Here is a 115,343-nt window from a genome sequence, read left to right on the forward strand (position 1 = left end):
GAAAGAGTTATCGTTGCACCTTTTAATTTATCTGCAGTGATTTCTCGAGTACTTACCGATTTTTTAAAATCATTAATCATATTACGAAGCTCAGCATCGGAATGTTTTGCTGCATCATGGATCACAGGTACAAACAAACCCTCTTCATTATCCATAGCTAAGCCTAGATGTACCTGCTCAAAACATTGGCGGGCACTATGCTTAGTATCAAACCATGCGTTTAAAGCTGGTTCTTTGCTCGCTGCATAAGTCATTGCGCGAACTAGGCGAACTGTAATATCAGTACCAGGCTTCCAAGCACTAATATCGGCCTCATCAAAGATACTTACCGGAACCACTTCGGTGTGAGATTGAACCATACTATTCAGCATAGCGCGTCTGACCCCTCGGAGAGGTTCAAAACCTGCGGGAACTTGTGAATTCTTATCTGCTTGGGCTTGAACATCAGCGCGAGTAATGACACCAAATTCACCGGAACCTTTAACTGTAGATAAATCAACACCAAGTTTTTTAGCAAGTATTTTAACAGCAGGAGTTGTCTTAATACGATTTCTTGTAGTGTGTTGGGTACCAATTGTAAAGTTATCTTCAAACACTTCGCTACTTTCTTCTAAATTACCGACAACTGTTCCTTTATCTGCAGCTTTGGCACTTGTCGATTCAAAAGCTACCAAAGGTTCACCTGTTTTAATTACATCTCCAGGTTTACCGTACAATTTGCTAATAGTTCCAGACTGAGGACAGGGGACGTCCACTACAGCTTTTGCAGTTTCCATAGAAACCAAAGGTTGATCTGCTACAACTTTATCACCTTCTTTGACAAACCATTCATGAATCTCAGCATCCGGTAGACCTTCACCCAAATCAGGTAGATTGAATATATTCATTATTACTCCATTATGCTCATAACGCTGTTTTTAATACGTGCAATACTGGGTATGTATTGTTTTTCCAATTGAAAATACGGCATTACTGTATCATATCCAGTGACCCGTTGAACTGGAGCCATTAAATCAGTCATTGAATTTTCCATAATCTGTGCTGAAATTTCGGCACCCACTCCACAAGTTTTTGCTCCCTCATGAACGATCACACAACGTCCCGTTTTTTCTACTGAGGCTAGAATCGTCTCGATATCTAGTGGTTTAATTGTTGCTACATCAATCACTTCGCATGAAATTCCTTCGTCGCTCAATTGTTTTGCTGCTTGTTGTGTTTCGTGAATACTAGCACCCCAACTTACTAAAGTGACATCTTCACCTTGTTGCAAAGTAAAACATTTTCCTAGAGGAAGAGCTTCACCATTATCTTCAACAGGTTGTTTGACCAAACGATAAATTCGCTTTGGCTCAAGAAAAATAACTGGATCTGGATTACGCAAAGCCGCTAAAAGCAAACCATATGCTCGGCGTGGAGAGGAAGGGATCACTACTTGTAAACCGGGTATGTGCGCAAATAATGCTTCGGTGCTCTCTGAATGATGTTCAGGAGCTCGGATGCCCCCACCAAAAGGAGCGCGAAAAACGAGTGGGCAGTGAAGACGTCCACGAGTTCGATTACGCATACGAGCAGCGTGAGAAATAATTTGGTTCATTGCTGGATAGATAAATCCCATAAATTGGAATTCAGCCACTGGTTTCAGACCCTGAATTGACATACCAATCGCTAATCCAGCAATCATTGATTCTGCTAGCGGAGTATCAAAAACTCTTTTTTCACCGAATCGTTCTTGTAATCCTACTGTGGCACGGAAAACCCCGCCATTTTTACCGACATCTTCTCCAAAAACCACAACATTTTCATCATGAGCTAACTCGTAAGCCAAAGCCTGAGTTACTGCCTCGATCAATGTAATATCAGGCATGAGTTGCTTCCTCCATAGCTGTTGCACGTTGCTCCACTAAATAATCAGGTAGTTCAGCATAATGATAATCAAAAATGCTACTAATCGGTTGTGGCTCCATACTTAAATATTCATTAACGGCTTTTTCAACCTCTTTAGAACAATGGATTACTAAATTTTCTTCATCTTGTGCATTCCAGATCTTTTGTTCTGTAAGAAACTCTTTAAATCGTGAGATAGGTTCTTTGGGTTTTGCCTTCTCAACTTCCTGACAGGGCTGGTAGCGAGTTGCATCATCAGCAGTGGTGTGATCCGATAACCGGTAAGATAAGGCTTCAATTAAAGTCGGTCCTTCACCACGGCGTGCCTTTTCAATCGCATCGCCAATAATCTGTCGTGTTGCTAAAATGTCATTTCCATCAATCTGTATGCCGGTAAAACCAGCTGCGATGGCTTTCTGAGCTATAGTTTGTGTACCCGTCTGTTGATCCCTAGGAACCGAGATTGCCCATTGATTGTTATTCACTACAAAAACAACAGGTAATTTCCAAGTTCCTGCAACATTCATCGCTTCGTAGAAATCACCTTCTGAGGTACCACCTTCGCCAAGGCATACCACAGCAACCCGTGGCTGGTTTCTGTATTGGAATGCGAATGCTACGCCTGCTGCATGTAAACACTGAGAGGCAATGGGCACACATATAGGTAAGTCTTCTGAGTTCGATGAAAACTGACTACCACGCTCATCGCCACCCCAGAAGGCCAAGATTTCAGACATTTTTACACCGCGTTGAAGTTGGGCAGCGTAATCTCGATAATAAGGTACAAATACATCTTCAGGACGCATGGCATGGCCAATAGCCGCTGAAATTGCTTCTTGTCCATTAATAGGAGCATAAGTTCCCATTTTACCTGTTCGTTGCAAAGCAATTGCTTTTTTATCAAATGTCCGAGTAAGGACCATGATTTTATAAAGTTCTTTGAGCGCAGAATGATCATGGGCAAAAGGGGGTAATTGACCAACCAATTTTCCATGTTCATTTAAAAACTGAGTATATGTAATATTAAATTGTGCAACTGTTGACATATAAGGCTCCTTGTCAATAAAGCGTTTGCATAGCATACTCACAAATTAATTCAAAAACCAGAGAATAAAGTAAGAAACTTATAGCCTAAGTGAAGCGTAGCGGAACCCTCGTCATCCCGATTGTAGGGCAGGGATCTGCATCGTGGTACTCGGGATGTCGGTAAGAGATCCTAGGCTGTATTTTACTTAATTCAGGCTACATCAAAAGTACCTATTATAATATTTACCTTAGAGGAATATTTTGAATCAATTTTCATTACATTCATTGGATTATCATGATTCACTGCATGAGTATTATCAAAAATTACATCATTTACCTGGTTTTGTTCTTCTTGAAAGTACCGATCGCTTTCATGGGCGTTATGATATTATCAGTGCTTATCCTTATGATTTTATTCAAATCGAACAAAACTCCCATAATTTACCAAATTTACTAAAGAAAATTACTCAAATCTTATCGCCAATACCGTCTGTAGCAGATCTTCCTTTTCAAGGTGGTGCTCTGGGCTATGTTTCTTATGATCTTGGCGCAAAGTTATTAGGGATAGATTCTAGTAGGCAACCTACATTAGACAACATCCCCTTATTGAACTTTGGGTTATATGATTGGGCAATCATTGTCGACCACCATCAAAAAAGCATAACATTATTTGCAGCAAATACACTTCAAACAACTCCTAGGATAGTTGATGAGATCTTAGAACTTTGGAATGCGGCTACCAAACACCCTTGTGATGCACAGATTAAAAGTGATTTTACTTCTTTGATGAGCAAAAAAGATTACGTCCATGCATTCTCTTCTATTTATCAATTTTTGAAGGAGGGGAGATGTTATCAGGTCAATCTTACTCAACCCTTTCATGCTGCCTATGAGGGAAATAATTGGGATTTTTATAAAAAAATCTGTAAGAAAAACCCCGTACCTTTTGCTGCATTTTTGAGAACTGCTGATGCTGATATTTTAAGTTTTTCCCCGGAGCGGTTTCTTTTTTATGACGCAGGTAAATTAGTTACATCGCCTATTAAAGGAACTATCGCACGATCCGAAAATGAAGTTGAAGATGGGTGGTTAAAAAATAAATTAACATCTTGTGAAAAAAATCGCGCCGAGAATGTAATGATAGTTGATCTATTGAGAAATGATCTCGGTAAAATTGCACAACCTGGGTCGGTACACGTTACTTCTTTATGCGAAGTACAAAGCTATAATTCAGTTCATCATTTAGTAAGTACAATCGAAGCTCGATGTTTGTCGTCTATTTCGCCATTTGAAGCATTTTTGTCCTGTTTTCCGGGTGGTTCCATTACCGGGGCACCCAAAATTGAATCCATGCGAATTATTGATGAACATGAGTCTTTTTCCCGAGGAATTTATTGCGGGTCTATAGGCTATTTTTCACGGCATGGGCGATTTGACACGAATATCGCTATTCGGACATTGACTGCTAAAGATAATATTTTGCATTTAGCTGCGGGTGGTGGAATAGTTATTGACTCAAACTGTGAAGATGAATATCGTGAATGCTATATTAAAATAGCAGCGGTTATTAATGGACTTAAATGATTTTGAAGGGAAAAAACTAGTGCACTCGGCAGTAGTTGTCTTATATGAACAATTATCCGATTCCTTAATTTTGACGCAACGTAGCGATCAATTGCGCACCCACCCAGGAGAAATTTGTTTTCCAGGTGGTACATGGGAAGAAGGAGATGAGAATTATTACGTTACTGCGCTTAGAGAATTGTATGAAGAGTTAGGTATTACCCAAGACCGCATAACCCTAATCAAGGAGTTAAATATCCAAAAAACTCTATTAGGAAGTATTATTCATCCTTGGTTTGCGAGCATCGAATCGGTTCAACCCTACCAATTAAATGTTCATGAAGTTGTTCGTTTAATATCGATACCCATGACATTAGTACAAGATGTTAAAAATTATAGAGACTTTAGGATTGAACGTGGCGGTCGTCGTTATGTTACTTGTGAATTTACTGCGAACAAAGACTGGGTGTGGGGTGCAACAGCTCTCATAATGAGACAATTAGTAAAATAAAAGTACTAGCTTGAGAAAATACTATAACACTGAACCCCGTGGACAAGCCGCGGGGAGGGCAATATCGTCATAAGACGAAGCTTCGTTCAGTTCTTTATATAGCAACAGCTGGTTTTTTCTCGGGATGACTGGGAGAGGAAGCATTCTTTTCTTTTAGTGCTCGACGAAGAATTTTTCCTACATTTGTTTTGGGGAGTTCATCGTAGAATTCGACTATCTTGGGAACTTTGTAAGCAGTTAGATGTTCTCGGCAATAAGCAATAACTTGTTCTTCGGTTAACTCAGGATCTTTTTTTACCACACATGCTTTAACTCGTTCGCCAGATTCTATATCAGAAACACCAACTACACCTACTTCTAACACACCAGGATGCATTGCTATTACTTGCTCCACCTCATTAGGATAAACATTGAATCCTGATACGAGTAACATATCTTTTTTTCGATCAACTAAATAGATGAATCCTTCTTCATCCATTTTACCAATGTCGCCTGTTTTTAAATAGCCATTTTTAGTAAACACTAGAGCAGTCTCATCAGGTCGCTTCCAGTATCCTGGGGTTACTTGCGGTCCTTTAATGCATATTTCTCCACTGGTCCCGATTGGTACTTCATGCTCTTGATCATCAAGAATGATGACATCAGTAGAAGGAATGGGTACGCCAATACTTCCGCTATATTCGGTCAGATTCATTGGATTCATGATGGCAGCAGGACTGGTTTCAGTTAATCCATAAGCTTCCAATACCGGTGTTTTGGTGACCTCACGCCATTTAAGGGCCACACTTTTTTGTAAAGCCATACCTCCTGCAAGTGAGATTTTTAGTTTACTAAAATCAACCTCCTTAAATTTAGGATGGTTTAATAAGCCATTAAACAGGGTATTTACGCCTGTAATTGCTGTAAAACCCACTTTTTTGATTTCTTTAATAAAATGTCCCATGTCACGAGGGTTCGTAATTAGTACATTTTTTGCCCCTTGTTTTAAAAAGGTCAAACAATTAGCGGTGAGAGAAAAGACATGGTAGAGAGGTATCGCTGTAACAATAATATCATTGCCATCTGCACCTATGACCGGCTTAATCCATGCATCGGCTTGCAAGACATTAGAGATCATATTCCCATGAGTTAAAATGGCACCTTTTGCAACCCCTGTCGTACCTCCCGTATATTGCAAAAATGCAATATCATCATGATTTAACTCTACATGGTGTAAAGGTGCTTGTTTTCCTTCAAGTAATGCATAGTTAAAGGCAACTGCATGAGGGATACTATAAGCCGGTACCATTTTTTTTATATATTTAATTATAGAGTTAACAATAAGTCGTTTGGGGGTAGGAAAAAGATCAGCTATTTCGGTGACAATCACATGTTTTAATGTAGGAATTGAATTTAATGCCTTTTCTACAGTTTTTGCAAAGTTGGCTAGTACAACGATCACTTCAGCTCCAGAGTCATTCATTTGATGAATAAGCTCGTCAGTGGTGTAAAGTGGATTTGTATTCACAACAACGTAACCTGCGCGAAGGATGCCAAATAGAGCTATTGGGTATTGAAGAACATTAGGAAGCATAATTGCTATTCGAGTTCCTTTATCCAGCTTAAGCTGTTGAAGATAGGCAGCAAAATCTCGACTTAACTCATCCAGTTCACCAAAAGTTATACTACTTCCCATATTGCTATATGAAGTTTTTTTAGCATAACGTGTGCAGGATTCTTTAAACAAATCTACTAGGGAAGAATATTGACTTGAGTCAATTTCATGGGGAACTCCTTTCTGATATTGTTCAAACCACCGTTTATCCACCTTAATATCCTTCTGTTATTGGTTTTCACATGTTAGTATAAACAAAAATATTCATTATGGATATCATACTCATGAGTGAAAATACAACACAAACTCAAGCATTTAAATTAAAAGGTCGTCTTTATACATTTACTGTATTACAAGTACTCAATACGAATCCTGAGGCTTTTTCGCATCAGCTTGAGGATACTATCGCCAAAGCTCCTAAATTATTTGAGCATACACCTGTTGTGTTTGATTTATCCTCAGTACAACAATTAGAATTTGATTTACAGGCTTTACTGGAGCTTGCTCGTTCCCATGGCATGATCCCTGTTGCCATTCAAGGAGGGAGTATATTACATAACACCCTAGCCCAATGCCATGGATTAGCTGTATTACATGCTTCTTCAACCCAAGATAAACCTATTATTGAGCGACCCATTGAAAATAATCATCATGAATTAACAAAATCAAAATTAATTACTACTCCTGTTCGCTCTGGGCAGCAAGTTGTAGCAAAAGGAGCTGATCTTGTAGTGACTTCTTCAGTAAGTCATGGGGCTGAATTATTAGCTGATGGATGTATTCATGTATATGGAGCTTTAAGAGGAAGAGCTTTAGCTGGAATTTCAGGTGATAAAGAGGCCCGGATTTTCTGTCACTCCCTGGAGGCAGAATTAGTATCGATTGCTGGTTTTTATCGTTTAAGTGATGCAATCGAACCTTACAGTGGACCTTGTCAAATTTATTTATTGGATGAGCATATACATATAGAGCCCTTATGATAGAAGCTGTTTTTATTTCGGATCTTCATTTACATCCTGAAAATCAGGCCATTCAGGAGCGTTTTAAGCAATTTCTCGAATGGGCTTGTGATTCAGTCAAAAATATTTATATCCTAGGTGATTTTTTTCATGCATGGGCAGGGGATGATACTGTCGATGATTGGAGCAGAGCGATTGCTAGTCAGTTATATGCCCTAAAAAAACAAGAAATTAATGTGTTCTATATGCATGGCAATCGTGACTTTCTATTAGGAAAAAACTTTGCCAAAATGGCGGGATGGACAATTTTACCTGAGCCTACAGTGATCCAATTGGGCCAAGACAAAGTACTTCTGGTACACGGTGATCGATATTGTACCAAAGATAAGGCTCACCAGCGTTTTCGTTTTATAACACGAAACAAAATCTTTTCTACCTTATTTTTAAGTTTCCCATTGAAGTATCGGAAGAAATTAGTAAATCAAGTACGTTATCATAGTGAAATGAATCAGAACAAATCTCTAGAGGAAATGGATGTAGTGGCTGAAGTAGTGGTTGATCATATGTCTTACTATCAAGTGAAACAATTAATCCATGGTCATACTCATAAACCAGGCATCTCATCTTATCAAAAAAATTCGCAAAAACTAGTACGTTACGTGTTGAGCGATTGGGATGACAAACCCCAATTATTGTGTTATGATCATACAAAAGGGCTCTATTTTGCCCATTTGTGATTTTCGTGGAGTAGCAGTTATGGCGGCTTATAGTAAAGACGAAATGGATAAAAAATTAAAGGAATTCAATGAACTTTCCTCAAAAGGGATGGCTGAACTTCGAGAGAAAAAAAATAAGGAAGATTTGGATGCTTATATTGCTGAGAAACGTAAAGAAGAGCAGATGAGATACGCCAAATCGATGGATGAGCTGAGAAATAAACATAAAAAAACAAACGAGAGAACCGGTAAAGAAACAACTTATGATGAGGAATTAAATGAACTAGCTGATTCAGTCATTAATGCTGAACAAAATGCTTATAATGATTGGCGATCCAATATGATGTCCTTGTTGAATTTATTTGGAAAAATGAATAAAACACACAATATCTCAGCAGATCAAGTTGCAGGTGAAGCATGGGACTTAACTAAGAATATACCATATGTTGGTGCGCCACTTAAAATGAAAGAGTCACTTTATATTCCTCTCAAAGGTAAACTCGTCCATAAAATAAAAGGGGATGGTGATCTTCAGTTACCTACATTAGAACATAAAGTTACCTTTAAAGATGGAAAAGTTGAGATAGCCGATTTGACATATAATCATGGTATTCAAATCAATAAACCACAAAAGCCAGGTAAACCACAGGAACCGGAAAATCAAGCAAATAAAGCGTTTAGAACAATGATTACTCTTTGGTTAGCTGAAAATGATTATATCCCTTCAAATAAACCAGGTGAATACCAGCACTTTGGGAGCGGTGCTATATTGGATGAAGATACGTTCAAAAGATTGAATGCGAATCCCCAAACAAGTTTAGCTAAGTTCCTAAAAGATAATGCCAACTTGAAATATGAGGAACAAAAAGAAGTACATTCTACTCCTACCCCTCCATAATGGATGAATTGATACTTATCAAATTTGCGGTATTCCGCTATGAAAGCGAAATACCGTATCAGAAGCCAAAATAAAATCATTTTCTATAGATAAAAAAAACTTCAAACGTTGCTCTATATCTCCACCATATAATTTCGCCAGTCGAAGATAATCCTCAAAATGACGCGCTTCTGATTTAATTAAAGTACCATAAAACTTCACCAAATCCTGATCTTCGAGAAAGGGGATCATGGCGTGGAAACGTTCACAAGAACGGGCTTCGATAATGGCACCAATAATCAACTGATCACATAAACGTTGAAGGACATTTCTGCTCGAAACCTGCTTATGCATCTGAGTTGCATACCCTGATGGTTGTAGGGGGCAAAATTGAATCCCTTTGTTCGCCATTATATTAATGACCTTCTCAAAATGGAGTAGTTCTTCACGAGCCAATGGAGACATTATTTCCACCAGTTCTTTTTTCTCTGGGTATTTGCTCATAAAATTAATTGCAGTGGCAGCTGCCTTCCGTTCACAATGAGCATGGTCAATTAATAACAAAGGTATATGGTCTGCAGCATAATCTAACCATATTTGCGGAGTTTTTACTTGAAGAAAGTCATTTAACAATTGTAAATCAGTATCTAATCGTTTTAACATCTGCGAAATACACTATACTTATCGAATAAACTGTCTTATATCATAGGACCTTTTTACAATTCTACTATTTTGGCCTTTGAAGCTTTGATTACCTGCGCTCGATGCACATGTATCCTACGGTTTGATGAGGTGTAAATCAGATAATTAGATTAATCTAGGGAATTGTAAATACGCTTAATATTTTGAAATTTAAATTGGATGAAAAATGAACGGGGAAGAATCTGATAATGAATTAAGTCACTGGTTTTCAACATACGGAGTAATCACAGCCGAGCGTATATTGGGTACATACAAAGTCAATTTAGCACAAAGTGAATTAGTAGAAGCAATTAAAAGTCCATATAGTTTTTATCATCGGTTGTTACGTGTTCCACTAAAAAGTGTACTGAATGGAATCATCCTACAACAAGCGAATGATTATCATGTTTATACACAAAAATTATTTATTGATTATTTATTATCTGGAGAGAACTCTAAAGGTGAAGAGGCACAGGGAGCTTCAACTCGTGAGGAACTAGAAAATGAACGTCAGCAACTAGTTAATCTTGGAGATGAGTTTCATAATGTGCAGGGACAACATGATTGGTTGATTGCTAACAGTCAAGCAGCGTTGATAAGAGTAACTCAAATCTTTAATACTGAAATAGAAAAGGCAATTGCTTCATTGATAGGCCTACTTAAAAGTATGGGTATTTCAGAGAAAAAAAGTAAAATACGGCAGGCAATAAATCATGCGCTAATCTATTGCAATATCTTAGATGTTCAAAACAACCAATATCTTTTTATAGAGAAAATAAATGAAGTTCTCAAGACTTCGCTTACTGAGGATTTAGAGAGAAAAATGGCAATGATATTGTCCGAAGTTGTGCTCATTGATATGGATTTTGATGAACAAATCAGTGATTTTCTTGCGCAAACTGAAGAGATAGGACAAGCTGCTAATTCGTACCGAACTCTTTTTTATGAAACGATTCTACGGGTGATTGATTTAATGAAATCATTACCTGAATATAAAATTGACCCAGAACAAGATGCTATTAATAGAGAACCTTTATATTTTGATAAAACGATTGGTGCAATTGGGTAAGGTTAATGAAAAGTATGTATCTAGTTTTGCTTGATGAATGATGACTATGACTTTAAAAGAATTTATATTAGCCATCTAGCTTAGATTTCGTGTATAATAATGCACTTTAACTAACCCCCTATGGAGTGCGTGATGACAAAAGAAACAACATTGTCAATTATTAAACCTGATGCAGTGGCTAAATCTGTTATTGGACAAATCTATACCCGTTTTGAAAACGCTGGTCTAAACATAGTTGCTGCAAAAATGATGCAACTTTCTCGTGAGCAGGCAGAAAGTTTTTATGATATTCATCGTGCGCGTCCTTTCTTTAAGGATTTAGTTGAATTCATGATTTCTGGTCCGGTAATGGTTCAGGCACTACACGGCGAAAATGCAGTAATGAAAAACCGAGACATCATGGGTGCAACAAACCCCAAGGAAGCTGCTCCGGGTACTATACGTGCTGATTTCGCTGACAGTATCGATGCCAATGCCGTTCATGGTTCCGATAGTCTTGAAAATGCTGCGCGTGAAATTGCGTTCTTTTTTGAACCGCATGAAATTTGTGTACGATAAGATAGGTTTTGATATTTAATGACCTCATATAGCCTGGGTAAAGCGCAGCGAAACCCGGGTTCTTAAAAGATTAGTATTCCCAGGTTTCTCTATGCTATACAGAAGCCCATGAATACGTTTTTTTAGGTCATTAAATTTGGAGTAAAAATGACTGTACAGAAAGTAAATCTGCTGGATTACAACTACCAACAAATGCGTGAATTACTCAATAGCTGGGGCGAGCAACCTTATAGAGCGCAACAGTTAATCCAGTGGATTCACCAGGCAGGTTTTACTGATTTCACAAAAATGACCAATCTTAGTAAAACGTTGAGAGAAAAATTGGCACAACGTTCTTACATTAAATTACCAGAAATAGTCGCCTGCCAAAAATCCAATGATGGTACTCATAAATGGCTTTTAAAGCTGGACTGCGGTAATTGCATCGAGACTGTATTCATCCCCGAAAGCAATCGAGGCACCTTATGTGTTTCCTCCCAAGTAGGATGCGCTTTAAATTGTTCTTTTTGTTCTACTGCAAAACAGGGTTTTAATCGTAATTTATCCACTGGAGAAATTATTGGGCAAGTATGGTTGGCTGCACGTGAGTTATCACAACAACATGGAACACACGATAAAAGGGTTACTAATGTGGTGATGATGGGCATGGGAGAACCCTTACTTAATTTTGATAATGTCGTGTCCGCAATGGATCTTATGATGGATGATTTTGCTTATGGATTATCAAAACGTCGTGTTACTTTGAGTACCTCGGGTGTTCTTCCCGATCTGGAACGTTTAAGAGAAGTGAGCCCAGTGGCCTTAGCTGTTTCCTTACATGCACCTACTGATGAACTGCGAAATGTCCTTGTTCCTATAAATAAGAAATATCCTTTAGCACAGCTGATGGCTTTGTGTAAAAACTACTTTAAAAATGAACCTCGAAGGAAGGTAACTTTTGAGTATGTCATGCTCAAGGGGGTAAATGATCAACCTGAACATGCGAATCAGTTGATCAAGTTACTGCGAAATATTCCATCAAAAGTCAATTTAATTCCCTTTAATCCTTTTCCGATGACACAATATGAGCGTTCGCCTCAAGAAGCAATTGATGCATTTAGAGATAAATTAATAGCCCATGGTATTAATACGATTACCCGTAAAACACGAGGAGATGATATTGATGCAGCATGTGGCCAATTAGCTGGTGAAGTCAAGGATAGAACAAGTCGCTCTCAAAGATGGCAGAAATTGCACTTTATATCCAAAAAAGATCAAGAGCAATCCACTGCAGAACAAGAAGAGTAGCTGGCGTAGAGGTGAAACTGGTTAAGATATAGCTCTTATTTACAGGTTTGGCACCACTCTTCGACTCTAATTATGTCACTGAAAACTACAATAAAATCATTATTTGTGACAAATCATTTTTAATTTATTTATAAGCGGTTATAATGCGCAATCATTTCTAACCTTAGCGTGAAATATTGTGTTAAAAAGGTTTTGTCTTTTGTTTATTATGACCGTGCTGTTTTTACAGGCATGTGTGCATGATGAAGAAAATGAAAAACAAAATTTTAAAAAGCCTGATCTCAGTAAAGCTGCATCCTATAATGCACAGCTAGGCCTCGAGTATTTAAAACAAGGGGATAGGCCTAGAGCGAAAAAAAAGATGCTTACTGCATTAGAGCAAGAACCAACTTCAGCCGATGTTAACTCTGCAATGGCTTATTATTTTGAGCAAACTAAAGAACTAGACCAGGCCGAAAAATACTATTTGAAAGCCATCTCATTTTCGGGAAATGGAGGCGCTCAGCTAAATAACTATGGAGCCTTTTTATGTCGACAAGGCAATTATACAAAAGCTGAAAATTACTTTTTAAAAGCTGCTAATGATTTAAAATATGTGCATACTTCTGGAGCTTATGAAAATGCAGGACTTTGTGCTCTTTCAGTTCCTAATGAAGACAAGGCCAAACTGTATTTTGCAAAAGCATTAAATCAAGACCCTTCAAGGAAAGCATCTTTTTATGAATTACTGAAACTTGAAATTAAAAGCGGAAAAGACTCAGATGCATTTGCGCTATTACAAAAGCACCCTGATTTGATTTTAAATGACAAAGTACTATTATCTTTGGCCAAGGAGATTTCTGAGAAAGTTGGGCAATATACTCTCGCAGCAGAATATCAGCAAAGTATAAATAATTTGAATTCCAATATCGACAATAGTGGAGTAAATAATGAATACAACAACCACACTGGATGAAAGTATAGTTGAGCATAAAAATCCAGGCGAACAACTTGCAAGTATCCGGGAACAAAAAGGATATACGATTGAGTATGTTGCCAATAAATTGCATTTAAGAGCTCGTATTATTGAGTTAATTGAAACTAATGAATTTCATTTGTTGCCAGAACCCGTTTTTGTTAAAGGGTATTTGCGTGCCTATGCTAAATTATTAGGTACTTCTCCGGAACCTTATCTGGCGATATTTAATGAGCAGTTTGTCGTTGAGAAAAAATCTGATCGCGCTCTGTTATGGCAACAAAGTAAACGTGAGTCTCATAAAGCAGAACATATTATTCGTTGGTTCACCATTTTGTTTGCTTTAGGTGTGATGGTTGCGGTAGGAATTTGGTGGCAAAAAAATAGAGATACTCAACAGGTATTTCCTGCCCAAAGTACTCCTGTTGATTTATCTCTAAACCAAACACCAGCAACAGAGACCCACGAATTAAAACTGACTGACATATCAAAAATGCAATCTCTATTAAATCCTAAACCGGAAATGTCTCCTATGGAGAAAATAGGTGGCTGAGAGAATCCAAGCAATACGAGGAATGAATGATATTTTGCCTGAAACAACGGCATTTTGGCGTTCCATCGAACAAATTTTTGTAAAAGTATTATCCAGTTATGGCTATCAGGAAATACGCTTTCCACTTATTGAAAGCACTCAGTTATTTAAACGCACTATAGGTGAGGTCACCGATATAGTCGAAAAGGAAATGTATACTTTTAATGATTTAAATGGGGATAGCATTACTTTGAGACCCGAGGGGACTGCGGGTTGTGTACGTGCTTGTCTGCAAAATGGGCTCCTACATAATCAACAGCAAAAATTATGGTATATGGGTCCCATGTTCCGACATGAACGGCCACAGAAAGGACGATATAGGCAGTTCAATCAATTAGGTGTAGAGGCATTTGGTATGCCTGGTGCCATGGTTGAATTGGAATTAATTTCCATATGTCGTAAATTCTGGGAACAGTTAGGCTTTGCAGATTCTGTACAGTTGCAAATAAATACCTTAGGTGAGTTAACAGAGCGTCAGCGCTATAGAAAAGTGCTTGTTGAGTATTTGACAGATCATGAACAACAGTTAGATGAGGACAGTAAACGCAGGTTAACTCGCAATCCACTGCGTATTTTAGATAGTAAAAACCCTGAAATGCAGGAGTTATTATCTAATGCACCTAAACTAATTGATGTTCTGGATGAACAAAGTCGAGAACATTTTCAGTCTTTTTGTGATGGTTTAGACCAATTAAAGGTACCCTATACAGTAAACCCGGTTTTGGTCAGAGGTCTTGATTATTATGGGCATACAGTATTTGAGTGGGTAACCGATAAATTAGGAAGTCAAGCCACAGTTTGTGCTGGAGGTCGATACGATATACTGGTAGAGCAATTAGGTGGTAATCCAACACCAGCAGTAGGTTTTGCATTAGGTATTGAAAGAATATATCTTCTTATGGAAACTCTGAGTGTTCTCAAGCAGGATAATAAAAAGAATGCATTGTATATTATTGCTACCAATGAAGATGCTGTGGTAAAAGCTCTGGTAATTTCTGAATCAATACGTACTAAATATCCAGAAATTGAAGTATCAGTAAATACGGCGGGTGGTAGTTTTAAAAGTCAATTCAAAAAAGCAGATAAAAGCGGGGCTCGATTAGCTTTAATTTTAGGTGAAGATGAGTTAGCAACCAAGCAAATTAGTATTAAAGATTTGCGAAATGAGACTGAGCAAATTACAGTAGATCAAAATATGCTTAATCAGGTTTTAAAAGATTATTTAGAGTGAGTGCAGGAGAATAATATGTCAGTGTATATGACTGAAGAGGAACAATTAGAATCGATAAAAAAATGGTGGAAACAATACGGTAATCTTGTCACTATAGTATTATCACTTGTGCTCTTTGGTATTGCAGGATATCGATATTTGCATTGGCATCAAGAAAAACTTACTCAACAGGCTTCAGTTGCCTATGAGCAAATGATGGTCGCTCTCTCTAATCAAAATATTAAAGCAGTAAGAGCCTATGCTAATGAGTTAATTCACGAGCACGGTCGTACCGTTTATGCCGATGCTGCACATATGACACTTGCAAAAATTTATGTATCAAAAAATAAATTGGATAAAGCTACTGAAGAATTACAGGCCGTTGCTGCAAACAGTAAAATGTCAACTCTGAAGCAAATAGCTAAAATTCGTATTGCACGTATCTTCGCAGCAGAAAAATCGTACACAAATGCTCTTAAGGAATTGAGCAATGTTGAAGATAATACTTATTTACCGGTCATTAATGAATTAAAAGGTGATATTTATGGAGCCACCGGCCAATATAAAGAGGCCATGAACTCTTATAAGCAAGCCTTGGATGAAGTAAAAAGTAATGGAATGGGGAATTTATTTTTAGAAATGAAAACTAATGCGATAGCGAGCAAATCTCATTCAGTTATTTCTGGAGATAAAAAAATAGAGTCTGCATAACCTCTTTGTTATTAGCTTAATAGGCTTAACACCTGTTTTGAGATTTTTTCTATTGAGCTAAAACTGAGTGAATGCTTTTATTGAGCTGTTTTGTAAAAATTGAGGTCCAATTTTCATGAAAATGAAATTATTTATTTTAATTCTTTGTACCATAATTCAAGGGTGTTCAAAACTTGATGATTACATGTTAGGGAAAGACAACACGCCCAAACCTAAAGAACTTAAGCAAATTAAAGACAAAGTTAAAGTAGACCAAAACTGGACAGTAGCTGCTGGCAAGTCATCAAAAAATAAAGAATATTTAAGACTTAAGCCAGTAGTTAAAAATGGGATTATTTATACCGCTGATGCGAGTGGATTAGTTCAAGCTATTAGCAAGAATAATGGTAATATGAAATGGTCTACTGCGCTTAAGCATGGTTTGGTTAGTGGACCAGCAGTAGCCAGTGGATATGTTGCAGTAGGTACTAATAATTCTTCATTAGTAGTATTAAATGAGAATAATGGTAACAAATTATGGCAAACAAAGGTTACGGGTGAAATTCTATCACCACCAGCTGTTTTAGGCGGAAAGGTAATTGTTAAGACCATCGACGGTAGAGTGTATGCCTTTAATGCAGCTGATGGAAAACAAATATGGATGGCAGAACATGGTTCTCCTAGTTTAATCCTCAAGGCAAGTTCATCGCCTGTTGCTATGGGAAATTTAGTATTGATAGGTTTTTCTGATGGGAAACTTGATGCTTTAGATTTGAAAACAGGGCGTGTCATGTGGCAACGAAGTATTGCTTACGCCTCAGGACCCAGCGATGTAGAGCGATTAGTTGATATTGATGCCGATCCCATTGTGGAAAATAATGTGGTTTATCTTGCCAGTTATCAGGGTTATATTGGTGCATTATCTTTATCTGATGGGCAGTTTATTTGGAGAAAACCCGGTTCTGTATACAAGAATATGATTCTAAGTGGTAACACCTTATTTATCACAGACAGCCATGATGTCGTTTGGTCTATTGATAAACGTAGTGGACAAGTTAATTGGAAACAAACTGGATTAAAGGCAAGAGTACTAACTGAGCCTGCTTTGATCAAAAATGATTTAGTAGTAGGTGACAAAACGGGTTATTTACACTTTATTGATACCCAAACGGGTGAAATTATAGCCCGCTCAAAAGTTTCAAGTGGTGTGAGTATTTCCCCAAGCGTAATCGGAGAAAAATTATATGTATTAACAGACAATGGAATGTTAAATCAATTATCTGTGAGTTAATAAATGATCCCTGTGATAGCACTTGTTGGACGTCCTAATGTTGGTAAGTCTACATTATTTAATAGGCTGACTAAGACACAAGATGCCCTAGTTGCTGATTTTCCTGGCTTAACTCGTGACAGACAGTACGGTCAAGCCATTTATGATGATAAACACTATATCGTTGTTGACACCGGTGGTATCGGTGTTGACGATATTGCTGTTGATAATTTAATGTCCAAACAATCAGAAATCGCGCTCAATGAAGCTGATATCGTTCTTTTTTTGGTGGATGGAAGAGCTGGCTTGACTGGAATTGATGAAAAAATTGCCAATAATTTACGTAAATTAAATAAAAAAGTTCATCTTGTTGTAAATAAAACAGAAGGCCTAGATGATGATGTTGTTTGTGCCGATTTCCATTCTTTAGGTATTGCGGATGTTCATTCAATTTCATCTTCCCATGGTAGTGGCATTGGAACCCTACTTGAAGAAGTTTTATCACCATTTGCAACTCATATTGATGAGAGTGAGGAAGATAAGGCAATTAAAATTGCTTTTGCTGGTCGCCCAAATGTTGGCAAATCAACTTTGATAAATCGGATTCTGGGTGAAGAGCGGGTTGTTGTTTATGATATGCCAGGTACAACCAGAGATAGTATTTCCATTCCTTTTGTTAGAGATGACCAAAACTATGTCCTGATTGATACGGCAGGCGTACGGAGAAAATCTCGTATTGATGAAAAAATAGAAAAATTCTCTGTGATTAAGACATTACAGGCCATCCAAAAATCCAATGTGTGTCTGCAAGTTCTGGATGCTAAGGAAGGGATTACTGATCAAGACATGAATTTGCTCGGTTTTATTATTGAATCGGGTAAAGCATTAGTTATTGCGGTGAATAAGTGGGACGGTTTGGATGAAGAGCATAAAGAACATGTGAAAAGCGAATTATCTAGAAGATTGCACTTCGCAAATTTTGCAAAAATTAGATTTATATCGGCTTTACATGGCAGTGGGGTAGGTGGTTTATTTAAGGATATAAATGAAGCGTATACTTCAGCTGTCCAATCTTTTTCTACGCCCCGATTAACTCGTTTGCTTCAAGATATTAGCACGAAGCATACACCCCCCTGTGTCAATGGACGTAGGATAAAATTAAGGTATGCTCATCTTGGTGGCCACAACCCGCCCGTAATAGTAATCCATGGGAATCAATTAGCGGATCTTCCTGAAAGTTATAAACGGTACCTAAATAATGAATTTATTAAGCATTTAGGACTAATCGGCACTCCGTTAAAATTGGAATTTAAAGGTGGAACAAATCCATTTGCAGATAAAAAGGTTAAATTATCACAACGACAAGTAAATAAGAAAAGAAGATTAATGAGTCACATTAAAAAGAAAGCTAAAAGCAAAAAGAAATAGGTTTATTTGTGTTTGGAGGACAAATGATAGGTTCTCTAATATAGATAGGTAAAAAGGATAAGATAATTTTATCCATTTAAGACATCCCACCCAAGTAAAAAATCAACGATATTCTGGCTGAGGTCGATATTATTAGAGTTGTGAGGGATTGTATTGCAAGTAATAATCTTTGCGGCATGAGAGAGTAAAAGTTTTTGATAGGCATTTCCTGCGAAAACGCCATGGACACCAACGCAAACAGCGGGTTTCGTATTTAATGAACTTAAATGATTTAATGTTTCCATCATAGTCATTCCAGTCGATATAATATCATCAATAAGAATTGGAGTAGCATCCAAGTATTGTTTTATTCCCGGAATGGAAATCTCAACTTGTGTATCGCTTTTTCTGATTTTTTCTAAAATAGTGAATGGTGCAGAAGACTTGTGAGCAATGTTTTCAACCCATTGCGCACTTTCTGAGTCGGGCCCAATAAGGAGAGGATTGGATACATGTTGAGCAATCCAAGATGCAATCTCATTTGTCGCATGAAGCACTTTAGTAGGTATCTTATAAATCTCGCTTAAATCTGACCAGCGATGAAGATGTGGATCGATTGTAATTAAGCCATCAAAATAAGAAGAAACCAATTGTGCAAAATAAGCAGATGTAATACCTTGACCTGATTCAAATACTTTATCTTGACGCATATAAGTAAGATATGGAGTTACTAACACAACTTGAGCCGCGTCTAAGGATCTTGCTGTTTGTGCAGCGAATAAAAGGGGTAGGATTTTCGGGTTGGGATGGACTAAATTGGCAACAAATATAACAATACGCTTCGATACAACAGATTCAATTTTCACCAGAGTTTCTTGATCAGGAAATTGATGAAAGCTCATTTTACCAAGTTCATACTGACATTTTTTTTGAATCGTAGTTGTAAGTTCATTGTGTCCAAATAATGAAAAAATAATGGGTTTTTTCATATACTCGCCTCAATTTGAAAGACCTCATGACCCTGTTTCAGAAAATCAAGGGCATAATTGAGCTCCCCTCGGTTTTCTGCATGAATTCTAAAAAGAGGTTGAGATTTTTTGACTATGGAGTTGAGTGGCGTTAATAATTCCACTCCCGCCGCTTTTGAGCGTGGTGCTCCTGCCAACTTAGCCAATTGGGAAATATGCCGGTTATCAATATTAATAATAGTCCCTGATAGTTTTGACTCTACAGTATGCACAATGGGTGCTTTTTTAATCTCACGTAAGCCGCCTTGGGCTTTGCAAATTGCTTCGAATTTAGCTAATGCTTTTCTATTATCAAGAATATGAGTAGCAATGCTCAATCCTTGGCCTGGTAGTACTTGAGGGGAAAATTCTATGATATGAGACGCTAATGTTAAAGCATGCTCACGTAAATCTTGGGGCGCATGTTTATCGCAATTTAAAACGGCTAATACATCAAATGCCTCAAGTACAGGCCCAATTCCCCGGCCGATTGGTTGTGAGCCATCACTAAATATTACTTTTATACTGATATTAAACTCGTCTGCAACCAATTTTAATAGTTTTTTTAATGAATTGGCTCGTTCAATGGAACGAACTTTGGCTGTAGTTCCTATAGGCATATCAATGACAAGATGATTTGAACCTGCAGCAATTTTTTTTGATAAAATTGAAGCGACCATTTGTCCTTCACTATCGATATTTGCAGTTCTCTCAATTCGGATAAGTAAGTCATCGGCTGGACTTAAAGCCATAGAGCCCCCCCAAACGAGGCAACCATTTTCTTGTTCAACAACTTTTTTCATTTCAGCAATGTTCAGATCAACATTAGTAAATACTTCCATCGTATCTGCTGTTCCTGCGGGTGATGTTATGGCACGAGAAGATGTTTTAGGGATAACTAAACCGAACGCAGCAACAATTGCAACGACAATAGGGGTTGTTCGATTTCCTGGTAAGCCTCCTACCGAATGCTTATCAACAATAAAAGGGAGATCCCATGATAATTGTTTGCCAGAACTAATCATCGCACGGGTTAAATCAATAACTTCTTTTTTAGACAGTCTATCTCCACCACTAGCAGCGAGATACATTGCAATATTAATATCAGAGAGTTGCCCGGATACAATATCTCTTATGATATGGGTTGTTTGTTCTGCGGTGAGCTCATTTCCATAAATTTTTGATCGGATGTAACTGAGGGAGTCCAATTGTTGTGGGTGAGCTACTGTAATTTCATCGCCTTCTTTTGCTGCGAGCAGCTCCCAAGCATAATTAGAAAGCCCTGCCTCATTGTGTCTTAATAAATTGGTCTCGACGGTATTTAATGTAGCCACAATAGAGCGCTCATTAAGTAGTACCTGAACACGAGCTTGAGCAGTAAATCCTTCAGATTTACAAATATAACAATCTTCACGCATATAAATAACAGGTTCTTTATGGGAATTAATGCCCAAATATTTTAGCGTCAAGGTTGTGTGTCTTTTACTCATAATTGTTCTTCTGTCCCTATCCAGGAATTGCACAGCACCACTCAAGTTGTATTCCAATTTTTAAGTTAAAGGATAAAGCGGCTTCTGATTCATGGTGTATCTATGTGTTGATGGACAATGCTTTTCGTCTTGATCAATCAATGAGCCTAATCTTATTAGGCGACAAAAGATCTCTAGAGTCTATTACAGTTCCAGAAGCAGCAAGAAATTTAAATTGCATATTAATCCTTTAATAACAGTGTCGTTAAAAAATTAATTTTAAAGTCGTAAGGTTAATACATCACATGGAGCATGATTCACTGTCGCATGTGCTGTGCTACCCAAAAATGAATGCAAACCAATAGATGAATGACTGCCAATAATAATAAGCTGACAATCTAGTTCTTTTACTTTATTAAAAATATGCTCTTTTACTGAGCCTACCTCGACAAATTGATGTTCGCGCGGAATGTTAAAATTTTCCCCTAGTAGAGTTAATACAGTTTGTGCGTCATCTTTGGCTGGGTTGGCTAATTCTGTAAAACCAAGTCCTTGTGCTAATTGAAAACTAGCAGGTAGTTCAATCACATGTAACAGATACAATGTAGAGGTAAATTGTTTTGCAATAGCGATTGCTTTTTCTGTGAGATGATTATGTTCCTTGAGCAAATCCGTAGCAAATAAAATATTCTTATACATAGCAACCTCACAATTAAATTTATTATTGTAAATAATAGTAGATTCCTTAATATAAGTACCTATTTTACTTCATAAAATTTAAAATAATTTCGGTTGATATGAGTCGCTGTGCATTCTTTACACAAAAACCAGGAGGCATTTAAGATAATTTCCCCAGTCAAGATTTCCCTAATTTATAATGGGGATTTATTTCCAGTAGAGGAATTAAGACAAAGTCTCTAAATTGGATCTGGGGATGGGGAAGTATTAGTTTCTTTGAATAGATAGATTGATTCTCGTAAAAAAGAATATCAATATCAATAACTCTAGGCCCCCAGTGTCTTTTTCGAACTCGACCTTGTTTTTTCTCAATTTTTTGGCATGCTTTAAGTAATTGTAACGGAGATAAAAGGGTAGAGAGCTCTATCACCGCATTACAAAAGTCTTGTTGACCTTGCAATCCCCATGCTTTATTCCAATAAAAAGAGGAAATTTTAGTAACCACAGTGGAGGGTAATGCCCGTATGGATTTAATTGCTTTGCGAAGTTGACGTTCAGGTACGTGCTGATTCGAGCCCAAACCCAAATAACATACATTCATTGTGGATCACTAACTTTATTACTTTTAGGTTTGCGACGGCGCTTACGCTTAGGCACATCAGAAGTGAGTTGAGCCACCATATCAGATTGTTCTGCTTCATCTGCATCCTGAAAGCTTGTCCACCATTGCGCTAGCTCCATAGACTCATCGCCTGCAAGGGCACGTAACGCCATAAAATCATAAGCTGCGCGAAAACGTGGATGTTGTAAAAGATTAAAAGCTCTTCCTCCAAGTCTTTTTGCAAAGCGATACTGTAATAACCAGATCTCACGAATTATTTGGGTGTACCGTTTAGGAATTGAAATAATTTGATTTTGTTCGGCAATGACAAGAGACATTGCTTTTTCGATTGAAGGCAATGGATCTATTCCAGTTTTTTGTAGTTCCTTTGCCCGCTCAATCATGGGGAACCATAAAAGGACTGCGAATAAAAATGCTGGTGTTACGGGTTTGTCTTCATGAATACGAGTATCGGTGTTTTCAAGAGCAATTGCCAGCAAGGCATTTACTGGATGGCTGCTGTTCAATAGAGCATTAGTTTGAGGGCATAAATATTGGAACAAACCATATTGCATGAGTAGTCTTTGTACCGCTACTGCATTACCGCATTGATACAATTTCGTCATTTCATCAAATAAGCGCGAACTGGAAACATGGGTAATCAGATGACTAATCTCGGGAAAAGGTGCTTCTGTCTCTCGCGCAAGTTTGAAATTTAATTTGGCACTAAAGCGAATGGCGCGCAACATGCGCACAGGGTCTTCTTGATAACGTTTGGTCGGATCCCCAATCATACGAATAAGCTTTTCTTCAACATCCTTTACCCCACCAGTAAAATCTACAATGGAGGAGTCATTGATATTGTAGTAGAGCGAGTTAATTGTGAAGTCACGCCGCCAAGCGTCTTCATCAAGGGAGCCGTAAGCATTATCACGCACTAACATACCACGTTCATTTGTTTGTTGACTTTCATCCTCCGCTACATGACTCCGGAACGTAGCAACCTCAATGATTTCCCGGTGGAATAGTATATGTACCAGCTTGAATCGACGTCCAATTATCCGTCCGTTACGAAACAGACTCTTTACTTGATTGGGTGTTGCATTGGTTGCAACATCGAAGTCTTTGGGAGCCTTATGCAGTAATAAATCCCTGACACTGCCTCCAACAATGTAAGCTTGAAAACCAGCACCAATTAGACGGTTAAGCACTTTGAGCGCATTGCTACTAATGTCCGCCTTAGATATGGAATGTTTATTCCTTGGGATGATATAAGTTGAGGCAACAGGGGCCACATGAGCTCTGTTTCTCTTTAATAGCTTTTTAATAAATTTGATGATCTTTGTATCTCACAAGATTAATGAAACACTTATATTATATCGAAGCAAAAGAATAAAGTGAATCTTTTACCCTTACAAACCTTGATCTTTCAATAAAATTTATGCGGGATATTTTAAAGAAAGGTATAGGTGAATCTCAGAATAAGAGTATATCATATAGTTTTTCAATTTCTGACATCTGGGGATTTGATGGATTTTATTGATATTACTGTAGGCTTAATTGTCTTAATTATATTAGAAATAGTTTTGGGAATTGATAATCTAGTAATTTTATCTATTTTGTCAGAAAAGTTACCGCCACAACAGAGAAAAAAAGCAAGGCGGTGGGGACTAACGCTTTCTTGGGTTATGCGGTTAATTATACTCGCACTAGCAGTGGATCTCATTAAATTAACTAAACCATTACTTACTCTGGCCAACATGTCGTTATCCGCCCGAGATTTCTTTCTCATTGGAGGTGGTGCTTTTTTAATCTGGAAAGCAACTGATGAAATTCACCAGGATGTGACTGAAGAACTTGAATCTAATGATAAAAAGACCGGCGGTTTTAAAACAACATTCCGTGCAGTTATTTTCCAAATTGCATTAATGGATATTATATTCTCTTTGGATAGTGTGTTAACTGCAGTAGGCTTAACTTCACACTTTTGGGTAATGGCTGTCGCAATTAGTAGCGCCATACTGATTATGATTTTTGCAAGTGAAGTTGTAAGTGCATTTATTAAAGAACATCCTACAATCAAAATGCTTGCCTTAAGTTACTTGATCTTAATTGGTATGGTCCTGGTTGCTGATGGTTTTTCTTTTCATATTCCTCGAGGATATATTTATTTTGCCATGGGATTCTCTTTGGCAGTGGAGTCCTTGAATTTAGTCAAACACTCACGGAAAAAACGACAGAGTCGCTCGGGAAAATAATTATGTTGTGGATTAAAGCATTTCATATTATCGCCATGGTTTCTTGGTTTGCAGGATTATTTTATTTACCCAGGCTGTTTGTTTATAATGCGGATACCCAAGATGAGCCTAGTCTTATTCGTTTTAAAACAATGGAGAGACGGCTTTATTATGGAATCATGTGGCCCGCGGCGATACTGACCACGTTCTTTGGATTATGGCTTCTTAGCTATAATCTCTCTTATTACATGAGTGTAGGATGGATGCATGCAAAATTAAGCTTGGTGATTATTTTGTGGGTTTATCATCTATTATGTGGGTATTATTTAAAGGCATTTTCACGAAATCAAAATCAAAAGAATTCGCGTTTTTTTCGTATTTATAATGAATTTCCAACTCTTCTACTGATTGGTATTGTGATCTTAGTGGTAGTGAAACCCTAGTTCTGTAGCCTGGTGAACCAGAGAGTAGAAGTACTTACGGTAAGAACCCCGAGTCCTCTTCGCTTCATCCATGCTACATACTTATTAAGGTGTGAACTGAGATCTTATTCTATTTCCACCATATCAAAATCTTCTTTACCAGCGCCACAATCTGGGCAAAACCAGTTTTCTGGCACGTCTTCCCAACGCGTACCAGGTTCAATCCCATCCTCCGGCCATCCCTCAGCTTCATCATAAATAAAACCACAGATAACACAAATATATTTTTTATATTCTTGCATGATAATAACTCATTTAAAAAAGCGTAATTTAGCTATTGTAGCAGTCGATGTAAAGATAAACTGCTTTTTTTGCCAATTTTTAATAATGTCTGTAATATAATCCTGCAAAATTATGGAGATTTTTTATGACTCGTTCTGCAGAATTATTTCATCAAGCTCAGGCTCTTATTCCTGGAGGTGTTAATTCACCCGTAAGGGCATTTAAAGGTGTGGGTGGTGATCCGATTTTTTTTAGACAAGGTAAAGGCGCCTATCTTGTTGACGTTGATAATAATGAATACATTGATTATGTTGGCTCCTGGGGGCCATTAATCCTTGGACATTGTCATCCTGCTGTAATTGAAGCAGTAAATAAAGTATTACATAGTGGAATGAGCTTTGGAGCCCCTACAGAACTTGAAATACAATTGGCTGATAAAATAATCTCTTTAATTCCCTCGATTGAAAAAGTAAGGATGGTTAATTCAGGTACTGAAGCAACAATGACAGCTATCAGATTAGCTCGCGGCGTAACCCAAAAAAACAAATTTGTTAAATTTAATGGCTGTTATCATGGACACAGTGATAGTTTACTTGTGAAAGCAGGTTCTGGTTTACTTACGTTAGGCATTCCTTCTACACCTGGAATTCCCCAGAGTGTTACAGAACATACTCTAACTGCAAATTTTAATAACTTGGAACAAACGGCACAATTGTTTGAAAAATTTCCAGATGATATTGCTGCAGTAATATTGGAACCTGTAGCGGGAAACATGGGGTTTGTTTTACCTGAACCAGAGTTTTTAAAGGGATTGCGTCAATTATGCGATCAATACAATGCTTTATTAATATTTGATGAAGTGATGACTGGTTTTAGAGTGGGACTAACAGGAGCTCAAGGCGTATTTGGCATCACCCCAGATATTACTACTTTGGGTAAAGTTATTGGAGGAGGCATGCCTGTAGGTGCTTTAGGTGGTAAGGCGGAAATTATGTCTTTTCTAGCGCCAGAAGGACCAGTTTATCAAGCAGGAACGCTTTCAGGTAATCCATTAGCTATGGCAGCAGGCCTTGCAACTTTATCCGAAATTGAAAAACCAGAGTTTTTTAACCAACTGAGTGAAACAACACAAAGTCTAACCCAAGCTTTAGCTTATGTTGCTGAACTGTTAGGTATCCCATTTTTTACCGCTTCATTAGGTGGTATGTTTGGTTTTTGTTTTACAGAAAAAAAATCCATTGCGGACTATGCGGATGTTGCTGCCTCTGACGAGGGTTTATTTAAACAGTTCTATCATGGGATGTTAGATAGAGGAGTTTATTTTGCTCCCTCAATGTATGAGGCTGGATTTGTTTCCAGTGCCCATGGAAAAAGTGAAATTGCTAAAACGCAAACGGCTGCAGAAGAAGTTCTAAGAAAATTAAAAAAATAATATTGTAAGGTTTGGTTTTAGCCTGGGGGAAGCATAAAGCGGACCCCAGTTTTTGGTAATTTATTGATTTCAAAAAAAACGATTATATTGCGTCGCACTGTAATAACTTATTGAAAAGTAAGAGGTTTAAAATATATTTTTGAAATACCTAGACAGTGTTTTTTCCTCATGTCATATTCAAAGACGATCTTATTAACAAGGAAGGTCATATGTCGATAATGACAAATAAAAAGGAATTTATTAGGTCAATGCCCCAAGGAACTATTCCACTTTTTTTTATTCAGATTGTTTCTACTTTAAGTTTTAGTGTGTTGTACTCAACACTAGTTTTGTATATGAAAGGCAAGTTAGGACTTCAAATTAGCACTGCTAATGGTATTATGGGCGTGTTTATTGCATTTAATTATGGCTTGCACTTGCTTGGAGGTTTTTGGGGCGGTCGTTTGCTCTCTAACCGTGCGTTGTTTTGTGCAGGAATGGTGGCGCAAATTATAGGTTGTGTTTTATTATCCTTCGGTGATGTTACTTTTCTATATTATGGTTTAGCAGCGTTCCTAACTGGATCGGGTTTAAACGTAACCTGCGTGAACTGCATGTTAACTCAATGTTTCACCCCAGAAGATACGCGACGTGAAACAGCATTTCTCATGAACTATGCGGGTATGAACATTGGCTTTTTCGTCGGTTTTAGTTTGAGTGGATTATTCCAGTTGACCCAGAATTACGAGCGACTTTTCTTACTGAGTAGTTTGGGAAATTTGATTGCCCTACTTATTTGTTTATATTGTTGGCAGCAATTATCAGATAGAGACACAATATTCTCTAAAAAAGACAAACAATCTCAAAAAACAGCTGTGCTGGTAGGTAGTATTTTGATTATAGTGCTTCCTTTCTTTTTGGGACAAATGCTCCAATATGCGGACTGGGCTAAAAAATTAGTAATGATAACCGGCGTTGTAATGCTCGGGGTAATTCTATATCTGGCACGTCAGCAACCAACAAAAGAAGCCAAAGATAAATTAGTAGCATTTGCAGTGTTTATGATTGTGGGTACTGTTTTTTGGATGCTCTACCAAATAGCCCCTATGGGTCTTACCGTGTTCATTGACCATAATGTTCAACGAGAGTATGCAAGCGGGATTATTCCTCCACAATGGTTCCAAAATATTAATACAGTCGCTATTGTAATTGGTGGTCCCTTATTAGGAATATTCCTGCATAAAATGCGTAAAAATGGAGTACAAATTAATATTCCAACTCAGTTTGCATTAGCATTGTTGTTTATTGGTATTGCTTTTGCAATATTGCCTATTGGTATTGCCTATGCCAACTATGAAGGGTTAGTGAGCCCCAGCTGGATTATCTTAAGTTATATTTTGCAAAGTATTGGTGAGCTTTTAATATCACCAATTGGGTATGCTATGATAGGATATTTGGCTCCTACCTCATTACAAGGTGTAATGATGGGCATGTGGATGCTAAATTCAGGAGTCGGTGCAACTCTATCCAGCTATAGTTCCAACTTAATGATTGATGGTAAAGATAGTGTTTCACCTTTAATAACTAATAGTGGTTATAGTCATGTATTTTTAATGTTAGGATTATTTGCAATTGGTTCTTCAATTGTACTTTTTATCCTGGTACCTAAGTTAAAGGAATTAATTCAGGAAAAAAAGGCACCTGAATTACAAGAAGCCAAAGGGATGGCTGCGAATCGAGTAGTAGTATGTGAGTAATTTTTTTGTACCTATTAATAAGGCAGAGTTGAGATGGCAGGACGCTTTGCCTTTTTCGACACAATACGATGATATTTACCATTCTTCTGAAGGTGCAATAAATCAAGCGCTTCATGTATTTATTAATGGAAATGATTTAGTCCATCGTTGGCAATCACTCTCTGATGATAAACCCTCAAGATTTACTATTGCAGAAACGGGTTTTGGACTGGGGTTAAATTTTCTTGTAAGTTGGAGTTTATGGGAACAATACGCACCCCAAAACTCCAAGTTGCACTTTATTTCATGTGAAAAACATCCTTTATCTCTTGCGGATTTAACAAAAAGTCTCGGCTCCTGGCCACAATTGGAAAAGTATGTTCAGCAGCTGATAGCAAGTTATCCTGTCTTAACTCCTGGATATCATCATTTATCCTTTTGTAATGGCAGAGTAACACTCACCTTAATGTTGGGTGATGCATTGGAGTGTTATGAACAACTATTAATTTGTGGGGAAGCTGTGCTTGAGAAGGAGCTTAGAGCAGCTTTTATTGATGCATGGTTTCTAGATGGATTTGCCCCAGCTAAAAATAAAAGTATGTGGTCTGAATCATTGATTAAAATAATTGCGATGTTATCAAAAGAAAATACTACTTTGGCCACTTATACCGCGGCAGGATCTGTTAAATCTGGTTTAAGCAAGCATGGATTTGTGGTCGAAAAAAGGAAAGGTTTTGGGCCAAAACGTCATATGATTTGTGCTCGTTTTACACAACTAGGGGTACAAAATACTGCGAAACGACATACACCTTGGCATGTAGGGACGCCAGAAAAATATCCCCGTAGATCAGCAATTATTATCGGTGCGGGTTTAGCTGGTTGCTTTACTGCTTATACACTGAATAAGCGAGGGTGGAACGTAACAATTATTGATGAATTAAATCAGGTTGGAAGAGGAGGATCCGCAAATCAACAAGCGGTTTTATTTCCCAAGCTCTCTGCTTACAGATCTCCATTAACACAATTCTTATTAACTGCATTTTTATATGCTGCACGAACATATCAATGTATTTTAAAGCAAACAAAGCTTGGAGAGTTGAATGGTTCATTATTACTTTCATACTCTGAAAAAGAAAAAGCCGCGCAGTCCAGCTTGTGTTCTTGGCTAGAACATTATCCAGAGTTAGGATCTCTCGTAGATGCACATCGTGCAACAGAATTAGCTGGCATTCCTTTAGACAAGCCCGGATTGCATATCCCTTTATCAGGCTGGATTAATTCTCCGGAATTATGTCAGTATTTAGTCAATGCGGAAGGAATTTCCTTGATTACCAATACCTCAGTGAGACAATTGAATTTTGATAAACGATGGATCGTGAATGATTTAGAAACTGAAGTGCTCATTCTAGCAAATGGTCATAAAATCAACTCATTCTCTGAAACAGAGTATTTGCCAGTGAAACCTATACGGGGACAAATGACAGGGATTACATCCACCGAACAAACTGGAGGTTTAAAATTACCTGTTTGCGGCGAGGGTCATGTTCTTCCAGCCATAAAGGGTATTCATCAGTTAGGTGCTACCTATGAGTTAAAATCAGCAAATCCACAAATCAAATCCCAAGACGATCAAAGTAATTTGGCTAAGCTTAGAGAGCTCGCGCCAAAAGTGTTGTGGTCTCAAACAGTAAGTAATCATTGGGCAGGTGTCAGAGCATCAACCCCCGATTATCTCCCTATAGTGGGGCAAATTGCTCAGGCCGAACAATTTATGCAACAATTTGCGCGGTTGGAGACTAATGCAAAACGTTGGATAGGCCAAGCAGGTTCTTATTATCCCGGTCTTTATGCTTGTGCTGGATTTGGTTCTCGAGGCCTGACAACAATTCCATTATGTGCGGAATGGCTCGCTTCTGTAATAAATAACGAAATGGGTTGTCTTCCAAGGAATTTGCAATATGCTTTATCGCCTGCACGTTTTTTACGTAAAAATATAATTAGAGGTTCGGTTAAAATCGATTGAGATGGAATTCTCATTAGAGCATAATATTAATCCCTAGCTGGGATGAAGAGAAATTATGGGGCTCTCACCTAAAGATCGAGTTCCATGTGATTTTTCCAGCGTGATAAGATTCACAATAAGATCAAGGAGTGACAGCTAATGGTAAGTTCCATGGGCAAAGCCTTCAAACAAATAGTCAAAGAAAATAAACCTTTACCCGTATTGGGTACCATAAATGCATACTCTGCTATGCTCGCACAATCCGCTGGTGCAAAAGCAATATATCTTTCAGGAGCTGGTGTTGCAAATGCATCCTACGGTATACCTGACCTGGGTATGACTAATTTATCTCAAGTTCTTGAAGATGCACGCAGAATTACTGAAGCTTGTTCTTTACCTCTACTTGTAGATGTGGATACGGGATGGGGACATGCGTTTAATATCGGCAGAACAGTGAAACTCATGGAAAAAACCGGAGTCGCTGCCATTCACATTGAAGATCAGGTATTGGCAAAACGATGCGGACACAGACCCAATAAAGCTATTGTGTCTCTGAAAGAAATGGGGGATCGAATTAAATCAGCAGTGGATGCGCGCCAAGATCCTGATTTTGTTATCATGGCTCGAACAGATGCCTATGCTGTTGAAGGAATGAATGCAGCTATTGAACGAGCCTTACTTTGTGTTGAGCTAGGTGCTGATATGATATTTCCTGAGGCAATGATTAACCTGGAAGAATATCAAACCTTTACTCAATCCGTTCCTGTACCTGTGCTGGCAAATATTACTGAGTTCGGTAAAACCCCTTTATTTAATCAAGAAGAACTCAAGCAGGTAGGGGTATCCTTAATTTTGTATCCCTTAAGTGCATTCAGAGCTATGTCTCAAGCGGCGTTAAATACCTATAGCGCAATTCTTCAGAACGGCACGCAAAAGTCTATGCTCGATAAAATGCAAACACGAGAGGAACTATACGAAATACTTGGTTATTATCAATACGAACAAAAACTAGACCAATTGATGGAGGAAGACAATGAGTGTTAAAAGCGGCGGTTTAGCCGGGGTTGTTGCGGGTCAATCAGCAATTTGTACAGTTGGGCTAGCAGGGAAGGGTTTGAATTATAGGGGCTATTCAATTGATGATTTAGCAGAGTATGCTACGTTTGAAGAGGTTGCCTATCTATTGCTTTATGGAAAACTGCCTACTCAAAAAGAACTGGATGAATATACTAAACGATTAGTTAATCTAAGAACCTTACCAGAGACTTTAAAAACAGTACTTAAATTAACTCCAAAAAATACCCATCCTATGGATGTTCTAAGAACCGCTTGTTCATTTTTGGGAACAATTGAACCAGAACATGACTTTTCCGAGCAATATCATATTGCAGACCGATTGTTGGCTTTATTTCCGGGAATAATGTGCTACTGGTATGCGTGGCATTTCCATAATAAAGAAATCAATGGCCTAAGTGATGAGCAAACAACAGGTGCACATTTTCTAGCCTTATTACATGGACGTAAGCCAAGTAAAAAAGAAGCTCAGATGATGAATGTATCTTTGATTCTATATGCAGAACATGAGTTTAATGCCTCTACCTTTGCTGCACGAGTTACTGCAGCAACACTGGCTGATTTTTACTCTGCAATTACAAGTGCGATTGGTACATTACGCGGTCCTTTACATGGAGGGGCCAATGAAGCAGCAATGGAGCTGATAGAACGTTTTAATAGTCCGGATCAAGCTGAAACTGAATTGAAAAAAATGTTACTCAATAAAGCACTTATTATGGGATTCGGACATCGAGTGTATACGACTAGTGATCCACGTTCTGATATCATCAAAAAATGGTCATTTCGATTAGGTGAAGATAAAGATGATCTTCTTTTATATCATATTTCGGAACGTATTGAGGAAGTAATGTGGAATGAAAAGAAATTATTCCCTAATTTAGATTTTTATAGTGCTTCGGCGTACCACTATTGCGGTATTCCTACATTCTTATTCACACCCATTTTTGTTATGTCGCGCATCACAGGATGGTCAGCACATGTATTTGAACAAAGAGCCAATAATAAATTGATCAGACCTACTTCTGAATATATTGGACCTGAACCTCAAGAGTTTCCAGCTATTGAAACGAGAGGGTAGTTGTTCCATCCATGCATTAACATATGAATGAAAAGATAGTGAATAGCACAACAGCATCGCTATTTAAGTAGAGTCCCGCGATGTGTTCGCGGGATCCAGGACATCAAAATAAGATGGAGATGTGATTAATCCGAATGCTGGATTCCGCGAACAAGCCGGTGAATATAGCCTAGATAGGGGTTCGTCAATACGCTCTAATAAGACAAGAGGTGATTATGCACAGTTATGTAGAAGACAACATTAAGCCTGATTATGATCAGGTTATGACTGATATAGTGGATTATGTATTAAACAAGAAAATTGATAGTGCTTTGGCTTATGAGACAGCCCGTTTATGTCTTATGGATACATTGGGATGTGGAATTTTAGCATTAAATTTTGCGGAATGTACTAAACTCTTGGGTCCAGTTGTACCTGGCGCAACTCTCGCTGGTGGTGCACGTGTTCCAGGTACTGCATACGAGCTTGATCCTGTACAGGCTGCATTCAATATAGGGGCGATGATACGCTGGCTGGATTTTAATGACACATGGCTTGCTGCAGAATGGGGGCATCCTTCTGATAATTTAGGTGCCATTCTTGCAGTAGCAGATTATATGTGTCGACAAAACTGTACTCATGGTAAGGCACCTATTTTAATGCAGGATGTACTTACCGCGATGATTAAGGCGCACGAAATTCAAGGGTGTTTTGCTTTGGAAAACAGTTTCAACCGAGTTGGACTGGATCATGTTTTTTTAGTTAAGATTGCTAGTGCTGCTGTTGCAGCTCAACTTTTTGGCGCAGATAGAGATATGATGTTAAGAACCTTATCTCAAGTTTTTGTGGATGGTCAAAGCCTCAGAACTTATAGACATGCTCCTAATGCAGGCTCAAGGAAATCATGGGCAGCAGGTGATGCTACATCTAGAGCAGTTCGATTAGCATTAATTGCTAAAGCGGGTGAAATGGGTTATCCAAGTGCTTTAAGTGTCCCCACCTGGGGTTTCTATGATGTTCTTTTTGATAAAAAAATATTTAAGTTCCAACGTCCTTACGGCAGTTATGTCATGGAAAACGTATTATTTAAATTATCTTATCCTGCTGAATTTCATGCACAGACTGCTGTGGAGTGTGCTGTTATACTGCATCCGATTGTGAAACATCGTTTTGATGAGATCGCTCGAATTGATTTAGTAACTCATGAATCGGCTATCCGAATTATCAGTAAACAAGGTGCCTTGCACAATCCTGCTGATAGGGATCATTGCTTGCAATATATGGTGGCAATAGGTTTATTATTCGGTGATTTAAAAGCAGAACATTATGAAAATGATATTGCAGCAGATCCCCGAATAGATGCATTACGTGAAAAAATGCATGTTACTGAAAATGAACGTTTTTCTCGTGAATACCATGATCCAGAAAAACGTTCGATTGCAAACAGTATTAAAATTATTTTTAAGGACGGGACTGAAAGTGATTTGGTTACTGTTGAATATCCCATTGGTCATAAACGTAGACGTGAGGAAGGTATTCCCGTTTTATTATCCAAATTCAAAAAGAACCTAAGCACCCAATTTTCTGCAGATAGGGTAGAACGGATTATGCAAGCAATGAGTGATACAAATACACTTGCAACCATGAAAGTGGATGATTTTATGCAATTATGGGTTGTCGAGTAACTCGTTCACACAGATAAATTTAACGTATGGAACATTCGATATTAATATCTTAAGTTCCATTACGTTGACCCAGATCCTATTACTTACAAAAGTAGATTCATTTGCTTATCCCTAGTAAATGTATATAATTTAAACAGTATCTGGTTGGTAGACTAGGGAGAATCAATGAAACTTAAACGGACTGGTTTCTCTGTGTTGTATACTATATTGATGCTTGCAAGTTCTGTTTTATATGCAGGTATTGACCCTAATGAAAAAGTCGTTTCAGTTTATTTGCTTCTTGAAACTCCAGAGCAGCTTCAACGCTACGTTAATGATTTAGTAAAGTTAAAAAAACCTAATTTTAATAGGGTTATCTTCTCATTTGTTAGACCGACTTTGATCGATTACCAAGCAGGTAATTTAGCAACAACCGGTATACTAGGTTACTTTACAGATCATGATGGTAAAGGTGCTCAAGCTTTCAATGCGTTAAAATCCGCAATCAAATTATCTGAAGAAAAAAAGATTCAAACATTTCTAGCGGTAGGTGGTTGGAATTACAGTTGTAACTTTAGTGTGGTAAAAGAGAGTTGTAGGATATTAACTTCAACTACGAGTCAAGCGTTCTATGATTGGTTTCCTGATCCAACTGATCCCGAACAGGCATCAAAAGCAAAATCTTCTTATGAAAATTTAGTAAAATTAGCAAATGACTTAGGTGTGAATGGCATTGATTTTGACTACGAAGAATTTTGGCATGCAGATGAATATGCTGTTGCTTGGGGCCCTAGCACAAGCGGTGAATGGTCAACTGATATTGCGCAAAGCATTCTTAAAGCAGGTGGTCCAACTTATAAAAATCTCATGAAATACGGAATAAATTCAGGATCCTCTTATGTGATGCCCAAAACAATTGATAAAGTGGATGCAATTTTACACGCGATAATGGACAATCCCGGCGCAAAATATCTTAAGTTTAGCACCGCGTCCCCCCCCGTGGGTGCTCGCCCAATTACTGGCTTTGTATTTGGAGATAAATATCCGGATATTAATACGAAGGGAGGTTTGTGGTGGAAGGGAAACTTGAAAGGGTTGTGGTATAATCTTACTAATAAAGATGAAGCACTCGTTTCCCGCTTTGATAGCATTGGTTTAATGACCTATGATCTATGTGGAGACAATCCGGTTGTTTGTGCACCTTATGCTAACGGGCCTTTAGATTTACCGGGTCAAGTCGGTGCTTATATGAACGATTTTATCAATTGGCTTAAAGCAGACCGTGTTACTAATCCGAGTTTAACAATTGATAGCATTGGAAAAGTAACTTTTTTACCAGCCAAATATCATATTAATGCAAAAATACAATTTGGTTTTGAAGTAAATCAACCCGCTTATCCCAAAACTGTTGGTGGACAATTGCAACTTACTAATCAATTAGTCGATAAAATCCTTAGTGAACAAAAGGACAGTGGAGGAGTTATCATCTGGCAAATGTATTCTAAGAAAAATATAGCGGTACCCGATGCTACAACTGTCAAATACACAATTAATCAAAGTTGCAAGACCTTTCTAGCTAATGATAGTCGTTATGATTGTAATGCAGACTTCCCTAGTGCTTCCAAATAGTTTCTCCCATTGTGGTGTTTCTAATTTCCAGTTTTGCGGAATTAATATCCAGGATACTGTTAACCAAAAACTTCCTGTTCTATATCTTACGTTGCAAACCTGAGGCAGCCAGTATCTTTGTTGATATTTCCTCAATAGAGTATTTTGTCGAATTAATATAAGAAATTTTTTCCTTTTGATACATAGCCTCGACTTCCTTCACCTCCAGACGGCATTGTTCTGGGGAAGCATATTTACTGTTCGGTCTGCGCTCTGCTCTGATTTGTTGTAAACGTTGCGGATCAATGGTCAATCCGAATAGTTTGTTTTTATAAGGTTTGAGTACATCGGGTAATTTAAAACCGATAATTTCTTCCTCAGTAAAAGGATAATTTGCAGCCAAAATACCGTATTGTAGTGCCATATATAAGCAACTTGGGGTTTTTCCACAACGTGAAACCCCAATAAGAATGATATCAGCCTTATCATAGCCTCGAGTTTTCACGCCATCATCATGCGATAACGCAAAATCAATTGCTTCTAATCGATGCAAATAGAGTTTACTGTTCACTACACCATGAGTTTTTCCGACGGTATATGAAGATTTTTCATTAAGCTCTTCTTCCATGGGGCCAATAAAAGTATTAAATAAGTCGAAAACGCGAGCATTAGCTTTTTTAAAGTAATTTCTGATTTCTGGATCAATCAGGGTTGTAAATACAAGGGGTTTGATTCCCTGTTCCTCAAAAGCTTGATTGATTTGTGCAACAGCATGTTCTGCTTTCTTTAAAGAGTCAACATACGGGATGGTGAGTCGTTCAAATTTTGTATTTTCAAATTGGGTGATTAAACTATGGCCTAAAGTTTCAGCAGTAATCCCTGTGCCATCGGAAATCATAAAAACATAGCGCTTCATTTATTGCCTTATAATTAAAATGATAAGTATATTCTATTTTAAAATGAATTGGTTAATATCACCAGTAAGTGTACTTATTTAAATCCATCTGCTATCTTAAATAAAAAGAAAAGGTTATTTAAGAGGTGATATGGAACAAGATCGGTTTAGCCAAAACAGTAAGCTCTATATTTTAGGCATGATTTGTTTGGTTCTTTGCTTGGGATTATTGTTCTATAGTTTATACCTATTACCCTATCTAGCTTGGGGACTAAATTATAATGTTCCTGAGATGGTTATGACACTTCTGAGTTCCTTGCAAGATGATTATAACTATACCGTTGGGCAAAGTAAGCTTATTGTTTGGTTAATGTTTTTTGTACCCAGCCTCATCACGGGATTGATTTCTTATTTTGTATCGAATCATATTGATAATAATCTTTATAAGTCAGAGCTAAAACCTCAAGAAGAACAAGAGAATCCCCCTAGTAAACAAATTGGGAAGGAAATAAAAGAATCTGCCGGTTTTGGACTTAAGATTCTTGCTTTAATGATTTTAATTGTAATGGCAATTTTTTTCTTACAATATCTGATTCAAGTAACAGCATAGTAAATGGCAGGAGAGTTTATGTCCTATTTAAAACGTTGGAAAATTAAACGAATTACAAAGAAGATAAAAGCAATGCAAGCGAATCGGGTAAATAATCAACCCGGAGACGAACTCCTTAAAAAAGAAATTGCATATTATTTTGAACTGGCAGCTATTTATAATACATTGAGAGGAAGTAAAAAGTTCCCTTATGCCAATGTAATGTATATGGAATGTTATAGAGCTGCCGCAATGCTTGATGATGCAGAAGCTAATTATCAGTTAGGGCAAATGGTTCTCGAAGAAGCTAAATTTAGACAAAATTTAGAAAAAGAAGGCATTTTTCAAAGCGAATCCAATTTAAAAAAATGTAACCAGCTTTTTGAAGAAGCTCATGCTTATTTATCAGCAGCAATAGCATTAGGTCATATAGCTGCAAAACGTTTGAGAGGTCTCAGCTTTATAAATGGATGGGGATTAGAGGCCGATAAAAAAGCTGGGTTTGAATTAATTGTTGCAAGTATAGAGGAAGAGGGTTCATGGGATAAAGTTCCCCAAATTTTTGCCTCTATGGGGTTAAACAAGCCGGAATTTTTTTCGCAAATTATGCAGCGCAGAAAATCATCATAAATATTTATAAATCTTTCGCCTAGGTGAGTAAAACAATGCCTAGGCAATTTATCCTTCCTGTTACATTAAGCTTTTATAATGTAATACACGATTGTTGGTATTAATATGACTTTTGATGTAAAATTATTAACCTACCAGGTTACGTTGTACTCAAAAAACTGCCATCTATATTGTTAATTTATGCCCTCACATCAATCCAAAACAAAGGTTCAACGTTCAATTACACCGAGTGAAAAACTGTATATTGCAGGCGATGCTATGAATCACTCCTTTTCGCTACAATTGGTGCTTGAAATGGATTCAGAAGTGGATGTACCTTCGCTCAATAAAGCAATTGTTCGAGCGAGTGATGCAAACCCATATGTCCATTTGCAAGCTGGATTAAGAGTCATTCATTCGATTTGGTATAAGATCCCCGATGAGTTGGTCGATCTGAACACTGTTCAAGTTATCGAGATGGAATGGGATGGACATAATATTCAAGACTTATCATTGTTCCATGGACATAAGTTTGTACCTTCCTATCCTGGGACACAAATTACCTACATCAAAGGGGAACGCCATTTTTTAGTATTCCGTGCGTTTCATGGCGTAATGGATGGCATGGGTTTGTATCATTGGGTAAAGGATATTTTTCGTTCATGGAATAAACAACCTTTAGAGGGTACAAACTGTACCATGACTGACTATGAATTCCTCAGTGAAAAACGAAAAACTGAATATAGACCCAATTTTCCATTGGATTGCATTGCACCAACCGGCACTACTGGTGCCACTCATACTCATTATTTATGGCATAAAGTAACCCTTCCTGGAAAAATTAATGCGCTAACTGCTAAGATTTGTCACATATTATTAGAGCGCAGTACACATTTTGGCGCTGAAAAGGCCCGTTTTATGATTCCAGTAGATTTACGTCATCATATTGAGGCGAATACTACAGGAAATTTTACAAATCCTATTTTTATCGAAGCAAAAAAAGGGTCGGACTGGGCTTCCATTTATTATGATATTGTGAAGCAACTTAGTGAGCAGAATGAACTACGCATAGGAACCTTTGATGCTTATATGAACCATCTACCTTTGTCCTTGCTAAAAGGGCTACTTAAAGCATTAATTTATTATCAGAACAAAAAAAATAAATATATGATGTCTGGAATTGTGTCGAAACTATCGATTAATTTATCAGATCTCTATTTAGGCCAAGACTGTAAAGCGCTTGATGGTTATTTTTTGCCAATTAATGTTCCTATTGCTCCCATTGTCCTTACTGTAACCGAACATGAGAATGCCACGACTATTTGTTTCTCTGTCTCAAATGCCCATGCCACACTTGAAACAAGTACCCATTTAGTCAACCAATTTAAAAAGTTGATTGATGCGCCTAAGCTAGTTCGGCAGAGTTTATCTTATTGCGATACCCTATGGCCTGTATATAACAATACCCAGATTGATTTTCCCCAAGAGAAAACAATTTTTACAAAAATATGGGAGAGCGCACTAAAGCATCCTCATTTACCGGCTTTAATTTCTAGAACTCACACTACAACATATCAGCAATTGGGTCATCGTGTTTTGGAAATTGCCAGTTATTTTTCCGATTTAGGTATTCAGAGCGGGGACAAGATTGCTATTTATTTACCAAGAAATGAGACTATGATTTGCTCTATTCTTGCTTGTTGGTATCTAGGGGCTACTTATATTCCGATTGATATAAAATCACCCAGCGCTTGGGTTTTAGCTATATTGGAAGATGCGCAACCTGCTTTGGTGGTTCATGAAGAATTCGCGGTATTAAAGCAGGATTACCCTGGATTAAGTACCCATATTCCAATACAGATTTTAAATTCCCATATACCAAGAAATAATGGAAACTTACTCACTCAATTGGCTTATATCATATATACCTCGGGTTCTACTGGGATGCCTAAGGGAGTCATGATTAATCATGGGCAATTACTGAATTATTTATCTTGGGCATTTGGAGCCTATGGAACTACGAATCAACCTTATCATACAATGTTATTTACAAGCATTGCTTTTGACTTAACCGTAACATCACTTTATTTGCCTTTACTTTCGGGTGGAAGTATTAGGTTAGTCCAAGAGACCCTTAGCTCACTGATGCTTAAAGATATCCTTACAAACCCAGCAATCAATTTTTTAAAGCTAACACCCTCACATTTGCGAATGATTAGCAATTTACAAATGATCTCGGAACATTCATTAACTTTGGTCGTTGGTGGAGAAGATTTTCCTTGTAAATTGGCACACACTATTAGTGAAAAATTACCTGCGGCCCGAATATTTAATGAATATGGTCCAACGGAAACTACGGTGGGATGTATGGTTCATCAATTTGATGTTATTAACGATCTTCAAGGAAGCGTGCCTATTGGTATTCCTATAGCAAATACTCGCATTTATTGCTTAGATAATAAACTCAAACCAGTCAGACTTGCAGAAAAAGGGGAAATTTATATTGCGGGAAGTAATGTGGGAGTGGGTTATTTAAACCAACCCCAGTTAACAAGTAAACATTTTATGAATGATCCTTTTTTTCCAGGCGATCGTATGTATCAGAGTGGTGATTTAGCGACCCACCGAGAAAATGGTTTGCTTGTTTATTTAGGAAGAACAGATTATCAAACAAAAATACGCGGTCATCGCATTGAATTGGCGGAAATTGAACATGTGTTATTAGGAATAGATGGGATCTCGCAAGCTGTGGTAACACTCATAAAGCAGGATCATCTTATGGGTGAGGATCATAATGAATTAGCTGCATATTTAGTTTCAGATTCGCAAGAGAGAATTGATTTGCACGATAAGCTAGCTACCATTCTTCCTTCTTATATGATACCCAAATATTTTACTTTTCTACCTGAATTCCCTTTAACGGTTAATGGAAAAGTAGATTATAAAAAATTACCCGCACCAACTTCTAATTTGAATTTTAATAAGATAGACGTACAGAAGGATTTATTAACAAAAATTCGTCAATTATTTGCAAACGTATTATCATTACCCCTTGAACTTATTGATAATCATGTTACTTTTGACAATCTGGGAGGAGACTCCATGCAAATGGCTTATATGATTAATGAAATAATTTCAAAAATGATTTCTCCGCAACATCACATGGTCTTTGCCAATGAATTAGAGCGATTATTAATTTGCGCAACGCCCTATAATTTTTATAAACATCTATCAAAAATTATTTGAAAATAGAATTGCGCTAGGAGATAAGCGAAATAACTTTATCCTTTCTTATTGATTGAATGCTGGATTTTGAAAAGTAGATTAATGGTTTTAAGGAAATGATTTAGATGAAGATTTTAATTACTGGAGGTAGGGCGCCTGCTACTATGGACATTATGCGTAGCCTCATTAGTCAAGGATATGAGGTCTATAGTGCCGAGAGTATGCTTTATCCGCTAGCGCGACTGGTTAAGGGAGTAAAAAAGCATTTCGTGATTCCTAAACCCAATCAAAACCTGGCTGCGTTTTTAAATACAATCGAAGAACTAGTTATCCATCATAAAATTGATTTACTTATTCCATCATGCGAGGAAATTTTTCATATAAGCCAAGGCTATGAACAATTATCAAAGCATACCAAAGTATTCTGTGAACCTTTTGAACGCCTGAATCAATTACATAGTAAGTATGCATTTAACCAGCTTGTTAGTGAATACGGTTTAACTGCGCCGCAAAGCTGGTTACTTAAAACAGATAAAGATAAAGAGCGTCTTCCAAAGGACGTGCCTTTGGTATTAAAGCCTGTTTTTTCTCGTTTTGGATCGCGTACACTCATCAAACCCTCACCACAAATCATTGCAAATCTCCCTGTTAATGAACCTTATATTGCTCAACAGTTTATCCCAGGTAAAGAATACAGTACTTATGCTATTGCGCATAAAGGTGAAGTATTAATTCAATCGTGCTATTACTCAAAATATCAAGCCGGCCTATCTACCGGAATATATTTTGAACCCGCAGAAATAAAACCAATCACTGATTTTATTAAGATATTTTGCAAGAAATTTCAATTTAGTGGCCAAATAGCGTTTGATTTTATTTTGATGAATGATAAAGCATATGTTTTAGAGTGTAACCCAAGAGTAACCAGTGGGTTCCATCTTTTAACTGATAAAATTGATTGGCATACTATTTTAAGTGGACAAAGACAGTACGATATACCTAATATGCAATACATGCAGCCTTTTATGCTGGGCCAAGGAATGATGCTTCACTGTTTGAAATATATACTCAAAAATCCTCATCAATTCATTAAAGATTATCGAAGAGCACATGACGTCTTAAAACATAAAGCTTATCCCTGGTTTAAACTGAAAAGTATGCTGATGATGCTGAATGTACTTTGTAGAGCAATCAGAGCAAAGAAAGGATTCTATCCTGCATCTACTTATGATATTGATTTCAATGGAATTGAAAATTTGTCCAAATAAAAATTTCAACTCCATTTTACAAAGCAGCGTGGTTTGATTAACGTAGCTCTGGACTATGCTCTGGCGATGTATTCTTGGCCTACATTATATAAAATAGAGCCCATAGGATTATATTTGGTTTATTAAAACATTCTTTGGGGAGTAATAAATCGATGAAAATAGCAGTGTGCAGCGATGAGCTTTATCCTGTTAATGAGTTTGTTGTGCAAGAACTTAAACGGTTAGGACATCAAGTTATTCCATTTGGTGCACTTAAATCGCGTCAAAATGAGTCGTGGATTGAAACTGCTCAAATGGCTGCTGAAGCAATTCATGATGGTGAATGTGATGAAGGTATTTTCTTTTGCTGGACAGGGACTGGCATTTCCATTGTGGCGAATAAAATTCCCGGAATAAGAGCGGCATTATGCACGGATGCTCAAACTGCAAGAGGTGCAAGAATATGGAACCGAGCGAATGTTTTAGCCTTATCCAATCGACTTCTAACCCAGGATTTGGCAAAAGAAATTTTGGAGTCTTGGTTTAATACTCAATCTGATGAAGAAGGGGAACTGATCATAAAAGAAATTGAATCCATTGAACGGAAAAAGTACTAGTTTTATCGCTCATTTCCTATTCACAAAAGTGGTTAAAGCACAAGTGATAATCAAAAAGTTTTAAGAAGTAGTTGCACCTATCTGGAATTATTTAAACTTGTATAATGAATTACTTTCTGGCTAAATTGGAGTATCACCATCCTCATAGGTTTGTTATGTTAAAACGGGATATTTCAACAACTAATATACTTATTGCCTCTGCTGGCGGAATGATCGGCTCAGGGTGGTTATTTAGCCCATTCATTAGTGCCCAAATGGCAGGTAGTAATTCATTAATTTCATGGATTATTGCTACTGTATTTATGATTTTTATTGCTCTACCTCTTTGTGAGCTGGGTACTATGTTTCCCATATCTGGCGGGATGTCTAATTATCCTACTTTTACTCATGGGAAGGAGGTTGGGTTTTTATTTGCATGGACATCATGGTTGTCTTATGTCGTAATGACCCCGATAGAAATACAGGCTATTTTGCAGTACTCAAGTCATTTTTTCCCGATATTAATAGTTAAAGATTCCTCAACCTTCACACTCTCCGGCTATGGTTATATTTCAGCAATGGGGATCATGCTTTTTGTCGTGGTCTTGAACTCCTACGGAATTAAATTGCTTGTTGAATGTAATAAATATGCAAGTATCATTAAATTTATATTACCAAGTATTGCAATCGTTTCTTTACTTCATGTTGCTCCAACCATGGATAACATCAAGATCAATTTGTCGGATAAAGAAAGTTGGGTAAATATTTTTACCGCACTTTCTGCTGGAGGTATTGCTTTTGCGTTCACTGGATTTCAAAATGGTTTGGTATTGGCAGGAGAGGTAAAAAATCCACAACGAAATATTCCTATTGCTATTTTAGGTGCCGTATTGATTGGATTTGTCTTGTATTTCATGCTTGAATTAAGTTTTATTGCGGCAGTACCACAAAAATATTTAACACATGGTTGGCAAGCTCTGAGTTACCCAGGAGATAGTGGACCTTTAGTAGGTTTAACTTTGCTTTTAGGCTTAGGAGTTGTAGCTACTTTGTTGATGATCGATGCGGCTTTTTCTCCATTTGGAACTACTTTAGTGTATACCGCTGCGACTTCACGAATTTTATATGGAATGGCTTTGAATGATCACCTGCCCAAAATCTTCTTAAAGGTAAATCGTCATAAAATTCCTTATGTGACTCTCTATGCAAATTTATTAGTTGGAATGCTTTCCTTTCTCCCATTTCCAGGATGGCAGAAGTTGGTAGCATTTCTATCTTCTGCAAGTATTCTTTCATATAGTATTGGACCTATATGTCTTTTAGCAATGCGTAAATTACAGCCTTTAACGCCTAGGCCCTTTAGACTTTCTGGAGCACTTGTTTGTTCACATATTGCATTTTATTTTTGTAATTTAATGCTTTATTGGTGCGGATTTTCGATTATTTGGAAGTTAGATATTGCTTTACTGTTTGGTCTTCTAATTTATTCTATATATCATCGCGCAAACTCATGGGATAATCGCTCTCTTTTATACTGGTTTTTATTTTACATGGTGACCCTACTTGTTGTTTCTTATTTAGGCACTTTCGGTGGAATAGGTATTTTAAAGTTTCCTTTTGATCTATTGACCTTATTACCTTTAAGTATCTTTATTCTATACTCCTCTCAACGATTGTTAAGTCCATCACGTCATGAGCATGTTGTTTCTATGGTAGAAGAATCAACAGCAATTGTGAAGGATGAACTTCTTATACAATGAGCATTTAATCGTATAATTGTTCTTTATTTTATTGGATTGGGTTTTGTTTTATGCGTTTCAAGGTATCTGGATTTAGGGGCTTAAGCAAAGGAGCTTTTTCGCTTTTAGGTATTTTCTTTCTGTCCGCTTCTTTTGCTACTGAAGTCCCGATTTATGATTTTTCGCTAAAATCCTACTCTCAAGATATTCATGATTATTTCCCTTCAGATAGTGAGGACAATGAGGTTCCCTTATTAAAACCGGAATATCAAGAGATTCAATTGCATCAATTTTATAATCACTATTACTCAGATAATTCAGAAGGCCTCTCTCCTTGGAGTGAGAGAATGGTCAGTTCTATTATCCCTGTGGTGAAAAAAATTGAATTGGAATTATTAACGGAATTTGATAATCAAAATAAATCAGAAGAAGAACGACACTATGCAGAAAACTTTAAAGAGCATGATGAGCGATGGTTAAATCGAATCAAAAACAATATGAATTTTCCAGCTATTGAAATCTTAGCATTTAACGAAAAGAATAGAGCAATAGCTGTAAATAATACCTTTGCCCGTGCTTTGCCAGATGGTGCCCCAGATTTTTTCTATTTTACGATTCCCGGTCAAGGATTTCCCTTTGATAATTTACAAGAATCAGTAATTTGGGCGGGAACACCACTTTATGTTTTTACAGTTTCCCAGGATAGCGCCTGGTCTTTAGTATTAACACCTGACGCTTATTTTGCTTGGGTAAAAAACTCAGATGTTGCTTATGCTTCTAATGGATTTATTCAACACTGGAAACAAGCGTCAAAAAAAAGTTTAGTAGCCATCACTGAAACAGAAGCAAGTATTGTAAATCAACGTGGTCACTTTCAATTCGCAGGCTACATCGGTGCAGTGTTCCCATTCCATAGCAGTACTCAAAATCATATTTCTATCTTGATTCCAATAAAAAATGAACTTCATGAAGCCGTGATCCAGACTGGATTTGTGCGCTCCCAATCCGCTAGTCTAATGCCTCTTGAGGCTACAAAAAAAATATGAGTCGTATATTAGAACAATTACAAAATCGTCCTTATGGTTGGGGAGGGGCTTTCTTTTTTAATGATTGCTCTCAAGAACTAAAAAGCATATTTACTCCATTCGGTATTTGGTTGCCGCGCAATTCCGCACAGCAGGCTAAAATAAGCTCAGGGATCGACTTAACCAAAAATACGGTTGATGAGCGAATTAGTACTTTGAAAACACAAGGGCATCCACTCATGACTCTTGTTTATATTGGTGGCCATGTAATGCTTTATTTAGGCAACAAGTCGATAAATCATGAAGTTGCTGCTATGACGTATCAGAACATTTGGGGGCTTTCTCCTGAGAGCAGGGACAAAAGGTATGTCATCGGGCAAGCATTATTTTTTCCCTTACTTAAGTACTATCCAGAAAATCCAGATATAAGTTCGCTGGCTAATAAATCATTTTTTAAAATGATTCATCTTGATGAATTGAGTACTAAGGACATTACACCGGAAGTATTTTCCCGAAGCTTTACAAAACCGAATCGCCCCAATTTGAACTTATAGAATGGAAAAATCTAACTATTATCCTGTCTTGCTATGGGTGAACCTTATTTATTAAAAATCCCGAGATATATTGCCTGACCAAAATATTGGATTAGGGGTTGCACTTCGGCTCTGAATCGGTAAAGCTATACTTCATGTATCTCATTAGGGTAAATGTCGTGCGCTATTCTAATTATTTATGTTTCTTTGCCGCTTTTTTCTTTAATCAAATGGGAAATTCTCAAACGCTTTCAGAGAAAATAGACGAGATTATTGCACAAAAATTACCCCATGCAACCGTTGGTATACTTATTAAAGAAGCGGAAACTGGTCGTGTTGTTTACAGCAGAAATGCAGATAAATTGCTTTCTCCGGCTAGTGGCATGAAGTTGCTTACTGCTGCAGCGGCTCTTTATCAATTAAAACCAGATTATCGTTTTATAACAACACTTTCACGAAAAGAAAAAAATTACTATGTTCAATTTACCGGATCACCCTCGTTTACTGCCGATAATCTAACTTCATTAATATTAAACTTGAAAAAAAATAATAATATAAACTCCATTCAAGGAAATATAATAATTGACAGTTCGCAATATCAAGAACCAAATTATCCAAGTGGAACTTCTTATGATGATTTAGGTTGGTATTATGCTGCTCCAGATACGGCTGCAATTATCAACGAAAATAAAGTGGCTTATGAACTTACCAGCGCTAAAGAACTGGGTAAACGGGTCGACATTAAACCAAAAACACAGCTTAAAGCACTAACTGTGATAAATGAAGTCTTAACAGTGAGTAAAGAAGAAGGAAAAGACCACTGCAGCTTGAATCTTGAACTCAATCCAAATAATACCATTCGCTTATATGGATGTATGATTCAGGAAAAAAATCCAAAAGTAATAGAACTTGCTATCCCTGATCCGATATTGGTAGTAAAACAAGTGATACAAAAAACCTTTGATAAAAACAACTTGGCCCTGAAAGGAAAAATTATTACCGGCACCTCTCCAGCGGATCCTACTTTTATTGCGAGTTTCCAATCAAAAAAGCTGAGTACGCTGATTACTCATATGTTACAACAATCAGATAATCTCTATGCAAACAGTCTAACTAAAAAATTAGGATATATTCTAAGCGGGAAAGGCACGCACAAAGAAGGGGCTTTTGCGATTAAAAAAATATTATCTGAACACACCCATCTTGATATGTCACAAATGGATATCATTGATGGTGAGGGAACCCGCTATAATTTGGTTACCCCAGAACAAATGGTAGTTTTGCTTAGCGATCTTTATCATGATCCAGCTATGAAACCTATTTTCTTCAAAGCACTGCCACGAGCTGGTGTTTCAGGAACATTAAAGGAGAGAATGAAGAAGACTATGCTTGAAAATAATGTTTATGCCAAAACAGGTTCAATGCATGACATATCTTCATTATCAGGCTTTATCACCAATCCCCACCAAAAAACATTTATTTTTTCTATTATCATCAATGGAATTAATAAGCCTATAGGAAAAGCGAAGTCTCTTGAAGAAAACATCTTGCTAGCTTTAGATGAGTATAGTTTAGAAGAAAGTCCGTCTCTTTAAACCTTATTGAACATCTACTTTTGAAAGTATGCTCTCAATATATCTATAGGTTTTTCTTTGTTTTATACTCTATTTATAGCCAAGGAAATGAAAATGGATGAAAAGGGATACTATAGGACTTTTACGTGTCTAATTGGAGGAATCTGTTTCTTTGTGGGATTATTTGATTTTTTTGCTTGGTATTTTAGCTCTAATTTACCCGAGGAACTCCCCGAATATATTTTTATGAGACCCACCACTGCCTTGGGCTTTATTTTGTCGGGCCTAGCTTTAATTTGTTTGTATCGAAAAGCAATAAAAGCCAGCCGACTTCTTAGTTGTATTCTTTTATTATTTTCGGCATATATTTTGTATGAGCACATCGCGAATGCAAATCTAGGTATTGATATTTTCTTCATCAAAATTCTTGCATTAGATTACAAGTTATACCCAGGTCCTATGGCTCCAAGTGTGGCTTTAAGTTTTATCATTGTTTCACTTTGTTTTTTAATTATTTCTTTCGATTTTTCACCTAATTGGCTTTGGGTAAGTTTAGTCGGTGTATTCTTTATTTTGAGTTTGGGATTTATCGCCGGGGCTGATTATTTTATGGATTTTACAGCACGCTTTGGAGCTGGAAGATGGATGAAAATTTCTATTTATACTTCTTTGGGTTTAATCCTTTTAAGCTTAGGTATCATTTTTTACATCAATTCAAAAAATGTAAAACATTCGCGAGTCTCCCTGCCATTAATTACGGTGTTCGTAATTCTAAATATCACTACTCTTGGATGGCAGATTACTAAAAAGAACCAAGAAAATTCATTAAATATGTTATTGCAGTTGAAGATTGAAAATGTTGAAGATGTCATTGAATCTCATTTACAAGAGTTTACTTCTTCTTTTTCCCGAATGGCCAAACGTTGGATAAGTCAACAAACACCATCCGAAACCGAATGGAAGGCGGATGCAATGCATTATATTCATGATCAGCCCGGCTACCGAGCAATTGCATCGGTGAATAATCAATATATAGTACGTTGGCTTGCACCAGAGGAAGGAAATGAGCAGCTTAAAGAATATAACCTTTACAATGATCCTGATCGACGAAAAGAGATAACCAAAAGTTTGTCTTCCAAAGAGTTGCAAATGAGTACTCAGTTTGAACTAAAAGGGCTGGGTAAAAGTCTTTTGTTGTTAAGTCCCTTATATAAAGGAAATCTATTCGAAGGGTTTATGGTCGGTATTCTCGATACAGAAAAGTTTTTGGCTGATATTTTAAAAAAAATGGATATTAAAGGATATAATTTGATTATCTATGATTCCTCAGGAGTTTTATATACTAATACTCAAGATATGAAGTTTTATAAGAGTTGGCAGCACAGTATGATTCTTCCTACTTATGGACAAAACTGGAAAATTATACTTTGGCCTTCAATTACACTACACCATCAAGTAATTACCTCTTTTTTTCCTGCCATGATCTTAATAATCGGAATAATTATGGCTTTGCTCTCTGGATTTTTGGTTCATACACTTCAATTTATAAGAGAAAATACTGAAAGATTAAAGAGAACCCAAGTTGCTTTAGCAAATGCGCGAGAGCGTTTGCAAGGAATTATTGAAGGAAGTAATGACTTAGTTGCTGCAATTGATTTGAACTACAATTTTATTGTGTTTAACACTATGTATAAATGTGAAATTTATCGAATTTTCAAAGTCGATTTAGAAATTGGCATGAATTTTAATGTACTTTTACAGAAAATGAGTGTTGAGAATCAAACAAAATCCCTGACACTGTGGGAAAGAGCAATGAAAGGTACTGCGTTTACAGTGATTGAGTCATTTAAAGACAAACGCTACGATGGACTGGATTATGAAATACATTACAATCCTATTCATGATTCGCAGGGAAATCTTATTGGGGTTAGTCATTTTGCAATGAATGTTCATCAACGTATTCAAAATGAACAAAAACTTGAAGAATCTAAAATAGAGCTTGAGAATCTCGTTAAAAGTCTTGAAATGCAAAATAAAGAACTGGAGTTATTGAAAGAATTAATGAGTTTCTTACAATCCAGTCTTTCCATGGATGATGCGATCGAGATAATAAAAAATTACAGTAAACGTATCCTGTCAGGTACTTCTGGAATTGTTTACCTTATTGCTTCTGATAATCTGAATATGATTAGCAGAGTTTTAAGCTGGGGTGAGACTGTTTCTAACTTATTCCTGTTTACACCCAAAGATTGTTTGTCTTTATTGCGACATCAACCTTATTATATTTCCGATAGCACTGAAGGAGTATTGTGCAATCATATAAAAAAAGGAGATAAAAAACCTAAAAGCTATGCGTGCTTGCCATTATTTGCTCAAAATGAAATGTTAGGCTTATTTTACGTGGAATTTGGTTTAAATACTGACAATCAACGCTTGATTGCTTTGGCGCAAATCATCTCTGAACAGTGCGCATTGAGCCTGTATAATATTAGACTTCGTGATGTCTTAAAAACCCAATCTTCCCAAGATAGCTTAACGGGAGTTTATAATCGACGTTATTTTGAGGAATACCTGCAAAAAGAAATTTTGAATTCAAAAGATAATCCATTTACATTTGCTCTATTATTAATTGATATAGATGATTTTAAAAAAATTAATGATACGTATGGTCATTTGGTAGGTGACCAGGTTCTTTTGGAATTTGCTGCAAAAATACGACACATAGGACGAGAGGAGAATGTGGTATCTCGTTGGGGTGGCGAAGAGTTTATGATTTACTTACGAAGTAGTAATTTAGATCAGGTCAAATCACAAGCGGAAACGCTGCGTAAATCCATCGAAAACTTTTCAATAGAAATTAATCAAGAAAAAACTATTTCAGTAACTATTTCCATCGGTATTGCTTTTTATCCCCACGATGGTAAGAGAATAGATGATTTAATATCTAAGGCAGATGAAGCCCTTTATCAAGCAAAAAAAATGGGGCGGAATAAAGTTGTAGCGAGCTCAAACATTCATCAAAATAGAAATCATTAGCAAAGAAATATTTTAGAGAAAAATTAAAAATATCGAAAATGTTTATCTTGTTATAAATAACAAATACTGGATAATCAGCCATTTAAATAGGTAAAGCGATGAACGTTGAAAAACTATTTTCTTATGGAACTTTGCGTTATGAAACAGTACAACTGAATAATTTTGGACGAAGATTGCATGGATCGGCAGATAAACTGCCTGGATTTGGTATGTCTAAAATAAAGATCAAAGATCCCAGCGTAATTGCGACGAGTGGTGAAGAAGAACATCCTATCATTACCTATACAGGTCAACCCACCGATAATATTGAGGGTATGGTTTTTGAGGTAAGTTCAGAAGAGTTAGCAAAAGCCGATTCTTACGAGGTTGAAGATTATAAACGGGTCAAAGTGAAATTGGCTTCGGGCATATTTGCGTGGGTCTATGTTCATGTCGAGAGCATTGAATAACTTCTTTCGAAGAGTAGATTCCCGCTTGCGCGGGAACGGTATTTAGTTGTGAGCACATTGATTCAGCGTATCTGGGTTTTCACCCTCTGTTGCATCCTTTGCATAAGGGAAAAACTTATAAGCATTGTTTGTTATTTTGCGAAATGGACATTTTCCTTCTTGTTGTGGTAAGGGTGTTTCTATAAGCTCTTTAATGACGCGAGGAGCATATTTCCCCAGGACATCTTGATACATAGCGTGTCTATCATTAAGCATACCTAGACCGATCTGCATATTATGTAAATCTCTAGCTAAATCGTCGATAAGCATTTCAATAGTTAAATCCTTCATTTGTTGGGGTAACATTTCGGAATAGATAATACCTCCAAAAGGGGTATTCTTTTCATCGATTCCATAATAAGCACGTAATGCATTAAAAAATTGATGCTCAATAAGATCTTTTTTAGGGCCACGAGCACCCACAATAATGATATAAGTTTTCATTAAGTCAATTAGATATTTCTGGTTCCAGGAAATATATATTTGCTGCAAGCCCTTTAGTTGCAGTTCGGCTGCCATTTCAGTGTACTTATCTATATTAGGTTTTAAATCACGTAAGTAACGTTTCCGTATCAGTTCAAGTTGATTTACCTGCGTACAACGTGAAATTTCTTTCAGATAAGACAACATTAAATCAATAGTAGGCATAACTACATCTAGATTGGAGAAGTTAGTATGTAACGTTTCAATTTGTTCATACAATTCATCTAATTCCTCTGGCAAATCTTCCAATCTTATATGTCTTTGGATTGCCTGCTCTAAAATTTCAAATAAAGAAATTGAGAAATGACAGGTGATCTTCAAAAGTAAGTACGGATCATCCATTGCGGGTGTATTACTTTCTTCACAAAGAATATGCTTGGATTTGTCATCTCGTTGAAGAAGCATTAACATTCCATTCATGTAAATAACAATATGATCTACACCATTTAATTCCTTTTTTGCGAAAATGAGATGTTTTTCAAGAAACCAGATCGAGGCCTTTTGAGCATATCCCCTTAGTGAGGTTTTTGAGGGATGGGTTGTTGGCGTGCCTTTTCCTCTTTTATTAAGTGCAGTAGACAAAGAAAATTCAGATTGAGGAAGAGAATGTTTGGGGGCTCTAGTTGTTATTTTTTTAGTGTCTAAAAAGATACCCCCAACTCCATATTGTCCTTAATTGAGCGGCAATGTGGGTTATTTTGTGGATGGCATTTTTGAGCATAGCAAGTAACATAATGATCTCCTATAAAACATAGTGAAAAATAAACAACAAATTGAACCTAACATAGGCTTTATTATTTTGTCAATTTCTTCTATGGAGTGCTCGGAAAATTGAATCATTAAGTAGAGGAACTTAATGATTCAATGCATGCTTAATGAACCACTTGATGATGTTCATCTTTTACCCATCGCATCAAAAAAGCTCCAATAATTTGGAATAAAGGTAAAATAGCTAAAGCAATATGATAACTAAATATTGAAAAATCATGAGATGTCCCGGCGGTGCTAAATGTATCAAGCAATTTTCCTATCGCTGGCTCGGTAACAGCATCTAAAAACGCATCACTGGCATTGATTAGCGAGCTTACCGTGCCTGCCAGATATAAAGGGTTGGACTCTTTTCCGATAACAAATACTATGGGAAATGCTCCTAAACTAAAGCCGAAAAGAAAGAGTAATACACTTAGTAGCCAAATTGGCATAGGGTGGGCGTAGATAATTAAACTAATGGATAATGCAGAAACTAAAGTGCTGTAAAAAACAAATGCGCAGCGATTTTGTATGCGATTAATAAATAAAGCAAATAAAGGACATGCAATTGCTAATCCTACAAATACTAATGAAATGAGGGAAGGGGCAACCAACTTATCTAAATGATAGGCTTTTTGTAAAAAGGGATTTCCCCATAAACCACAAAAAATAACAATGGGAGAAAATGCTAAACCACTATATCCGGTTAATAACCAGTTTTGTTTGTTTTTTATAATTAATAAAATGTCTTTCCATAGATGCGGGTTCTTAGCAGCATGTTGAGTTTCTATGGAACCAATGGAAAAGGATGGTTTATCTTTGACAATAAGTAAGAACAAGAAAGCTAAAACTATTCCCATCCAGGCTACATTAGCTAAACTGGCTCTCCATCCTATCTGACTGACCAGCCATGCCAGTGGCATTTGCCCGAAAATTGCTCCGATCATGGCGGCAGTAACGAGAAGTGAGGTTAACAAAGCATAATATTTTTTGGGAAACCACACCGCTGCTAATTTAAAATAAGCGATGGAAGCAAAAGATACGCCCACGCCTGTTAAAGAACGACCTAGAATGGCGGTATTTAATTCCTGGGCCTGAGAAAAAATATAGATTCCAAAAGCACAGCAAAAAATGGCTCCTGTAGTAACCCAGCGCGTGCCATAGTGATCGAGGATAATTCCTACAAATAGAGGTACGATAAGGTAAGTCCAGAAATACACCCCTGACAAGACTCCGAGACCTAATCCTTGAAGATGAAAGGTATCCATTAATTGTTGGGGCATTACACTTGGAAAATTCTGAAGAATATATTTATAAAATAAAAATGCTGCACATAAACTAATGATAAAAATAGCGCGAGAGGTAATTATTTTTTGTTTTTGCGATGCTTGTGAATCGAGTGCGGTTTCCAAGGTAATCTCCTCAAAATAGTTAAAGTCGTATCGGCTGATTATTTTGGCCTTTCCCTAGAGAGGCCGAATAATCAAAACGCAACTCTAGGGCGAGGAGAGGAAGACCACGACCACCACCACAGAAACGACAGAAACAATAGCACACACCAACCAAGTAGAGTTGTTTAAAGAAGATTGATGTTGTATGGCATTGTTCATATATGTTACAGAGTGTGAAATAAATCGTTAATCATTTGATAGTAACAATTCCGATTAGATCTTGTCAAATAGATTATCAAATAATTGAGTAATTTAGCTGAATAATCATTTGATAGTTGGTGATCTGAGCAAGTACATCTCAGATCACTAAGAATACTGATTTATGAATGGTTTGTTTTAAGTATAACAAAGCCATTTATTTTTTCTGATGTTTTGAACTCGAATCTAATTCGGGTACAGGAAGATCGGGTATGAGTTTTTTTACTCTATAAAGCCACCCAAGTCTTGTCTCGGGACTCATAATTTCTCCTGGCTTTACTTCGCCGATTAATTCATTTAATTCGTATTTGCGTTCTGGTTTAATTACCGCCTCAAGTACATTTTTTGCTTTAAGTATGTCTTCAGGACGAGGAGCAGGAGCATGGGTTGGGACCAAACACTTCAACATGCGCGAATAGCTACTTCTAGGCTGCGGTCTAGGGGCCGTAGGTTTTGGTGACATAGCAAAGGGGGTTTGTGCTTGAAGAAGTTGAACTTTATTTTCCTGAAAATTATCTATACGGTTCATCACTTTCTGTACTCGACTTTGACAAACTTGAGACCGGGTCCTAAGTGTTTCTGCCTGATTTTGCATGCGGTTATTGTATAAATAGTTAACGGTACAAATATCTGATTTTAATTTGTCATATTTTAATTTGGCCTTTAACAAGTCTTTTTCACTTGCATGATCGGGATCCATCTTTTCTGAAAAGACAACATATGAATCTCCATGTCGGCGATAACGAGCTCTTTGATTTGGATCAATAATAAATTGTGCTTGGCTGAAATCATTAACAGGCTCTAACTGGGAGTTTAGAAGAATTTTCTCTTTTCTTAAAAATTGCAACGCTTGTATCAATCCCCGTTCTTGTAACCTCAGACCTTCACGATACGTAGGCAATTGTAAATCTTCGCTTAACGATTCTTGTTCATTTAAACGGGTTCTTATTTGAGCGATTAACTGTTGATAGACTTCTTCAGAAGTTTGAGGAGGATGTTGGAGTTGAGATTGATAAAAAGCAAGCTGTTCTTCCAACAATCGCGCTCTTCTCTCTAGGCGCTGCCTATTTGTTTCTTGTATTCTATCAATATTATTGGGAACCTGTGCTGTTTGCTGTGCTCTAAGGGTCGCTAGCTGGGTTGATAGAGCTGTTATTTGTTGGTTTGCATGCGAAACATATTGAGTTATTGGTTGATTGTTTAATAAAGGTATTTGAAGAAACTCATTGAGCTGTTCCAGATGATCGGCCATGTCTGCATGATATTCTTCCATTGCTAATACTTCTTCTTCAAGCTCTTGTAACTCTTCTTCCAATTGAGTCAAATCACTCTCTAATTTAGTTAATTCTTCATCAAGTTTTATAATCTTACTGGCTCGAATACTTGCATCCATGAGATGCATTGCAATTGAAGAGTGCTTTTTCTCCTCAGATTTAAACTCATTAAGCCTTTCATCAATTTGATGCTGCGTCATTTCATTAACGTGCTCAGTATGCGCTTTATTTTTGGCAATTAAGGTCATAAGAAGAAAAAGCAAACGTTGCTGTCGGAGCAGTTCCTCTTCACTACTTTTTCTAATCAATAGAGTTTGTTCCTCTTCCTTCATTAGTTCTTGTGCTATCATATTTATCGTTTCATTTCCGCCAGCAGTTTTGAGAAATTCAACTACCTGGGTAGCTTCTCTTAGTCCAAACCGTGCAAGGAATTGAGTCGATAAATGGGAATCTGTTTCGGTTGTATTGGGGGTATTGTCTCTTTCTATAGTTGCAAACCATTGCTCAAGCTGATGTGAATTCAACATCCTTGGCATTGGTTGACTGGGTAATGTATAAGGCACAGAAGAACTCCTGTAGGAAAATATTCTGTTCAAATTATAATCTTCTTTCAATTGAAAGTAAAGGTAATGTGTATTAATAAACTGATAAATCAAGAGCTTAATACATTGGCTTATTACTTCGAGATTTAGTTCTTAAGTACTTCTTTAGGTACTCTATAATAAAGAATTCTTTTCCCAAAATAAGCGGATGAAGCGATAAGAAACAAACATATAAGGATAAATAAATCGTAATGCAACAATGAATCATATTTTAATGAGGAAGGAGGAGTAAAGCTGACCGCAATTGAAATAATAATGCCAATAAATCCGAGAATGGATGATAAAACAATGCACAAATAATATTGATCTTTTTCTTGCCAAGATAAGTGTATTGCACCAGCAAACATAAACCCATACATTAATAAGTACATTTGAGTAGCCAGAGTAATCATAAACCAATAGGAGGCATTAACACTGGGTAATAATAAAAAAAGTGTACTAATAAATGAGACACCACATGCTTGCATAACTAGTAATCTAGAGGAGGATTGTTTCGAAATAGGGAGCTCATCACTTGCAAACAGAAGGCCCTTAACTGGGGAAATAAGCCAATTATTGGCACACCCAATACAACCAATGACGATTAAAATATTAACTATCAAACTTAATTTCGCACATTGGATTTGAGTGAAGAAAACTTGAAATAGCTGGGGAATGCCACTAATAAAATTCAATTGATTCGGTGAAAGTAGCATAGCTAAAGTCAAAGAGCCAAAGAGCATCGTAACAAAAATAATAATCACTGAAAGAGCAATCGCCTTAGGTAATGCGCCTGGTTTGCAATCTTGCGCATGAACCCCAGCAATTTCAATGCCACAAAAAGAAAGTATTATTGCCGTTAGGGATCCCCATGAATCTTGATGTGAAGGTGTTATAAGGTTAAGCGATTGGGGATAAATAATCATCCCTATAAATCCTATAGCTAGGATTAAAATAAAGGGGATTAAAAGTCCCATTATAGAGCAAACAATAGTCAGGCGATTGGAAAAGTTGAGTCCTTTTATATTAATCCAAGTCAAACCCCAGATGAGAAGATTAATTATAATAAAAAGAAGCATTTTATTTTCAACAAGATCCGGATTGATGCAGTACAAAAACGCACCCGCTATAAAACTGAAAAAGGTGGGATAAATAAGGATGTTTTGCATCCATTGGAACCAAATAGCGAGAAACCCAGCTTTTTTTCCCAGACTATTTTTTACCCAGCCATAGATCCCTTCGTCAAATTTAGTGGAAAACCAGCCTGCAATGATGGCGCTGGGTAATAAAAAGAAAAATAATGCCAGGCCGAAATACCAAAAAATATCTGTGCCAACCAATGCAGCAGCAGGCAGGTTACGAATGCTGTCTACTGAACCCACGGTCATTAAAGTCAAACTAAAAATAGTAAGCTTTTTATTCATTAAAATCTTAGGGATAAACAGCTCAAACCACCATCAATTTTACGAAATTCGCTTACATCTACGGTGATCACTTGGAAGCCAGAATTAAGAACCATTTCAACCGAATGTGGGAAACCTTGAGGCATAATGATGGTATTATTAACATTAATGGAATTCGCGGCGTAAGCTTCACAATCATCAATAACCAATTGTTTGAATGATTGAAAAGCCGGATGATTAATTAATTCTCCATTGACGAGTACACAGCCATCCCCCAGATATGAAACTCCAGTTTTCAGATGTAAAAATTTGTTCAATTCAATCACGGTACTTTTAAAACCATATTGTGTCAGTAAAGCCGTTAATTGTGCCGCCCCTTCTTTATTAGTTCGTTGCGAAAGCCCTATATAGAAATGATCTTCTACTTGCATCACATCACCAGCTTCCAAGGTTCCAGGGGCAGCAATTTTATGGATGTTTGCTTTGTAAAAACTTTGAATACACGGTTCAATTAAATTTACCTCTTCCTCTCTTGATAGGACCCCTGGACGAGTGAGGAGGGCAAATCTATCTGTAAGGAGTGCAGGGTCCTCAACAAAGCATGAATCAGGAAATGGGTCCAAGGCAGGTAAAACAGTTACTTCGACACCACAGCGAGCCAAGGCATTGATGTAACTTTGATGTTGTTCGAGGGCTTTTCTATAATCCGGTTGACCTAACTCGATTGTGGATGTTAATCCATGAATTAAATTGGAAGACGGTGTTCGTACAATCGCTTGTTGAAACATATTAATCATAATCCCTTGGAAGAAGTAAATTGAAATCCCTGATGTTGATAGTCCCAAATATTAAGAGCCAAAGCAAGGGAATAGAGTGCTTTATCCTCCGTATTGAGTTCAAATTTTAATTACCGCAGCACCTGTAAACCGCCCGTGACGTAGATCCTCAAGTGCTTGATTAACTTCTCTTAATGGATAGGCATGAACTTCTGTTTTAACAGGAATTTTCGGTGCGAGCGATAAAAACTCCTCACCATCCTTTCGGGTTAGATTTGCTACAGAACACAGAGTCCGCTCTCCCCAAAGAATATTATAAGGAAAACTAGGAATATCACTCATATGAATTCCAGCACAAACTACTATCCCTCCTTTTTCTATATTACCAAGTGCACGCGGAACAAGTGTTCCTACAGGTGCAAAAATGATAGCAGCATCTAAAGGATGAGGCGCCTCTTGGTTTGAATCTCCTACCCATACCGCGCCTAGACTATATGCAAACTCCTGTGCCTGCTTATCACCAGGACTGGTAAAGACATAAACCGATCGTCCTTGTTGTTTCGCTACTTGGATAAGAATATGTGCTGCTGAGCCAAACCCATATAATCCTAAAGTTTTTGCATCATTTGTTTTTAATAAAGCCCTATAACCAATCAAACCTGCACAAAAAAGCGGGGCTGCCTGATCATCAGAATAACCCTCCGGTATAGGAAAACAAAATCGCTGGTTCGCTACACAATATTCTGCAAAGCCACCATCAATTTGATAACCAGTAAATCGGGCGTGATCACAAAGATTTTCACGCCCAGATTTACAAAACAGACATTGTTCACAGCTCCCACCTAACCAAGGGACTCCAATTCGTTGCCCAATAGTAAAAGGGCTATTCACTGAACCAATTTTTTCGATTGTGCCAACAATTTGATGACCCGGTATTAGAGGAAGTTTGGGGTGATTTAATTCACCATCTACAACATGTAAATCGGTACGACAGATGCCACAGGTATGCACTTTAATGAGCACTTCATTTTCTTGAGGTTCAGGTTTTTTTATTTTTTTATAGATTAACTTTTGGCCTGATTTTTCCATAATCATGGCATGCATCATAATATGTTCCTTAACTTGAGTACGCGAAAATGCGAATGATATTTATTACTGTAGACCAATTAATACTATTTTGACTTGACAAAATACTTTTGTATATCAAACTGTATTTAGTGTATTTCGTTAATGGAAAATTAATATAGGACGGAGTCGATAACATGAATGCGCTATTAAAATGGAAAAAAGGAACACCTACTTCAATTGAACATCCTCATAATCCTTTTTTAAGTCTTCAACAGGAAGTGGATAAAGCATTCCAGGATTTTTATGAAATGTTTTCACCAAATAGAAGCATGGAACAATTTGAGAATCTAAATCTTATGCCTTCCATGGATGTGGTTGAGGATAAAGATCACTTTACCATCCAAATGGAAATGCCTGGCATGGATGAAAAAGATATCACTGTATCTTTAAGGGACAATTTGCTTACTATTACAGGTGAAAAATCAACTTCTAAAAAAAATGAAAAGAAAAAATATATTTCTCGAGAAATTAGTTATGGTAAATATGAGCGTTCACTCTCTTTACCCTCAACAATAGATATAAATAAAGCCAAAGCAACTTTTAAAAAAGGAATGCTCTGGATAGAGCTACCCAAGAAAGCAGAAGCTAAAGGGAAATCTCGAGACGTAAAAATAGAAACTGCAAAATAGAATAAAATGCCCCATGATTATGGGGCGTAATGCTCATGTGACAAAATGACCACGTTCCAAGTGGATTATGAATTCTTATAATAGGCATATAGATGAGTTACATCGAAAATCAGGTCTTTGATGAGATAACAATTGGTAAATCAGCGAGTCTAATACGCACATTAACTCCAGAAGATATCCAGCTGTTTGCCATCATGTCTGGAGATATTAATCCAGCGCATGTAGATGCAGAGTACGCTAAAAATGATATGTTTCACAAAATTATTGCTCATGGTATGTGGAGCGCATCACTTTTATCTACTATATTGGGGACAGAGTTGCCAGGCCCCGGCACCATTTATTTAGAACAAACTTTAAAATTCGAACATCCTGTGACTCTAGGAGACACCATCACCGTCACACTTAAGGTAGTGAATAAAATACCGAAAAGACACATTGTGGAGTTTGATTGTAAAGGCGTTAACCAACTGGGAAAAACAGTTATTTGTGGTCGTGCAAAGGTAATAGCACCAACCACAAAAATTAAAAGAGTCTGTATTGAGTTGCCTAAAGTTGAGCTTAAACCAAAACAAGAACATTGGTATCACCATTTAATTATGGAAAAAAACGCTCTAGAACCACTTAAAACGGCTGTGGTTCACCCTGTGGATGTACTCTCGCTTAAAGGAGCAATTTCTTCGGCCGAAGAGGGATTAATTATACCGGTTCTCGTGGGCCCGAAACAAAAAATTCTTGATGCCGCTAAAGAAGCTAATATTGATATTTCGGCTTACGAACTTATTCCTACTAGACATAGTAATGAAGCTGCTGAAACTGCGGTAAAATTAGCTGCAGCACAAAAAGTTGAAGCGATAATGAAAGGAAAACTTCATACAGAAGAATTGATGAAACCTATTGTTGCTAAAGAAAATGGATTACGTACAGGGCGCCGTATGAGCCATGTATTTTCTCTTGAGGTACCTAATTATCCTAAACCTATTTTTTTGACCGATGCCGCAATCAATCTATTTCCAAATCTCAGTGAAAAACGTGACATCGTACAAAATGCGATTGATCTATTTCATGCACTTGAACTAGGTACCCCTAAAGTTGCAATTCTTTCTGCAGTTGAAACCGTAAATGAAAAAATTCCATCCACACTGGATGCCACAGCATTGTGTAAAATGGCGGAGCGCGGACAGATTACAGGGGGTATTTTAGATGGTCCATTAGCTTTTGATAACGCTATTTCTATGGATTCAGCACGTGAAAAAGGTATTTTTTCTCCTGTTGCGGGTAATGCGGATATCTTAGTAGTTCCTGACATTGAATCAGGTAATATGCTTTACAAACAAATGACTTATTTGTCAGGTATAGAAGCCGCTGGGATGGTATTGGGAGCTCATGTTCCCATTATTTTAACCAGCCGAGGTAGCGATGAATTATCACGAAAAGCATCCTGTGTTATGGCTTTATTGTATGCACGTAGAAAAAAACAATGAAATCAGAACAATTTGATGAAGCAGTATTAGTAATTAATGCAGGTTCTTCCAGCATTAAATTTAGTCTCTTTATTTCTTCTTTAACTATAATTTATCATGGTGAAATAGAAAGTATTTTTAAACATCCTCAAATAACCATTTCCAATGCACAACAGGAACAGATTGCTAATACATCCATTTCATCACCGGGGTATGAATCTGCATTGAGTTTTTTATTTGAATGGATAAAGCATTTACCTACACGGTATATTTTAAAGGCGGTTGGGCATCGCGTAGTTCACGGGGGACGTTTTTTTCATGGTCCCATATTAATTAATAAAGATTCTATTGAAAAATTAACCTCTTTAAATCCTTTGGCACCACTTCACCAACCCCATAATGTAGCCATTATTGAGAGTATCTTAAAGCTTTACCCTGAACTTCCACAAGTCGCATGTTTTGATACATCATTTCATCAAACCCAAGACAAATTAGCTACTCTTTTTGCTATACCCAGGAAATTAAGTGAGGAGGGAATAATTCGCTATGGATTTCATGGTATTTCTTATGAGTACATTGCTTCCGTTTTACCTTCAGAAATCAAAGATAAAAAAGTAATTGTTGCTCATCTGGGTAATGGTGCGAGCATGTGTGCGATGGAACATTGTAAAAGTGTTGCTACCTCTATGGGATTTACTGCCTTAGAAGGTTTAATGATGGGAACTCGCTGTGGTGAAATTGATCCCGGGGTAATTTTATATTTACTCCAGGAAAAAAAATTATCTGTAGAAGAAGTGAATACCCTTTTGTATAAGAAATCAGGACTATTGGGAGTATCTGAAATCAGCAGTGATATGCGCGAACTTCAAGCCAGTAAGGATGAAAGGGCAGTTGAGGCAGTTGATTTATTTTGTTATCGGGCTGCCCGAGAATTATGTGCTCTAGCCAGTAGCTTGCAAGGATGCGAGGCAATCATTTTTACTGCCGGCATTGGTGAACGCTCAGCGCCAGTAAGAAAAAAAATATGTGAACGTCTGACTTGGCTGGGAGTAATATTGGATGATCAGGCAAATTGCACTCATACTGCAGTAATTAGCCATCCTCATAGTAGAGTATTCGTAGGTGTTATTCCTACTAATGAAGAATATATTATTGCAAAACATACATTGAATCTGATTTAGATCCATAACTATCTGGAGTTCTTATGTTTCAGTTTTTTATAAGGTTACTTTTAGTGATTTCCGGATCAATCGCGAGCTGGTTTGTTGCGCATGATGAACTCCGATTTCCTATCGTTCAAATGGTAATTTCAGTTATTTTATTTACTCTCATTATCGCTATCATTGCTTTTTGGCCGGAATTAAAAAATTGGTTTAAAGGAATTGGCAAAAAGCATTAAAGGTCGCACGTCTCTATTATATTACATCAGGCTTTTCTCTTTGTTCCTCATCGGTAAGTTCTTCTATTCTGGACTCCATTTTTCTCATGTGTGGTAAAGATTCGATGGTTTTAAGCATATACTCACGAATAGCATCGATATCATTAACTGCAATATCGCTTGGCACATAGGAAAAAATATATGTTTCATCATCATTTTCATACATATTATTAAGCAGTTCCAATAAACCTGATTTCGCTAAATATTTTGCTTCATGCATCGTAATTACTCTACCCTCAGGAGGAATCAATCCTATATCTCGATTTCTTTGATTAACTAAATCATACTCGTCAGCAAGATAGGCATCATGCTCAGCAAACCCAACCTTTACAGAACACACCCTGAGTTTGTATTCTGGATTTTCAAAACTTACTTCATGCAAAGGGGTATTGATACTGGTCCAACTACATAATATTTGACCGGGGACTGTCAAAAGATGAATATCTTTTACATCATGTAGTTCTAATCCAACATATTTTTTTCCAAAATTTCGAATCATGGTAATTTCTATGTTTTTCCCTGCTGTTTCTAGGACATCCGTAAGCCCCTGAAATTCTGTATTCATTTCTGTTTCTAAGTCATAACGCTTTTTAAAACGTTTATATAGTTCTTCATGAGTGCCCAGGATTTCTTTAGGGTTAACGAAAAAAGGAGGGAAATTGGTTGTGACAATTGCTCCGGAGCTAGGAACTATGGTACTCATGCTTGCATAAGTACCGCCAACTTGTAATGATGGAGTAAATGAACCAAACTTGGTTGTATTATTTAGAATGACATGCTCAGGAATGTTATAATGATCCTGTTTCTTTTTGCTGGGCCCACAGAGAAATCTTTTTCTTTTTAAAAAATCAGCAACTTCATGATTGCTCATACCTCTAAATATGAAGTTTTTTTTATGATCGCTTTCTAGACGCGTAACAAATTTGGGAAATGGTTCATGACTTGAATGCCAATTTGTTTTATATACCCTTTTAAAATCTTTTAAAATGGAACTATTGCGTGTATTTAGGTAATCTAGTACAACATTGGAGTATGAAGACCCACTTTGGTGTGGCTTTACGCGACCGAAAAATTCTCTTGCTTTCATCAAAAACACTCCAACGATTTTTTCAATGATCGATTTTATTATCTTTGATTATAATTATAGCACTACGGTTGATTTATGCCCTTAATGTGGTTTGGGCAAGCAAAGATGTCAAGATTAAGAAGTAAAATACAATAAAACAAAATGTTAGGAGAAGGTAATGAAACAACATGCGCAAGGATTTTTGAAACTAGTAGCTGAGTCTAAAAAACGTATTACCGAAATAACACCTAAAACACTAAAAGAAAAAATTGAGCGGCAAGAACCGCTGCATCTTATAGATGTGCGTGAGTCTAATGAATGGGATACTGGACATATTCCTACAGCAATTCACTTAAGTAAGGGCATTATCGAACGAGATATTGAAAAGAAAATTCCAGATTTGAACGCTCCAGTCCTTGTTTATTGTAGTGGGGGATTTCGAAGTGCCTTAGTAGCAGACAACTTACAAAAAATGGGTTATTCCAATATCTTATCGTTAGAAACCGGACTACAAGGCTGGCTTGATGATGGATATTCGTTACAAAAATAGACGGCGTGGAGCTATCAAATAGGAAATACCAAAAATCCATCGCTTAACCGAGTAATAAGAGGTTAAGCGTTTCAAAGATAAATTCTACTGAGTCAATCGCTTAAAATTGATAATATATTCGTTGTTCCAATGCCAATTTCTTTCCTGATTTGTGGTAATGACCAAGGACTGAACTTTCTTAGCATCTAATTCGTTATTTCTTTTATAAAGCATCGAGAATTCGGCAGTATTTTCAATAAGAGGCGAAATAAGGAACATTGATTTCGCCATATTAGCCACAAGACGATATTGTTTGGTGCGACCATTGTTAAGATTCATAGTAATGTGCAATTGTTGCGGTTTAAAGATAATGGTCGCTAATGTTCCCCAAAGAGTAGGAGTTAGCTTAATTTCAGCAAATAATAAATCGCTTTCTGGTAGTTGGACTTTTTCACCAAGCAAATGAGATTCTTTTTTTAACACAATAACTTCTTTTGAATATTCATATTTCTTTTTTCTAAGAAATAGAAAATTATTATTGTAATGAATAGGTTGATAATTCAACAGCAATAAAGGCCAACTTGCACCATCTTCCAAAGAGGGAACTCGTTGATCTATAGGTTCAATTTTAAAAATAATATTATCAGGCTTATACTTCCCCTGAAGATGTTTTTTATTATTACTTGCCAAACTTGCATTAAAAACAGAATAGCTCTGAAAAGTTGGCCGAGGTGCCCATGTATTCTGTGAGGATAATAGATAAGCTTGATCGTATGAGTAAATATCCGTAGTGCCTTGTAAAATGGGGAAAGCCGCTTGCTCACGTATGAAATTCATACTAAATGAAAAATTTTTTTCGAGCCAGGAGAAATCCTGAATTCTGTTCTGTAACCCATGCCAGGCAGAGGAAGAAGTAGAGATAAAGTTATTCCGGATGGATATGTGAGTATACTGGCTATTGATGTAATACCAAGTGTTCAATGAAAAAATGATGAGCAGATAACTGATCCAGGTATTTAAAATCAGAGTTAAAAGTAACGCTGCAAGCAAAATGGAGGTTCCCGGGATAAATGCATGACCAAGATGACGAGTAAAACCGGTTTTAAAAGAAACAAACAAAAAAATAAAATACATGCTTAACAAAAATATTTTTGTAGAAAAGGGTATCTGTTTGTTCCACGAAATGGTTAACAATATTAATAGGCAAGTAAGCACATATAGAATGACTTCATTCATATTACCATTAGATGACATGGCCTCAGTAAATCCGGATGCTATGAAAAGTGAACTGGTGAGGTAATCAGGTAATGTAAGTAGAGATTGTCCCGCGACCAACCAAAATAAAATAATTGATATTGAAGGAGAAATAAGACAAATTAGTGCAATTTTTTTTTCTTTATAAGCAAGAAAAAAAATGAAATAAAGAAAAAGTATAAGTAAGCAAATAATTAACATGGACCCTTTTACTAAGGCCAGTAGCCCAAATGGAGCGAAGAGAAGAAAAGCAAGTAATAGACGATGCTTATGTTCCAAATAGATGATTTTGAAACTGCATAATCCTGCAAGTAGTGGATAAGAAAAAAACAAAGAATCCCGCGAATAAATCATCCCTAGAAATGGTACGCAATAAATTAAAGTCCAATACCATCTCTTTTTTTGCATTAAAAAAAATAAACAAACCCAGTACATGAGTGCGAGGTAAAAACATCCTAAAATCATCATGAGATCAGTTGCTGGATGATAGGCTTTTGTATACAGAGACGAATAGGGGCCTAGGGTAAATATTATTTCCTTACCAAAAGCCAACCCCTGAGCGACTGCTTGGTTTAGTCCCAGTGCCCATGAAGTATCGATCCCCGAAGCAGGCATTTTGGGAGAAAAGGGCACAAAAGCAATTATTAGAATAAGTAACAATAAGAACTGACTTAAAAAATCAAAGGGCTTATGCGCTTGTGTAAGCAGTCTCCTTGATATATTCCTCACTATAGGCATCCATAATCTTATTTTTTGGTAGTTTAGCTTGGGTGGTATAAGGGAACAATACTTTTCAAATTTGTAGCTTTCTTTGTGGCAGTTTTCATGCGAATTATAGAATCAGGAGATCCTTTGTTGAAAACTCGTATGGATGACCTAAGTGTGCACTATAGATACTTCATACAACAAATGACTCAATTGCGTTGAAGGAATAAGGTTAGTTTGAGTTCTTGCTTCATGACATTTTTGGTTTTGCAGCTGAATGTTCTTCCTCAAGCCGAGTAGGAGTCAGCGATTCTTCTAATTTGTAGGTTCTTTTTATTGCCGTAGCCTCAACAATTGCTGCACTTGTAGCCACTTCTAGGTCTAAAGGGGATAGTGTCAGAAATCTTTGCAACCTGTTTAAGGCTTGCGAAAAACTAGTTATTTGTCCATTACTTGCTTCTTCTAATGTTTTTCCTTGATACGCATTATTGAGCATGGGGGTAGAGTATTGCTCTAGTCTTTTTGCAACACTCATTGCTTGAAATGCTAGAAGCGATAAATTCCATCCAACTAAGTTCGTTTCGTTTTGATATTGAAGTAATTCTTGATAAACATTTGCTAAAAGTAAGTACCCTGCAGATAAATAATATTTTGCAGCAAGTTGGGCATAAAAAATTATCTTTTCTGCAATCTTTTCATCAAATTTATAGTGTAATAGCTCTAGCCCTCCCTTGCATAACGCATTTAAGGCAAAAAAACATCCATAAAGACCAGAGGCCGCCAAAAACTCCTCCGCATTGTCATATAATTCTTGTGTGTGCTCCATCTCTTTAAAAATTTTTTTAAAATTTTCATAAAGATAAAGACCTTTTAGTAGATCAAAACATGAAGAAATCGTAGGCATGGGTTGATATTCGTGCACAGCCTCATAGTTTATAGAAGCATTTTCTTTTGGATTAACACCACAAAGACGCCACATGTCCTCCCAGTGAGATTTTAATTCAGGGGCTTTACATATTGCATCAATTTCAGGATTATTCATCGCAAGTTTGAATAACAATTCATGATCTGCTTCTGCGATTATTTGATAAAAAAAATCGGGATCCAATCGTTTTTTTAGGCTTAATAACTTGGTCTGCTGGTAATTTTCTTGATCATTTAACTCAAGAAATTTAGCTAATAGCATGTTGATTCCAATTGAGTTGTTAAAAGAGCATACAAAATATTTACTATTTTTTACCGCATAAGAAAGAACATAAGACTCTTAGGTTCTTATCTCTGCAATTAATTGTACACCCTGTTCCTCTTTTTCTATAGTGTCCTTAGATGTTTTCTTTGCATGAACAGAGGATACGAGAACATCTGCATCTTTTGATGTTCTTTGTGGGCCAAGCCAGGATAAAAGTTTTTGTTTCGATTGGGTTGGAACAGGTTTACTGTCTGTTTTTAATGCTAGATGTCCATGTCCTTTTATTTCAATGATTTCATCTAACTGATGTTTCTTTAAAAGTGCTAAAATCATTGAGTGGGAAGCCCCACACGTACTTGTTTTTCTTGCTTCTAACAAATCCTCTACAAAACAGGCAGCCACTTTTGGTTCAACACCGGATTTTTCTAAGTATTTAATAACTAAATATTGACTGTCCATGTTGGCATTAATACTATTTGGATGGAGACCACACCAAAAATTATAACTCTTGATTTGCGCTCGGGAAGGGGGCATTGATCCTGGACCTACATCACCACCAATGTTTTCGGATTTAAGCCATTTCCAGGTTGCATCCATATATTCCTTTTCTCGTACTGCCATAGCTGCTGCGCCAAAGAAAAATACTTTTTTATCCGCTGAGCATACATGAAGAACCATATTATTTTTATCATAAACAAGTGATACATCGGCCTCGATTTCCTTGCAAATATTTCTCATACGATTATCATCTTGACCAACAGAGTAAATAAGTTGATCACATTCAATAGTGAATGCTTTTGTTTTTTTCTGAGCAGCGGAGCTTTCAGTTGTAAAGGTTAATAATAAGCTTCCATTAATTTGCTGTTCAATTTTGATTAATTCGGCTTGTATTAAATCTCCACGGGATTTTGCTGTGCCTAATGCAGTCGTAGCTAGTTTTCCTGTTCCCGCTTTATCAAATTGCTTTGCAATCCAGATAACAGAGTTTTGTTGATTTGTTTTATTAAACTCCATATTTTCAGTGCGTTTATCATGACCAAAAAAACCCTTCCTGTAGCAGGCAGCGGCGGTTCCCCCACCTCCGTAGATCACTAATTTTCTTGGTGCTTTAACTCGTTCCTCTGTATCCGTTAAAATAAATTGATTACCATCGACAATCGGTGTGAATCCTTTCTTAGAATCAAATTTGTTTAAATGATTGAACTCATCCGATGAGAGTAATGAGCCAGAAATGATATTTCGTGCAGGACCCAGGCCTGTGCATATGTTGAGTTCATTTGCATAGATCTTCTTAGTTCCATTAGGCGTCTCTACTATCACACGATATTCATGATCTGAGGATTGCCAATCATTTAAATGATTACTTCTTTTTTCAATTTTTGATACAAATGCACGTAACAGAGGAGCTTCAGTAAAACCAAGATTCACTTGATTTGCTTGATAGACATGTCGACCATTTGCATGAGGATTTTTTCGATAATACTCTGTAGATAAATAGATGGAGGGATTTTCTTTACATGTTGTTCGCTCAAGGATGCTATAAGGTTGGGCAAGCGTATAATTATGTCTCCAACTACCAGAATCTTCACCTATCATTAAAACTGGCGGAAGATCACCCTTAGCTAAGAGTGTTTGGCTGGTCCCATGATGTGCTTTATATTGTTCAAGCCAAAGGGTAGTTCCCGTATCACCCGAACCGATTATTATCTGTGGAACTACAGCAAACTCCTTATTAGTTAACACACTTAAAATCTCGTTAGAAATTTGCTGGACATTTTCCTGAGCCATTTCTAGACGATCATAACCTTTTGTTACTTTAGTTAAATCATCTTCAACTAGCGTCTCAACAGAGGATTTTTTTGTTGTTCCAACTGATATTCTTGTTTTTTCCGCGCCAATAAACTGATCTATGAGTTCTTCTTTTAGTGTAATGTTATATGCATAGATATTATTGTAAGTTTTAATTGCTTTTTTGAGTATTTGAATGCATTGTTCCGGGGTGTAGGTTTCTTTGAAAATTTGTGGATTTTTGCGAATTTGTTCAATAAGTTGAGCAAAATGGGTAATTAAATCTTGAGTAGTACGAATTAAATTATGATTTAACAAAACACAAATAGAGTTTATTTCACTTTGTCTAATGTCTTTAGGAAGGGAGCTTTTACCCATATATTACCTCTTGGATCTGCCCATTACACGAACACATGGTCTGTAATTTTACCAATTAAATCTTAAGAGAATATTAATCAAACAGAATGGTTATTCATTTTTCTTTGGAAAAAGGGGATTTTTGAGAAGAGATTTGAAAAATATTGGCATTTAAAACTTAACTTAAATAAGATAACACTAAATTCCGAGGGTGGTTTTTGTAAATGTCACGAACTGAACGATTATTAGACTTAATTCAGATATTAAGACGGCATCGGTTCCCAGTACGTGGTGTAACGCTTGCCCAAGAGTTAGGGATTAGTCTTCGAACTTTGTATCGAGATATTTCGATGCTTAAAGGACAAGGGGCTGAAATTGAAGGCGAAGCAGGTATGGGGTATATGTTGCGCCCAGGATTTACTCTTCCTCCACTTATGTTTACCCCAGAAGAAATTGAAGCTATAGTTCTTGGTTCACGATGGGTAGCGGATCGAACAGACACTCAACTCAAATTTGCTGCACAAAATGCACTAGCTAAAATTGCAGCGGTATTGCCTAATGAATTACGAGAACAACTAGAAATATCTGGACTTCTTATTGCTCCAGGCATAGTTGCCGAAAGTAAAGATTCTGATTTAATTTTAATTAGAAAAGCAATTCGTTTGGAAAGAAAACTACAACTGCTCTATCGAGATGTAAATGAACATTCATCAAAGCGGCTTATCTGGCCATTAGCACTGGGTTTTTTTGATCAAGTTCGTATTCTTATTGCGTGGTGCGAACTAAGGCAGGATTTTCGACACTTTAGAACAGATCGTATTATTGAATTAAATCTAACAGAAATGGGTTATCCTGAACGTCGCCAACTGCTTTTAAAAAAATGGAAGGCAACTTTTGCAACAAATAAATCCAAGTAAATAAAATTAATTTTATGAAAATTAGTGTGTTGATTTATTTTTCTTTAAGAATACGTTAAAACTATTCTAATAATCCAATATTGAGTTGCTATTTTATGCTTGAAGCATTTAAACACGAGTTCCATCATATTAGTATTCCACCTTTTCTGTATGGTACAGCTTGGAAAGAAGAGCGAAGCCAAGAGCTTACTTTTCAGGCATTAAAAAACGGATTTACTGGAATTGATACAGCAAACCAACGCATGCACTATTTTGAAGAAGGAGTAGGGCTTGGAGTTCAGCAATTTTTAAAAGCCAGTGGAAAACAACGCAATGAGTTATTCTTGCAAACAAAATTCACACCCGCCCATGGTCAAGATGAGCGCAAGCCTTTTGACGAAACCGATTCATATAAAGAGCAAGTGATACAATCATTTGCAAGCTCACTAGAACACTTACAAACTGATTACCTTGATTCATACATTCTTCATGGTCCCTCTTATAATTCGGGGATTGTTCAAGACGATCTAGATATTTGGAACGCAATGGAGGATTTATATCATGAAGGAAAAATCAAATTACTTGGTATTTCAAATGTGAATTTAGATCAACTAGATGCCCTTTATCATGCTGCACGGGTAAAACCTGCTTTCGTTCAAAATCGTTGTTTTGCCAGTACGCAATGGGATTTAGCAATTCGATTATTTTGTAAAAATCATGGAATAATTTATCAGGGATTTTCTTTGCTCACAGCAAACCAAACTTATTTAATCACTAATATTATGCATCAGCTTGTGAAACATTATAAAAAATCGATACCACAAATTATTTTTCGATTCGCATTGCAAATTGGGATGGTTCCCTTAACTGGAACTAGCAGTGAACAGCATATGAGAGAAGATTTGGATCTGGACTCATTTGAACTTACAGCAGACACAATAAAACTTATCGAAGAAATAAGTATGAAATAACTGTGCTCTACTGACAAAAACTGTCATCAGCTTCAATTATATTGGTAACTATTGTTGCTGCTATGCAGCTGTGTGGTTTCAAATTAAGAGAGAACTGGTTATGAAAGACATTACACCCCAGCTTGTTAAAAGCGAGTCATTTACTGTTATGGGATTAAGTGAGCGAACCCGCAATTTCGACGAATTTAATCCTCAAACTGCAAAACTTCCAGAACTTTGGCACAGATTTTATGCGTCAAAAATTCCAACACAAAAATCTCATGTACCGATTTATGGAGTCTATTCAGATTATGAATCAGATTGTAATGGCTTTTATACTGTCACTGCAGGAGTCGAACTTGATAATTCGGCAATAATAAATCATTTTAATACCACCAGAGTAAATAAAGGGAATTATCTTGTTTTTAAAAACACAGGTCCTATGCCAAAAGCAATTATCGAAACCTGGCAAGCAATCTGGGCTTATTTTGAAACCCAATCCAATATTATCAGAACGTATGAGACGGATTTTGAAGTGTATGAGAGGCAAGATCAATGTGCTATCTTCATTGGCGTTAAAACCTAAGGGAACCTCACCTTTTTAATAAATTTCAATCTCACTGCAGCTTGTCCTCGAAATCCGGAGCATCTTGAAAGGATTAAAATTCTGATTAGGAGGGGAGTTGTTTGTTGATCCAGGCAAGAATATAGTGCTTAGAAAGCATTGAAGGTCTGAAGGGATTCAAAAATTAATAGGTTTAATTTATAAATGATTTAGCTCCTTGGTGCAGTGAAATAAATTATTTGGTAATTTCCACTACACCAACTTTACTTAATTTACTATGCAATTGTTCTAATAATCCCACCATCCACACGAATACTCGCTCCATTGGTAGCAGAGGATAATGGACTGCATAAGAATACAACCATATTGGCGATTTCTTCAGGGGAGGCAAATCGCTTGATTAGCGAGGTTGGTCTTAAATCTTCAAAAATATCTTTCTCAATTTGTTTTGTTGATTTATTTTGCTGTTTACCAAGATCGTTTACAAATTGGCTAATACCCTCGCTACTGGTCGGTCCAGGAAGAACTGCATTAACAGTTACATTAGTTCCTTTTGTCGTCTCAGCCATTCCACGAGCAATGGCAAGCTGTGCTGTTTTACTCATGCCATAATGCACCATCTCGGGCGGAATTTGGACACCTGATTCACTTGAAATAAATATGATTCTGCCCCAATTTTGCTCTAACATCGGAACCAAGTAATGACGACTTAAACGAACACCACTCATTACATTGACTTCAAACATATGCAACCATTCTTCATCGGAAATATCCACAAAGGGCTTTGTGTTATAAATACCAACATTATTGACCAGAATATCTACTGTGGGAATTTGTTTAAGTAATGTCTCTGTTTCTTTTTTTAGACTTAAATCAGAAGGCGCGGCAATTAAGTTGGCTTCGGGGTTATGCGTTTTTATTTGTTGCATTGCCTCAGTGACCCTATTCTTAGTTCGCCCATTAATTACAACAGTTGCGCCTTCATGAGCTAATAGTTCCGCGATTGCAAACCCTATACCTGCAGTGGAGCCGGTAACTAACGCTGTTTTGCCTTTAAGTTTTAGATTCATGATTTATTTCCCTGAAATTTCGATTGAAATGAATAAATACCTATTCCATGTTTAAGAAAGCTTAACAAATATATTTTAATTGTTAATCTTTTTTATAAATAATTATTTAAGGAGATTGTATTTAAAGGAAAGATATTAGCTACATTCCACATTTGAATTCGCACCGCTCAAGGTAGAGTCCTCATTAGGGTCTTTTTGATCATCTTTTTGATTACCTTTCATTTTCATCTCTTCCAGTTGATTTTTCATCACTGATTGCAACGTTTTTCGTGCAGAAAGATCCCACCCAGTATTAAATGTAGCCCAACCTCGGGATGTCAGATCAGATTTTATGTCTATTTTTCCAAAAGAGGCCATAGACAATGCACCTAAAACTATATCTGTTACTGTTCCAGCAAAGATTTTTAATAAACCTCTTAAAACTGTTAATTGTGGAAAGCTTATTTCAAGCTTATCATAAAGTTTTTGGTATCGGTCGATGTTTTCAGGCTTTTGGGTGTCAGGACTGAGCGACATTGACGTAGTGCTTACAGCGGTTTCCAACAACACACGTCTTCCACTAACACCCAATTTTGTTTGCTGATCTATTTCTTCTAAAATCATTTTTCCTTGGGTAAGGGCTTTTATTTTAGGAGAGTTTTGTTCAGTTCGAAGGTGTTCTTCTATTTCTACCAAACCTTCTCCTAACCGTTGTTTTAGCAAACTTTCGACGCGCTCATGGGGGCAATTATAGTCCCTCCATTCTATAAGCCATGCCTTATCGGAATTATTTTTAAGGTCGTTATAGTGTGCATTAACATAAGCATCAACAGCGTTCCAGATAAGCTTTCTATGATGATTCATACCACGACCTTTAACCATGGTGGGCGCGGCATGTAATGCTTCTTCGAACTCTTCCCTACTCATTGGTTTGTTTCCTACTTCCTTTTTCTGTTCGGAATCAGTTAAGTTAAAAGATTTCACTAGGTTATAATAAGCAGAGGCTACTCCACCTCGATCAATTGCATCTTTACAACTGAAGTTAATACTTTTGGGGTTTAGAGATTCTATGATGTGGTTTGGTAGTTGATATTTAACAAAATGGAACCAGACTGCCTGCCGTTCAGCTTCAGTTAATTCAGTTTTCTCTGAATAACCTAAAGCCTTAAAGCTCTCATCAAGTAGTCCTTTTAAAACTTTGGCTTCAGTTTCGTGGGTATACTTGCCTCCATCCTTAAATATTTTTCTGCGAATTCGCTCACTGATGTGAAAGTCTTTTATTTTCATCAGTCCAGGAGGGGTGTGGTCTGAGCTTGCAATCATGCTCTTGGCTTGATCATCTGTAAGATGTATTAAGTCCGAGTCTTGTTCCTTTATTTCTTTTAGATTTTTCTCAAATTGAGCAATGTTTTCTATGGGTACCTCTTTAGATTCCCCATCTGCATTAATATAGTACAGCGTTTTAATTTTATCATCGCTACAATATATATAACTTCCTTGAAATTGAGTGAGGTCTTCAGGTAATTTGTTCCTCAAATGGAGATCATATCCTTTAGATTCTTGTGCAATCCGTAAAAAATCTTCAATTACATTTTTTGAGTTATATTTTGTTGTGGTATCTGCATACGCTTTTTGCCACATCAACCCCTTATCTGCAGGAAGGGTAATGACAGCTACATTTTTATATCCAGATATGGTTCCGTCTTCCTTTTGGTGTAGTTCAAGTGCTTCTAGCTTTTGAGTTAATTCCTTTTCCTTTGTTCCTTCCAGACCGGTTCTATCACGACCTAAAAGGTTGAAATAAATATGAGTTATTCTATCTTCATCTATCTCTCCATGATCGGCACTCTTTTCTAGAGCGTTGGTTCCTTCTGCTTGGTTGGGAGCTTGTTTTCCTGTTGCATTCAAGCGTGCCTCGCGTTCTTTTTTTGCTTGTTCTACCCTGGCTTCCTCTCTTTCGGCTTCAATTTTTAAAAACCGTTTGAATAATGGGCTTATGCGAACCTTACCTTCGTGACGTTGTCCCTGAGTACCAAAACGGTATTCTATAGGGCCATTAACATTGTAGCGATAATGTCTGATTGTTGACAAACTGGTTCCATGTTGTGGATGGTATTCCTTAGCCATCATGGCGGTAACCCGACCAACTGCAGAGCCCTCATATGCTGGTGAGTGGGATTTTTTATTGATAGGAGTTTCTTTATCGCTTACATAATTTGAAATGGATTTTTCAATGCTTGATGAACTTGGATTCTGTTTTAGGGTTATTTCTCTAATATTGCCAAAAGTATCTTCCAAAATATGATTATCATTTGCATAAAGAGAAAAAATAAATTCATCTAATGCATCGATCTCATCTTCTATTCGCTTTGCCTTTTCCTTCAAATCCCCTATTGGTTTTATAGAAGGTAAAACTCCCATATTTCCAACATATGCTTTTTGTAACGAATAAGGAAGGTATTTGGGATCAACTCGGATAGTTTCTAGATATACTGCAAGTCGCTCGCGGTCAAGTAGCAAAGCTGCCCGGGGTTTATCAAAAATATTTTTAATATTATCTTCAAGATAATCAAAAAATTCGGTGTATAAATCAGCATATGGGTAGCTGGAGTCATAGGGAAGGTGACCTCCGTTGGAGGTAATCAATGTTTCAATTTGCGTAGGTTTAAGATTGAATTGCTTCAAACCCTTACCATTCATCTGTTGTAGGTTCTGATCAAATAAATCAAAATCCTCAATTTGTACTGACTCAGATGTACCATCTGATTTAATAAAATATAATTTTTTACTCTCTTGATCAGTGCAATATATATAGCTACCTGTATAGTTCGTTAAATCTTGAGGTAGTTGGGACATTACATTGAACTGGGGTTCTTGTAATGACGAGATGCTGTTAATAACATTTTCTGGAAGTAATTTTAAATCAATAACAGCACGAGGTAACTTCACGTGCCTCAAATAGCTAAAACAGTTTTTATTATGTAGTTTATCACTGGTTAATTTAATTTCTTCTTTTGAACCAGACATAACATTCTCGAATGGTTAATATTAAAGACTTATACTAATAGTCTAGATCTAATTTATTAAAAGAATATTAACTTTCAGCGATTTATAGGATTATTTCCAAATGGATAAAAAAATGTTGCTTCGTGCTTGTTATAAAACATATTGGTAAGAAAAGAATTTGGTATTTTTTGAAATTTTTTTATTGTGGCCATCTCAATCGTTCCTTGTAATTTTATAGTAAAGATCAATTGCTTGGCTTTTCCCGACTCTATCCATTTCATGATGAGTGCATAAGCTCGCTCCGGATAACAGGCGACATCCGATAATACCCAGTCATAGCTTTGTTCCCACTGCATCGGATCTAGAGCAAAGGCACTTTGTTGCAAGTAGTTAATGCGAGGTAATTTAGCAATTTGTGGATCTAATAAAGCCTTATCAACAGATGTCACTGAAGTACCCAGGGATTGCATCACATAAGACCATCCTCCTGGAGAAGCGCCCAAATCTAAGACTTGGTCACCTGGCTTTGGGTATTTTTCTAAAAGGGTTAGTGCTTCCCATAGTTTTAAGTAGGCTCGATTGGGTGGATTTAATTTATCTTCAATAAAATAACATGTTCCATTAGGCCATTTTTTCTGGCGTTTTTGGCTATATATCAAAGTATTTTTATCTAATAAGCAAAAGGCACCAATTTGTGGAATTTCCTCTTCAATAGGAAACTGGCGCAAAAGGGGAGGAGTCTGACGTAATTGTTCTTCGATTAATCGTGAGCGTCTTACATGAGAAACAGGATGTAGGTGCCAAAATCTGCCAGCTTGACGAAGGATTTTTACTGCCTCTGAAATAGATTGAAAAGTTTCTGTTTGTGGTTCCAACCAAATGTCCTGTGCAAAACATACATCCAGTTTTTTATGAGAAGAAAAAACTAAATTTTCTACAATTTTGGAAACATTACCTAATTCTTCAGCAAGTATGGGCAGGAATTCAGGTTTGGTGACATAGACTGCAGCAATTTTATCCATAATTTGAGTTTAAAATTAGGTGTAAAAGTACGTTATATTATCATCATGCCCCTATAAGAAACGAGTCTTGGCAGTAAAAATACTTGATGAACCGCGACAATGATAAGTAGGCAAATTTTATTTACTGAACGAGGATTAAAATAAACATCCCTTTGATGAAAAAGGCAATATGTCTTTTTCATCAAATTATTTTATTTCACATAAACAGTACTTGCTGCTGGACCATCATTACTTTTTGCTTCAACAAAACTAACTTTTTTTCCAACTTCTAACTTACTGAAATCATAATCAATTACACTTTTACTGGTAAAACGAAGTCTTCTTCCATCAATGGTTTCAATAAAACCGTAATCAGCTATAGGTGCGATTTCTCGAACCAATCCTACAGTAGGTAGTTCATGGTGTTTTATTTCCCCACGTTGTTTATGAACGTATTTTTTTAGTTGTCGTGTCATAGCAAGAAATTTATCTCTTATTGCAACATAAACGTCTTCATGCGCGTGATTTTCTGCTAGGTCTCGATTTACGACGAGTTCCGCATTTGGAACAACAAGATCAATACGCACATGAAAAATTTTTCCTTTATTGTGATGTCGATGCGTTTCTAAGCTGACATTACAACTGATAATACCGTCAAAATACTTCCCTAATTTTTCAGCATGCTTGCGTACATTACTCTCAATTGATTTTGAGTGTTTGAGATTATTGAATATTATTTGTATAGGAAAATATGCTGAATTGTTCATTGCTTGCTCCTTATATCACATACATCAATATCGTTTATTTAAAACTAATTTCTTGTTCTTCAGAGTAGAACTAATGTCTCCAGCATGATAGGGGACACGTGAACTCTGCAGTGTTTTTTACTGATTACATAGGCATAGATGACAACTAGATTATCGTTATAGTATTTGCCAACTCTCATAAAGGTCTCCCCAAATTAGTTGTTTAGTTTTGCGTTATTAGCAAAGTACTTTTCGAGATAGAAATCTTCATATTCACTACGTCTAACAACTAACTGAGCGCAGAGAAACGAAAGTCAAATACTTTATTAGCTGTTTTTATTATAGTCTATAAAACTTGGGTTCGGGCTAACTCGACTAAGTTAACCCCTGATTTTATGCTGAAATAGAAGATACATAGGATTGTTTTCTAAACAAACTAAAACGAAATAGGAAAAGATTTACCAGTAAAAACAATATAGCTAAACCGAAAGATAAAAATATACCATTTTTTAATGAGAGAAGAATAAATAAAAGAATAATGGAACGCAGTAGTTCAAAAAATAAATTTTTTTGTTTCCCGTTGGCAATTGAACCCAATGTATAGAGGGTAAATAAAATAAATACTCCCATAAGCCATGAGCTCAGTGAGTCTAAAGTGAAGATAAATGAGAGGTAAGCGTAAAGAACTATTGCAAGGGCGATATTGAATAACATATATAGTTTGGGAGATTGGCTGTTTTTCTTATTTACCACTCTTTTGGGAATATCATTCTGCTCTTGTAACTGATTAATTACCCATTCTGGTGGCATAAAAAATGCTTTAATAAGGTCCAGCTTATTTTTCAGATTTTTTCCATAATACAATACGTCTTTAACGACTTTAACATTGGCATAAAACGGATTCCATGTTTCAAGCGGCTCAGTGATTCCATATTCTACAGGAATCTTTTCTGGTTCAAAGGTACCAAAAATCTTGTCCCATATAATTAAACTTCCGGCGAAGTTTTTGTCGATATATTGCGGGTTTATGCCATGATGCACTCTATGATGCGAGGGTGTATTAAACATTATTTCCAACAATCCCATTCGATTTATTGATTGAGTGTGGATCCAAAACTGATAAATAGTATTGCTTGAAGCGATCAGAACAAACATCCAGGTGGGAAAGCCTATTAAAGCTAGGGGCAGATAAAAAACCCAAGATGTTAGGGTTTGGAAATAGCCCTGTCTTAAGGCAACCGATAAATTATAATTTTCACTTTGATGGTGAACCGAGTGCCCTATCCAAAGAAAATTACATCGATGACTTGCTCGATGGTACCAATAATAACAAAAATCAACACCAAGCCAGAGTAGGATCCAGGAAATAATAAGATGAGAATTTATGTGAAACACAGCAAAATGCTCATACAAATAATAATAACCAAAAATTATTGCCCCCCTTACTGGTAGAGCCGCAATTTCTTCTAGTATGCCAGTACTCAAATTATTAATAGAATCATTAAATTGATATACGCTAGATTTTTTGTAATAAGAAATGCTCCATTCAATTCCAATTAAAATTAGAAATATTGGGGCAGCAAATACTGTTAAATTAATATCCATATCAATCCTTTTGCTTGGGTGAGTCGCGATAAATTTTATTTTCTTCTAATTGTATTCTGCTTGCAAATGCTGGTATTTATATTGGTGTGATTTTATTCAAAAATCTGATTGAACAACTGGCTAAGCTCGAAACAAAAAAATGTTAATTTTTGGATTAAACAGTGTAGTAATGTACTCACGCACTACATCAAGATACGTTTTTCTTTTAGCTTATTAAAGGCAATTATATGAGTACTTCTGTGTTCATGCTTGATTTCAAGAAATCCATATATTCAGTTTCATACCCGATAATTGCCGGCAAATGAGCAACAGAGCGAAGGGTGTATTTAATAGGGGTTTCCAAAGAGTCGTTAGTTAATGTTCGATTATTAATTAGGCAATAATCGATTCCAAAGTTCTTTGCTCCATAACCATCACTAATAATCGAATCACCAACCATTAACATGGACTGTTTTTCAATTACTTGTTTGCGTTTGCTAGTAATTTCTTGTAGCGCAATATTAAAAATTTCTACGTTAGGTTTAGCAACACCAACTTCATCAGAAACTATATAACAATCAAACCAATTCTTTAACTGGAGTCTTTGCCTTTTTTCTCCTTGTACTTCGACGAAACCATTGGTAATAATACCTAAAATATGTCCTTTTTGATGTAAGAATTCAATAGCAGTTCTCACGTTGGGTAGCCAATGTGCATGGACATACAGATTGATATCATATGCGTCTGCAATTACTTCTGGTGGAGTAGTACAAGAAAGTTTTTGATTTAACTGTACAAATCGTAACAATCTTACATCGCTTGGCATGAGGGCATGTTCTTTGGTTCCCACCTTGCTCCAAAGACAAGCATTAATTTCTTTGTAAAGACGCTCAAAAAGTGTGTATTCGACAGTTGAGTAGAATTGTTTATAGATATCCATCAACCCCATTCGTTGAGAATAGGCAAAATCAATTAGTGTGTCATCTAGATCAAATAAAATTACTTGATAAGCCATTTATGAATCCTGATTATTCATTTTACATCCAAAAATGCAAGTACCAATTGACTATACTATGGCCCCAGAATAAAGAAATTAATCCGCTTACGCATAAAAAAGGACCAAATGGAATTGTTGTATCTTTGGATTTACCTTGTAAATGCAAATACAATAAACCAATTATTGTACCACTAATTGAGGCTAGAAGGAGGATTAGCGGTAAAAATACCCATCCAAACCAAGCTCCAAATGCAGCAAATAACTTAAAATCCCCATGCCCCATGCCTATTTTACCCGTAAACAAATAAAATAGTTTGATAAATATCCATAATCCCATATAAGCTCCCGCAGCACTGAGTACTGCCTGAGGTAAGGGAGTAAATAGAGATTGAGTATTTGCAATGAGACCAATCCACAATAAGCCTAAGGTTAAACTGTCAGGTAATATTTGATGATCCAAATCGATAAAAATTAAACAAATTAATATCCAAATACCAATCAATACAAATACTAATTGTAAGGTAAAGCCAAAATGCCAACTTGCAAATAATGATAGGAGTAAGGTACTTAATTCAATCAAAGGATAGCGAATAGAGATTGGATTTTTACATTGATAACAACGCCCACGTAACAATAGATAGCTTAAAATTGGGATATTTTGCCACGCTTTAACCATAGCTTTGCACGATGGGCAAAAAGATCGTGGAACAAATAAATTAATTGTTTGTTGCTCATCTTCCTTGCCCCCAACTAGTTCATAACATTGTTGTTTCCATTCTCGTTCCAACATTATAGGCAAACGGTATATAATTACATTTAGCAAACTACCCACCGCAAGCGAAAATAGAGCAATTACCACATACATAAACCATGGAGTGTTAATAAGTTCATATATCATTGAAAGATCCTGCTGAAAATGTCTAGGTGCAGCGAAGCTAACCTAGGTTTTTAGGTCATAAATTCCCAGGATGTGCTTCGCTGCACCCAGGCTATAAGCGATTAGATTATAATGTTATATTGCAGATCCCAGTTTAAAGATAGGTAGATACATTGCAACAACCAGTCCACCGACCAAGACACCTAAAACACACATAATAACAGGCTCTAATAAACTACTCAGGGAGTCAACTGCATTATCAACATCTTCTTCATAAAAATCAGCAACTTTACTTAACATTTTTTCTAAAGCACCTGATTCCTCACCAATGGCAACCATCTGGATCACCATGTTGGGAAATAATTGCGTATTCTCCATAGCTTTATTCATTTGCTGTCCCGTGGAGACCTCTTCCCTAATATTATCAGTACCCTTGGCAAAAATAATATTTCCTGTGGCACCTGCCACAGATTTAAGCGCTTCAACTAAAGGCAAGCCGGCTGCGAACGTAATCGATAAAGTTCTTGCAAAACGAGCGATCGCTGCTTTTTCAATAATAGGACCAATTACGGGTATTTTTAACAGCATTCTATCTACATTTTGCGCGAATTGGGGTGAGTGTTTTTTCGCATAAACAAATGCATAAATCGCGCCTCCTAAAACTCCAAAAATTAGATACCAATAGGATTGAAAAATTTTCGACATACTCACTACAGCTTGGGTCATTGCAGGTAAGTCGGCACCGAAACCTTTAAATAATGCCTCAAATTGTGGAACCACAAAAATAAGTAAACCTGCAGTAACAAGGAAAGCAACAACCATTACCGCGAGAGGGTAGGTTAATGCCTTTTTAATTTTCTTCTTTATTGTCTCTATTTTTTCTTTATAGGTTGCAACTTTATCCAGCATAATATCTAGAGATCCCGATTTCTCACCCGCCTCAACCAAATTACAAAATAATTCATTAAAATATGCTGGAAACTTTTGCAGTGATTCTGAGAGCGTTAATCCTGTCTCAACATCTCTTTTTATTGTCTCAATTAATTCTTTAAATCGTTTATTGGATTGTCCTTTTGCCACAATATCAAAGGATTGTACTAGAGGGATCCCGGATTCAATCATTGTGGCCAATTGGCGACTAAATACAGTTATATCCCCAGATTTTATTTTTTTACTTTTTAAACTAAATAGAGGTGGACGTTTTTTAGCAATTTTATTGACAACAATTCCTTGTCGGCGTAATTCGACTTTGGCTAAAGCAAGACTTCTGGCCTCAATATCTCCATTTACTTGTTGAGCTGCCTTATTAACTCCAGTGTAATGAAAAGTTAAGGTTGTATTGGCATTTTTTTTCATTTTTTGCCCAGTTAGTCAACGGTTACCCGATTGACTTCCTCAATAGTTGTAATCCCTTGTTTTATCTTTTCAAGTCCTGATTGATAAACCGTAATCATCCCTTCTTCCTGGGCAATTTTTAATATTTCCAGAGAGTTTCCTCCAGCCATGATGATCTGGCCAAGTTTTTTAGTCATAGGCAGCACCTCAAATAATCCAATCCTTCCACGGTATCCGCTGGTACACCTAGCGCATCCTGCAGCTTTATATAACTTAATTCCTTCCAAATCAGACTCTTTAAAACCTAACTCTAACAAACTCGGTTTATTGAAGTCATCTCTTAAGACTTTACAATGTTCGCATAATTTTCGAGCTAAACGCTGGGCAATAATAAGTGTTACGGAGCTGGCCACATTAAATGTTGCAATTCCCATATTAACTAGACGATTTAATGTTTCAGCGGCACTATTCGTATGTAAGGTCGAGAGGACTAAATGTCCTGTTTGAGCTGCTTTAACTGCAATCTCCGCCGTTTCTAAATCACGTATCTCACCAACCATGATGATATCAGGATCTTGTCGTAAAAAAGAACGTAATGCATTAGAAAAAGTTAATCCCGCTTTAGGATTAATATTAACTTGATTAATGCCAGCTACTTTAATTTCTACGGGATCTTCAGCCGTAGAAATGTTGACTTCTTTAGTGTTAAGAATATTTAATGCGGTATACAACGTTACGGTTTTACCACTACCTGTTGGACCTGTTACCAGGATCATTCCCTGTGGTCGTTCAATAGCATGTTTAAAATATTCTTTTTGAATAGGGCTAAAACCTAAAGCTTCAATACCTAATTTTGCAGAACCAGGGTCTAAGATCCGCATAACAACTTTTTCACCTGAGGTAGTAGGGCAGGTGCTTACACGAAAATCAATGGATCGCGTTTTGGATATTTTCATTTTAAAGCCGCCATCCTGAGGAACTCGTCTTTCCGAAATATCAAGACTCGACATGATTTTTATACGTGCAGTAATTCGTGTGGATAAGCTTCCAGGTGGGGTGGCAATTTCATGTAAAATACCGTCTTGTCGATAGCGTATGCGGTACTCTTTTTCATAGGGTTCAAAATGGATGTCAGAAGCTCCTTGTTTGATGGCATCTAGAAGTATTTTGTTAACGAATTTAACAATAGGAGCATCCTCCGTTAGCGAAGTAACAACTGCTGTCTCATGCTCTTCTTCTTCATTGATGATAATTCCATCGAACTCACTTGTATCACCCACAAATTCAGATAATCCTTGAGTTTCCTTAACGGTGAGTAAATGATCAATTAATGCACTAAGCTTATCTGCCTCAACGATAATTGCATGTGTATTAAGTCCCGTATGAAATTGAATCTCCTTTAAAGAAGCTTGTTTGCTTGGATCTTCAGTTGCAAGATATAAGTTATTTCCGCGACAAAATAGAGGAACCATTGAATGACGACGAATTAACTTTTCATTCACCAGATCAGTAGGAATAGAATCTATGTCAATACAGTCTAGGTCCAGCATAGGAGCACCAAAATTATGTGCTGCTGTAAGTGCAATTTGGGTGGCTGATAAGATGTTATTTTTGACAAGGTATTGAACTAAAGATATTTTTTCTGCAGAGGCATTTTTACAGAACTCAAGAGCTTGTGGTTTGTCCAAAAGCTTTTCAAGAACAAACAATTGTCCTATTCCATGTAATTTAAATTCATCGCTTCCTAACATAAATTCCAATCAGTTTATAATAATATTAAATATAGTTAATTCATTTAATAAAATCACGTGTTCCATTCATATTCGAGTTGTTCATATATTATTATTAAATAAAAACTAATGACGAAGAACTTGCTAAAGGTTTCTTTTTGTCCAGATTTAATGGGTTTCGAAGGCACTATTTAAACTCAAAAAATGGATTGTATGTATATGAAACTCGTTGTATTGTAGTTTAATTGAGGATTAACTATTTGAAAAGGCATTATTTTGTTGATCGAACGGCAACTTAAACAATATCGCGCCCTGAATAAATGGTTTCAATCGCCTTTAGGGCTTTTTGCTGCTCATGAATTTGTAGTAAATATTGAACATGAAAGTGTCTACTCTCATGGCGAGACCATACTGCAATTGGGAAATTGTGGGGACAACATATGGCTCAAAAAATTTAATTACATTCACAAATGGATCGCATCACCTTTTTATTTAGCTAATAAAGTCCACATCGAATGTGCTTTAAACCAACTTCCACTCGATCGTAATAGTGTTGATTGTATTATTGTTCCACTCACGCTTGAACCCTTCGCCAACAGTTTTAGCTTAATTGATGAAATTGATCGCGTCCTTAAACCAATGGGTTTTGTTATATTATTAAGTATTAATCCTTGGAGTTTATGGGGTGGAGCAATGAAAACAGGGCTTCTGCACTGTTATAGTGACCAAAAAGTTAAAATGCGTACCCCCTTTAGCTTAAATCGAATTTTTTTGCAAAGAGGGTATAGGCAATATTCTCTGAGTAACTTTTGTTATATTCCTCCAGTAAATAACTCATCATTAATTAAAAAATTTACATTTTTGGATGAAATAGGCAAAATGCTTTGGCCTTTTCCTTCAGGTTTTTACTGCTATATTGCTCAAAAATATCAAATCATAGAACCTGATTTACAGGTACATCCCGCCGAGTCTGCAATGAAAGACTATCAAGTTCCATTACAGCCGGTTATTTTTTCTTCTCAGAACCATAAAATACAAAATTGATATTGATTACTGCTCCTTAGGTTTAAACGTCGTATCAAAGGGATTAGGTGCTTTCATTTCTGTTAATGAAGGCGATTCTGCTTCAATGGCGGCTGATGCTTGAATCCGCTGAGTAACTGCTTTATCAAATTTTATTAATCCATCCATCAACGTATTTTGAGTTGGACTTCCAAATTGCTGTTGAGTAATGTCTTCTTTTATTGTCTGATCTATCGTTTTTGTACTTCCTTCATAAAGTTGACCGTTGCCAGCAGAAAATACATAGTCGTCCTTAGGAGTAAAAGCAATATCATCTACGAAGTTGGCGCTAATAGGTGATAAGCCACCACAACAAAACTGATGACATTTTACTGCTTCATCTTCATAAAATTTTTTCTTCTGCTGTTCATTACGAAAAGAAAGAATCGGAGGAAACTCCATGAGTAACATCTCTCGTTGTTTTTTAATTGACTCATTGGGTTCCGCATCAAGACATTCAGATTTAAAATCATTAATTAACGGAGACTGCTGTAAACCAGGTACCAAATTTTGAAAATAAATCATTTTATCTAATTGAAGAGGAGCTTGTGACATGATAGTGCGTCCTAACTAAACTCATTTATTTATAAAATAGTTAATTTAACCACTCTTAATAGTTTAAAGATTAGCAGTTGTATAAAGAAATGCGAGTTATAGAGGATATACGTTAATTTAAATTGAATAGAGTGCCTTTGTTTTTGTATAATTTGCTCTGCCATAAAAATAGGTTAATTTTATGAATAAAAAAACGATATTCAGAATCACTTTTGCTAATCAAGAAGCAATTTATGAAATTTATGCGCGCTCTGTAAAGGAAAGTGAGATATTTGGGTTTCTCGAGGTCGAAGAATTAGTGTTCGGTGAACAAACCGCATTAGTTGTTGATCCTTCTGAAGAACGATTAAAGCTTGAGTTTAATGGTGTAAAACGAACATTTATTCCGATGCATTCAATTTATCGTATCGATGAAGTTACGCAACAAGGGACAGCCAAAGTAAAAGATAATCCCGGCTATGGAAGTAAAGTTAGCCCTTTTCCTGGAACAGGAAAAATAAAAGATTAAATGAATACATATTTATAACCAGATCTGTCCTGAGGACCCACAATGACTATTCCAGATAAAATAAAAGAAGTTTACGAAAAATCATCTTGCTTGTTTACTACTAATGAAGTTGAAGCAGCTCTTGATCGAATGGCAATTAATATCCATAAGGAATTGCAAGATCAAAATCCAGTACTGGTCTGTGTTATGGTTGGAGGATTAGTCCTTTTAGGCAATTTACTTCCACGATTGGACTTTCCATTAGAGGTAGATTACGTCCATGCAACCCGCTATCGAGGTGAGACCCGAGGTGGAGAGATTGTCTGGAAGGTGAAACCATCGGCCAATTTGCAAGGTAGGACTGTTCTTGTTGTCGATGATATTCTTGATGGTGGTGTTACCCTGGCAGCAATTATTGATGAAATAAAATCATTGGGTGCAGAAAAAATATACAGCGCTGTTTTGGTGGATAAATATCGGAAACGTGTTCCCAATGGATTACAGAAAGCTGATTTCGTAGGCTTACAAGTCGAAGATCATTATATATTTGGCTATGGCATGGATTACAACGAATACCTTAGAAATGCACCCGGTATTTTTGTAGTACATCCTGAGCATGAATAATCAAAAAATCTTTAGGTTGATGAACTAAGATAACGTACTTATAGCAAACAAAATTAATGAACAAGAAGGACATCTATACCATTGAACTAGGTGCAAGGAGCCTAAAATGCGTTCGGGTGGTTACAGGTGTTTCATCTGGAATTGGATATGCTATAGCTAGTAAACTGATTGCTCAGGACATAAGATTTTTTGCAAGTGTGCGTAATGAACAAGATGCATAACTTGTATCAAATGAACTGGCACACTTTTATTCCCCTTATATGGATATAACGGATCAAAATTCAGTTCTAAGTACAGCACAACAGGTACATGAGCAATTACAACGCAAATTGCTCTGGAGATTGATTAATAATGCTGGAGTGGCTGTTGTTGGGCCATTAATAGAAATATCGATTGAAGAATTTAGTTGTCAACTTGAAGATATGTTATTGAACAAATTCAAGTAACCAAGTTTTTATCTCGTTACCTGATGCTGATAGAACACTGAAAGACACCTCGGGAAAAATCATTAACAGGGCTCAATATCAGATAAAATATGTAAACCTTTTTTTGACCCTTATTCAGTTTCAAAACACGGTGTAGAGCGTTTTCAGATACATTAACAATTGAATAGTATTGATGTCGTGCTCATTGGTCCAGGATTGGTTGATACTGAAATTTGGCATAAAAATGAAGATCAAGTTTGTGAGGACAGGAATTCACTTTATGCAAAACCTTTACCTAAATTTAAAAGTTATATCTATAAAGTGTCTAAATCTGCTTTACCTGCTAGAAAAGTAGGTGCGCTTATCTATAGGATTATCTAATCCTAATTAAAAAACGTTAAACTTTAATTTTAAGAGGAATTAAGTCCTATTTTATTGTATTCACTGAATACTGGTCAGTAGAGTTAACTTTATGAATATAATTTAAATTAAGATAATCAAAGCTGGATTAGTGGGGTCAAATGACCCAACTATCTCCACCCTCGGGATTTACAAATGTACTTATTTAGATGAATTTTTTTAGTGCTGGATTGTCATCATCTTCAGCATCCAAGGCATCTTTGGCTTGTTTTGCTGCATCCATAGATGTCTGAGCCACCGCATTGGCAGTTCTGAGATCAAGATAGTTTCCTATTTTATCAGCTAATTTATAAGGCAGTTCTTTTGTGGGGGCAAACAATCCTCTCACAGATGCTCTAGCATAGAATTGCTTTTCTGCTAATATACTTTCTTTTATCTCTGCTAAAGACAGTTTTTGGAGACTAGCATTTCTAGGAAATAACTCACGTAAAGCGGGTAAGTTTTCTGCTGTTATTATGTAGTCGATTAGAGCACTATCGGTAAGATAAAAAAATAATTTTTTTGTGTTTATGGGATTATCTATGATTAAATCCTTTAAAGCACTTAATTCAGAAATATTTAAAGGAATGTCACAGTTTTGCACTGATTTAATATATTCTTTACTCATGGCGAACATTTTTTCAAATAATTCATTTTTTTGAGAGGGAGTTATAGTTGATACTAATTCAGGGGATAGATTTATTTCGAATTTATAACCAAGAGGGCTAAAATAATCCAGGGGATTTAATAAATCGACTAGCATAAAGCCCTGTGACTCTAATTCTAGTAGTAATTTTTCATAAGCCATGATATTTCCTCACTGAATGGTTGGTACAAAAAGGATACAAAAAGATCCCGAATGCCCCTATTTTATACATATTCAACTATAAGGGAATGAACTCATTTGGAAATTACTGCTTTCCAAATAAGAAAGAGACAAAACTAAATTTTACCCATATATGACCAACTTTAGTTTAAACAGCCTTGCTAGTTGTTTTAATTACATGTAGATGTTTTTCAACATTCTTAACTTCCTGATGAAAGGGTGGCGATTAGTTTAGCAAGTAACATGCTAAGAACTCGTGATCACGCAGTTTGTTCGATAGGCGTTAAAAACTTCGGAGTAAATAAAAAGGAGCTACAGAAAATGGATACTCACATCTTAGCTAAGAGTTTATTCGCTGCTTCACGACGATTATATCCATTGGTAGTATTTGCATTTGTAGAGCAATTGTTTTGAGTTGTACGGTAACTCGAGGATAAAAGGGGTTAAATTATAATAATTCACAGTTGAATTTGTTGGGTCAAAAAACCCAACTACCTCAACCCTCGGGATTTACAAATGTACTTATTTAGATGAATTTTTTTAGTGCTGCATTGTCATCATCTTCAGCATCCAAGGCATCTTTGGCTTGTTTTGCTGCATCCATAGATGTCTGAGCCACCGCATTGGCAGTTCTGATATCAAGATAGTTTCCTATTTTTTCAGCTAATTCATAAGGCAGTTCTTTTTTGGGGGCAAACAATCCTCTCACAGATGCTCTAGCATAGAATTGCTTTTCTGCTAATATACTTTCTTTTATCTCTGCTAAAGACAGTTTTTGGAGACTAGCATTTCTAGGAAATAACTCACGTAAAGCGGGTAAGTTTTCTGCTGTTATTATGTAGTCAATTAGAGCACTATCGGTAAGATAAAAAAATAATTTTTTTGTGTTTATGGGATTATCTATGATTAAATCCTTTAAAGCACTTAATTCAGAAATATTTAAAGGAATGTCACAGTTTTGCACTGATTTAATATATTCTTTAATCATGGCGAACATTTTTTCAAATAATTCATTTTTTTGAGAGGGAGTTATAGTTGATACTAATTCAGGGGATAGATTTATTTCGAATTTATAACAGATAGGGGGGCTATTAAAATCAGTGATCACATTTGTTATATAAACTAGGCTATAATCCTCAAAATCTTTTGTTAGTTTTTCATAAGCCATGATATTACCTCGCTACTTGGTATAAAAATGGTATAAAATGATACCGAATGTACCAATGTTATATAATTTGGGACGTTAAGAGAATACACTAATTTAGAAACTAGTTTTTTCAAAAAAAGAAAGAGACAACAACGACAATTTTATAATAGCTCATTTTTACTCAGCCCATACATGATCAACGTACTTTATACTATTATCTAGCCGTAACCTAGGGATAATAGAGCTGCTATCCTTAAAACTGCTTGAATATTTTTTATCGGTTCTAGTCGAAGCGTTTTTCACGTTTGTGATTTTCTATAAATTGATCTCGATATTGGCTTGGTGAAAGCGTTGTTAGGTTGTTTCATGCAAAAATCAGAAAACAATCCTAGAACTAAACATATCTCTGATTTGCAATGTCAATTCCTATACTACAGTTTCGTCTCAAGAACGACCTCTTGAGACGTGTTTGGGAATATGTATTAATTACATGAATATGTTTTTTCACCATCATTATTTAAAGGTGTTGATTCTGCTTTAGAGCAGGGTTCAAAGAACATGTGCTGGATAGGGAGAGGGGGGTCAAGCTTCCTCTTATCCAACCCCTTTTTTGACATGTTTCTCACATCAGCAGTTATGGCATAAGTATTAATAAATTCCAATTGACTCAACATTAATTTTTGTCTCTTTTCATCAAATTTATCCCAGTTATTAAATTTTTCCGTTAAATTGGCAGCCAAAGTTGGATTGATTTTCTCCAATTGCAAAATGACATTACCGATTAATTCATATCCTTTTCCTGAAAAAGCATGGAACCCATAAGGATTTTTGATAAAGGTTCCAAATAGAGCACTTACTTTATTGGGATTAGATAAATCAAAGGCAGGATGAAGCATTAATTGTTCTACTAATCCTATTACGCCTTCTGAATGGGTTGCTGCTTGAATATTAAACCAATAATTGACAGCACTGGGGTCATGTTGCCAGTACTCATAAAAGGATTTCAAAAGCTTATTTGATTGACTGCTGTTATTATCCAATAACAAATTGAGCGCATAGATGCAGTCGGTCATATTTTTACCCAATGAATTGTTGAATTGCTCAATTAATGAGTGTTCTTCATTTTCAGGTTGTATTGAAAATAAATAGGAATGACAAACGTAATTTAGACGTCGTGAACCCGCAGATAAAATATCAAATGACTTAAAGGGAGTGCTTTGAGATACAGGTAACCTATCTAGGTTTTTTTGTAACCGTAATAGGTCCTCCTTTAGTTCATTTGCAAGCTGACTTTGAATCAATCGACGTGCTTCTGCTATTTTTTCAAAATCCTGATTTTGCATGCTGGAAAACAAGATTTCCTCTGAAGGGATAGCGATTAGTTCAGCGAGTAACCAAGGATTTAAAGAGCTGTTTTCATCACGCAGTATAGCTCGATAGGCGTTAAAAAACTCAGGAGTAAATATAAGGGGCTTGCCAGAACAATATTGACTTACCATCTGGGTAAGGAGTTTATTCGCTGCCTCACAACGATTATATACATTGGTATCAAATTGCATTAGGCGAAGTAATTGTTCTGAGTTGTATGGGAAATCGAGAATTACAGGAGCAGAGAAACTACGCAATAAAGATGGAGTAGGATGGGAGTCAATGTTCTCAAAATGGAACTCTATTTGAGGTTTATCAACCAGTATCATAGTGTCACTTTGAATTTCCTTGCCTGTATTATTGAGCAATCCAACAACAATCGGAATTGGTCTTCCATTCCCATCTTTGGTTTTAAATCTTAAGGTGTAGCGTTTTGCGTCTACATCATATTCATCAGTAACGGTAATTTGAGGAATACCTGATTCAGTAAACCAAGCTAAGAAAGGATTCATATCTTTCCCCGTTGATTTACTTAATGCGCCTAATACATCTTCCAGCGTTACGGCTCCACCATCATTATCTTTTAGAAATTGGGACATTCCTTTATAAAAAGCTTTTTCACCTAAAAAAAGCATCATCATACGAAATATATCAGCACTTTTTTCATATGCCGCGGGAGTATAAAGGCTTCTAACATTTGTATAGGTATCTTGACGCGGGGCGCGCTCATCAAGATTTTTTCCGTCTAACATCCTAATTAAATCGGTACCAAACAAACGCTCACGAAACATTGCTGCTCTGAAAGTAGTTAATCCTTCTTTAAAAGGTAAATTAAACCACTCGCGAATAGTCACTCGATCACCTGACCAATAATGATAATATTCATGGGCAACCACTTCTAATACCCTTAAAAAGTCAGCGTCAGTACGCGCTTCAGGTGTAGCAAATAAATTTGCGGTGTTAAATAAATTTAACCCAGTTGGCTCTGATGCACCCGATGCATATTTATCCACCCCGGCAACCATATGTTGGGATAGTTCACACTCTAAATCAAAGACTTCCTCTTCCCAACGCATTGCTTCTTTTAAAACTTCTTTTGCAAAATCACATTTTACCGTAGCTTCTGGAGGAACATAAAATTCGATTGGTAATTCACGACCAGAACGTGTTTTAAAATAAGTGACCGATTTCTGTAGTTTCCCGGCCACCAATGCAAACAAATAACTGGGCTTAGGAACTTTATCAAACCAGGTTACAGAATGCAGTTCCTCACCTAAATCTCTTTCTTCTATAAGCGAACCATTAGAAAGCAGCACAGGGTAGTCTTTTTTCTTAGCAATAATTGTTGTTTTGTAAGTAGCTAAATTATCAGGCCGGTCATGACAATAAAAGACTCTACGAAGCCCTTCGGTTTCTGCCTTGACTAGAATTGTTCCCTCTGTTTCATATAAACCAAATAAATCTGTATTTTTACCCAAACGAGTTTTTGTTTCGAGTATAAAGGGGCGTCCTTGAGGAACATTTTTGATAATTAGAGAGTCTTTTGTTAGTTCATATTCTTCTTGAGACAGTTTTTTGCCCTCGAGGAAGATGGAGTCTAAGATCATATTTTGTCCATCTAACTCTAGATCTAAGGAGCATGATTCAGAATTTGGGTTGGGCTCAATTGTCAATAGAGCGGTTGATTGAACCGGGTTTTTGGAAAGATCCAGCGTCAAATCGACATGTCTTACCAGATAGTCAAGAATCTTATACTCACTTAACCTAAATATGCCAGAATGATTCTTCATGAAAACTCCCTAATTCATGTCAGATTAAGAAGCAACAATATAAGATCAAAATGTTTATTTCAACTGAAATAATAGCTTAAACTGTCATTTCATAATGTGACTCTTTTTCCAACTCTGAGTTTTCTGTGTTGCCCAGTTTTAAGTTTAAAGGTTTGGTTACATGTTTAAAAGGATTATCATCTGCATCCCATGGAACAAAAGCCGTCATATCATTAAAATAGCAAAGTTTGGGTTCACCGATTTCCATAGGTAATTTAGTTTCTTCAATAATTATGTTTAATGTTTTTGTAATTTCTGTATGAAGTTGCTCACAATGTTCTTTTGTTATTGTTTTATTCGGTCTTGAGTAAGCGAGTGTAATATGAAAAACTCGTGGTATTGTTTTTTCGATATTTAAATCTTTCGCAATTTCTATAATATGCTTTTCTTGCTCTGTGGATAAAGATAACGTAAGCGAGATGCACTGATCAATATGAACCGCCATCTTCTCAATTGAAGGATAAAAAGCTTTTTCTTGCAAAGTTTGTTTTATTTTTTTGTAATGAGGCAATGTTTTAATAATAAATTGATTCCATTCTTCACCAATTTGTTGTTCTGTTTCCAGGCTCATTGTAGTCATGTGATAACTAGAGGCAGGAAGAGGATTAAAATAACGGATAATCAATGGATTAGTATTTAATGCTCTAAAAATAGCCTCACAAAACTTCTGGTGTTCAGGATAACACGAGGATACGACCGTAACGCCTGGGAACAGTGAATATTCCCCATATTCATTGACTTTACTTAATTTTTTCTGCAGCTCATTTCTATTTTTTAATGTGAACATTTTTATAAACTGAGAGTATAAATTGATCAGAGAATATCATGAATTCATACGGATGCAAAAAGAGGGATTAATATTTCATCTATAATGATTATATGTGAAGGATAAGTAGAACTATTTGCTTTTGGTCAATAAGGATACCAAGCACAGAGAATTATTATGAAATCAAAAAAAGCAGATGAACCCCTAGATTTAGAGCAGAAAAGACTTGATGCCCTCCAATCATTGAATATTTTGGATACACTTCCAGAGGAAAGTTATGAGCGGTTGGTACGTCTGGCGATTGATTTATTTAACATCCCAATTTGTTACATCGCGTTTCTAGATGAAGAAAGACAATGGTTTAAAGCACGATACGGTTTAAACGAACCCCAAACACCGCGATGCATTTCTTTTTGCAATGTAACGATTAAAAAAAGTGAACCACTCATTATTAATGATGCACTTCTTGATGAACGATTTGCCAATAGCCCTTTGGTTCAACAAGCGCCTTATATTCGTTTTTATGCTGGTGTTCCTTTGACTGATCCCCAAGGGTATAATGTAGGTACGTTCTGTTTAGCTGATACTTCTCCTAAAGAGTTTAACTCAAAGCAACAAGAGCTTTTATTAAATTTAGCGAATATAGCTAAAGATGAGTTAACTCTTCGTAAAACGAATTTCTTATTACAAAAAATTAAAAGCCAACTTGAAGTGCGTAATAAGTTAATTCGTAAAGTATTCAGCTTTTATATGTCTGATGAAGTAGTGAATACAATACTTAAATCACCTCATCAAAAACTGGGTGGATATGAAAATAAAATAACCATCATGTTTAGTGATTTAAGAAATTTTACTCCATTATCCGAATCCATTCCTTCGGAAACGCTAGTTTCTCTTTTAAACAGCTATTTCAGCAAAATGGTACCGGTTATAGAAAAACATCAAGGAATCGTTGATGCCTTTATTGGTGATGCAATTATGGTTATTTTTGGAGCCCCTTATTCTTCAGGGGATGATTCACACCGGGCAATAGCATGCGCTCTAGAAATGCAAAAAATGTTAAGAAAATTAAATCATGCTAATAGTAAAAATAATTTACCGCAGTTAGAGATGGGGATTGGGATTAATACCGGAGTCGCCATAGTAGGAAATGTAGGATCTAAGAAGCGAATGCAATACAGTGCTATAGGATCAGCCGTTAACTTATCATCGCGAATTCAAGATCTGAGCTTGGGTGGACAAATATTGATTTCAGAGTCCACGTATAAAGAAGTTGCACAGGATGTTGAGATTAATGGTCATCTTCGAGTAAAAGTTAAAGGAATTCAATCACCAATTACTATTTATGATGTATCTGGTTTAAAATCGAAGAATCAAAAACCTAAAGAGCAAAAGAAATAATTCACTTTAAAGTGGTTTTCAGATAATGGCCTGAAAACCACAATCTACATTGCTAAATTTAAATTTTCGGGGCTTTGCTACTGAGCTCTTCTGACAAACCATTCGGCGTAATTACCCAGGGCTTTACCTTAGATTGCTTAATGGGCAATCCTCCTTTATTTAAGATTTCGCTCACAAGTGAGGTGCAATTATGTACTTCATGATTATTGACTTGTTTATCAGAGACCCTTCGACGCATTTCTATATCAACTGGATCTTGGGCGATAAATGAAGAACTATCTTTAAAAAATCCAACTAAATTCACATTGGGAAATAATTGGTATCCCATTTCCCCCGTATCTACTTTTTTATGAGATTGTTTTAAGTGTTTACTCATTGCAGAAGTATCTAGGTCTTTAAAATGATATACATGATCTGGAGCTAGAGGTTTAGCCTCACTTGATTTTACCTTAATTGGTTCTCCTATATCGGTGATGGATATAGCATTTTCTGAGGCACCTAAAGTTTCCATATCTTGAGATAAATTGGTGGCAAGTTGTGCTGGCAAAGGCAATATTGATGTTAATCCTGTAGATGGGATTTCACCGGGATGAATACTGGCATATTCACCAGGGTCCTCATCGTTCATTTTTGGTTTTGATCCACCAATTTGTACTGCAGCATGACCTACTTTATCTGCTGTCATATTCCAAATAAAAACCCAAGTATCTTTTGAAGTTTGTGAGGGTTTTATGTTTTTTGATGAATGATTAGTTAAATCAGGGGCATCGGGGGCACTTTGGAGCGTTGAATCTGATGTGGAATTCAGTCCATTATTCTTTTTAGATTTTAAAAATTTAAACATGAGCAATCCTTTTTTGATAGAAACTTGTAGGTACGAATTATAATCATTTACCTAATTTTTTAGCAAATGATATTAATTATTGCCCTACCTAATTATCTAAAGTAGGGCAATGGTTCATTAGTTATTTTTTCACTGAAGTTCCATTTATATCGTCAAATTCTTTCATGAAATCCAATTTTTCCATTTTAACAAAACCGTGCTTTTGCAACTCGGGAGTAAAGAATGTTGGTATTTTTGGATTTTGGAAATCCTTATAACCTGCTTTGCGTAATACGTGGCTAACAGAACTTGCGCAATTGTCTACAAGAGGTCCTTTTTTAATTTCTGCATGACTATCATTATCATATACATGGATACCACAATGGTCTTCAGGGGGTTCATAACCGGTTTCCTTCACATGTTTGGCTACAGTGAGCTGCGCTCCTTTATACCCTGAAAATAAATGAGTCATACCATGTGCAATAGGGTTGTCTTTCCCAAAAACAGAGTACATTCGACGTCCACTTACTACATCCTTACTAAATGATTGTTGTCCTTTTTTAGCACCTTTAAATGTTTCTTTTGATACGGAAGCAACTAACACATGGTCAGCTTCCTCTAGATCTTGTTTATGATCCTGAGCTAATTCTCCAATTACGGGTACAGATCCCAAAGTCATACCATTGACAAAACTACCAAAAGGTCCAGGATAAAAGCTTGTATGGTAAACTTTAGTATGACCTTCTTTCCTTCTAATAAGCATCGCTGACACATGCCCTGGACCATTTTCTTGATTTGTTTCCTTTACGCACACACCAATTTGGTATTCAGCTTCTGACTTTGATTTCATTTTAGCACCTCAATATTAAAAGGCATCCATACCCAATTAAATTCACTTTGACCTTTAATTATACAGATCGATCATTAACGAATTATTAATTTATTAATACAATTTGAGCATTATTTGTACAGAACATAAATTTCTCTAACCGAAATTGTTTGGCTATGTTTTGGATAAAATTTAGGAGATGAAGTTTTGAGAAAAATCCTGAAAAACCCTTATTGATTACTTTGGCTAATTTAAAAGTTTACGCTCTAGGATGCGGATGAGGCATGAAAACTCTTCATCCAACAAAGATAGAATTTACCTAAAAAATTTGGACGAATTTTATTTTGCAGTAAGATGATCAATCTCTAATAGTAATTTTAATAAGGATAATGCGGAGTCAACTGTATTTAGAAAAGAGTGTACTCAAGCTTTAATTGGAATTTTTGGAATATTGTCAAGCTAACCCTCTATAATATGTCATCAAAATAATAGAGATCTCCGGTAGGTAGTTTGGGCTTTCCTATAAAATATTACTCAAACCAGAGGAGTGCCTGCCGTAATGTCTGGAATAAAGTGTACGGGCCCAGAGTTGAGCCATTCTTTTAGTGCGTTTTACTTTGTACGAGCATTTTATTAGTCAATGCAATTGCCAAAGCTGAAACAAGTAAGGTTAAATGAATAATTACTTGCCACATTACCGAATAATTACTGAGTTTATTCGGATCAATAAACGTTCTCAACAAGTGAATTGATGAGATACCAATTAATGAAAGAGCAAGCTTTATTTTCATAGCTCCTGCATCGAGATGATCCAACCACTCTGGTTGATCGGGGTGTGAGTCAAGAGTGAGATGAGAAACAAAGGTTTCATATCCCCCCATAACAACCATAATCAACAGATTTGCAATCATTACTACGTCAATTAAATCTAATACACCAAGCATAATAAGAGTATCATCAAAACTATTTAGATGAGTTACTAATTCAAATAGCTCATGAACGAAACGATAAACATAAGCTGCCAGGATTAAAATCAGTCCTAAATAAAGCGGAAGTTGCAACCATCTTCCCATAAAAATAAACTTGCTAATGCCATTTTTTAAACTAATCATGAATTACACCATTTACCTATTACAATTTGGGGATACTCATTGAGCGCTGATTATCTTTGAGCGATTTAACAGCGTTAATTTAAAACAGATCGACTTAAAAATGCAAATCAAATTTGTTTTATTTCTTATTTGTATTGGGTATATTTTTATCATATTTACCCTGCTTTTCAGGAGTCTCCTAAGTCTGTGAGAGGAGGTGAGCAAGGTTTGACAGCATATCATTAACCCGGGTTAGGCTGCGCTACACCCAGGCTACAATATTTAACATTATATGCTTGATCCCATTTAAACCATTTAGGGTGTTTCTTTAATTGTAATCACGGAGGAGACACCTTGTGCTTTCGTATTAGGATTGTACATTGCTTCCGCATAGGCAGGGGGAACAATATATTTTCCTATATTTACAGCTTTAATTTTATAGACAATTTCTTTAGCAACGGATTCAACACCACCAAAGAAATTTACTCGATCTTCACGTATGTCAACATAATCCATGGCATTATTATTTTTTACGGAGTCATTTACCACTTCAAATCCACCAGGTAAAAGGTCCTCGATTGCGATATTGGACAAATAGTCATTACCTAATGCCCGAATTTGAATATGTACTTCAATTTCACTTCCTAGAGTTGTGGAGGTAATCACATTCCCTTTTGAATCTTTATACTCTCGGAAAATTTCTAAACCTTGTTTTAATGGAGTTTTTGGAATGACTCGATTAAAGCCTGACTGCATGAGTTGATAAAAAAACGTTTTCTTATCAGGGTTGTTAAAACGAATTTTTTGGACATTAGGTTCAATATCAATTTTTTGATATCCCGCATTAGCGGCTGGTACATTGAATTCCTTATTATTGTCCATAATTTTTGTCATGGACAAAACAGAGGCCTGCTCATTGGGTAAAGAAGGATGATATGCACCTAAGGCCAAGCTGGAAAATCCAGATAGAACTGTATTGATTTCATCATTATTTATGGCTTGAATTAAGCGCTTAAGCAATTCATCGCCAACCTGAGGTAATAAGTTGGGGAAATGTTTTGCTACCAGATATAAATACTGGGCATCCGCAATGGCACTACTATAAAAATCAGTCACATATGCTTGAGTATTTTGTGGCTTATATAAGCCAATTAATTGATTTGCTTCATCATGGCTTTGCAACAATTGATATGAAGCAGCAATATAAGCTGTCGCAATGTCGGTTTGCCATGCTTTTGTCTGGTCTTTTTCCAGATATAATTGCAGGTTTGCCAGATAGTTAGTTGTGACTATTTCATTACGGGTTAAAATGTAAATCGCATAAGCTTGAAGCCTTGCTGCATCCATGTTTGTTACATTTTGGCTTGCCAAGGTCTTAAGGTAATTGATCCCATTGAAGAACAGATCACTAGGAATATTAAATCCTTGGGTTTTTGCCTCGGTGAGGAAGTGCATTGCATAAACTGATGCAAAGTCATTACCTTGATTGTCACCCAGTCCTGGCCAATAACTAAATCCTCCATTAGACATTTGCCGTTGACTTAGCATCTGAATGGCAGCATTTACTTTTTCTTCAACCTGTTTTGCTTCATAACCAAAGCCAGATTGATTATTCATTGCTAATAATGGTATTGCTTTACTCGTTAATTGCTCTGTACAACCATAAGGATAATTATCCAAATAACGTTGTAAACCAAAGACCAGAATCATAGGGCTAGTGGAAGCAGTTGCGTTTACTTTGCGATATTCCGGATACAATGTTTGCATCACCTCCAATGTTTTTTGCGCGTCTGCTGATTTACCACTATTAATGTACGTACTCAGCGGGGTAGCTGGTCTGACACTAAGTGTCGCGCTCATTGCACTCGATTTATCGCCCATACTCGCTTTAAAGTTTAATTTAGCAGCGCCTAAAAAGGATTTAGCTCTTAATTTGAAGTGCACAGTTTGCTCATGTCCTTCAGCAATTTCTAAAGTTTGCGTTGGGGAGCCAATCACTTCAATTTCAGGCGAAGCAATCAAATCTACATTTATGAGTGCATGTTCTCCAGAACCTTTGATATTATTTGCAATGGATGAAGAGATTTCAAACTCATCTCCTGGTGCGACAAAAGTTGGGACATTCGGATTAATAATGAAATCTCCACGAATTTCGGCAGAGGTTTCTTGAGCACCCACAGAATCTGATGATACCGCAACAGCCATAACTCGTAATGTTCCATTAAAGTAGTCAGGCACTTGATAGACGACTTGGTGGGTACTAGAATCAGTATCAATAATTCCAGACCAATAGGCCACTGGTAGATCCGTTTTTCTTTTGAATGGATTTAGACGGCTTGCCATACCTTCTTCCCCATCGTCCCCACCCACTGCAGAAAGCTCTCTATCCTGAATGAATTTGGGCATGATTTGATCTACAGTTTGTTGCGTTAAAACCTCAAGAGCATGCTTTTGGAAGAAAAATGATAAAGGATCCGGAGTTTCATAGTGTGCTACTTGCAAAATACCTTCATCAACCGCAAATACAATAATTTTACCTGGCTTATCGGTGTGATAATTAATAGTAAATGGTTCACCCGGACGTGCGACGTTTGGTGTTTGCAGATCTATTTTTACTTCATGACTCTCATGATTGACTGTGAAGGGGACAACGCTATAGCTAAGTGGGCTAATAAAGATTTCAGGAGAGCTCCAATCGCGTATAAAGGCGACATTAATATATCCGTCTCCCTGAAAATCAGCAGGGATGTGGATGGTTTGCACGGAGTTGGTAGTATCTGTTTTAAACCATTGAGCTGCAAAAACCTTATCACGCTCTATAGTAATTAAGCCGGATCCTGTATAGGGCGCGGTGATTTGTATTTCAATATCCTCATTGGCTTGATACTCGGTTTTATTGAGTTTTATTGATAATTCAGCATTTTTAGCTAAGGGCTGTTGGCTGGCACCGACCACACTGAATTTTAACTGATTAAGTACCGTATTATCTTTCCCAAGGACACTTAAGGAAAAATCCCCAATTTGCTGTGTGGGTAAAGCGTAATCAGTTCCTTGCGCAGCAATATTAAATGGGGCAGTGCTCACAATTGTCGACTGAATAACTGACTGATATTGGTAGGTTCCATCCGCTTTTTTAACTAAGGTTGTAACCGGGTGTAAAGAGACCAGCTGTATCTTTAAGTCGTTAATTTCTTGTTTATTTAATTCAGGATTAATTGCAATATAATTAACACTTCGGGTGCTATTTTGCTTAATAAAAGATAGATCACCGTCGGGTTTATAGCCTACAAAATACGGCAGGGGACTAACCAATGTTTTAGTTTGACTTGTTACGCTACGACCGCCTTCCGCCTCAAAACCTTCAGCGAAAAATGTTAATTGGTAGGTCGCCTTTTCAAAACGGTCAAGATTTAAATCAAATTCAGCTTCGCCTTTGTTGTTTGTGGTCCCATCATTTAATGTTTCAGTGAATACCTTAGGCGGTTTTTTGGGATCCAGTAAAGGGTCAATAAAGACGAAATCGGGATATTTATCAAATTCAACTTTTTGAGGTACTAATAAAATTTTAGCGCTGATTTTTCGGTCCGTAGCCGGTGCACCATATAAATTCCAAAGATTTACCTCTCCTTTCAATCCAGTTGGAGAACTCCATCCTGCAGAAGGCTTTGGTGAAAGACTGGTAGTAATTCGCATTCTATCGGGTAAGAACTCAGAAACACGAATACTTGTAGAACCAAGTAGGTTTTGTGGGTATCCATCTTTAACTAGATACAAATTAACCATATACTGGCCCGTGGGCGAACTGGTATTTGTTGTAAAATCAAGATCCATATACCCAAGATCATTCAGGGTAATTTTTTCATCTTTAATCGTTGTTCCTCTTGCATCGACTACAGTTGCTTGCAGTGGTAATCCTCCAGGTTGTGGCTGAGCATAAGCTTGCTTGACTATCATGCCCACATGAACTGTATCTCCTGGTCTGTAGATTCCTCTATCCGAGAAAAGGTAAGCGCTTAGGCTATGCATTTCTTGATTATTCGTATAAAGACCACCGATATCAAATTTAGAGAAATTTAGTTGTCTGTTGGCATTGTTAAATGGAATAAATGACACGTCATTATTTAATTGAGCCAAATATACAGTAGGTTCTCTATCATCGACAAAATCTTTTAAAGGGGGAAAATTAACTCGACCCTGAGTATCACTAACACGTGATAAAATAGGCAACCCATTTTTACCTAAAACAGTTACCGTTGCATTTGCAACAGGAGTACCTTGCGTTATCGAATTAACAAAAACGTCATGGCTACCGTCTTGATTGTCTTTTACCAGTAATGCCATATCAGTAATTAAAATCATGCGGCTTGCTTTAACATCTAACGCACTTTTATTTGTAGTATCCCACCCAGTGGCTTGTAATAAAAACAATCCTTGAGGTCCCAGCGTATTCGTATTCATTGTTAAATACTTACTGAAATCAAGCGCAGTATACTGTTGCTTTGCCAAATCCGAGATGTCAAACTCTTGAATCTCTGATGAGATTTGGCTGATATTTTGTTGATTAAATGTAGGATTAATGAAATAAGGATTGTTAAAATCACCCTGAGTTTGAGTGATTAATTGGTTAATGTTTTCAGGTAATACTCGTGCGAAATCAAACTTCACTGCAGGAACACCACGAATCAATACAGAAAGTTTTTTCTCCCCACTTAAAGCGAGCAATGACCCTTTATGTAAGAAACTGATTTCTTTAGGTATCGCAGGAACAGGGATGATCGCTGCATACTCAGTTCCTAATGTAAAATTACCAAAACTTCGCATTCCTTTATCTATTTGTATATATATATATCGTGGTGTATCTGCTTTAAATTTAAAACTATGCAAAGTGGAGTAGTTTTGTTCTGTAGGAATCTCTTCCTTTGCTAAAGGCGTAGCTAGAGCCAGGACCGCTTTAGTCACCTCACCTGGATTTTGCCATTGATAGTTCTCCTTAGCAGCTTCACCAACTGTGGCTGGACGATCTTTCGGTAATAAATAAACATGTACCGATTTATTAAACTCATTCTCATTTATGCCTAGAGAGGTTTCGACATTCAGTACTTGTTCAGGTCTGTCTTTGTCGTTACGAATAATGGATGCCGAAGCAGATAGAACTTTAAGAAAATCATGGGCACTAGGGATCAGGAGGTTTTGCGATAAATCTTTTTTCAAATGAGCAGAATCAGTAGATGAAGTAACATTTTTATCTAAAGTTAAACGTAAAAAGCGAGCTTCATTGTTTATTTGTATTGTATCTGAATGGAGATATGCTACCCGCTTATTTTTATCATAAGTAAAGGTAATAGGAAGTTTTTCGCCCGAAGAACCTGATTTAGTTTGATACACTAATGAAGTGTTTTTCTCCAGATTTTTAGGATTAACTGGAAAATTAAATTCTATAGTAGCTACAGCGTTTCTTATTTCAGCATGTACTGGATCTTGATACAGTTTAAATTCAGAGATTTTGGCATCGAAAGAATGAGTGGAAAATGAATATTCATGGCTTTCCATATTGGCATTGTTTGCAAAAAAGTTAGAGGCAAAATTGATGGTAAATTTTTGTCCCGCAGGCCAATCTTGCGCAGGAGTGAAAACTAATTGACTGTCGCTATTCCACGTCCACGTTCCAGGCATTTTTGGAGCCATTTCTATGCCTTCAGTTACCGTTTTTCCAACTTGGCTCAACGGTGCCACAGATTGATTAATAAATCCGTTATTTTTTATTCCAAAATCAATAATCAAATTGTTAGCGATCAATTGTTCTTCAGAATTTGGTGTGATATCTGGAACAGTAATTTGCGCAGTGGTATAAATAGGTTTTGGTAAATTTTTATACCAATGTATTGAATAGCCGGCAATAATTAAAACGAGCACAATTAAAAGGCTACTTCCCCAAAACATTTTTGGAGATGATTTTGATTTATAGCGTAGGTACTTCATCCACGGAGGGCTACGCCAATTTAATTTTCCAAACACAGATGAGAATGCATTTTGTACTAGATATAGCGGATTTTTATTCATCATTTATTCCCGGGTGGTGAATTGTGCTGAAAAATTTTTGCATATATTTTATTCTATTTGGGGCATAATAGCGACTATGAACAAAATATTTAAAAAACTTAGCATAATATTTGTTACGCTATTTGTCAGCGTCTATCTAGTTTTATTTTTTTTGCCAAAGCCATCTTTATTAGAGGATGTGAGTTTTTCTAGGGCGGTTTATGACAACAATCATAATTTATTAAGATTAACATTAAGTCAAGATGAGAAATATCGATTATATACCCCCTTATCACAAATATCCAACCAGTTAATCGAAGCAACCTTACTCCAAGAAGATCAATACTTTTATTGGCATTATGGCGTTAATCCTTGGGCAACGGTTAAAGCCATTTGGCAAACGTACGGTGCACAATCACGTAGGATTGGTGCGTCAACAATTACCATGCAAGTTGCCCGAATGCGTTATGGTATGAATTCAAAAAAAATCTCTGGAAAATTAGCGCAAATCATCCGTGCGATACAAATTGAAATGCATTACTCCAAAAAGGAAATTCTAGAAGCTTATTTAAATTTAGCACCCTATGGCGGCAATGTTGAAGGAGTCGGGGCAGCAAGTTTGGTGTATTTTGGGACCTCTGTGAATCAAATCACTTTGCCACAATCCTTAACTTTAAGCATTATCCCCCAGAATCCTGGTAAAAGGACGCCCAATAATAAGGAATTAAAAAAAATTAGAGAGCATTTATTGGGCCGATGGTTAAAAAAACATCCAGAGGATCTTAATAAAAAAGGCATGTTTGCTTTACCTTTAGTAATGCAGAATACGCATATGCTGCCTTTTACCGCCCCACATTTTGTAAATGAAATTTTATACGCCACGGCAACTAAACATCAAAGCATCGATACAACTTTAGATTATCGTGCTCAAATGATTATCGAACGTATTACCCATCATTATCTCGACAGAAAAAAAGGTATCGGTGTAAATAATGCAGCTGTTTTACTCGCAGACACCCGTGATATGGGTATTAAAGGTATGTTGGGCTCGGCTGACTTTTTTAATCAAGGGATTAGCGGACAAATTAATGGTGCAGAAACAAAACGCTCGCCAGGATCCACGTTAAAACCCTTTATCTATGGATTGGCTTTAGATCAAGGGTTAATTCATCCAGACACTGTTTTAAAAGATGTTCCACACAGTTTTAATGGTTATAATCCTGAGAACTTTGATTATGATTTTATGGGCCCCATTAAAGCGAAGGATGCTTTGGTTTTGAGCCGTAATATTCCCGCAATTTCTCTTGCCAATCAATTAACTAATCCAACATTGCATCAATTATTGGAAAAAGCTCAGATCAGCCAATTACGTTCGGAATCTTACTATGGTCTGTCACTGAGTTTAGGTGGAGTTGAATTAACGATGAAAGAACTCGTTAGTTTATATGCGATGTTAGCAAACGATGGACTATGGTACCCAATCCGCACATTTAAAAACGAAGCCAAACCCCAAGGGATACGTTTGCTTAGCCCGGAAGCTAGCTACCTGGTATTAGATATGCTTAAAAATATTCCTCGTTTGGATGAGGTTTCCAGAGATTGGTCTCGTTTGCCTATTTCTTGGAAGACTGGGACATCCTCAGGTTATCGAGATGCATGGACGGTAGGGGTATTTGGTCCTTATGTATTAGCAGTATGGGTGGGCAATTTTGACAATAAAGCAAATCCCGCATTTGTTGGTAAAGACATAGCTGCTCCCTTATTCTTTGAATTAGTTGATGCATTAAAACACGAACGAGGACCTATATATGCTTTAGAAAAACATCCAGAACAGATGAATCTAAAGAAAGTCGAAGTATGCAAGGCTTCAGGAATGCTTCCTACTCGTTATTGCCAAGATACGGAATGGGGCTGGTTTATTCCAGGAAAATCCCCCATAAAAAAAGATACAATATATCGAGAAGTTGCTATTAATAGCAAAACAGGTTTACGAACTTGTCACATTGATGAAAATACGCGCTTTGAAATTTTTGAGTTTTGGCCTTCTGACTTACTGAGTATTTTTAAGCGGGCAGGAATCCAAAGACATACTCCACCATTTTTTGAGCCTGATTGTAACTTATCTGGAAACTCGGGGCTTAATCCTCACATTACCTCTCCACAAAACGGGATCAGTTATATTATTCGCGCAGATTCCCAGCAAAATAATACCATTCCCCTTACTGCAGTGACTGATGCCGGTATTGCTCATGTATACTGGTTTATTAATGAAACATTTATTGCAAAGACTAAAGCAGGGGAGTCCTACCTATGGAAGGCAAAACCCGGAAAATTTGTTGTCAGAATAGTAGATGATCATGGTCTATCTGATGCACGTGATATTAATGTACAATTGGATAGTTAGTTGAGACTATAAATCTTTTCCCCTGGGGGCAACTTTGCTGAACCAGACTACTTGAACTGAGTGCTAAGGAAAGCAATCATGAAGGAAGTAAGAATTCGTCATTGGTTACCTTTAATTATATTAATTGGTCTATTAGTCCTTTTTTTTAGTTTTCGTCTGGATAAGTATTTAAATTTTGAATCCTTAAAAAAACATCATTCCTTATTGTTGTCATGGACCAATAAACATATCTTTATGGCATCTTTTCTTTTTATTTTGGGTTATATCTTTTCTGTTGCAATTTCTTTTCCTGGGGCAGTTTTTCTTACAATAATTGGTGGTTTCTTATTTGGTATATTTTGGGGTGTAATCTATGTAGTCTTTAGTGCCACAATTGGCTCCATGATTGTTTTTTTTGCTGTTCGTACATCCTTAGGCGAGTGGTTAGCTGACAAAGCGTCAGGATGGGTAGGGCGAATGCGTAAAGGATTCAAGCACAATGCCTTTTTTTATTTGCTTACTTTACGCTTAGTGCCTCTATTTCCCTTTTGGGTTATTAATATTGTACCTGCACTTATGGATGTGAATGCAAAAACATTCCTAATAGCCACACTAATTGGTATCATTCCTGGGTCCCTAGTTTATGTAATGGTTGGTAATGGTTTAGGCCATGTATTTGCTGCGAATCAAACACCTAATCTTCATATTATTTTTGAACCCCAAATCTTAGGACCTTTATTGGCACTGGCTGGTCTTTCTTTAATCGCACCAATTTATAAATTTTTTATTGGAACCAAATCTACGCAGCGCAATTCAAGCAATAAGAAAGCAACCGATGAAAACAAAATCATAAATTATGATTTGACCATCATTGGCGGTGGAGCAGGTGGTTTAAGTCTTGCATCGGGTTGCGCTCAATTAGGGCTAAAAGTAGCATTACTCGAATCAGATAAAATGGGTGGAGATTGCTTGAATTATGGATGTGTACCATCCAAATCCTTATTAGCTGCAGCAAAAGCTTGTTACAATGCCCGATGCGCAGAGTCTTTAGGACTACATTTTAAAGAATTGAGTATTGATTTCCCTCAAGTAATGAATCATGTGCAGCATGTCATTAGTCATCTCGAAGAGCATGATTCAGTTCAACGATTTGAAGCTTTGGGCGTCAAGGTGATCCTAGATTCTGGGACATTTCTCAGCCCAAGTGCGATGAGGGTTGGAGATCAAGTTATCCAAAGTAAATTTTTTGTCATTGCAACGGGATCTTCACCTTTTATACCCTCTATTCCTGGATTAGATAAAGTCTCCTATCTTACAAATGAAACCGTATTTTCTTTAAAAGAACAGCCACAACATTTAATTGTAATTGGAGGAGGTCCTATTGGTTGCGAACTAGCTCAAGCTTTTGCCATGCTAGGATCCAAGGTAACGCTTTTAGATGCAGCAACTATTCTCCCTAAAGATGATGCGGATTGTGTTCAAATTGTTCGTGATCAACTGGAAACTATGAATATTGCCATTTATGAACACATCAAAGATCTTCAGGTAGAATCACATTCCAAATCTAAAATAAAAATATCATTTAGTGATCCTAATGATCATGTAACCATTACTGGAAGTCATTTGCTTATCGCAACAGGCCGTAAAGCGAATGTTGATGGCCTTGATTTACATAAAGCAGAGGTTAAATACACATCTAAAGGTATCAAGGTGAATAAACGATTACAAACCAGCAATAATAAAATTTATGCGATTGGGGATGTAATCGGAGGATTTCAATTTACGCATATGGCAGAGTATCAAGCAGGGATTGTCTTACGCAATATAGTGTTTAAATTCCCCTTCAAAGTAGATTATCGCGCAGTTCCATGGGTTACCTATACGGAACCGGAATTAGCTCATGTAGGTATGCTCTTGGCTGATGCTAAAAAAAACTCGAACATTAAAGTTTTTGAATGGCCTTTTATGGATAATGATCGTGCACAAACAGAACGAACTGTACAGGGCAAAATTAAAATTATCACAGATGCAAAGGCAAAAATCTTGGGTGTGACAATTGTAGGACCACATGCCGGCGAGCTTATCTTACCTTGGGTTATAGCAATACGGGAACAAAAGAAATTACGTACGTTTACCGATACAATCGTGCCTTATCCTACTTTAAGCGAAATCAGTAAACGAGTTGCCAGTGCGTATTATACACCCAAACTGTTTTCTAAAATGACCCGAACCCTGGTTCGATGGTTGCAAAAATTAGGATAGCTCTATGATAGAACAACATTTAAGAGAATATTATCAACAAGTATTGGTTAATCCAGTAGTCACTCATTTGCATCGTTTCATAACGCCTAATCAAATTACTTTATTATCTGGAATATTAGGTATTCTTATTCTTCCAGCCCTAATCATTCATCAAGAAATTCTAGCAATTGCTTTGCTGCTTTTATCGGGCTATTGCGATACATTAGATGGGACCTTAGCACGTTTTAATCATCATACATCCAACTGGGGATCTGTATTAGATATTATGATCGATCGTTTAGTGGAATTCATCGTTGTTTTAGCTTTATGGCATGTCTCACCTGTAGATCGTGGTCTCTGGTGCTTGTTGATGTTGGGAAGCATGCTTTTGTGCATAACCAGTTTTCTTGTTGTAGGTATTTTTTCAGAAAACCAATCTCAAAAAAGCTTTCATTATAGTCCTGGACTTATGGAGCGTGCTGAAGCATTTGCCTTTTTTATTGCGATGATGATATGGCCGCGCGCGTTTATCTCTCTTGCTTCTTTATTCACCGTTCTTGTAACTTTAACTGCTCTAATTCGTCTGATTCAATTTTATAACCAACAACAAGCAAAATGAAAAAAAATTGATAAAAGGTTAGAGTGCTTTGCAACTAACCTTTTAATAGATTACCAAGCTTCCCCAAAAGGGCGAACTTCCACCTCAAATGACCATGTAGATGGTGCTTGTTGCGTTAACCAAAATACCGTATCGGCAACATCATCTGGTTTTACGAAGAAACTATCCGGTTTATCAGGCATAAATTCCCTGGTTTTTGGTAAATCCACAATTCCATCAATAAGAACCAAGCCGACGTGAATACCCATAGGACCTAAGTATTTAGCCATTGATTCAGCAAGACTTCGTTGGGCTGCTTTTGCTGGGGCAAATACTGCAGTATTAATACCTCCTCGTTTGGAGGCTGTCGCACCTATTATGATAAGTTTTCCCTGACCATTTTGTTTCATTTCAGGGATTACGCACTGGCTTACAAGCATTAACCCTAATGCATTAACGCGCCAACTTGCTTCAAAATCTTTGGGTTTAATTTCTTCTATATTACCCCATACCCCAGAGCCAGCATTGTAGACGACCACATCGATTGTACCCAAATCCTGATGAATTTGATTAAAAGTTTTTTGTATCGAATCATTCTGACTGACATCACATTCATAGGCATGTGCATTACCTAGTTCATTTGCAAGCTCATAAGCGAATTTTTTTGAGCGAGCGAGTAAAGCCAAATGGTATCCTTCTTTAGCAAAACGCGAAGCAAAGGCAGCACCGTTCCCAGGCCCAACCCCAACAATAACGCATACTTTTTTTTCCATATATATCTTCCCATAACAATAAGTTATCCATTCTGTTCCAATTTGTTTGATCAATCAAATAAGTATTATCTCACTCAGGTACCGATAGCATCCAAACAATGCTTACTAGCATAACTAGGAAGTTGGAATGAAGCGTGCTAATTTTTGAAAAACATTTACATGTGAAATGATATTGAACATAATTGCTTCTTTTTTTTTCAATTAAAATATGAAACGATTTTTTAAGCCCTCTAAAAGAAAAATTTCCTTTCAAGAATACATGCAAGATACTTTACTTCTAGCAAAGCGAATTGTTTCGGATTGTGGCCAACAACGTTATAGTAGTGCCCAATTAGAATTAGCTCTTGTCTCTTTTGCAGATCTTCTAACATTAAAACAAGAAATGGATGATGATATTGAGGTAGAATTTCCCGAATTGGAATGTGACTGGCTTGCTGGCTTTGACTGGCTGGATCTTTCGGTACATTTTGGTGATCCTGATGCCATTAAATATTTTAAGAATAACCTGCAAAGAGAAGATTTTTCTGCCGAATATCAAAAGTATAAAACATATATTCGTCCAGATTGCGATTTAGAGTTGCATGAAGGTAACGGTAAGTCTCTAAAACGATAGATAAAATTGTCCTAGACACTACTATAAGGGCTAGAAACTGACGCTCGTTAAATACTCTAGCTCCATTGTATAATTACAATTTCCGATACGTTCCATTATTAAAAACTAGATAGGCTTCGCCACGATAAGAGATAACTTCATCAAAAGGAAAGAGCGCTTTAAGCTCTGAACAATTGAGATCACTTCCAAGCCATTCTATTGAGGCCACTTCTACTGAGTTAAACCCAGAGTATCTATTTTTTAAATTAAGTGTAAACGCTTGTGTAAATGGAGTAGGGAGTTTATGCATTAATGATATTAGGTCTGTAAGAATAAATTTATTGTATTTAAAAACTAATTTAATATGAGCAATTGAATTTGTCGGAGTCGGAATAAAAATCGCAACACTCTCTTGATTCAGTTGTTTTGCCAAGAGAGACGCGATAAAGAACGTTTCTTTTCGAGATAATTTCTGTAAGGGCGAAACATAAAAAATCTCTGAGTTCTCCGCTGTGAACCGTTGCGATTCTTGCATTGTATAAGCACCCAGAGCGTTTTTAAATTCGCCTACTTCCATATGCTTTTTTTGTAATACACGAATAGCACTTTGGTTAAGCTGATGCTGCTCTTTGCCGACTAAACGTTGGTACGCTTTTTCAAGATCAAGGATTTGATTATTATTTGAGTAAAACAATTGAATGCTATTTGAGGCGGTAAAACCTATAAGATGATAGGTTAAAAAATAGAATATAATAAAAAGATTAAATAATTTTTTCTCTGACATTGGAAAAGCCCCTTATCGTTTTTCATTGGATGATGAATCGATTAGTAGGATGGGATCCTAAGCTCCTCATAATAAATAGGATTAATCAATAAAACTTTGTCAATTAAGAAGTTAAATCTAATTATGCTGTATTTTGAGGATCATGGATTCTAAGGTTAAACCAGGCCCAAAAGCACAACTAAAAATATGCTTTTCCATATCTTTGCTATTCAATTTATCCCAAATATTTTTTAAAACGAATAATATGGTTGCTGAGGACATATTCCCATAATTTCTTAATATATCGTAGGAATGTTGGTTGTCTTGAGGGGAAATTTTTAATGCTTTTTCACATGCCTGAAGAATTTTAATACCGCCTGGGTGGATGGCATAATAATTGATGTCCGCAAACGAATAATTAGACTGTGTTAATAATTTTTCAACAAACAGAAAAATTCCTGACTCAATTGCTTCGGGCACATAAGAACTCAGTATAATATCAAATCCATAATCTGTGATTGTCCATGCCATGTCCTGGCTTGTTTGAGGAACTAAATCACAATAAAAGGACTCTATACTCAAACATTTGTTTGAATGAGCTTCTCCCTGAATCAAAGCGGCTGCAGCTCCATCAGCAAAAATTGCATTTGAAACGATATTCTCTATTTTAAAGGTATTTTGAAAGTGTATTGTACAAAGTTCAACACAAACTAAAAGTACATTGGCATTAGGCTCAGTTTGACAAAATGCATTTGCTACTTTTAAACCATTAAACGCTCCATAACACCCCATAAAATTGATCGCAGTACGTTTTACCGATGAAGTTAACTCAAGTTTTTGTATAATTTCAATGTCAATTCCAGGAGCATACATACCCGTACAGCTAACTGTAATTAAATGTGTAATCTTTTTTCTATCAAACTCAATGCTATTTAAGCAATTCTCAATGGAAACTATAGCTAAATTTAGTGCATTATCCTTATACAAATTCATTCGCTGTAAGGTTGATGGAAAATTTTCTTTGGGTGTATTAGGAAAAAATTCAAATTCCCCTGGCTGTTTGCAATAATCGGTTAATACACTATATCTAGTCTCAATTCCTGATGATTTATAAATTTTTTTGAGCACCTTTTTTTGTGCTTCATTGAGATGAAAACCCACGGAAATAAGATTAGCAATCTCATCTTGTGTTCGTTTAAAAGGCGGGGTTGCTATTCCAATTGCGGTAATTTTTGATGGCATTTTTTCCCTTTTTTTGCAGACATCCTCGAAAGCCAGTATGTTATAGCTTATAAGTTTATAGCACAAATCATTATTGCAATATTCAAATATACGATGCAGAATTAAATTTCCCTCTTTAAAATGAAATGGCCCGATTGAAAGTACGATCACATGAAAAGGAACTCATCGATCTTGGACAGGATTTTTATACGCCTCAAGAATACGAACAATCCTTAAAAAAATTATTTAAAATCAATAAATTAATGGGAATGTTTAAAAATACAGTCAATTTATTGCATCAATTTCCTTCTAGTTCTATATTGACTGATGTGGGATGTGGAGGCGGATTATTTTTAATTAATCTTGCTAAATACTTTCCTAAAATGCGTCTAATAGGATTAGATATCTCACATGATGCGATTAAACTTGCAAAAGAAGAATTAATTAAATGGGAACAAAAAAATGGAGATGCGCAAGTTAAGTTTCAAATCCAATTAAAACCTGAGCTCGAAATCAATACTCGCGTAGATATCATTTTACTTAATTTGGTATGCCACCATCTGAATGATGAAGAATTAGTCTCGCTCTTAATAAAAGCAAATGATACAGCGCATAAAGCTGTGGTAATTAATGATCTCCATCGTAATTTTTTTGCTTATTGCCTTTATAAAATAATCAGCCCAGTATTATTTCGTAACCGACTTATCACCCATGATGGTCTATTATCGATTAAAAAAAGTTTTACCAGAACGGAATTGAATTTTTTCCTACAACAAGCAGGTATTAAAAATTATCAAATCAAATGGCACTTCCCATTTTGGTGGAGTATTCTTATTCTGAAATAATTATGGATTAAAATTTATGACTCTGGATGTGCTTATCATTGGAGGAGGGCCTTCTGGTGCAACTACTGCATTATTACTTGCCCAAGCAGGATGGTCTGTAGGGCTAGTTGAAAAGAAAAAATTTCCTCGAAGAAAGGTCTGTGGTGAGTTCATATCGGTTACAAGCTTACCTCTAATACAAAAACTTGGTTTGGAAGAGTTCTATCTAACAAATTGTGGACCGGAAATACAAAAAGTCGGTTTATATGCGGATGATCTTATTTTGACCGCAAATATGCCTTCCATTGGAGCATCAAAAAATCTATGGGGACGGGCGCTAGGCCGAGAGTATCTTGATACAGAACTCCTAAATAGAGCTAAATTAGAAGGGGTTTGTGTTTGGCAACCATGTGAAGCTCTCTCTGTACAACGTTCTAAAGATGGATTGTTTCTATGCTCCCTAAAAGAAAATGATAAAACAATCGAGATAAAGGCTTCTTTAGTTGTTATTGCAAATGGTTCATGGGAAAAAAGAATCGATGCACAAGAGAATAAAATACACAAAGCCTCTGATCTCCTTGCATTTAAAGCACATTTTAGAAACTCCAGCTTACCTGTAAATTTAATGCCACTTCTCGCTTTTCCTGGTGGCTACGGCGGCATGGTTCATAGTAGCATGCAAAGAGTCACACTTTCTTGTTGCATTCGGCGAAATGTTTTGCATGACTTGCGTTTAAAAAATCCAGGTGTACAAGCAGGTGAAACGGTGTATCAATATATATTGAACCAATGTCGAGGGGCTAGGGAAGTGCTTAGTTATGCAGAGCGAGAAGGAAACTGGCTATCAGCAGGGCCAATTAAACCTGGTATTCGTAAGTGCTATCAGAATGGTTTCTTTTTTGTTGGTAATATTGCAGGGGAAGCTCATCCTATTGTGGCCGAGGGAATTAGTATGGCCATGCAGTCGGGGTGGTTGCTTGCGCATTGTTTGATGCAATTTAAACTCAACATACGAAGAGGGCAGCATTTGGATGATGCGGGTACATTTTATACGAAGCAATGGTATAAATACTTTAGTAATCGCATCCATGCAGCTTCGTTTTTTGCACAATTAGCGATGATGAAGCCTTGGGCAAGATCGTTATTGCGACCCATAATCAAACAATTCCCTGGGGTTTTAACCATGGGGGCAAGATTTAGTGGAAAAATACAACAGGTTGTACCTATCAATGAACGCTAAAATGAGTCATTTCGATATAAATGTTGAAACATTAATTCTGGTAGCGATATGGGGACAGGATCCAAGTATTGTTCAGGGATGTTTTAAAGTTTCTACGCTTCGTGCTCAGCGTGAACAGTATTTTCTTTTTCGATGTGAAATTAAAAATAATCCACAAACAGCACATATTGAAGATGAATTTTATCCTGA

Annotated in this window: 97 protein-coding genes (2 of these 97 only partly in view); 54 read left to right on the plus strand and 43 right to left on the minus strand. The window is 36.6% G+C overall.

The genetic code is table 11. The annotated features are described in order from the left end of the window. The 3 genes in view from HBNCFIEN_RS07890 to pdhA are tightly spaced (at most 2 nt apart) and all read right to left on the minus strand, a layout consistent with a single transcriptional unit that may run on beyond the window. Positions 1-887, minus strand: partial view of a dihydrolipoamide acetyltransferase family protein gene (locus tag HBNCFIEN_RS07890; protein WP_182393540.1) — the 5' portion only. Its footprint begins 226 nt before the window's first position; only the first 887 of its 1,113 coding nucleotides appear in the window; the start codon lies at positions 885-887; its stop codon lies off the left edge, out of view. A 2-nt stretch (positions 888-889) separates the two neighbouring features. Continuing rightward, the gene (locus HBNCFIEN_RS07895; RefSeq protein WP_182393541.1) at positions 890-1,864 is read right to left on the minus strand and encodes an alpha-ketoacid dehydrogenase subunit beta; all 975 of its coding nucleotides are present in this window, start codon (positions 1,862-1,864) and stop codon (positions 890-892) included. Next, positions 1,857-2,930 carry a pyruvate dehydrogenase (acetyl-transferring) E1 component subunit alpha gene (gene pdhA / locus HBNCFIEN_RS07900; RefSeq protein WP_182393542.1) on the minus strand — a complete coding sequence of 358 codons (1,074 nt, stop codon included), beginning with the start codon at positions 2,928-2,930 and terminating at the stop codon, positions 1,857-1,859. The genes HBNCFIEN_RS07895 and pdhA overlap by 8 nt, the downstream gene beginning before the upstream one ends. Before the next feature lie 241 nt (positions 2,931-3,171). On the opposite strand from pdhA, the gene pabB reads away from it, so the two are divergent. Beyond that, positions 3,172-4,494 carry an aminodeoxychorismate synthase component I gene (gene pabB / locus HBNCFIEN_RS07905; RefSeq protein ID WP_182393543.1) on the plus strand — a complete coding sequence of 441 codons (1,323 nt, stop codon included), beginning with the start codon at positions 3,172-3,174 and terminating at the stop codon, positions 4,492-4,494. After that, positions 4,481-4,984: a CoA pyrophosphatase gene (locus HBNCFIEN_RS07910; RefSeq protein ID WP_182393544.1), complete on the plus strand. Its 504-nt coding sequence runs from the start codon at positions 4,481-4,483 to the stop codon at positions 4,982-4,984. Before pabB ends, HBNCFIEN_RS07910 begins: the two co-directional genes overlap by 14 nt. A 94-nt stretch (positions 4,985-5,078) precedes the next feature. Here HBNCFIEN_RS07910 and HBNCFIEN_RS07915 read toward each other — a convergent pair whose 3' ends face one another. Next, a complete protein-coding gene (locus HBNCFIEN_RS07915; protein ID WP_182393545.1) occupies positions 5,079-6,791 on the minus strand; it encodes an AMP-binding protein in 1,713 nt (570 codons plus the stop codon). A gap of 71 nt (positions 6,792-6,862) precedes the next feature. On the opposite strand from HBNCFIEN_RS07915, the gene minC reads away from it, so the two are divergent. The 3 genes from minC to HBNCFIEN_RS07930 are packed head-to-tail and all read left to right on the plus strand — an operon-like array spanning position 6,863 to position 9,151. Continuing rightward, on the plus strand, positions 6,863-7,558 hold the full coding sequence (gene minC, locus HBNCFIEN_RS07920; RefSeq protein ID WP_182393546.1) for a septum site-determining protein MinC: 696 nt from the start codon (positions 6,863-6,865) through the stop codon (positions 7,556-7,558). Beyond that, positions 7,555-8,274: a UDP-2,3-diacylglucosamine diphosphatase gene (locus tag HBNCFIEN_RS07925; RefSeq protein WP_182393547.1), complete on the plus strand. Its 720-nt coding sequence runs from the start codon at positions 7,555-7,557 to the stop codon at positions 8,272-8,274. The genes minC and HBNCFIEN_RS07925 overlap by 4 nt, the downstream gene beginning before the upstream one ends. Before the next feature lie 19 nt (positions 8,275-8,293). Then, a complete protein-coding gene (locus tag HBNCFIEN_RS07930) occupies positions 8,294-9,151 on the plus strand; it encodes a hypothetical protein (protein ID WP_182393548.1) in 858 nt (285 codons plus the stop codon). 18 nt (positions 9,152-9,169) lie between these two features. Here HBNCFIEN_RS07930 and HBNCFIEN_RS07935 read toward each other — a convergent pair whose 3' ends face one another. Further along, entirely contained in the window at positions 9,170-9,793 is a 624-nt protein-coding gene (locus HBNCFIEN_RS07935) for a tRNA-(ms[2]io[6]A)-hydroxylase (RefSeq protein ID WP_182393549.1), read from the minus strand. A gap of 205 nt (positions 9,794-9,998) precedes the next feature. Between HBNCFIEN_RS07935 and HBNCFIEN_RS07940 the strand changes: the two genes are divergently transcribed. The 9 genes from HBNCFIEN_RS07940 (at position 9,999) to der (ending at position 18,870) form a co-directional block, all read left to right on the plus strand. Then, positions 9,999-10,880, plus strand: a complete 882-nt coding sequence (locus HBNCFIEN_RS07940) for a hypothetical protein (protein ID WP_182393550.1) — start codon at positions 9,999-10,001, stop codon at positions 10,878-10,880. Positions 10,881-11,012: 132 nt separating this feature from the next. Beyond that, positions 11,013-11,438: a nucleoside-diphosphate kinase gene (gene ndk / locus HBNCFIEN_RS07945; protein ID WP_182393551.1), complete on the plus strand. Its 426-nt coding sequence runs from the start codon at positions 11,013-11,015 to the stop codon at positions 11,436-11,438. A 147-nt stretch (positions 11,439-11,585) separates the two neighbouring features. Further along, on the plus strand, positions 11,586-12,725 hold the full coding sequence (rlmN, locus tag HBNCFIEN_RS07950; RefSeq protein ID WP_182393552.1) for a 23S rRNA (adenine(2503)-C(2))-methyltransferase RlmN: 1,140 nt from the start codon (positions 11,586-11,588) through the stop codon (positions 12,723-12,725). A gap of 208 nt (positions 12,726-12,933) precedes the next feature. Further along, positions 12,934-13,680 carry a type IV pilus biogenesis/stability protein PilW gene (gene pilW / locus HBNCFIEN_RS07955; protein ID WP_182393647.1) on the plus strand — a complete coding sequence of 249 codons (747 nt, stop codon included), beginning with the start codon at positions 12,934-12,936 and terminating at the stop codon, positions 13,678-13,680. Further along, positions 13,655-14,233: a helix-turn-helix domain-containing protein gene (locus HBNCFIEN_RS07960; RefSeq protein WP_182393553.1), complete on the plus strand. Its 579-nt coding sequence runs from the start codon at positions 13,655-13,657 to the stop codon at positions 14,231-14,233. Before pilW ends, HBNCFIEN_RS07960 begins: the two co-directional genes overlap by 26 nt. A gap of 22 nt (positions 14,234-14,255) precedes the next feature. Next, positions 14,256-15,503, plus strand: a complete 1,248-nt coding sequence (hisS, locus tag HBNCFIEN_RS07965) for a histidine--tRNA ligase (protein ID WP_220471022.1) — start codon at positions 14,256-14,258, stop codon at positions 15,501-15,503. 15 nt (positions 15,504-15,518) lie between these two features. Next, positions 15,519-16,193: a tetratricopeptide repeat protein gene (locus HBNCFIEN_RS07970; protein ID WP_182393555.1), complete on the plus strand. Its 675-nt coding sequence runs from the start codon at positions 15,519-15,521 to the stop codon at positions 16,191-16,193. Positions 16,194-16,308: 115 nt separating this feature from the next. After that, positions 16,309-17,463, plus strand: a complete 1,155-nt coding sequence (bamB, locus tag HBNCFIEN_RS07975) for an outer membrane protein assembly factor BamB (protein WP_182393556.1) — start codon at positions 16,309-16,311, stop codon at positions 17,461-17,463. Positions 17,464-17,466: 3 nt separating this feature from the next. Then, positions 17,467-18,870: a ribosome biogenesis GTPase Der gene (gene der, locus HBNCFIEN_RS07980; protein ID WP_182393557.1), complete on the plus strand. Its 1,404-nt coding sequence runs from the start codon at positions 17,467-17,469 to the stop codon at positions 18,868-18,870. Between the two features lie 68 nt (positions 18,871-18,938). Here the strand turns inward: der and HBNCFIEN_RS07985 are convergent, their stop codons facing one another. From HBNCFIEN_RS07985 to pcnB, 5 genes are all read right to left on the minus strand, one after another. Beyond that, a complete protein-coding gene (locus HBNCFIEN_RS07985; protein WP_182393558.1) occupies positions 18,939-19,838 on the minus strand; it encodes a ribose-phosphate diphosphokinase in 900 nt (299 codons plus the stop codon). Beyond that, positions 19,835-21,346 (minus strand): thymidine phosphorylase family protein, encoded by a 1,512-nt coding sequence (locus tag HBNCFIEN_RS07990; protein WP_182393559.1) that lies wholly within the window; start codon positions 21,344-21,346, stop codon positions 19,835-19,837. The genes HBNCFIEN_RS07985 and HBNCFIEN_RS07990 overlap by 4 nt, the downstream gene beginning before the upstream one ends. Before the next feature lie 258 nt (positions 21,347-21,604). After that, positions 21,605-22,024: a universal stress protein gene (locus tag HBNCFIEN_RS07995; protein WP_182393560.1), complete on the minus strand. Its 420-nt coding sequence runs from the start codon at positions 22,022-22,024 to the stop codon at positions 21,605-21,607. 157 nt (positions 22,025-22,181) lie between these two features. Continuing rightward, entirely contained in the window at positions 22,182-22,604 is a 423-nt protein-coding gene (gene folK / locus HBNCFIEN_RS08000) for a 2-amino-4-hydroxy-6-hydroxymethyldihydropteridine diphosphokinase (protein WP_182393561.1), read from the minus strand. Then, entirely contained in the window at positions 22,601-23,899 is a 1,299-nt protein-coding gene (gene pcnB, locus HBNCFIEN_RS08005) for a polynucleotide adenylyltransferase PcnB (RefSeq protein ID WP_182393562.1), read from the minus strand. Before pcnB ends, folK begins: the two co-directional genes overlap by 4 nt. Positions 23,900-24,133: 234 nt before the next feature. Here pcnB and HBNCFIEN_RS08010 point away from each other — a divergent pair, with 234 nt between their 5' ends. After that, complete coding sequence (locus HBNCFIEN_RS08010) at positions 24,134-24,862, plus strand: TerC family protein (protein ID WP_182390596.1); 729 nt, start codon at positions 24,134-24,136, stop codon at positions 24,860-24,862. Between the two features lie 2 nt (positions 24,863-24,864). Next, complete coding sequence (gene hemJ, locus HBNCFIEN_RS08015; protein WP_182390597.1) at positions 24,865-25,284, plus strand: protoporphyrinogen oxidase HemJ; 420 nt, start codon at positions 24,865-24,867, stop codon at positions 25,282-25,284. A gap of 104 nt (positions 25,285-25,388) precedes the next feature. Here hemJ and HBNCFIEN_RS08020 read toward each other — a convergent pair whose 3' ends face one another. Further along, positions 25,389-25,565 (minus strand): rubredoxin, encoded by a 177-nt coding sequence (locus tag HBNCFIEN_RS08020; protein WP_182390598.1) that lies wholly within the window; start codon positions 25,563-25,565, stop codon positions 25,389-25,391. 125 nt (positions 25,566-25,690) lie between these two features. Between HBNCFIEN_RS08020 and hemL the strand changes: the two genes are divergently transcribed. The 7 genes from hemL (at position 25,691) to HBNCFIEN_RS08055 (ending at position 36,118) form a co-directional block, all read left to right on the plus strand. After that, entirely contained in the window at positions 25,691-26,977 is a 1,287-nt protein-coding gene (hemL, locus tag HBNCFIEN_RS08025; RefSeq protein ID WP_182390599.1) for a glutamate-1-semialdehyde 2,1-aminomutase, read from the plus strand. 209 nt (positions 26,978-27,186) lie between these two features. After that, positions 27,187-28,713 carry a peptide MFS transporter gene (locus HBNCFIEN_RS08030; protein WP_182390600.1) on the plus strand — a complete coding sequence of 509 codons (1,527 nt, stop codon included), beginning with the start codon at positions 27,187-27,189 and terminating at the stop codon, positions 28,711-28,713. Then, positions 28,706-30,715 carry a bifunctional tRNA (5-methylaminomethyl-2-thiouridine)(34)-methyltransferase MnmD/FAD-dependent 5-carboxymethylaminomethyl-2-thiouridine(34) oxidoreductase MnmC gene (mnmC, locus tag HBNCFIEN_RS08035; RefSeq protein WP_182390601.1) on the plus strand — a complete coding sequence of 670 codons (2,010 nt, stop codon included), beginning with the start codon at positions 28,706-28,708 and terminating at the stop codon, positions 30,713-30,715. Before HBNCFIEN_RS08030 ends, mnmC begins: the two co-directional genes overlap by 8 nt. A 138-nt stretch (positions 30,716-30,853) precedes the next feature. Beyond that, positions 30,854-31,738 carry a methylisocitrate lyase gene (gene prpB, locus HBNCFIEN_RS08040; protein ID WP_182390602.1) on the plus strand — a complete coding sequence of 295 codons (885 nt, stop codon included), beginning with the start codon at positions 30,854-30,856 and terminating at the stop codon, positions 31,736-31,738. Then, positions 31,728-32,846 (plus strand): 2-methylcitrate synthase, encoded by a 1,119-nt coding sequence (gene prpC, locus HBNCFIEN_RS08045; protein WP_182390603.1) that lies wholly within the window; start codon positions 31,728-31,730, stop codon positions 32,844-32,846. The genes prpB and prpC overlap by 11 nt, the downstream gene beginning before the upstream one ends. A 215-nt stretch (positions 32,847-33,061) precedes the next feature. Then, a complete protein-coding gene (locus HBNCFIEN_RS08050; protein ID WP_182390604.1) occupies positions 33,062-34,510 on the plus strand; it encodes a bifunctional 2-methylcitrate dehydratase/aconitate hydratase in 1,449 nt (482 codons plus the stop codon). Between the two features lie 165 nt (positions 34,511-34,675). Continuing rightward, a complete protein-coding gene (locus tag HBNCFIEN_RS08055) occupies positions 34,676-36,118 on the plus strand; it encodes a glycoside hydrolase family 18 protein (RefSeq protein ID WP_182390605.1) in 1,443 nt (480 codons plus the stop codon). 79 nt (positions 36,119-36,197) lie between these two features. Here the strand turns inward: HBNCFIEN_RS08055 and HBNCFIEN_RS08060 are convergent, their stop codons facing one another. Further along, complete coding sequence (locus tag HBNCFIEN_RS08060; protein ID WP_182390606.1) at positions 36,198-37,013, minus strand: pyruvate, water dikinase regulatory protein; 816 nt, start codon at positions 37,011-37,013, stop codon at positions 36,198-36,200. Between the two features lie 130 nt (positions 37,014-37,143). Between HBNCFIEN_RS08060 and HBNCFIEN_RS08065 the strand changes: the two genes are divergently transcribed. From HBNCFIEN_RS08065 to HBNCFIEN_RS08110, 11 genes are all read left to right on the plus strand, one after another. Continuing rightward, positions 37,144-37,602 (plus strand): hypothetical protein, encoded by a 459-nt coding sequence (locus tag HBNCFIEN_RS08065; RefSeq protein WP_182390607.1) that lies wholly within the window; start codon positions 37,144-37,146, stop codon positions 37,600-37,602. Between the two features lie 18 nt (positions 37,603-37,620). Then, on the plus strand, positions 37,621-38,211 hold the full coding sequence (locus tag HBNCFIEN_RS08070; protein WP_182390608.1) for a hypothetical protein: 591 nt from the start codon (positions 37,621-37,623) through the stop codon (positions 38,209-38,211). A 180-nt stretch (positions 38,212-38,391) separates the two neighbouring features. Beyond that, entirely contained in the window at positions 38,392-41,436 is a 3,045-nt protein-coding gene (locus HBNCFIEN_RS08075) for a non-ribosomal peptide synthetase (RefSeq protein ID WP_182390609.1), read from the plus strand. Positions 41,437-41,540: 104 nt separating this feature from the next. Then, positions 41,541-42,683, plus strand: coding sequence for an ATP-grasp domain-containing protein (locus HBNCFIEN_RS08080; RefSeq protein WP_182390610.1), 1,143 nt, complete (start codon positions 41,541-41,543; stop codon positions 42,681-42,683). A gap of 152 nt (positions 42,684-42,835) precedes the next feature. After that, positions 42,836-43,279, plus strand: coding sequence for an RpiB/LacA/LacB family sugar-phosphate isomerase (locus tag HBNCFIEN_RS08085; protein ID WP_182390611.1), 444 nt, complete (start codon positions 42,836-42,838; stop codon positions 43,277-43,279). Positions 43,280-43,434: 155 nt separating this feature from the next. Beyond that, entirely contained in the window at positions 43,435-45,018 is a 1,584-nt protein-coding gene (locus HBNCFIEN_RS08090; RefSeq protein WP_182390612.1) for an APC family permease, read from the plus strand. Positions 45,019-45,068: 50 nt separating this feature from the next. After that, the gene (locus HBNCFIEN_RS17715; protein ID WP_255464154.1) at positions 45,069-46,043 is read left to right on the plus strand and encodes an SH3 domain-containing protein; all 975 of its coding nucleotides are present in this window, start codon (positions 45,069-45,071) and stop codon (positions 46,041-46,043) included. Continuing rightward, a complete protein-coding gene (locus tag HBNCFIEN_RS17720; RefSeq protein ID WP_255464156.1) occupies positions 46,040-46,576 on the plus strand; it encodes an NlpC/P60 family protein in 537 nt (178 codons plus the stop codon). Before HBNCFIEN_RS17715 ends, HBNCFIEN_RS17720 begins: the two co-directional genes overlap by 4 nt. A gap of 158 nt (positions 46,577-46,734) precedes the next feature. Beyond that, positions 46,735-48,150 (plus strand): D-alanyl-D-alanine carboxypeptidase/D-alanyl-D-alanine-endopeptidase, encoded by a 1,416-nt coding sequence (gene dacB, locus HBNCFIEN_RS08100; RefSeq protein ID WP_182390613.1) that lies wholly within the window; start codon positions 46,735-46,737, stop codon positions 48,148-48,150. Positions 48,151-48,243: 93 nt separating this feature from the next. Then, a complete protein-coding gene (locus tag HBNCFIEN_RS08105) occupies positions 48,244-51,165 on the plus strand; it encodes a diguanylate cyclase (protein ID WP_182390614.1) in 2,922 nt (973 codons plus the stop codon). Between the two features lie 98 nt (positions 51,166-51,263). Next, on the plus strand, positions 51,264-51,614 hold the full coding sequence (locus HBNCFIEN_RS08110; RefSeq protein ID WP_182390615.1) for a gamma-glutamylcyclotransferase family protein: 351 nt from the start codon (positions 51,264-51,266) through the stop codon (positions 51,612-51,614). A 42-nt stretch (positions 51,615-51,656) separates the two neighbouring features. Here the strand turns inward: HBNCFIEN_RS08110 and HBNCFIEN_RS08115 are convergent, their stop codons facing one another. The 6 genes from HBNCFIEN_RS08115 to HBNCFIEN_RS08140 all read right to left on the minus strand — a co-directional run bounded on the left by HBNCFIEN_RS08115 (position 51,657) and on the right by HBNCFIEN_RS08140 (position 59,673). Then, positions 51,657-52,718, minus strand: coding sequence for a hypothetical protein (locus HBNCFIEN_RS08115; protein WP_182390616.1), 1,062 nt, complete (start codon positions 52,716-52,718; stop codon positions 51,657-51,659). Between the two features lie 290 nt (positions 52,719-53,008). Next, entirely contained in the window at positions 53,009-54,298 is a 1,290-nt protein-coding gene (locus HBNCFIEN_RS08120) for an MFS transporter (RefSeq protein WP_182390617.1), read from the minus strand. A 394-nt stretch (positions 54,299-54,692) separates the two neighbouring features. Continuing rightward, entirely contained in the window at positions 54,693-56,372 is a 1,680-nt protein-coding gene (locus tag HBNCFIEN_RS08125) for a hypothetical protein (protein ID WP_182390618.1), read from the minus strand. 125 nt (positions 56,373-56,497) lie between these two features. Next, the gene (locus HBNCFIEN_RS08130; protein WP_182390619.1) at positions 56,498-57,814 is read right to left on the minus strand and encodes an APC family permease; all 1,317 of its coding nucleotides are present in this window, start codon (positions 57,812-57,814) and stop codon (positions 56,498-56,500) included. Further along, positions 57,814-58,590 carry a dimethylarginine dimethylaminohydrolase family protein gene (locus tag HBNCFIEN_RS08135; RefSeq protein WP_255464157.1) on the minus strand — a complete coding sequence of 259 codons (777 nt, stop codon included), beginning with the start codon at positions 58,588-58,590 and terminating at the stop codon, positions 57,814-57,816. The genes HBNCFIEN_RS08130 and HBNCFIEN_RS08135 overlap by 1 nt, the downstream gene beginning before the upstream one ends. A gap of 99 nt (positions 58,591-58,689) precedes the next feature. After that, positions 58,690-59,673: a zinc-dependent alcohol dehydrogenase family protein gene (locus HBNCFIEN_RS08140; protein WP_182393649.1), complete on the minus strand. Its 984-nt coding sequence runs from the start codon at positions 59,671-59,673 to the stop codon at positions 58,690-58,692. A 158-nt stretch (positions 59,674-59,831) separates the two neighbouring features. Between HBNCFIEN_RS08140 and HBNCFIEN_RS08145 the strand changes: the two genes are divergently transcribed. The 4 genes from HBNCFIEN_RS08145 (at position 59,832) to HBNCFIEN_RS08160 (ending at position 63,185) form a co-directional block, all read left to right on the plus strand. After that, positions 59,832-60,326, plus strand: coding sequence for an Hsp20/alpha crystallin family protein (locus tag HBNCFIEN_RS08145; protein WP_182390620.1), 495 nt, complete (start codon positions 59,832-59,834; stop codon positions 60,324-60,326). Between the two features lie 92 nt (positions 60,327-60,418). After that, positions 60,419-61,807: a bifunctional enoyl-CoA hydratase/phosphate acetyltransferase gene (locus HBNCFIEN_RS08150; protein ID WP_182390621.1), complete on the plus strand. Its 1,389-nt coding sequence runs from the start codon at positions 60,419-60,421 to the stop codon at positions 61,805-61,807. Then, entirely contained in the window at positions 61,804-62,967 is a 1,164-nt protein-coding gene (locus HBNCFIEN_RS08155; protein ID WP_182390622.1) for an acetate/propionate family kinase, read from the plus strand. The genes HBNCFIEN_RS08150 and HBNCFIEN_RS08155 overlap by 4 nt, the downstream gene beginning before the upstream one ends. 23 nt (positions 62,968-62,990) lie before the next feature. Next, positions 62,991-63,185 carry a hypothetical protein gene (locus HBNCFIEN_RS08160; protein WP_182390623.1) on the plus strand — a complete coding sequence of 65 codons (195 nt, stop codon included), beginning with the start codon at positions 62,991-62,993 and terminating at the stop codon, positions 63,183-63,185. 16 nt (positions 63,186-63,201) lie between these two features. Here HBNCFIEN_RS08160 and HBNCFIEN_RS08165 read toward each other — a convergent pair whose 3' ends face one another. Beyond that, on the minus strand, positions 63,202-64,311 hold the full coding sequence (locus tag HBNCFIEN_RS08165) for a hypothetical protein (protein WP_182390624.1): 1,110 nt from the start codon (positions 64,309-64,311) through the stop codon (positions 63,202-63,204). A 157-nt stretch (positions 64,312-64,468) separates the two neighbouring features. On the opposite strand from HBNCFIEN_RS08165, the gene HBNCFIEN_RS08170 reads away from it, so the two are divergent. After that, positions 64,469-64,840, plus strand: coding sequence for a rhodanese-like domain-containing protein (locus HBNCFIEN_RS08170; protein ID WP_182390625.1), 372 nt, complete (start codon positions 64,469-64,471; stop codon positions 64,838-64,840). A gap of 84 nt (positions 64,841-64,924) precedes the next feature. On the opposite strand, the gene HBNCFIEN_RS08175 is transcribed toward HBNCFIEN_RS08170, so the two are convergent. The 3 genes from HBNCFIEN_RS08175 to HBNCFIEN_RS08185 all read right to left on the minus strand — a co-directional run bounded on the left by HBNCFIEN_RS08175 (position 64,925) and on the right by HBNCFIEN_RS08185 (position 70,133). Next, positions 64,925-66,811, minus strand: coding sequence for a hypothetical protein (locus HBNCFIEN_RS08175; RefSeq protein ID WP_182390626.1), 1,887 nt, complete (start codon positions 66,809-66,811; stop codon positions 64,925-64,927). A 217-nt stretch (positions 66,812-67,028) separates the two neighbouring features. Beyond that, positions 67,029-67,964 (minus strand): DUF5630 domain-containing protein, encoded by a 936-nt coding sequence (locus tag HBNCFIEN_RS08180; protein ID WP_182390627.1) that lies wholly within the window; start codon positions 67,962-67,964, stop codon positions 67,029-67,031. Between the two features lie 78 nt (positions 67,965-68,042). Further along, the gene (locus HBNCFIEN_RS08185) at positions 68,043-70,133 is read right to left on the minus strand and encodes a hypothetical protein (RefSeq protein ID WP_182390628.1); all 2,091 of its coding nucleotides are present in this window, start codon (positions 70,131-70,133) and stop codon (positions 68,043-68,045) included. Between the two features lie 203 nt (positions 70,134-70,336). On the opposite strand from HBNCFIEN_RS08185, the gene HBNCFIEN_RS08190 reads away from it, so the two are divergent. The 3 genes from HBNCFIEN_RS08190 (at position 70,337) to HBNCFIEN_RS08200 (ending at position 72,544) form a co-directional block, all read left to right on the plus strand. Then, the gene (locus HBNCFIEN_RS08190; protein ID WP_182390629.1) at positions 70,337-71,029 is read left to right on the plus strand and encodes a YafY family protein; all 693 of its coding nucleotides are present in this window, start codon (positions 70,337-70,339) and stop codon (positions 71,027-71,029) included. A 95-nt stretch (positions 71,030-71,124) separates the two neighbouring features. Next, positions 71,125-71,979, plus strand: coding sequence for an aldo/keto reductase (locus tag HBNCFIEN_RS08195; protein ID WP_182390630.1), 855 nt, complete (start codon positions 71,125-71,127; stop codon positions 71,977-71,979). Between the two features lie 100 nt (positions 71,980-72,079). Next, positions 72,080-72,544 carry a GyrI-like domain-containing protein gene (locus tag HBNCFIEN_RS08200; protein ID WP_182390631.1) on the plus strand — a complete coding sequence of 155 codons (465 nt, stop codon included), beginning with the start codon at positions 72,080-72,082 and terminating at the stop codon, positions 72,542-72,544. Positions 72,545-72,798: 254 nt separating this feature from the next. On the opposite strand, the gene HBNCFIEN_RS08205 is transcribed toward HBNCFIEN_RS08200, so the two are convergent. The 9 genes from HBNCFIEN_RS08205 to pilB all read right to left on the minus strand — a co-directional run bounded on the left by HBNCFIEN_RS08205 (position 72,799) and on the right by pilB (position 84,869). Next, positions 72,799-73,593 carry an SDR family NAD(P)-dependent oxidoreductase gene (locus HBNCFIEN_RS08205; protein WP_182390632.1) on the minus strand — a complete coding sequence of 265 codons (795 nt, stop codon included), beginning with the start codon at positions 73,591-73,593 and terminating at the stop codon, positions 72,799-72,801. Between the two features lie 135 nt (positions 73,594-73,728). Next, positions 73,729-76,599, minus strand: a complete 2,871-nt coding sequence (locus HBNCFIEN_RS08210) for a hypothetical protein (RefSeq protein WP_182390633.1) — start codon at positions 76,597-76,599, stop codon at positions 73,729-73,731. A gap of 74 nt (positions 76,600-76,673) precedes the next feature. Beyond that, complete coding sequence (locus tag HBNCFIEN_RS08215; protein ID WP_182390634.1) at positions 76,674-77,600, minus strand: SAM-dependent methyltransferase; 927 nt, start codon at positions 77,598-77,600, stop codon at positions 76,674-76,676. Between the two features lie 191 nt (positions 77,601-77,791). Continuing rightward, positions 77,792-78,346, minus strand: a complete 555-nt coding sequence (locus HBNCFIEN_RS08220; protein WP_182390635.1) for an HPF/RaiA family ribosome-associated protein — start codon at positions 78,344-78,346, stop codon at positions 77,792-77,794. 372 nt (positions 78,347-78,718) lie between these two features. After that, entirely contained in the window at positions 78,719-79,930 is a 1,212-nt protein-coding gene (locus HBNCFIEN_RS08225) for a sterol desaturase family protein (RefSeq protein WP_182390636.1), read from the minus strand. A gap of 223 nt (positions 79,931-80,153) precedes the next feature. Next, complete coding sequence (locus tag HBNCFIEN_RS08230) at positions 80,154-80,924, minus strand: HAD family hydrolase (protein ID WP_182390637.1); 771 nt, start codon at positions 80,922-80,924, stop codon at positions 80,154-80,156. A gap of 22 nt (positions 80,925-80,946) precedes the next feature. Beyond that, positions 80,947-81,804 carry an A24 family peptidase gene (locus HBNCFIEN_RS08235; protein ID WP_182390638.1) on the minus strand — a complete coding sequence of 286 codons (858 nt, stop codon included), beginning with the start codon at positions 81,802-81,804 and terminating at the stop codon, positions 80,947-80,949. Between the two features lie 114 nt (positions 81,805-81,918). Further along, positions 81,919-83,139: a type II secretion system F family protein gene (locus HBNCFIEN_RS08240; RefSeq protein ID WP_182390639.1), complete on the minus strand. Its 1,221-nt coding sequence runs from the start codon at positions 83,137-83,139 to the stop codon at positions 81,919-81,921. 11 nt (positions 83,140-83,150) lie between these two features. Beyond that, complete coding sequence (pilB, locus tag HBNCFIEN_RS08245; protein ID WP_182390640.1) at positions 83,151-84,869, minus strand: type IV-A pilus assembly ATPase PilB; 1,719 nt, start codon at positions 84,867-84,869, stop codon at positions 83,151-83,153. Positions 84,870-85,124: 255 nt separating this feature from the next. Between pilB and HBNCFIEN_RS08250 the strand changes: the two genes are divergently transcribed. After that, positions 85,125-85,892 carry a methyltransferase domain-containing protein gene (locus HBNCFIEN_RS08250; RefSeq protein ID WP_182390641.1) on the plus strand — a complete coding sequence of 256 codons (768 nt, stop codon included), beginning with the start codon at positions 85,125-85,127 and terminating at the stop codon, positions 85,890-85,892. A 6-nt stretch (positions 85,893-85,898) separates the two neighbouring features. Here the strand turns inward: HBNCFIEN_RS08250 and HBNCFIEN_RS08255 are convergent, their stop codons facing one another. Further along, complete coding sequence (locus HBNCFIEN_RS08255; RefSeq protein ID WP_182390642.1) at positions 85,899-86,465, minus strand: hypothetical protein; 567 nt, start codon at positions 86,463-86,465, stop codon at positions 85,899-85,901. Between the two features lie 181 nt (positions 86,466-86,646). Here HBNCFIEN_RS08255 and HBNCFIEN_RS08260 point away from each other — a divergent pair, with 181 nt between their 5' ends. The 3 genes from HBNCFIEN_RS08260 (at position 86,647) to HBNCFIEN_RS08270 (ending at position 88,022) form a co-directional block, all read left to right on the plus strand. Continuing rightward, positions 86,647-86,973, plus strand: coding sequence for a DUF1820 family protein (locus tag HBNCFIEN_RS08260; protein ID WP_182390643.1), 327 nt, complete (start codon positions 86,647-86,649; stop codon positions 86,971-86,973). Positions 86,974-87,015: 42 nt separating this feature from the next. Beyond that, positions 87,016-87,576 carry a hypoxanthine-guanine phosphoribosyltransferase gene (locus HBNCFIEN_RS08265; protein ID WP_182390644.1) on the plus strand — a complete coding sequence of 187 codons (561 nt, stop codon included), beginning with the start codon at positions 87,016-87,018 and terminating at the stop codon, positions 87,574-87,576. 260 nt (positions 87,577-87,836) lie between these two features. Next, a complete protein-coding gene (locus tag HBNCFIEN_RS08270) occupies positions 87,837-88,022 on the plus strand; it encodes a hypothetical protein (RefSeq protein WP_182390645.1) in 186 nt (61 codons plus the stop codon). A gap of 544 nt (positions 88,023-88,566) precedes the next feature. Here the strand turns inward: HBNCFIEN_RS08270 and HBNCFIEN_RS08275 are convergent. The 4 genes from HBNCFIEN_RS08275 to HBNCFIEN_RS08290 form a co-directional block, all read right to left on the minus strand. Next, on the minus strand, positions 88,567-89,208 hold the full coding sequence (locus HBNCFIEN_RS08275) for a hypothetical protein (RefSeq protein ID WP_182390646.1): 642 nt from the start codon (positions 89,206-89,208) through the stop codon (positions 88,567-88,569). 544 nt (positions 89,209-89,752) lie between these two features. Beyond that, entirely contained in the window at positions 89,753-90,394 is a 642-nt protein-coding gene (locus HBNCFIEN_RS08280) for a hypothetical protein (protein WP_182390647.1), read from the minus strand. Between the two features lie 461 nt (positions 90,395-90,855). Beyond that, positions 90,856-93,531 carry an aminopeptidase N gene (gene pepN, locus HBNCFIEN_RS08285; RefSeq protein ID WP_182390648.1) on the minus strand — a complete coding sequence of 892 codons (2,676 nt, stop codon included), beginning with the start codon at positions 93,529-93,531 and terminating at the stop codon, positions 90,856-90,858. 76 nt (positions 93,532-93,607) lie between these two features. Further along, a complete protein-coding gene (locus HBNCFIEN_RS08290) occupies positions 93,608-94,357 on the minus strand; it encodes a DUF1868 domain-containing protein (protein ID WP_182390649.1) in 750 nt (249 codons plus the stop codon). A gap of 156 nt (positions 94,358-94,513) precedes the next feature. Between HBNCFIEN_RS08290 and HBNCFIEN_RS08295 the strand changes: the two genes are divergently transcribed. Beyond that, a complete protein-coding gene (locus HBNCFIEN_RS08295) occupies positions 94,514-95,737 on the plus strand; it encodes an adenylate/guanylate cyclase domain-containing protein (RefSeq protein WP_182390650.1) in 1,224 nt (407 codons plus the stop codon). A 58-nt stretch (positions 95,738-95,795) separates the two neighbouring features. On the opposite strand, the gene HBNCFIEN_RS08300 is transcribed toward HBNCFIEN_RS08295, so the two are convergent. From HBNCFIEN_RS08300 to HBNCFIEN_RS08315, 4 genes are all read right to left on the minus strand, one after another. Continuing rightward, positions 95,796-96,581 carry a hypothetical protein gene (locus tag HBNCFIEN_RS08300; protein WP_182390651.1) on the minus strand — a complete coding sequence of 262 codons (786 nt, stop codon included), beginning with the start codon at positions 96,579-96,581 and terminating at the stop codon, positions 95,796-95,798. Between the two features lie 121 nt (positions 96,582-96,702). Further along, positions 96,703-97,410, minus strand: coding sequence for a hypothetical protein (locus HBNCFIEN_RS08305; protein WP_182390652.1), 708 nt, complete (start codon positions 97,408-97,410; stop codon positions 96,703-96,705). A 581-nt stretch (positions 97,411-97,991) separates the two neighbouring features. Further along, on the minus strand, positions 97,992-98,501 hold the full coding sequence (locus tag HBNCFIEN_RS08310) for a TIGR00645 family protein (RefSeq protein WP_182390653.1): 510 nt from the start codon (positions 98,499-98,501) through the stop codon (positions 97,992-97,994). A gap of 294 nt (positions 98,502-98,795) precedes the next feature. Then, positions 98,796-104,540, minus strand: a complete 5,745-nt coding sequence (locus tag HBNCFIEN_RS08315) for an alpha-2-macroglobulin (RefSeq protein ID WP_182393650.1) — start codon at positions 104,538-104,540, stop codon at positions 98,796-98,798. Between the two features lie 76 nt (positions 104,541-104,616). Between HBNCFIEN_RS08315 and pbpC the strand changes: the two genes are divergently transcribed. From pbpC to HBNCFIEN_RS08330, 3 genes are all read left to right on the plus strand, one after another. Beyond that, on the plus strand, positions 104,617-106,923 hold the full coding sequence (pbpC, locus tag HBNCFIEN_RS08320; RefSeq protein WP_182390654.1) for a penicillin-binding protein 1C: 2,307 nt from the start codon (positions 104,617-104,619) through the stop codon (positions 106,921-106,923). 78 nt (positions 106,924-107,001) lie between these two features. Then, positions 107,002-109,164: an FAD-dependent oxidoreductase gene (locus tag HBNCFIEN_RS08325; protein ID WP_255464161.1), complete on the plus strand. Its 2,163-nt coding sequence runs from the start codon at positions 107,002-107,004 to the stop codon at positions 109,162-109,164. A gap of 4 nt (positions 109,165-109,168) precedes the next feature. After that, complete coding sequence (locus tag HBNCFIEN_RS08330; protein ID WP_182390655.1) at positions 109,169-109,762, plus strand: CDP-alcohol phosphatidyltransferase family protein; 594 nt, start codon at positions 109,169-109,171, stop codon at positions 109,760-109,762. Between the two features lie 50 nt (positions 109,763-109,812). Here HBNCFIEN_RS08330 and HBNCFIEN_RS08335 read toward each other — a convergent pair whose 3' ends face one another. Beyond that, complete coding sequence (locus HBNCFIEN_RS08335) at positions 109,813-110,514, minus strand: SDR family NAD(P)-dependent oxidoreductase (protein ID WP_182390656.1); 702 nt, start codon at positions 110,512-110,514, stop codon at positions 109,813-109,815. A gap of 208 nt (positions 110,515-110,722) precedes the next feature. Between HBNCFIEN_RS08335 and HBNCFIEN_RS08340 the strand changes: the two genes are divergently transcribed. Next, the gene (locus HBNCFIEN_RS08340; RefSeq protein ID WP_182390657.1) at positions 110,723-111,127 is read left to right on the plus strand and encodes a hypothetical protein; all 405 of its coding nucleotides are present in this window, start codon (positions 110,723-110,725) and stop codon (positions 111,125-111,127) included. A gap of 73 nt (positions 111,128-111,200) precedes the next feature. Here the strand turns inward: HBNCFIEN_RS08340 and HBNCFIEN_RS08345 are convergent, their stop codons facing one another. Next, the gene (locus HBNCFIEN_RS08345; protein ID WP_182390658.1) at positions 111,201-111,890 is read right to left on the minus strand and encodes a hypothetical protein; all 690 of its coding nucleotides are present in this window, start codon (positions 111,888-111,890) and stop codon (positions 111,201-111,203) included. A gap of 117 nt (positions 111,891-112,007) precedes the next feature. Beyond that, positions 112,008-113,111 carry a type III polyketide synthase gene (locus HBNCFIEN_RS08350; protein WP_182390659.1) on the minus strand — a complete coding sequence of 368 codons (1,104 nt, stop codon included), beginning with the start codon at positions 113,109-113,111 and terminating at the stop codon, positions 112,008-112,010. A gap of 125 nt (positions 113,112-113,236) precedes the next feature. Between HBNCFIEN_RS08350 and HBNCFIEN_RS08355 the strand changes: the two genes are divergently transcribed. The 3 genes in view from HBNCFIEN_RS08355 to HBNCFIEN_RS08365 are tightly spaced (at most 16 nt apart) and all read left to right on the plus strand, a layout consistent with a single transcriptional unit that may run on beyond the window. Further along, positions 113,237-113,935, plus strand: coding sequence for a methyltransferase (locus HBNCFIEN_RS08355; protein WP_182390660.1), 699 nt, complete (start codon positions 113,237-113,239; stop codon positions 113,933-113,935). A gap of 16 nt (positions 113,936-113,951) precedes the next feature. Next, entirely contained in the window at positions 113,952-115,154 is a 1,203-nt protein-coding gene (locus HBNCFIEN_RS08360; protein ID WP_182390661.1) for an NAD(P)/FAD-dependent oxidoreductase, read from the plus strand. Between the two features lies 1 nt (position 115,155). Next, positions 115,156-115,343, plus strand: the beginning of a protein-coding gene (locus HBNCFIEN_RS08365; protein ID WP_182390662.1) for a hypothetical protein. Its footprint extends 334 nt past the window's final position; only the first 188 of its 522 coding nucleotides appear in the window; it begins with the start codon at positions 115,156-115,158; its stop codon lies off the right edge, out of view.

It is taken from the genome of Legionella sp. PC997 (genome assembly GCF_014109825.1).
GTDB lineage: Bacteria > Pseudomonadota > Gammaproteobacteria > Legionellales > Legionellaceae > Legionella.

What these genes read in the sequence shown, in the direction of transcription:
- HBNCFIEN_RS08110 (WP_182390615.1), top strand. Translation starts at nt 51,264, where the DNA reads ATGAACGTTGAAAAACTATTTTCTTATGGAACTTTGCGTTATGAAACA.
- HBNCFIEN_RS08275 (WP_182390646.1), bottom strand. Translation starts at nt 89,208, where the DNA reads ATGGCTTATGAAAAATTACTACTAGAATTAGAGTCACAGGGCTTTATG.
- HBNCFIEN_RS08180 (WP_182390627.1), bottom strand. Translation starts at nt 67,964, where the DNA reads ATGCTATTAGCTAAATTTCTTGAGTTAAATGATCAAGAAAATTACCAG.
- pbpC (WP_182390654.1), top strand. Translation starts at nt 104,617, where the DNA reads ATGAACAAAATATTTAAAAAACTTAGCATAATATTTGTTACGCTATTT.
- bamB (WP_182393556.1), top strand. Translation starts at nt 16,309, where the DNA reads ATGAAAATGAAATTATTTATTTTAATTCTTTGTACCATAATTCAAGGG.
- HBNCFIEN_RS08355 (WP_182390660.1), top strand. Translation starts at nt 113,237, where the DNA reads ATGGCCCGATTGAAAGTACGATCACATGAAAAGGAACTCATCGATCTT.
- HBNCFIEN_RS08050 (WP_182390604.1), top strand. Translation starts at nt 33,062, where the DNA reads ATGCACAGTTATGTAGAAGACAACATTAAGCCTGATTATGATCAGGTT.
- HBNCFIEN_RS08315 (WP_182393650.1), bottom strand. Translation starts at nt 104,540, where the DNA reads ATGAATAAAAATCCGCTATATCTAGTACAAAATGCATTCTCATCTGTG.
- HBNCFIEN_RS08160 (WP_182390623.1), top strand. Translation starts at nt 62,991, where the DNA reads ATGTTTCAGTTTTTTATAAGGTTACTTTTAGTGATTTCCGGATCAATC.
- HBNCFIEN_RS08225 (WP_182390636.1), bottom strand. Translation starts at nt 79,930, where the DNA reads ATGGATATTAATTTAACAGTATTTGCTGCCCCAATATTTCTAATTTTA.
- HBNCFIEN_RS08020 (WP_182390598.1), bottom strand. Translation starts at nt 25,565, where the DNA reads ATGCAAGAATATAAAAAATATATTTGTGTTATCTGTGGTTTTATTTAT.
- HBNCFIEN_RS08085 (WP_182390611.1), top strand. Translation starts at nt 42,836, where the DNA reads ATGAAAATAGCAGTGTGCAGCGATGAGCTTTATCCTGTTAATGAGTTT.
- HBNCFIEN_RS08310 (WP_182390653.1), bottom strand. Translation starts at nt 98,501, where the DNA reads ATGATTAGTTTAAAAAATGGCATTAGCAAGTTTATTTTTATGGGAAGA.
- HBNCFIEN_RS08215 (WP_182390634.1), bottom strand. Translation starts at nt 77,600, where the DNA reads ATGGATAAAATTGCTGCAGTCTATGTCACCAAACCTGAATTCCTGCCC.
- pdhA (WP_182393542.1), bottom strand. Translation starts at nt 2,930, where the DNA reads ATGTCAACAGTTGCACAATTTAATATTACATATACTCAGTTTTTAAAT.
- HBNCFIEN_RS08165 (WP_182390624.1), bottom strand. Translation starts at nt 64,311, where the DNA reads ATGAAAGCAAGAGAATTTTTCGGTCGCGTAAAGCCACACCAAAGTGGG.
- minC (WP_182393546.1), top strand. Translation starts at nt 6,863, where the DNA reads ATGAGTGAAAATACAACACAAACTCAAGCATTTAAATTAAAAGGTCGT.
- HBNCFIEN_RS07940 (WP_182393550.1), top strand. Translation starts at nt 9,999, where the DNA reads ATGAACGGGGAAGAATCTGATAATGAATTAAGTCACTGGTTTTCAACA.
- HBNCFIEN_RS08325 (WP_255464161.1), top strand. Translation starts at nt 107,002, where the DNA reads ATGAAGGAAGTAAGAATTCGTCATTGGTTACCTTTAATTATATTAATT.
- HBNCFIEN_RS08305 (WP_182390652.1), bottom strand. Translation starts at nt 97,410, where the DNA reads ATGAAATCAAAGTCAGAAGCTGAATACCAAATTGGTGTGTGCGTAAAG.
- HBNCFIEN_RS07985 (WP_182393558.1), bottom strand. Translation starts at nt 19,838, where the DNA reads ATGAAAAAACCCATTATTTTTTCATTATTTGGACACAATGAACTTACA.
- HBNCFIEN_RS08070 (WP_182390608.1), top strand. Translation starts at nt 37,621, where the DNA reads ATGTCCTATTTAAAACGTTGGAAAATTAAACGAATTACAAAGAAGATA.
- HBNCFIEN_RS07895 (WP_182393541.1), bottom strand. Translation starts at nt 1,864, where the DNA reads ATGCCTGATATTACATTGATCGAGGCAGTAACTCAGGCTTTGGCTTAC.
- HBNCFIEN_RS08350 (WP_182390659.1), bottom strand. Translation starts at nt 113,111, where the DNA reads ATGCCATCAAAAATTACCGCAATTGGAATAGCAACCCCGCCTTTTAAA.
- prpC (WP_182390603.1), top strand. Translation starts at nt 31,728, where the DNA reads ATGAGTGTTAAAAGCGGCGGTTTAGCCGGGGTTGTTGCGGGTCAATCA.
- HBNCFIEN_RS08230 (WP_182390637.1), bottom strand. Translation starts at nt 80,924, where the DNA reads ATGGCTTATCAAGTAATTTTATTTGATCTAGATGACACACTAATTGAT.
- HBNCFIEN_RS07910 (WP_182393544.1), top strand. Translation starts at nt 4,481, where the DNA reads ATGGACTTAAATGATTTTGAAGGGAAAAAACTAGTGCACTCGGCAGTA.
- HBNCFIEN_RS08205 (WP_182390632.1), bottom strand. Translation starts at nt 73,593, where the DNA reads ATGAATCTAAAACTTAAAGGCAAAACAGCGTTAGTTACCGGCTCCACT.
- HBNCFIEN_RS08190 (WP_182390629.1), top strand. Translation starts at nt 70,337, where the DNA reads ATGTCACGAACTGAACGATTATTAGACTTAATTCAGATATTAAGACGG.
- pilW (WP_182393647.1), top strand. Translation starts at nt 12,934, where the DNA reads ATGACCGTGCTGTTTTTACAGGCATGTGTGCATGATGAAGAAAATGAA.
- HBNCFIEN_RS08030 (WP_182390600.1), top strand. Translation starts at nt 27,187, where the DNA reads ATGTCGATAATGACAAATAAAAAGGAATTTATTAGGTCAATGCCCCAA.
- HBNCFIEN_RS08360 (WP_182390661.1), top strand. Translation starts at nt 113,952, where the DNA reads ATGACTCTGGATGTGCTTATCATTGGAGGAGGGCCTTCTGGTGCAACT.
- HBNCFIEN_RS08290 (WP_182390649.1), bottom strand. Translation starts at nt 94,357, where the DNA reads ATGTTCACATTAAAAAATAGAAATGAGCTGCAGAAAAAATTAAGTAAA.
- HBNCFIEN_RS08090 (WP_182390612.1), top strand. Translation starts at nt 43,435, where the DNA reads ATGTTAAAACGGGATATTTCAACAACTAATATACTTATTGCCTCTGCT.
- HBNCFIEN_RS08170 (WP_182390625.1), top strand. Translation starts at nt 64,469, where the DNA reads ATGAAACAACATGCGCAAGGATTTTTGAAACTAGTAGCTGAGTCTAAA.
- HBNCFIEN_RS08065 (WP_182390607.1), top strand. Translation starts at nt 37,144, where the DNA reads ATGGAACAAGATCGGTTTAGCCAAAACAGTAAGCTCTATATTTTAGGC.
- HBNCFIEN_RS08135 (WP_255464157.1), bottom strand. Translation starts at nt 58,590, where the DNA reads ATGATTAATATGTTTCAACAAGCGATTGTACGAACACCGTCTTCCAAT.
- pepN (WP_182390648.1), bottom strand. Translation starts at nt 93,531, where the DNA reads ATGAAGAATCATTCTGGCATATTTAGGTTAAGTGAGTATAAGATTCTT.
- HBNCFIEN_RS08335 (WP_182390656.1), bottom strand. Translation starts at nt 110,514, where the DNA reads ATGGAAAAAAAAGTATGCGTTATTGTTGGGGTTGGGCCTGGGAACGGT.
- prpB (WP_182390602.1), top strand. Translation starts at nt 30,854, where the DNA reads ATGGTAAGTTCCATGGGCAAAGCCTTCAAACAAATAGTCAAAGAAAAT.
- HBNCFIEN_RS08150 (WP_182390621.1), top strand. Translation starts at nt 60,419, where the DNA reads ATGAGTTACATCGAAAATCAGGTCTTTGATGAGATAACAATTGGTAAA.
- HBNCFIEN_RS17715 (WP_255464154.1), top strand. Translation starts at nt 45,069, where the DNA reads ATGCGTTTCAAGGTATCTGGATTTAGGGGCTTAAGCAAAGGAGCTTTT.
- HBNCFIEN_RS08140 (WP_182393649.1), bottom strand. Translation starts at nt 59,673, where the DNA reads ATGCATGCCATGATTATGGAAAAATCAGGCCAAAAGTTAATCTATAAA.
- HBNCFIEN_RS07990 (WP_182393559.1), bottom strand. Translation starts at nt 21,346, where the DNA reads ATGAGTAAAAGACACACAACCTTGACGCTAAAATATTTGGGCATTAAT.
- HBNCFIEN_RS08075 (WP_182390609.1), top strand. Translation starts at nt 38,392, where the DNA reads ATGCCCTCACATCAATCCAAAACAAAGGTTCAACGTTCAATTACACCG.
- HBNCFIEN_RS07925 (WP_182393547.1), top strand. Translation starts at nt 7,555, where the DNA reads ATGATAGAAGCTGTTTTTATTTCGGATCTTCATTTACATCCTGAAAAT.
- HBNCFIEN_RS08300 (WP_182390651.1), bottom strand. Translation starts at nt 96,581, where the DNA reads ATGTTTAAATTTTTAAAATCTAAAAAGAATAATGGACTGAATTCCACA.
- HBNCFIEN_RS08340 (WP_182390657.1), top strand. Translation starts at nt 110,723, where the DNA reads ATGAAACGATTTTTTAAGCCCTCTAAAAGAAAAATTTCCTTTCAAGAA.
- HBNCFIEN_RS08235 (WP_182390638.1), bottom strand. Translation starts at nt 81,804, where the DNA reads ATGATATATGAACTTATTAACACTCCATGGTTTATGTATGTGGTAATT.
- HBNCFIEN_RS08280 (WP_182390647.1), bottom strand. Translation starts at nt 90,394, where the DNA reads ATGGCTTATGAAAAACTAACAAAAGATTTTGAGGATTATAGCCTAGTT.
- HBNCFIEN_RS07960 (WP_182393553.1), top strand. Translation starts at nt 13,655, where the DNA reads ATGAATACAACAACCACACTGGATGAAAGTATAGTTGAGCATAAAAAT.
- HBNCFIEN_RS08210 (WP_182390633.1), bottom strand. Translation starts at nt 76,599, where the DNA reads ATGTCTGGTTCAAAAGAAGAAATTAAATTAACCAGTGATAAACTACAT.
- HBNCFIEN_RS08265 (WP_182390644.1), top strand. Translation starts at nt 87,016, where the DNA reads ATGACTATTCCAGATAAAATAAAAGAAGTTTACGAAAAATCATCTTGC.
- HBNCFIEN_RS17720 (WP_255464156.1), top strand. Translation starts at nt 46,040, where the DNA reads ATGAGTCGTATATTAGAACAATTACAAAATCGTCCTTATGGTTGGGGA.
- pilB (WP_182390640.1), bottom strand. Translation starts at nt 84,869, where the DNA reads ATGTTAGGAAGCGATGAATTTAAATTACATGGAATAGGACAATTGTTT.
- HBNCFIEN_RS08010 (WP_182390596.1), top strand. Translation starts at nt 24,134, where the DNA reads ATGGATTTTATTGATATTACTGTAGGCTTAATTGTCTTAATTATATTA.
- HBNCFIEN_RS07930 (WP_182393548.1), top strand. Translation starts at nt 8,294, where the DNA reads ATGGCGGCTTATAGTAAAGACGAAATGGATAAAAAATTAAAGGAATTC.
- HBNCFIEN_RS08260 (WP_182390643.1), top strand. Translation starts at nt 86,647, where the DNA reads ATGAATAAAAAAACGATATTCAGAATCACTTTTGCTAATCAAGAAGCA.
- HBNCFIEN_RS07935 (WP_182393549.1), bottom strand. Translation starts at nt 9,793, where the DNA reads ATGTTAAAACGATTAGATACTGATTTACAATTGTTAAATGACTTTCTT.
- der (WP_182393557.1), top strand. Translation starts at nt 17,467, where the DNA reads ATGATCCCTGTGATAGCACTTGTTGGACGTCCTAATGTTGGTAAGTCT.
- HBNCFIEN_RS08060 (WP_182390606.1), bottom strand. Translation starts at nt 37,013, where the DNA reads ATGAAGCGCTATGTTTTTATGATTTCCGATGGCACAGGGATTACTGCT.
- HBNCFIEN_RS08175 (WP_182390626.1), bottom strand. Translation starts at nt 66,811, where the DNA reads ATGCCTATAGTGAGGAATATATCAAGGAGACTGCTTACACAAGCGCAT.
- HBNCFIEN_RS08240 (WP_182390639.1), bottom strand. Translation starts at nt 83,139, where the DNA reads ATGAAAAAAAATGCCAATACAACCTTAACTTTTCATTACACTGGAGTT.
- HBNCFIEN_RS08185 (WP_182390628.1), bottom strand. Translation starts at nt 70,133, where the DNA reads ATGGGTAAAAGCTCCCTTCCTAAAGACATTAGACAAAGTGAAATAAAC.
- HBNCFIEN_RS08345 (WP_182390658.1), bottom strand. Translation starts at nt 111,890, where the DNA reads ATGTCAGAGAAAAAATTATTTAATCTTTTTATTATATTCTATTTTTTA.
- HBNCFIEN_RS07970 (WP_182393555.1), top strand. Translation starts at nt 15,519, where the DNA reads ATGTCAGTGTATATGACTGAAGAGGAACAATTAGAATCGATAAAAAAA.
- HBNCFIEN_RS08200 (WP_182390631.1), top strand. Translation starts at nt 72,080, where the DNA reads ATGAAAGACATTACACCCCAGCTTGTTAAAAGCGAGTCATTTACTGTT.
- hemJ (WP_182390597.1), top strand. Translation starts at nt 24,865, where the DNA reads ATGTTGTGGATTAAAGCATTTCATATTATCGCCATGGTTTCTTGGTTT.
- HBNCFIEN_RS08130 (WP_182390619.1), bottom strand. Translation starts at nt 57,814, where the DNA reads ATGAATAAAAAGCTTACTATTTTTAGTTTGACTTTAATGACCGTGGGT.
- HBNCFIEN_RS08255 (WP_182390642.1), bottom strand. Translation starts at nt 86,465, where the DNA reads ATGTCACAAGCTCCTCTTCAATTAGATAAAATGATTTATTTTCAAAAT.
- HBNCFIEN_RS08270 (WP_182390645.1), top strand. Translation starts at nt 87,837, where the DNA reads ATGGATATAACGGATCAAAATTCAGTTCTAAGTACAGCACAACAGGTA.
- ndk (WP_182393551.1), top strand. Translation starts at nt 11,013, where the DNA reads ATGACAAAAGAAACAACATTGTCAATTATTAAACCTGATGCAGTGGCT.
- HBNCFIEN_RS08080 (WP_182390610.1), top strand. Translation starts at nt 41,541, where the DNA reads ATGAAGATTTTAATTACTGGAGGTAGGGCGCCTGCTACTATGGACATT.
- rlmN (WP_182393552.1), top strand. Translation starts at nt 11,586, where the DNA reads ATGACTGTACAGAAAGTAAATCTGCTGGATTACAACTACCAACAAATG.
- HBNCFIEN_RS08220 (WP_182390635.1), bottom strand. Translation starts at nt 78,346, where the DNA reads ATGAACAATTCAGCATATTTTCCTATACAAATAATATTCAATAATCTC.
- HBNCFIEN_RS08195 (WP_182390630.1), top strand. Translation starts at nt 71,125, where the DNA reads ATGCTTGAAGCATTTAAACACGAGTTCCATCATATTAGTATTCCACCT.
- HBNCFIEN_RS08105 (WP_182390614.1), top strand. Translation starts at nt 48,244, where the DNA reads ATGGATGAAAAGGGATACTATAGGACTTTTACGTGTCTAATTGGAGGA.
- HBNCFIEN_RS08055 (WP_182390605.1), top strand. Translation starts at nt 34,676, where the DNA reads ATGAAACTTAAACGGACTGGTTTCTCTGTGTTGTATACTATATTGATG.
- HBNCFIEN_RS07995 (WP_182393560.1), bottom strand. Translation starts at nt 22,024, where the DNA reads ATGTATAAGAATATTTTATTTGCTACGGATTTGCTCAAGGAACATAAT.
- HBNCFIEN_RS08330 (WP_182390655.1), top strand. Translation starts at nt 109,169, where the DNA reads ATGATAGAACAACATTTAAGAGAATATTATCAACAAGTATTGGTTAAT.
- HBNCFIEN_RS08145 (WP_182390620.1), top strand. Translation starts at nt 59,832, where the DNA reads ATGAATGCGCTATTAAAATGGAAAAAAGGAACACCTACTTCAATTGAA.
- folK (WP_182393561.1), bottom strand. Translation starts at nt 22,604, where the DNA reads ATGAATGTATGTTATTTGGGTTTGGGCTCGAATCAGCACGTACCTGAA.
- HBNCFIEN_RS08155 (WP_182390622.1), top strand. Translation starts at nt 61,804, where the DNA reads ATGAAATCAGAACAATTTGATGAAGCAGTATTAGTAATTAATGCAGGT.
- hisS (WP_220471022.1), top strand. Translation starts at nt 14,256, where the DNA reads ATGAATGATATTTTGCCTGAAACAACGGCATTTTGGCGTTCCATCGAA.
- HBNCFIEN_RS08295 (WP_182390650.1), top strand. Translation starts at nt 94,514, where the DNA reads ATGAAATCAAAAAAAGCAGATGAACCCCTAGATTTAGAGCAGAAAAGA.
- hemL (WP_182390599.1), top strand. Translation starts at nt 25,691, where the DNA reads ATGACTCGTTCTGCAGAATTATTTCATCAAGCTCAGGCTCTTATTCCT.